Annotated in this window: 104 protein-coding genes (1 of these 104 cut by a window edge); 71 read left to right on the forward strand and 33 right to left on the reverse strand. The window is 64.5% G+C overall.

Annotation, left to right across the window (positions count from 1 at the left end):
* Positions 1 to 500: 500 nt before the first annotated feature.
* On the forward strand, positions 501 to 1946 hold the full coding sequence (glpK, locus tag ACFPPA_RS13415) for a glycerol kinase GlpK (RefSeq protein WP_377321707.1): 1446 nt from the start codon (positions 501 to 503) through the stop codon (positions 1944 to 1946).
* Positions 1947 to 2006: 60 nt separating this feature from the next.
* Here the strand turns inward: glpK and ACFPPA_RS13420 are convergent, their stop codons facing one another.
* The gene (locus tag ACFPPA_RS13420; protein ID WP_377320730.1) at positions 2007 to 2942 is read right to left on the reverse strand and encodes a carbohydrate kinase family protein; all 936 of its coding nucleotides are present in this window, start codon (positions 2940 to 2942) and stop codon (positions 2007 to 2009) included.
* Between the two features lie 276 nt (positions 2943 to 3218).
* Here ACFPPA_RS13420 and ACFPPA_RS13425 point away from each other — a divergent pair, with 276 nt between their 5' ends.
* The 12 genes from ACFPPA_RS13425 (at position 3219) to ACFPPA_RS13480 (ending at position 16593) form a co-directional block, all read left to right on the forward strand.
* Complete coding sequence (locus tag ACFPPA_RS13425) at positions 3219 to 4265, forward strand: rod shape-determining protein (RefSeq protein WP_056391419.1); 1047 nt, start codon at positions 3219 to 3221, stop codon at positions 4263 to 4265.
* Between the two features lie 22 nt (positions 4266 to 4287).
* Positions 4288 to 5265: a rod shape-determining protein MreC gene (gene mreC / locus ACFPPA_RS13430; protein WP_377320733.1), complete on the forward strand. Its 978-nt coding sequence runs from the start codon at positions 4288 to 4290 to the stop codon at positions 5263 to 5265.
* Positions 5262 to 5747 carry a rod shape-determining protein MreD gene (mreD, locus tag ACFPPA_RS13435; protein ID WP_377320735.1) on the forward strand — a complete coding sequence of 162 codons (486 nt, stop codon included), beginning with the start codon at positions 5262 to 5264 and terminating at the stop codon, positions 5745 to 5747. Before mreC ends, mreD begins: the two co-directional genes overlap by 4 nt.
* A gap of 1 nt (position 5748) precedes the next feature.
* A complete protein-coding gene (gene mrdA, locus ACFPPA_RS13440; RefSeq protein ID WP_377320737.1) occupies positions 5749 to 7743 on the forward strand; it encodes a penicillin-binding protein 2 in 1995 nt (664 codons plus the stop codon).
* Positions 7740 to 8855: a rod shape-determining protein RodA gene (gene rodA, locus ACFPPA_RS13445; RefSeq protein ID WP_377320739.1), complete on the forward strand. Its 1116-nt coding sequence runs from the start codon at positions 7740 to 7742 to the stop codon at positions 8853 to 8855. Before mrdA ends, rodA begins: the two co-directional genes overlap by 4 nt.
* A gap of 98 nt (positions 8856 to 8953) precedes the next feature.
* Positions 8954 to 9964 carry a lytic murein transglycosylase B gene (gene mltB, locus ACFPPA_RS13450; RefSeq protein ID WP_377320741.1) on the forward strand — a complete coding sequence of 337 codons (1011 nt, stop codon included), beginning with the start codon at positions 8954 to 8956 and terminating at the stop codon, positions 9962 to 9964.
* On the forward strand, positions 9961 to 10872 hold the full coding sequence (locus ACFPPA_RS13455; RefSeq protein ID WP_377320743.1) for a septal ring lytic transglycosylase RlpA family protein: 912 nt from the start codon (positions 9961 to 9963) through the stop codon (positions 10870 to 10872). The genes mltB and ACFPPA_RS13455 overlap by 4 nt, the downstream gene beginning before the upstream one ends.
* 76 nt (positions 10873 to 10948) lie before the next feature.
* Positions 10949 to 12190 (forward strand): D-alanyl-D-alanine carboxypeptidase family protein, encoded by a 1242-nt coding sequence (locus ACFPPA_RS13460; protein ID WP_377320745.1) that lies wholly within the window; start codon positions 10949 to 10951, stop codon positions 12188 to 12190.
* Positions 12190 to 12480 carry a DUF493 family protein gene (locus tag ACFPPA_RS13465; RefSeq protein WP_377320747.1) on the forward strand — a complete coding sequence of 97 codons (291 nt, stop codon included), beginning with the start codon at positions 12190 to 12192 and terminating at the stop codon, positions 12478 to 12480. Before ACFPPA_RS13460 ends, ACFPPA_RS13465 begins: the two co-directional genes overlap by 1 nt.
* 162 nt (positions 12481 to 12642) lie before the next feature.
* The gene (gene lipB / locus ACFPPA_RS13470) at positions 12643 to 13311 is read left to right on the forward strand and encodes a lipoyl(octanoyl) transferase LipB (RefSeq protein ID WP_377320749.1); all 669 of its coding nucleotides are present in this window, start codon (positions 12643 to 12645) and stop codon (positions 13309 to 13311) included.
* A 10-nt stretch (positions 13312 to 13321) separates the two neighbouring features.
* Complete coding sequence (gene lipA, locus ACFPPA_RS13475) at positions 13322 to 14332, forward strand: lipoyl synthase (RefSeq protein WP_377320751.1); 1011 nt, start codon at positions 13322 to 13324, stop codon at positions 14330 to 14332.
* Positions 14333 to 14340: 8 nt separating this feature from the next.
* Positions 14341 to 16593 carry a carboxy terminal-processing peptidase gene (locus ACFPPA_RS13480; protein ID WP_377320753.1) on the forward strand — a complete coding sequence of 751 codons (2253 nt, stop codon included), beginning with the start codon at positions 14341 to 14343 and terminating at the stop codon, positions 16591 to 16593.
* Between the two features lie 96 nt (positions 16594 to 16689).
* Here the strand turns inward: ACFPPA_RS13480 and ACFPPA_RS13485 are convergent, their stop codons facing one another.
* From ACFPPA_RS13485 to ACFPPA_RS13515, 7 genes are all read right to left on the reverse strand, one after another.
* On the reverse strand, positions 16690 to 18027 hold the full coding sequence (locus ACFPPA_RS13485) for an aspartyl/asparaginyl beta-hydroxylase domain-containing protein (protein WP_377320755.1): 1338 nt from the start codon (positions 18025 to 18027) through the stop codon (positions 16690 to 16692).
* A gap of 123 nt (positions 18028 to 18150) precedes the next feature.
* On the reverse strand, positions 18151 to 20010 hold the full coding sequence (locus ACFPPA_RS13490; RefSeq protein ID WP_377320757.1) for a sulfotransferase: 1860 nt from the start codon (positions 20008 to 20010) through the stop codon (positions 18151 to 18153).
* A gap of 105 nt (positions 20011 to 20115) precedes the next feature.
* Positions 20116 to 22989, reverse strand: coding sequence for a TonB-dependent receptor plug domain-containing protein (locus ACFPPA_RS13495; RefSeq protein WP_377320759.1), 2874 nt, complete (start codon positions 22987 to 22989; stop codon positions 20116 to 20118).
* 645 nt (positions 22990 to 23634) lie between these two features.
* On the reverse strand, positions 23635 to 25017 hold the full coding sequence (locus ACFPPA_RS13500) for a leucyl aminopeptidase family protein (RefSeq protein WP_377320761.1): 1383 nt from the start codon (positions 25015 to 25017) through the stop codon (positions 23635 to 23637).
* 103 nt (positions 25018 to 25120) lie between these two features.
* Entirely contained in the window at positions 25121 to 25822 is a 702-nt protein-coding gene (locus tag ACFPPA_RS13505; RefSeq protein ID WP_377320763.1) for an HAD family hydrolase, read from the reverse strand.
* Between the two features lie 16 nt (positions 25823 to 25838).
* Complete coding sequence (locus ACFPPA_RS13510; RefSeq protein WP_377320765.1) at positions 25839 to 27182, reverse strand: substrate-binding domain-containing protein; 1344 nt, start codon at positions 27180 to 27182, stop codon at positions 25839 to 25841.
* A gap of 224 nt (positions 27183 to 27406) precedes the next feature.
* Positions 27407 to 28798 carry a DegQ family serine endoprotease gene (locus ACFPPA_RS13515; protein ID WP_377320767.1) on the reverse strand — a complete coding sequence of 464 codons (1392 nt, stop codon included), beginning with the start codon at positions 28796 to 28798 and terminating at the stop codon, positions 27407 to 27409.
* Positions 28799 to 29152: 354 nt separating this feature from the next.
* Between ACFPPA_RS13515 and ACFPPA_RS13520 the strand changes: the two genes are divergently transcribed.
* The 4 genes from ACFPPA_RS13520 to ACFPPA_RS13535 all read left to right on the forward strand — a co-directional run bounded on the left by ACFPPA_RS13520 (position 29153) and on the right by ACFPPA_RS13535 (position 34665).
* Positions 29153 to 31315, forward strand: coding sequence for an adenosylcobalamin-dependent ribonucleoside-diphosphate reductase (locus tag ACFPPA_RS13520; RefSeq protein WP_377320769.1), 2163 nt, complete (start codon positions 29153 to 29155; stop codon positions 31313 to 31315).
* Between the two features lie 234 nt (positions 31316 to 31549).
* Positions 31550 to 32137 carry a hypothetical protein gene (locus ACFPPA_RS13525; protein ID WP_377320771.1) on the forward strand — a complete coding sequence of 196 codons (588 nt, stop codon included), beginning with the start codon at positions 31550 to 31552 and terminating at the stop codon, positions 32135 to 32137.
* Positions 32138 to 32234: 97 nt separating this feature from the next.
* Positions 32235 to 32984 carry a TSCPD domain-containing protein gene (locus ACFPPA_RS13530; RefSeq protein ID WP_377320773.1) on the forward strand — a complete coding sequence of 250 codons (750 nt, stop codon included), beginning with the start codon at positions 32235 to 32237 and terminating at the stop codon, positions 32982 to 32984.
* Between the two features lie 73 nt (positions 32985 to 33057).
* A complete protein-coding gene (locus tag ACFPPA_RS13535) occupies positions 33058 to 34665 on the forward strand; it encodes a DUF6119 family protein (protein ID WP_377320775.1) in 1608 nt (535 codons plus the stop codon).
* Between the two features lie 87 nt (positions 34666 to 34752).
* On the opposite strand, the gene ACFPPA_RS13540 is transcribed toward ACFPPA_RS13535, so the two are convergent.
* Positions 34753 to 35544: an ImmA/IrrE family metallo-endopeptidase gene (locus tag ACFPPA_RS13540; RefSeq protein ID WP_377320777.1), complete on the reverse strand. Its 792-nt coding sequence runs from the start codon at positions 35542 to 35544 to the stop codon at positions 34753 to 34755.
* Positions 35545 to 35980: 436 nt separating this feature from the next.
* On the opposite strand from ACFPPA_RS13540, the gene ACFPPA_RS13545 reads away from it, so the two are divergent.
* Positions 35981 to 36157: a DUF2274 domain-containing protein gene (locus ACFPPA_RS13545; protein WP_377320779.1), complete on the forward strand. Its 177-nt coding sequence runs from the start codon at positions 35981 to 35983 to the stop codon at positions 36155 to 36157.
* Here the strand turns inward: ACFPPA_RS13545 and ACFPPA_RS13550 are convergent.
* From ACFPPA_RS13550 to ACFPPA_RS13575, 6 genes are read right to left on the reverse strand one after another with little or no spacing between them, the layout of a single operon-like run.
* Entirely contained in the window at positions 36104 to 36679 is a 576-nt protein-coding gene (locus tag ACFPPA_RS13550) for a hypothetical protein (RefSeq protein WP_377320781.1), read from the reverse strand. The genes ACFPPA_RS13545 and ACFPPA_RS13550 overlap by 54 nt on opposite strands.
* Entirely contained in the window at positions 36669 to 37142 is a 474-nt protein-coding gene (locus ACFPPA_RS13555) for a very short patch repair endonuclease (RefSeq protein ID WP_377320783.1), read from the reverse strand. The genes ACFPPA_RS13550 and ACFPPA_RS13555 overlap by 11 nt, the downstream gene beginning before the upstream one ends.
* Complete coding sequence (locus tag ACFPPA_RS13560; protein ID WP_377320785.1) at positions 37142 to 38797, reverse strand: DUF2357 domain-containing protein; 1656 nt, start codon at positions 38795 to 38797, stop codon at positions 37142 to 37144. Before ACFPPA_RS13560 ends, ACFPPA_RS13555 begins: the two co-directional genes overlap by 1 nt.
* Positions 38794 to 40470 carry an McrB family protein gene (locus ACFPPA_RS13565; RefSeq protein ID WP_377320787.1) on the reverse strand — a complete coding sequence of 559 codons (1677 nt, stop codon included), beginning with the start codon at positions 40468 to 40470 and terminating at the stop codon, positions 38794 to 38796. The genes ACFPPA_RS13560 and ACFPPA_RS13565 overlap by 4 nt, the downstream gene beginning before the upstream one ends.
* On the reverse strand, positions 40436 to 41941 hold the full coding sequence (locus ACFPPA_RS13570) for a DNA cytosine methyltransferase (protein ID WP_377320789.1): 1506 nt from the start codon (positions 41939 to 41941) through the stop codon (positions 40436 to 40438). Before ACFPPA_RS13570 ends, ACFPPA_RS13565 begins: the two co-directional genes overlap by 35 nt.
* Positions 41938 to 42102 carry a hypothetical protein gene (locus ACFPPA_RS13575; protein WP_377320791.1) on the reverse strand — a complete coding sequence of 55 codons (165 nt, stop codon included), beginning with the start codon at positions 42100 to 42102 and terminating at the stop codon, positions 41938 to 41940. The genes ACFPPA_RS13570 and ACFPPA_RS13575 overlap by 4 nt, the downstream gene beginning before the upstream one ends.
* Before the next feature lie 176 nt (positions 42103 to 42278).
* Between ACFPPA_RS13575 and ACFPPA_RS13580 the strand changes: the two genes are divergently transcribed.
* Positions 42279 to 43400, forward strand: a complete 1122-nt coding sequence (locus tag ACFPPA_RS13580) for a hypothetical protein (protein WP_377320793.1) — start codon at positions 42279 to 42281, stop codon at positions 43398 to 43400.
* Between the two features lie 886 nt (positions 43401 to 44286).
* On the opposite strand, the gene ACFPPA_RS13585 is transcribed toward ACFPPA_RS13580, so the two are convergent.
* Both ACFPPA_RS13585 and ACFPPA_RS13590 read right to left on the reverse strand, forming a co-directional pair.
* Positions 44287 to 44568, reverse strand: coding sequence for a helix-turn-helix domain-containing protein (locus tag ACFPPA_RS13585; protein WP_377320795.1), 282 nt, complete (start codon positions 44566 to 44568; stop codon positions 44287 to 44289).
* Positions 44569 to 44669: 101 nt separating this feature from the next.
* Positions 44670 to 44939, reverse strand: a complete 270-nt coding sequence (locus tag ACFPPA_RS13590) for a helix-turn-helix domain-containing protein (protein WP_377320797.1) — start codon at positions 44937 to 44939, stop codon at positions 44670 to 44672.
* Positions 44940 to 45218: 279 nt separating this feature from the next.
* Here ACFPPA_RS13590 and ACFPPA_RS13595 point away from each other — a divergent pair, with 279 nt between their 5' ends.
* Positions 45219 to 47615: a TonB-dependent receptor plug domain-containing protein gene (locus tag ACFPPA_RS13595; RefSeq protein WP_377320799.1), complete on the forward strand. Its 2397-nt coding sequence runs from the start codon at positions 45219 to 45221 to the stop codon at positions 47613 to 47615.
* Between the two features lie 10 nt (positions 47616 to 47625).
* Positions 47626 to 49830, forward strand: coding sequence for an Atxe2 family lasso peptide isopeptidase (locus tag ACFPPA_RS13600; protein WP_377320801.1), 2205 nt, complete (start codon positions 47626 to 47628; stop codon positions 49828 to 49830).
* Here the strand turns inward: ACFPPA_RS13600 and ACFPPA_RS13605 are convergent.
* The 4 genes from ACFPPA_RS13605 to ACFPPA_RS13620 all read right to left on the reverse strand — a co-directional run bounded on the left by ACFPPA_RS13605 (position 49815) and on the right by ACFPPA_RS13620 (position 53246).
* Positions 49815 to 51563, reverse strand: a complete 1749-nt coding sequence (locus tag ACFPPA_RS13605; RefSeq protein ID WP_377320803.1) for an asparagine synthase-related protein — start codon at positions 51561 to 51563, stop codon at positions 49815 to 49817. The two genes, ACFPPA_RS13600 and ACFPPA_RS13605, sit on opposite strands and share 16 nt — an antisense overlap.
* Positions 51563 to 52249: a lasso peptide biosynthesis B2 protein gene (locus tag ACFPPA_RS13610; protein ID WP_377320805.1), complete on the reverse strand. Its 687-nt coding sequence runs from the start codon at positions 52247 to 52249 to the stop codon at positions 51563 to 51565. Before ACFPPA_RS13610 ends, ACFPPA_RS13605 begins: the two co-directional genes overlap by 1 nt.
* Positions 52250 to 52300: 51 nt before the next feature.
* Positions 52301 to 52447, reverse strand: coding sequence for a benenodin family lasso peptide (locus tag ACFPPA_RS13615; protein ID WP_377320807.1), 147 nt, complete (start codon positions 52445 to 52447; stop codon positions 52301 to 52303).
* A gap of 169 nt (positions 52448 to 52616) precedes the next feature.
* Positions 52617 to 53246, reverse strand: a complete 630-nt coding sequence (locus tag ACFPPA_RS13620; RefSeq protein WP_377320809.1) for a GntR family transcriptional regulator — start codon at positions 53244 to 53246, stop codon at positions 52617 to 52619.
* 493 nt (positions 53247 to 53739) lie between these two features.
* On the opposite strand from ACFPPA_RS13620, the gene ACFPPA_RS13625 reads away from it, so the two are divergent.
* The 13 genes from ACFPPA_RS13625 (at position 53740) to ACFPPA_RS13685 (ending at position 67743) form a co-directional block, all read left to right on the forward strand.
* Positions 53740 to 54036: a hypothetical protein gene (locus ACFPPA_RS13625; protein ID WP_377320811.1), complete on the forward strand. Its 297-nt coding sequence runs from the start codon at positions 53740 to 53742 to the stop codon at positions 54034 to 54036.
* Positions 54037 to 54338: 302 nt separating this feature from the next.
* Positions 54339 to 54851, forward strand: coding sequence for an RNA polymerase sigma factor (locus tag ACFPPA_RS13630; protein ID WP_377320813.1), 513 nt, complete (start codon positions 54339 to 54341; stop codon positions 54849 to 54851).
* A 14-nt stretch (positions 54852 to 54865) separates the two neighbouring features.
* Entirely contained in the window at positions 54866 to 55834 is a 969-nt protein-coding gene (locus tag ACFPPA_RS13635) for a FecR family protein (RefSeq protein ID WP_377320815.1), read from the forward strand.
* Positions 55835 to 56002: 168 nt separating this feature from the next.
* Positions 56003 to 58570 carry a TonB-dependent receptor domain-containing protein gene (locus tag ACFPPA_RS13640; RefSeq protein ID WP_377320817.1) on the forward strand — a complete coding sequence of 856 codons (2568 nt, stop codon included), beginning with the start codon at positions 56003 to 56005 and terminating at the stop codon, positions 58568 to 58570.
* A 115-nt stretch (positions 58571 to 58685) separates the two neighbouring features.
* Positions 58686 to 60821, forward strand: a complete 2136-nt coding sequence (locus tag ACFPPA_RS13645; RefSeq protein ID WP_377320819.1) for an Atxe2 family lasso peptide isopeptidase — start codon at positions 58686 to 58688, stop codon at positions 60819 to 60821.
* A 157-nt stretch (positions 60822 to 60978) separates the two neighbouring features.
* Positions 60979 to 62877: a LamG domain-containing protein gene (locus ACFPPA_RS13650; RefSeq protein WP_377320821.1), complete on the forward strand. Its 1899-nt coding sequence runs from the start codon at positions 60979 to 60981 to the stop codon at positions 62875 to 62877.
* Between the two features lie 574 nt (positions 62878 to 63451).
* On the forward strand, positions 63452 to 63829 hold the full coding sequence (locus ACFPPA_RS13655) for a hypothetical protein (protein WP_377320822.1): 378 nt from the start codon (positions 63452 to 63454) through the stop codon (positions 63827 to 63829).
* Positions 63826 to 64254: a hypothetical protein gene (locus tag ACFPPA_RS13660; protein ID WP_377320824.1), complete on the forward strand. Its 429-nt coding sequence runs from the start codon at positions 63826 to 63828 to the stop codon at positions 64252 to 64254. The genes ACFPPA_RS13655 and ACFPPA_RS13660 overlap by 4 nt, the downstream gene beginning before the upstream one ends.
* Positions 64255 to 64336: 82 nt before the next feature.
* Positions 64337 to 65170, forward strand: a complete 834-nt coding sequence (locus ACFPPA_RS13665; protein ID WP_377320826.1) for a hypothetical protein — start codon at positions 64337 to 64339, stop codon at positions 65168 to 65170.
* Positions 65171 to 65418: 248 nt separating this feature from the next.
* Positions 65419 to 65889, forward strand: coding sequence for a DUF2846 domain-containing protein (locus ACFPPA_RS13670; RefSeq protein ID WP_377320828.1), 471 nt, complete (start codon positions 65419 to 65421; stop codon positions 65887 to 65889).
* A 165-nt stretch (positions 65890 to 66054) separates the two neighbouring features.
* A complete protein-coding gene (locus ACFPPA_RS13675; protein WP_377320830.1) occupies positions 66055 to 66642 on the forward strand; it encodes a hypothetical protein in 588 nt (195 codons plus the stop codon).
* A gap of 22 nt (positions 66643 to 66664) precedes the next feature.
* Entirely contained in the window at positions 66665 to 67096 is a 432-nt protein-coding gene (locus tag ACFPPA_RS13680; protein ID WP_377320832.1) for a hypothetical protein, read from the forward strand.
* Between the two features lie 233 nt (positions 67097 to 67329).
* On the forward strand, positions 67330 to 67743 hold the full coding sequence (locus ACFPPA_RS13685) for a VOC family protein (protein ID WP_377320834.1): 414 nt from the start codon (positions 67330 to 67332) through the stop codon (positions 67741 to 67743).
* A 116-nt stretch (positions 67744 to 67859) separates the two neighbouring features.
* Here the strand turns inward: ACFPPA_RS13685 and ACFPPA_RS13690 are convergent, their stop codons facing one another.
* The gene (locus ACFPPA_RS13690; protein WP_377320836.1) at positions 67860 to 68099 is read right to left on the reverse strand and encodes a hypothetical protein; all 240 of its coding nucleotides are present in this window, start codon (positions 68097 to 68099) and stop codon (positions 67860 to 67862) included.
* 355 nt (positions 68100 to 68454) lie between these two features.
* Positions 68455 to 69048, reverse strand: coding sequence for a TetR/AcrR family transcriptional regulator (locus ACFPPA_RS13695; RefSeq protein WP_377320838.1), 594 nt, complete (start codon positions 69046 to 69048; stop codon positions 68455 to 68457).
* A 112-nt stretch (positions 69049 to 69160) separates the two neighbouring features.
* Between ACFPPA_RS13695 and ACFPPA_RS13700 the strand changes: the two genes are divergently transcribed.
* The 9 genes from ACFPPA_RS13700 to ACFPPA_RS13740 all read left to right on the forward strand — a co-directional run bounded on the left by ACFPPA_RS13700 (position 69161) and on the right by ACFPPA_RS13740 (position 79191).
* Positions 69161 to 69814, forward strand: a complete 654-nt coding sequence (locus ACFPPA_RS13700; protein ID WP_377320840.1) for a glutathione S-transferase family protein — start codon at positions 69161 to 69163, stop codon at positions 69812 to 69814.
* Positions 69763 to 71739: an FAD-dependent oxidoreductase gene (locus ACFPPA_RS13705; RefSeq protein ID WP_377320842.1), complete on the forward strand. Its 1977-nt coding sequence runs from the start codon at positions 69763 to 69765 to the stop codon at positions 71737 to 71739. The genes ACFPPA_RS13700 and ACFPPA_RS13705 overlap by 52 nt, the downstream gene beginning before the upstream one ends.
* A 149-nt stretch (positions 71740 to 71888) precedes the next feature.
* Entirely contained in the window at positions 71889 to 72137 is a 249-nt protein-coding gene (locus tag ACFPPA_RS13710) for a hypothetical protein (protein ID WP_377320844.1), read from the forward strand.
* Between the two features lie 162 nt (positions 72138 to 72299).
* On the forward strand, positions 72300 to 72839 hold the full coding sequence (locus tag ACFPPA_RS13715; RefSeq protein WP_377320846.1) for a DinB family protein: 540 nt from the start codon (positions 72300 to 72302) through the stop codon (positions 72837 to 72839).
* A 342-nt stretch (positions 72840 to 73181) separates the two neighbouring features.
* Positions 73182 to 73619 carry a DUF2846 domain-containing protein gene (locus ACFPPA_RS13720; RefSeq protein WP_377320848.1) on the forward strand — a complete coding sequence of 146 codons (438 nt, stop codon included), beginning with the start codon at positions 73182 to 73184 and terminating at the stop codon, positions 73617 to 73619.
* Positions 73620 to 73834: 215 nt separating this feature from the next.
* A complete protein-coding gene (locus ACFPPA_RS13725) occupies positions 73835 to 74530 on the forward strand; it encodes an aspartate/glutamate racemase family protein (RefSeq protein WP_377320850.1) in 696 nt (231 codons plus the stop codon).
* A gap of 747 nt (positions 74531 to 75277) precedes the next feature.
* Positions 75278 to 77041, forward strand: coding sequence for a phospholipase C (locus ACFPPA_RS13730; RefSeq protein ID WP_377320852.1), 1764 nt, complete (start codon positions 75278 to 75280; stop codon positions 77039 to 77041).
* Positions 77042 to 77154: 113 nt separating this feature from the next.
* Entirely contained in the window at positions 77155 to 78621 is a 1467-nt protein-coding gene (locus tag ACFPPA_RS13735; protein WP_377320854.1) for a cytochrome-c peroxidase, read from the forward strand.
* A gap of 165 nt (positions 78622 to 78786) precedes the next feature.
* Entirely contained in the window at positions 78787 to 79191 is a 405-nt protein-coding gene (locus ACFPPA_RS13740; protein WP_377320856.1) for a VOC family protein, read from the forward strand.
* Between the two features lie 56 nt (positions 79192 to 79247).
* Here the strand turns inward: ACFPPA_RS13740 and ACFPPA_RS13745 are convergent, their stop codons facing one another.
* The gene (locus ACFPPA_RS13745; RefSeq protein ID WP_377320858.1) at positions 79248 to 80321 is read right to left on the reverse strand and encodes an alpha/beta hydrolase family protein; all 1074 of its coding nucleotides are present in this window, start codon (positions 80319 to 80321) and stop codon (positions 79248 to 79250) included.
* Between the two features lie 36 nt (positions 80322 to 80357).
* Positions 80358 to 81188 carry an AraC family transcriptional regulator gene (locus ACFPPA_RS13750; protein WP_377320860.1) on the reverse strand — a complete coding sequence of 277 codons (831 nt, stop codon included), beginning with the start codon at positions 81186 to 81188 and terminating at the stop codon, positions 80358 to 80360.
* Between the two features lie 192 nt (positions 81189 to 81380).
* Here ACFPPA_RS13750 and ACFPPA_RS13755 point away from each other — a divergent pair, with 192 nt between their 5' ends.
* Entirely contained in the window at positions 81381 to 81896 is a 516-nt protein-coding gene (locus ACFPPA_RS13755) for a DUF3016 domain-containing protein (RefSeq protein ID WP_377320862.1), read from the forward strand.
* A gap of 146 nt (positions 81897 to 82042) precedes the next feature.
* Positions 82043 to 82600, forward strand: coding sequence for a DUF3228 family protein (locus tag ACFPPA_RS13760; RefSeq protein WP_377320864.1), 558 nt, complete (start codon positions 82043 to 82045; stop codon positions 82598 to 82600).
* Between the two features lie 192 nt (positions 82601 to 82792).
* Here ACFPPA_RS13760 and ACFPPA_RS13765 read toward each other — a convergent pair whose 3' ends face one another.
* Positions 82793 to 83452, reverse strand: coding sequence for a YajG family lipoprotein (locus ACFPPA_RS13765; protein ID WP_377320866.1), 660 nt, complete (start codon positions 83450 to 83452; stop codon positions 82793 to 82795).
* 306 nt (positions 83453 to 83758) lie between these two features.
* On the opposite strand from ACFPPA_RS13765, the gene ACFPPA_RS13770 reads away from it, so the two are divergent.
* Positions 83759 to 84418, forward strand: coding sequence for a thiopurine S-methyltransferase (locus ACFPPA_RS13770; RefSeq protein WP_377320868.1), 660 nt, complete (start codon positions 83759 to 83761; stop codon positions 84416 to 84418).
* A gap of 61 nt (positions 84419 to 84479) precedes the next feature.
* On the opposite strand, the gene ACFPPA_RS13775 is transcribed toward ACFPPA_RS13770, so the two are convergent.
* Positions 84480 to 84998, reverse strand: a complete 519-nt coding sequence (locus ACFPPA_RS13775; RefSeq protein WP_377320870.1) for an NUDIX domain-containing protein — start codon at positions 84996 to 84998, stop codon at positions 84480 to 84482.
* An 85-nt stretch (positions 84999 to 85083) separates the two neighbouring features.
* Positions 85084 to 85632, reverse strand: coding sequence for a host attachment family protein (locus ACFPPA_RS13780; protein WP_377320872.1), 549 nt, complete (start codon positions 85630 to 85632; stop codon positions 85084 to 85086).
* Between the two features lie 26 nt (positions 85633 to 85658).
* Between ACFPPA_RS13780 and ACFPPA_RS13785 the strand changes: the two genes are divergently transcribed.
* The 8 genes from ACFPPA_RS13785 (at position 85659) to ACFPPA_RS13820 (ending at position 91132) form a co-directional block, all read left to right on the forward strand.
* Positions 85659 to 85880 carry a TonB-dependent receptor gene (locus tag ACFPPA_RS13785; protein WP_377320874.1) on the forward strand — a complete coding sequence of 74 codons (222 nt, stop codon included), beginning with the start codon at positions 85659 to 85661 and terminating at the stop codon, positions 85878 to 85880.
* A 161-nt stretch (positions 85881 to 86041) separates the two neighbouring features.
* Entirely contained in the window at positions 86042 to 86638 is a 597-nt protein-coding gene (locus ACFPPA_RS13790) for an OmpH/Skp family outer membrane protein (RefSeq protein WP_377320876.1), read from the forward strand.
* A gap of 119 nt (positions 86639 to 86757) precedes the next feature.
* Complete coding sequence (locus ACFPPA_RS13795; RefSeq protein ID WP_377320878.1) at positions 86758 to 87147, forward strand: GFA family protein; 390 nt, start codon at positions 86758 to 86760, stop codon at positions 87145 to 87147.
* Positions 87148 to 87243: 96 nt separating this feature from the next.
* Positions 87244 to 87906 (forward strand): hypothetical protein, encoded by a 663-nt coding sequence (locus ACFPPA_RS13800; RefSeq protein WP_377320880.1) that lies wholly within the window; start codon positions 87244 to 87246, stop codon positions 87904 to 87906.
* Between the two features lie 116 nt (positions 87907 to 88022).
* Positions 88023 to 88532 (forward strand): GNAT family N-acetyltransferase, encoded by a 510-nt coding sequence (locus ACFPPA_RS13805; protein ID WP_377320881.1) that lies wholly within the window; start codon positions 88023 to 88025, stop codon positions 88530 to 88532.
* 108 nt (positions 88533 to 88640) lie between these two features.
* Positions 88641 to 89573: a M14 family metallopeptidase gene (locus ACFPPA_RS13810; RefSeq protein WP_377320883.1), complete on the forward strand. Its 933-nt coding sequence runs from the start codon at positions 88641 to 88643 to the stop codon at positions 89571 to 89573.
* Positions 89574 to 89727: 154 nt separating this feature from the next.
* Positions 89728 to 90369, forward strand: a complete 642-nt coding sequence (locus ACFPPA_RS13815) for a transglycosylase SLT domain-containing protein (protein WP_377320885.1) — start codon at positions 89728 to 89730, stop codon at positions 90367 to 90369.
* Between the two features lie 109 nt (positions 90370 to 90478).
* Complete coding sequence (locus tag ACFPPA_RS13820; protein ID WP_377320887.1) at positions 90479 to 91132, forward strand: DUF2238 domain-containing protein; 654 nt, start codon at positions 90479 to 90481, stop codon at positions 91130 to 91132.
* Positions 91133 to 91205: 73 nt separating this feature from the next.
* On the opposite strand, the gene ACFPPA_RS13825 is transcribed toward ACFPPA_RS13820, so the two are convergent.
* Positions 91206 to 91727, reverse strand: a complete 522-nt coding sequence (locus ACFPPA_RS13825) for a DUF4405 domain-containing protein (RefSeq protein WP_377320889.1) — start codon at positions 91725 to 91727, stop codon at positions 91206 to 91208.
* 253 nt (positions 91728 to 91980) lie between these two features.
* Between ACFPPA_RS13825 and ACFPPA_RS13830 the strand changes: the two genes are divergently transcribed.
* The 10 genes from ACFPPA_RS13830 to ACFPPA_RS13875 all read left to right on the forward strand — a co-directional run bounded on the left by ACFPPA_RS13830 (position 91981) and on the right by ACFPPA_RS13875 (position 99675).
* The gene (locus ACFPPA_RS13830; RefSeq protein WP_377320891.1) at positions 91981 to 92337 is read left to right on the forward strand and encodes a UBP-type zinc finger domain-containing protein; all 357 of its coding nucleotides are present in this window, start codon (positions 91981 to 91983) and stop codon (positions 92335 to 92337) included.
* Positions 92338 to 92646: 309 nt separating this feature from the next.
* Positions 92647 to 93411: a hypothetical protein gene (locus ACFPPA_RS13835; protein ID WP_377320893.1), complete on the forward strand. Its 765-nt coding sequence runs from the start codon at positions 92647 to 92649 to the stop codon at positions 93409 to 93411.
* Positions 93412 to 93533: 122 nt separating this feature from the next.
* A complete protein-coding gene (locus ACFPPA_RS13840) occupies positions 93534 to 95114 on the forward strand; it encodes a M28 family peptidase (protein ID WP_377320895.1) in 1581 nt (526 codons plus the stop codon).
* 53 nt (positions 95115 to 95167) lie between these two features.
* Positions 95168 to 95500, forward strand: a complete 333-nt coding sequence (locus tag ACFPPA_RS13845; RefSeq protein ID WP_377320897.1) for a hypothetical protein — start codon at positions 95168 to 95170, stop codon at positions 95498 to 95500.
* Between the two features lie 188 nt (positions 95501 to 95688).
* Positions 95689 to 96291: an OmpA family protein gene (locus ACFPPA_RS13850; RefSeq protein WP_377320898.1), complete on the forward strand. Its 603-nt coding sequence runs from the start codon at positions 95689 to 95691 to the stop codon at positions 96289 to 96291.
* A gap of 543 nt (positions 96292 to 96834) precedes the next feature.
* Positions 96835 to 97425 (forward strand): gamma-glutamylcyclotransferase, encoded by a 591-nt coding sequence (locus tag ACFPPA_RS13855; protein WP_377320900.1) that lies wholly within the window; start codon positions 96835 to 96837, stop codon positions 97423 to 97425.
* A 13-nt stretch (positions 97426 to 97438) separates the two neighbouring features.
* Positions 97439 to 97636 (forward strand): hypothetical protein, encoded by a 198-nt coding sequence (locus tag ACFPPA_RS13860; RefSeq protein ID WP_377320902.1) that lies wholly within the window; start codon positions 97439 to 97441, stop codon positions 97634 to 97636.
* Positions 97637 to 97951: 315 nt separating this feature from the next.
* On the forward strand, positions 97952 to 98458 hold the full coding sequence (locus tag ACFPPA_RS13865) for a PH domain-containing protein (RefSeq protein ID WP_377320904.1): 507 nt from the start codon (positions 97952 to 97954) through the stop codon (positions 98456 to 98458).
* A gap of 137 nt (positions 98459 to 98595) precedes the next feature.
* Positions 98596 to 99270, forward strand: coding sequence for a hypothetical protein (locus ACFPPA_RS13870; RefSeq protein ID WP_377320906.1), 675 nt, complete (start codon positions 98596 to 98598; stop codon positions 99268 to 99270).
* Positions 99271 to 99474: 204 nt separating this feature from the next.
* Positions 99475 to 99675: a hypothetical protein gene (locus ACFPPA_RS13875; protein WP_377320908.1), complete on the forward strand. Its 201-nt coding sequence runs from the start codon at positions 99475 to 99477 to the stop codon at positions 99673 to 99675.
* A gap of 102 nt (positions 99676 to 99777) precedes the next feature.
* Here ACFPPA_RS13875 and ACFPPA_RS13880 read toward each other — a convergent pair whose 3' ends face one another.
* Positions 99778 to 103419: a hypothetical protein gene (locus ACFPPA_RS13880; RefSeq protein ID WP_377320910.1), complete on the reverse strand. Its 3642-nt coding sequence runs from the start codon at positions 103417 to 103419 to the stop codon at positions 99778 to 99780.
* A gap of 210 nt (positions 103420 to 103629) precedes the next feature.
* Between ACFPPA_RS13880 and ACFPPA_RS13885 the strand changes: the two genes are divergently transcribed.
* The 4 genes from ACFPPA_RS13885 to ACFPPA_RS13900 all read left to right on the forward strand — a co-directional run bounded on the left by ACFPPA_RS13885 (position 103630) and on the right by ACFPPA_RS13900 (position 109365).
* Positions 103630 to 103851: a TonB-dependent receptor gene (locus ACFPPA_RS13885; RefSeq protein WP_377320912.1), complete on the forward strand. Its 222-nt coding sequence runs from the start codon at positions 103630 to 103632 to the stop codon at positions 103849 to 103851.
* 122 nt (positions 103852 to 103973) lie between these two features.
* Entirely contained in the window at positions 103974 to 105620 is a 1647-nt protein-coding gene (locus ACFPPA_RS13890; protein ID WP_377320914.1) for a carboxylesterase/lipase family protein, read from the forward strand.
* A 51-nt stretch (positions 105621 to 105671) separates the two neighbouring features.
* Positions 105672 to 107303 carry a trehalase family glycosidase gene (locus tag ACFPPA_RS13895; RefSeq protein ID WP_377320915.1) on the forward strand — a complete coding sequence of 544 codons (1632 nt, stop codon included), beginning with the start codon at positions 105672 to 105674 and terminating at the stop codon, positions 107301 to 107303.
* A gap of 196 nt (positions 107304 to 107499) precedes the next feature.
* Positions 107500 to 109365, forward strand: coding sequence for a putative bifunctional diguanylate cyclase/phosphodiesterase (locus ACFPPA_RS13900; protein ID WP_377320917.1), 1866 nt, complete (start codon positions 107500 to 107502; stop codon positions 109363 to 109365).
* 154 nt (positions 109366 to 109519) lie between these two features.
* On the opposite strand, the gene ACFPPA_RS13905 is transcribed toward ACFPPA_RS13900, so the two are convergent.
* Positions 109520 to 109858 carry a hypothetical protein gene (locus ACFPPA_RS13905; RefSeq protein ID WP_377320919.1) on the reverse strand — a complete coding sequence of 113 codons (339 nt, stop codon included), beginning with the start codon at positions 109856 to 109858 and terminating at the stop codon, positions 109520 to 109522.
* 512 nt (positions 109859 to 110370) lie between these two features.
* Entirely contained in the window at positions 110371 to 110874 is a 504-nt protein-coding gene (locus ACFPPA_RS13910; RefSeq protein WP_377320921.1) for a hypothetical protein, read from the reverse strand.
* A 181-nt stretch (positions 110875 to 111055) separates the two neighbouring features.
* On the opposite strand from ACFPPA_RS13910, the gene ACFPPA_RS13915 reads away from it, so the two are divergent.
* Entirely contained in the window at positions 111056 to 111544 is a 489-nt protein-coding gene (locus tag ACFPPA_RS13915; RefSeq protein WP_377320923.1) for a RidA family protein, read from the forward strand.
* A gap of 13 nt (positions 111545 to 111557) precedes the next feature.
* Here the strand turns inward: ACFPPA_RS13915 and ACFPPA_RS13920 are convergent, their stop codons facing one another.
* Entirely contained in the window at positions 111558 to 112952 is a 1395-nt protein-coding gene (locus ACFPPA_RS13920) for an Hsp70 family protein (RefSeq protein WP_377320925.1), read from the reverse strand.
* A gap of 80 nt (positions 112953 to 113032) precedes the next feature.
* On the opposite strand from ACFPPA_RS13920, the gene ACFPPA_RS13925 reads away from it, so the two are divergent.
* Together ACFPPA_RS13925 and ACFPPA_RS13930 are read left to right on the forward strand one after the other, a co-directional pair.
* Positions 113033 to 113971, forward strand: coding sequence for a DUF2167 domain-containing protein (locus ACFPPA_RS13925; RefSeq protein ID WP_377320927.1), 939 nt, complete (start codon positions 113033 to 113035; stop codon positions 113969 to 113971).
* A 3-nt stretch (positions 113972 to 113974) separates the two neighbouring features.
* Positions 113975 to 114637 carry the 5' portion of a hypothetical protein gene (locus tag ACFPPA_RS13930; RefSeq protein WP_377320929.1) on the forward strand. Its footprint extends 48 nt past the window's final position, so 663 of the gene's 711 nt are visible here — the first part of the coding sequence; its start codon is at positions 113975 to 113977; the stop codon falls past the right edge of the window.

Consider the following 114637-nt stretch of genomic DNA (forward strand, 5'->3'; position numbering starts at 1 on the left):
CCACCCGGGGAGGCCTTCGTCTTTATGGCGTTTGCCGTTGCTGCTGCGATCGACGATCGCAGGCTGCAACAGGTCACCGCCAGGGGCTTTATCCAAGAAGGCCTCCCCACCCGGGGAGGCCTTCGTCCTTACGGCGTTTGCCGTTGCTGCTGCGATCGACGATCGCAGGCTGCAACAGGTCACCGCCAGGGGCTTTATCCAAGAAAGCCTCCCCACCCGGGGAGGCCTTCGTCTTTACGGCGTTTGCCGTTGCTGCTGCGATCGACGATCGCAGGCTGCATCAGGTCACCGCGAGGGGCTTTATCCTGAACAACCCTCACCGGCAACGGTGGGGGTTTTTCCTTGGTGCCCTGGAGAGCGGACATCCGGACCCGCACCAGCTCGGGGTGCTGCGCTTGTTGCTAAGCTTCCCACTCGACACAGACGTTGAAGGGGGCCGGAGTCAGTTGGAGAAAAAATACATCCTGGCCATTGATCAGGGCACCACCAGTTCGCGCGCTATGCTGTTCGATCGCGGCGGGAGCGTTGCCGGATCGGCCCAACGTGAATTCCGCCAGGTCTTCCCCCAATCCGGGTGGGTCGAACACGATCCACTGGAGATTCTGGGCAGCGTGCAGGCAACCGTGGCCGAGGTGCTGGCATCGGCACAGATCGACGTGCGCGAACTGGCCGGTATCGGCATCACCAATCAGCGCGAGACCACCGTGGTATGGGATCGCCATAGCGGCCAGCCGGTACATAACGCGATCGTGTGGCAGTCACGACAGAGCATGGCTATCTGCGAGCGGCTGGAAGCGGATGGCTATGCCACGCTGGTACGCGAAAAGACCGGGTTGCTGATCGACGCGTATTTTTCAGGCAGCAAGATCCGCTGGATACTCGACCATGTCGACGGCGCGCGCGTGCGTGCCGACCGCGGCGATCTCCTGTTCGGCACGATCGACAGCTGGCTGATCTGGAACCTCAGTGGCCGCAAGCTGCACGTCACCGATGTCAGCAATGCCGCGCGGACGCTGTTGTTCGACATCCATGCGCGGCGCTGGGACGACGAGTTGTTGCGCATGCTGGACATTCCCCGCGGCATGCTGCCCGAGGTGCGTTCCTCCAGTGAGATCTATGGCCATACCGCAGCTTCGTCGATCTGTCCTGCCGGCGTGCCGATCAGCGGCGTGGCAGGCGATCAGCAGGCGGCATTGTTCGGGCAAGCCTGCTTTGAACCCGGGATGGCGAAGAATACCTATGGCACCGGCTGCTTCATGTTGATGCATACCGGGGGCCAGGCGGTGCCATCGAGGCACGGCTTGTTGACGACGATCGCCTGGGAGCTGGATGGCCGGGTCGAGTACGCATTGGAGGGCAGCATCTTCGTCACCGGTTCGGTGGTGCAGTGGCTGCGCGACGGATTGCACATGCTCGAGGCCGCCGGCGAGTCGCAGGCCTGCGCGGATAGCGTGCCATCCACCGAGGGTGTCTACCTGGTCCCGGCGTTCGTCGGACTGGGCGCACCCTATTGGCGCAGCGATGTGCGCGGCGCGATGTTCGGCCTGTCGCGAGGGACCCGCAAGGAGCATGTCGTGCGTGCGGCACTCGAGTCGATCGCTTACCAGTCGCGTGACGTACTGGCGGCGATGGAGGCGGATTCGGCTATTCCGCTGACGGAATTGCGCGCCGACGGAGGTGCGATCGCCAACGATTTCATGGCGCAGTTCCAGAGTGACATGCTGGGTGTGCCGGTGCTGCGTCCGCGCATCACCGAAACCACCGCGCTGGGCGCAGCCTATCTGGCCGGCCTGGCGGTGGGATTCTGGGAGAGTCGCGCACAGATCGCGGCGCTGTGGCAGGAGGATCGATGCTTCCGGCCGAACATGGACGAACGCACCCGCGAACAGCTCTATCAGGGCTGGCGGAACGCGGTGGACGCCACCATCGGCTTTCGCGTCAGCTGACTGGCCCGCGGCCGCGCGGCGGCCGGGCAGTCCCGGCAGGCCACGGAGTTGCCTTGGCGGTCAGTCCAGCGCGTAACCGAACTGGTCGAGGAATTCCGCAGCGAACTCGGCGTAACTGAAGCGCTGGTTCTGCGTGCCCGGATGCTCCACCTTGAGTGCGCCCATCAGCGAGGCGATGCGGCCCACCGTCGGCCATTCCATCTTGCGCATGATGCCGAACATCAGTCCGGCGCGATAAGCGTCGCCGCAACCGGTGGGATCCACCACCTGGCGCTCGCGTGCCGGTGGGATGTGATGCGTTTCGCTGCCGACGTGGATGATCGAGCCGCGCGGTCCCTGGGTCACGATGTACGCCGTGACCCGGCCGGCGATCTCGGCGGCACTCCAGCCGGTTCGGGTCTGCAGCAGCTGCGACTCGTAATCGTTGACGATCACGTAGGTCGACTTGGTGATCATCGAGCGGAATTCCTCTCCGCTGAACAACGGCATGGCCTGACCCGGATCGAAGATGAACGGTACGCCGCGCGCGGCGAATTCCTCCACGTGCTGCAGCATCGCCTCGCGCCCGTCGGGAGCGACAATCGCGAAGTCGATCTGCGGGATGTCGCGCACGTGGTTTTCCTGCGCACTGGACATCGCGCCGGGATGGAAGGCGGTGATCTGGTTGTTGTCCAGGTCGGTGGTGATGAAGCACTGCGGCGTGAACTGGTCATCGAATACGCGCACGCAATCGAGCCGGATCCCGCATTCCTCCATGTGCTGGCGATACGGCGCAAAATCCTGGCCCACGGCCGCCACCGGCAGGGGATCTCCGCCGAGCAGCTTGAGGTTGTAGGCGATATTGCCGGCGCAGCCGCCGAATTCGCGGCGCATCCGCGGCACCAGGAACGACACATTCAGAATATGCATCTGATCGGGCAGGATGTGGTTCTTGAACTGATCCTGGAACACCATGATGGTGTCGTAGGCCAGTGATCCGCAGATGACGGCAGACATGATGTACGGGAACTCCCGGGCAAGGTGGAAGGACCGCGAGCGCCGCGGTCGACCGTGAACCGAACCGGATGCTTCCGGCCAAAGGCTGCAATCGTACCGCCATCCGCCGGTGTTGGCGACTTCCGCCGGGAAGGTCCGGTTCACCTCCAAGTGCAGGAAATGCGCTTAGGGTCGTGTTGTGAAAGGATTTCTTAACGTTATTGTCCTTGCGCATGCCAGTCACGCTGACTAGACTGGTGAGCTTACTTTTTAGCCAAGCCGACCCACGGCGGACCCATGTTCAAGAAGTTCCGCGGCATCTTTTCCAACGACATTTCGATCGACCTCGGTACGGCCAATACGCTGATCTACGTGCGTGGTCAGGGCATCGTCCTGAATGAGCCATCGGTGGTGGCGATCAGACAGGACCGTGGCCCCGGCGGTCCGCGCACGATCGCGGCGGTGGGTGGCGACGCCAAGCGCATGCTGGGGCGCACGCCCGGCAACATCGCCACCGTGCGGCCCATGAAGGACGGCGTGATCGCCGACTTCACCATGACCGAGGCGATGCTGCAGCATTTCATCAAGCAGGTGCACAAGTCGCGCTTCCTGCGGCCGAGCCCGCGTGTGCTGGTGTGCGTGCCGTGCGGCTCGACCCAGGTCGAGCGCCGCGCGATCAAGGAGTCGGCCGAAGGCGCCGGCGCGCGCGACGTGTTCCTGATCGAGGAGCCGATGGCCGCGGCGATCGGTGCCGGCATCCCGGTGCACGAGGCGCGCGGCGCGATGGTGCTGGATATCGGTGGCGGTACTTCCGAGGTCGCGGTGATCTCGCTCAACGGCATCGTCTATTCGCAATCGGTACGTGTCGGTGGCGACCGTTTCGACGAGGCAATCATCAATTACGTGCGCCGCAACCATGGCACCCTCATCGGTGAATCCACCGCCGAGCGGATCAAGTTGCAGATCGGCTGCGCATTCCCGCAGAGCGAGGTCAAGGAGATCGAGATCTCCGGCCGCAATCTGGCCGAGGGCGTGCCGCGCATGTTCACGATCAACTCCAACGAAATCCTCGAGGCCCTGCACGAGCCGCTCGCCGGCATCGTGGCGGCGGTGAAGTCCGCGCTGGAGCAGACCCCGCCGGAGTTGTGCTCCGACGTGGCCGAGCGCGGCATCGTGCTGACCGGTGGCGGCGCGCTGCTGCGTGACCTGGATCGACTGATTTCCGAAGAGACCGGCTTGCACGTGCAGGTGGCGGATGACCCGCTGACCTGCGTGGCGCGCGGTGGTGGCAAGGCGCTGGAGCTGATCGATCAGCACGGCAGCGATTTCTTCGCGCCCGAATAACGCGCGTCGGTAGGGGGCGGCCATGGCGCGCACGCGCGACGAATCCTCGCCTCTTTTCGCCGGCAACGCGGCCGGCACGCTGCGGCTTATCGTCTATCTGGCGCTGGCCGTGGTGCTGATGGTGCTTGACCAGCGCAATGGCTGGCTGTGGCGCATACGGTATTCCGCGGCCGTCGTGGTGGAACCGGTGTATCGGCTCGCTGCGCTACCGGCGACTGGCATCCGCGCCGTGAGCGTGGCGTTCGCCGATCGCGAACGCCTGACCTCGCAAAACCAGCGCCTGCGCGAAGATCTGCTGCTGGCCAATGCCAAGTTGAACCGCATGGCGGCGGTCGCCGAACAGAACCAGCGGCTGAAGGAACTGCTCGATACCCAGCACAGCCTGGAACTCAACGTGCAACTTGCGCGGGTGATCGGCGTGGATCTGGGCGCCTTCCGTTATCAGCTCACCTTGAACATGGGGGCTCGCGATGGCGTCAAGCCCGGCCAGCCGGTGATCGATGCGCACGGCGTGATGGGCCAGGTCAAGGAGGTGCTGCCGAACACGTCGGTAGTCATGTTGATCACCGATCCGGAGCATGCGATTCCGGTGGTGATCGAGCGTACCGGTCTGCGCACGGTGGCTTATGGTTCGCGCGAAGGCGATCGGCTCAGCCTGCCCAGCATTCCCCTGGTCGCGGACGTGCGCGTGGGCGACAAGTTGCTGACCTCCGGTATTGGCGGCCGTTTCCCGCCCGGCTTTCCAGTCGGCGAAATCAGCGAGGTGGCGCCGGCGGCTACCGGGATGTTCCTGGTGGCCCACGCGCAACTGGCGGCGGATATCGAACGCAGTGCCGACGTGTTGCTGTTGCGCGACCAGCCCGAGCCGGATGGCCCCCCGCCGCTGGTGAAGCCGATGGGGCCACCCAGCGACCTGGCACCCGGCGCGGACCATGCCGCGACGGCTCCGCCCGCCACCAGGGCGGCCATGCGCCGGTCCGCCCGCGGAGTGTCGCGATGAGCAAGCAACGCTTGAGTCGGTGGTGGTTCGTCGGCACCCTGGTGTTCGCGCTGATGATGATGCTGGTGCCGTTGCCTGTCGTGCTGGAGCCCTTCAAGCCGTACTGGCCGGCCCTGATCCTGTTGTACTGGTCGCTGGAATCGGAAGACCGGGTGACCCTGGGACTGGCCTTCGCGGTGGGACTGTTTGCCGACCTGCTCAATGGCGTCGTGCTGGGTGAGCAGGCATTGCGGCTGTGCGCACTGGTCTTCATCGCACTGCGCTTCCGCTCGCGGCTGCGCTTCTTCCCGATGTGGCAGCAGGCGCTCGCGGTACTGGCACTGCTGCTGAACGACCGCATCCTGTTGCTGATCGTGCGCATGCTGGCGGGTGCCTCGTTGCCGCCGGCCAGCTGGTGGATATCGCCGTTCGTCGGGGCGCTGTTGTGGCCGTTCCTGTTCCTGCTGCTGGATGACCTGCGCGCTCGTCTGCGCATTCAGTGACATGAAGATCCGGCGATCGATCAAGGATGCCCGCGGCGAAAGCGACCTGTTCAGGCGTCGTGCGCTGATGGGTTTCGTGCTGATCCTGCTGAGCCTGACCACGCTGATCGGTCGCTACGTCTATCTGCAGGTGTCGCGGCATGGCGAATTCGTCACCCGTTCGACCAACAACCGGGTCAAGCCGCAGGCGATCCCGCCCGCGCGCGGGCTGATCTACGACCGCAATGGCGTGTTGTTGGCCGACAACGTCCCCGCATTCCGGCTCGAAGTGGTGCCCGAGCAGATCAAGGACATGCCCGCCTTGCTGGCAGCGCTGGGCAAGGTGATACCGCTGGGCCGCGATGACCTGGACGCGTTCAACAAGCAGCTCAGGCAGAGCCGGCGTTTCGAGAGCGTGCCGTTGAAGTTGCACCTGACCGAGGACGAGATCGATCGTTTCGCGGTGAATCGCTGGCGCTTTCCCGGCGTGGACGTGGTGCCTTACCTCACCCGCCACTATCCCTTGCGCGGCCTGTTCGCGCATGTGGTGGGCTACGTCGGGCGCATCGATGTGGACGATCTCAATCAGCTCGATCCGAAGCGCTACCAGGGCACCAGTCACATCGGTCGCAGCGGCATCGAGCGATCCTACGAAGACGTGCTGCATGGCACGCCGGGTTACGAACTGCTGGAGGTCAATGCCGACGGGCGCACCCAGCGCGTGCTGGAAACCCATCCGCCGACGCCGGGGCGCAATCTGTATCTGAGCCTGGATGTGCGCCTGCAGAAAGCCGCCGAAGCCGCGTTCGACGGCCGCCCGGGCGCGGCCGTGGTGATCGACCCACGCAACGGTCAGGTGCTGGCGATGGTCAGCGTGCCGACGTTCGATCCCAACCTGTTCGTCAACGGCATCAGTCAGGCCGACTACCACGGCCTCACCGACGATCCGGACAAGCCGCTGTACAACCGGGCGCTGCGCGGCGTGTATCCACCGGGATCGACGGTGAAGCCGTTCCTTGCACTGGGTGGGCTCGAGGAGGGCATCCGCACGCCCGAGGACACCGTGCTTTCCACCGGCCAGTTCTGCCTGCCCGGACAGAAGCGCTGCTATCGCGACGATACGCGCGGCGGCGACGGTACGGTGGACATGGTGCGGGCGATCCAGAAGTCGACCAACACCTATTTCTACAAGCTGGCCGTGGACATGGGCATCGATCGGCTGAGCCACTGGATGAGCCGCTTCAGTTTCGGCAGCAAGACCGGCATCGACCTGATCGGCGAATCCGAGGGCATCCTGCCCTCGCGTGAATGGAAGGCGGCGCACAGCAGGCAGCCCTGGTACCCCGGCGAAACGGTGATTACCGGCATCGGCCAGGGTTACTGGGGAGTCACCCCCCTGCAACTGGCGCATGCCGTGGCCACGCTGGCCGGCCACGGGGTGCCGTATCTGCCGCGGCTGGTCATGGCCAGCAAGGGTGTCGGCGAGGCGAAGCGCCGGTTGCTGCCCGATCCGCCGGGACCGTCGCTGATCCGCAAGCCGTCCGAGTGGGCCGTGATCAACGAGGGCATGCGGGCGGTGATCACCGATGGCACCGGCAAGGGGCTGAACGACGGGTTTCCCTACCCGATCGCCGGCAAGAGCGGCACCGCCGAACGATTCTCGCGGACCAGCGACGCCTACGACACCAACAAGAACAATGCGTATCTGGCCTCGCGGCATCGGGCCTGGTTCATGGGCTACGCGCCGGCGGACAACCCGCAGATTGCCGCGGCGGTGGTCCTCGAGGCGGGCGCCTGGGGCGGCAAGGATGCCGGTCCGATCATGCGCAAGATCTTCGATGCGTGGCTCGCCGAGCACGATGGCGTGATTCCGGGCAGTCAACGCCTGCCGACCAGCGCGACCGCGGCGGCGCCACCATCGCCAGCGCCGGTCGCGACCCGCCCGGACAACGGCGGCGGCCACGCCACGGAAGTCGAAGACCTGCCGGCACAGGCATCCAGCGGAGCATTGCCATGATCGCCACGATGTACGCGCGCTGGCGCCGGTTCCTTCGTCGCATCATGACCCGGCCGCGGATCGACCTGCCGTTGGCGGTCGGCCTGTTCCTGCTGGCCGTGATCGGTCTGATCACGCTCTACAGTGCCGGCGATGGCAGCCTTGCGCTGGTCGGCGGCCAGGCCGCCCGCTTCGTGCTGGGTGGTGCGCTGCTGCTGCTGGTGTCGCGTATTTCGCCGTCGGTGCTGCGCAGCTGGACGCCCTGGCTCTACGCCGGCAGTACCGCGTTGCTGGTGGTGGTGGCGGTCCTCGGTGAGGGCCGGGGTTCGATGCGCTGGCTGGACCTGGGCGTGATGCGCTTTCAGCCGTCCGAACTGCTCAAGCTGACCATGCCGATGATGGTGGCCTGGTACCTGCATCCGCGCCAGTTGCCGCCGGGCTGGAAGGACATCGCGATGGTCGGCGTGCTGATCGCGATTCCGGCCGGGCTGATCGCCGAGCAGCCGGATCTGGGCACTGCCGTGCTGGTCACGGCGGCGGGTGCGTTCGCGCTGTTCCTGTCCGGCATGGCGTGGTGGCGCATCGGTGCGTTGCTGGGCGCGATCGGCGGCATGATTCCGGTGGCCTGGCATTTCCTGCACCAGTACCAGCGCGATCGGGTGCTGACCCTGCTCAATCCGGAATCCGACCCGCTCGGCAACGGCTGGCACATCATCCAGTCGCAGATCGCGGTGGGCTCGGGCGGCATCTTCGGCAAGGGCTGGCTGCACAGCACGCAGTCGCGGCTGGACTTCCTGCCCGAGCACACCACCGACTTCATCTTCGCGGTGTTCTCCGAGGAATTCGGCCTGGTCGGGGTATGTGCGGTGGTCGCGCTGTACGCCTTCATCATCGGTCGCTGCCTGTGGATCGCGATGGAGGCGCGCGATACCTATTCGCGCCTGCTGGCCGGTGCGATCGGCATGAGTTTCTTCGTCTATGTCTTCGTCAACGGTGGCATGGTGGCCGGCATGCTGCCGGTGGTCGGCGTGCCGATGCCGCTGGTCAGTTACGGCGGCACCTCGGCGGTGTCGCTGCTGACCGGCTTTGGCGTGCTGATGTCGATCCATGCCAATCGCAAGAGGCACATCTGAACGCCGCCTTCGTCGTGCCCGCGGATGGCCCGAAGTTGCTACGGCGTGCGTGGTAGGCTTTTGGCGACCCCGGTTTTTCTGCCAGTGAAGGCCCCCGCATGATCGTGATTCCCGCGTTGCACCCCGTGCGTTTCCTCGCCGTCCTGAGCCTGCTCTGGATCGGCGTGACAACGTCGGCAGGGGCGACGACGCATCCCGGCCAGGCCGAACTGGTGAGCGAGGTGGCTCGCGATACCGGCAAGAATCCGCAGGCACTCAACGCGCTGCTGGACGGGGCGACGCGGCAGCAGAGCATCCTCGATGCGATCAGTCGCCCGGCCGAAGGCAAGTCGTGGAAGGACTACCGGCCGATCTTCCTGACCGACAAACGCATCGGCGACGGCATCGCGTTCTATCGCGAGCATCGTGCGCTGCTGGACCGGATCGGCAGGCAGTACGGCGTGGCGCCCCAATACATCGTGGCGATCATCGGGGTGGAAACCAACTACGGCCGCAACACCGGCAGCTACAAGGTGCTCGATGCGCTGGTGACGCTGGGCCTGTATTACCCGCCCCGGGCGACTTTCTTCCGTGAGCAGCTGAAGGAGTTGCTGGAGATGCCGGACAACCACCTGGGCGGGCCGATCGACCAGCTCACCGGCTCCTACGCCGGGGCGCAGGGATGGGGCCAGTTCATGCCCACCAGCATCCGCGATTTCGCGGTGGACGAGGATCACGATGGCCGCATCGACCTGCAGAACTCCCTGCCTGACATCTTTGCCAGCGTGGCGAACTATTTCGCCAGGCACGGCTGGGTCAGCGGTGGACCGGTGGCGGCGCGGGCGCAGCCGGATGTGTCGGCGAAGGCGATCACGGTGAAGGACGCCCAGCCCCAGTGGCCGCTGGAGCAGTTCGAGGCGTGGGGCTATGCGCCGCTGCGGCCGTTGCCGCCCGCCCAACCCACCAGCCTGCAGATGCTGGCTGGCGACCATGGGCCGGAATACTGGTTCACGTTCCAGAATTTCTACGTGATCACGCGTTACAACCGCAGCCCGCTGTATGCGATGGCGGTGGACCAGTTGGCCCACGCGATTGTCGCCGGCGTGGGTCCGTTGGATGCCGTTCAATGAGGGTTGCGGGCGCCGCCGCATGCCTGGCCGTGCTGTTGCTGGCCGGTTGCAGCGCCACGAAGCCCCGGCCGCCGCACGCCGGCGGCGTGGTCCGATCGTCCGCGCACGAGCCCGCCGCGGCCGACCGCGGCAGCCGGGTGGACCACTTCCACGATGACCTCAACCGTCCGCAGGACAGCCGTTATCGCGACAGCAGCGACAGCGTGCCGCCGCCGATCGATGTGAGCAAGCTGGTCGAGCCGGTGCCCAGGGTCGAGCCGCGTTCGCTGTATGGCAACAAGTCCCCGTACACCGTGCTCGGGCGCCGCTACCGCGTGCTGCCCAGTGCGCGCGGCTATGACGAGCGCGGCATCGCCTCGTTCTACGGCAACAAGTTTCATGGCTACAAGACCTCCAGCCTGGAGACCTACGACATGTATGCCTTCAGCGCCGCCAGCACCACACTGCCGCTGCCCAGCTACGCGCGCGTCACCAATCTGGAAAACGGCAGGAGCGTGATCGTGCGGGTCAACGATCGCGGCCCGTTTCACCAGAACCGGCTGATCGATCTGTCCTACGCCGCCGCGGTGAAAATCGGCATCTGGCCCAAGGGCACCGGGCTGGTCGAGGTGCGCGGTATCGACCCGGCGCGCCCCGGGCAGGAACTGGCGGCGCCGGTTGTGGTCCCACGACATCCGGGCATCTACCTGCAGGTCGGCGCGTTTGCCGACGAGGGCAATGCCGAGCGGCTGGCGCAACGGTTGCGCGGCGCCGGGCTGGGCACGGTGCAGGTCATCGATGCCGAGGTGAATGGACGCCATGTGCGGCGCGTGCGGATCGGACCGCTGGTCGATGTGGAACGTGCCGACCGGGTCAGCGCCCGGATCGAGGGCCTGGGCCTGCCACGACCTCAGGTCGCGGTAGACTGAGCAGGATTTGAGCACCCCTTTTCCATCATGCCGGCCGTTGCCGAACCGACATTCAGAGACTGGACTGAACCATACGATGAAATTTCTTCGCCGCAGCCTGATTCCTTTTGCCGCCGCCGTACTGCTGGTCGGCGTTGCCGTCGCCCAGACCCCGCCGCGCCCGTCGCCGGTGCCGCGCCCGACGGTGCCCGAGGCCCCGGTACCGCCGCCGCCGGACGTCGACGGCAAGAGCTGGGTGCTGATGGATTACGCCACCGGCCAGATCCTGGCCTCGAAGGATCCCGACCTGCGGGTCGAGCCGGCCTCGATCACCAAGATCATGACCGACTACGTGGTGTCAGCCGAGGTCGCCAACGGCAGGATCCACATGACCGATCCGGTCACCATCAGCGAGCACGCCTGGCGCGGCGGTGGCGCCGGTACCGACGGCTCGACCAGCTTCCTCAAGCTCAACAGCCAGGTGCCGCTGAAGGATCTGCTGTACGGCATGATCATCCAGTCCGGCAACGATGCGGCGATCGCGCTGGCCGAACATACCGCGGGCTCCGAGTCGTCCTTTGCCGCCCTGATGAATGCCTATGCCAAGCAGCTGGGCATGGTCAACTCGAATTTCGAGAACGCGTCCGGCTATCCGATCGCGAACCACTACACCACGGCGCACGACATCGCGATCCTGTCGCGCGCACTGATCCACGACTTCCCCACCGACTACGCGATCTCCGCGGTGAAGGAGTTCGAGTGGAACGGCATCAAGCAGCACAACCGCAATACGCTGCTGTGGCGTGACCCGAGCGTGGACGGCATCAAGACCGGTCACACCGCCGCCGCCGGCTACTGCCTGGCCGCTTCCGCCAAGCAGGGCGAGTCGCGCATGATCGCGATCGTGATGGGGGCCAGCACCGAGAAGGCCCGTGCCGATTCGGCGATGGCGCTGCTCAACTACGGATTCCGCTTCTACGAGACGCACAAGCTGTATGACGCCAGCAAGCCGCTGGCCACGCCGCGGTTGTGGAAGGGCGAGGCGAACCAGCTGCCGATCGGCGTCGCCGAGAACGTGCAGGTCACGGTCAAGCGCGGCCAGTACGATCAGCTCAAGGCGACCATGGATATTCCGTCCCTGCTGATCGCACCGTTCAAGAAGGGCCAGCAGATCGGCACCTTGCGCGTCACGCTGGCCGGTCAGCCGGTGCAGAACGTGCCGTTGATCGCGCTGACCGACGCCCCGCAGGGCGGCTTCTTCGCGCGTCTGTGGGACAGCATCCTGCTGTGGTTCCACCACGACAAGGGCAACACCGAACAGGCCGCAGGCAAGCAGTGATGCAACCGATCGACTTCACCAAGGCGAAGCAGGAAGGCAAGGGGTTCCAGTTCCCCGGCGAGTTCGAGATCACCGCCGTGGGCACGGCCAGCGCGAACCTGCCGACCCATGTGCCGCAGCTGCTGGAGCGTGCCGGCCTGCACGTGCTGCACGAGACCGTGAAGCACCGGCACTCCGGTGCCGGCAATTTCGTCTCGGTCACGGTGAGCTTTCGCTGCGAGAACCGCGAACAGTACGAGGCGGCACACGCGGCCCTGCGCTCCAGCCCGGACATCCGTTACACGATGTGAATGGCCGGCTGTGAATGGCGTTGCGCGCAGCAGGGCGGCAGGATCGGTTTCCCCGCGGCCCGGACGGGCGGACTTGAAACGGTTCCGCGTCGGCGCCATCAAGCACAGGCGGCGGGCTGCCGTCGGCAGCTTTCCCGCTCCCCGTTTCCCAGGTCACCCGTCATGTCGTTGCCGCTGAAAATCCGTCGCCTTGGTCGCCAGCCCTACGAGGTCACCTGGAAGGCGATGAGCGCGTTCACCGACAACCGCACCGCGGATACCGTCGATGAGCTGTGGCTGCTGGAGCACGACCCGGTGTTCACCCTCGGCCAGGCCGGCAAGATGGAACACGTACTGGCGCCGGGGGACATCCCGGTGGTGCCGGTCGACCGCGGCGGCCAGGTCACCTATCACGGGCCCGGCCAGATCGTCGGCTACCCGCTGATCGACCTGCGCCGGGTCGGGGTCGGCGTGCGCGAACTGGTCAGCCGGATCGAACAGTCGCTGATCGATACGCTGGCGCACTGGAACGTGGTCGCGGCGAGGCGCGAAGGCGCTCCCGGCGTGTACGCGGGCGACGCCAAGGTCGCCGCGCTGGGCCTGCGCGTGCGTCGCGGCTGCAGCTTCCACGGGCTGGCCTTCAACGTGGCGATGGATCTGGAGCCGTTCCAGCGCATCAACCCTTGCGGTTACAAGGGTTTGGCGGTCACGCAGCTGGTAGACTTGGGCGGTCCGTCGCGACTGGCGGACGTCGAAGAGGTGCTGATCGGCGAATTCTGCCGCCAGTTCGACTTCGATGCCGAGCCGGCCGCGCCCCTGATCCCCGAACTACCCGCTCGCGTAGCGGTCTGAGCTGTCTACCATGAGCGAAACTTCCCCCACTTCCCCCCGGATCATCCCGATCAACGTCGTCGCCGGCGCCCCCGCGCTGGAAAAGCAGCTGGGCAACGACAAGATCGCGCTGAACCGTGCCGGCTTCGACACCGCGCTGCCGACCCTGCGCAAGCCGTCGTGGATACGCGTTCGGCTGCCGCAGGGCAACGCGGTGCAGCAGCTGAAGGCGCGCCTGCGCGAAAACGCGCTGGTCACGGTCTGCGAGGAAGCGTCCTGCCCGAACATCCACGAGTGCTTCAGCAAGGGCACCGCGACCTTCATGATCCTCGGCGAGGTATGCACCCGGCGCTGCTCGTTCTGCGACGTGGCGCATGGTCGGCCACAGCCGCCCGACGAGCTGGAGCCGGCGCGGCTGGCGCAGACCATCGCCGACATGCGGCTGAAGTACGTGGTGATCACCTCGGTCGATCGCGACGACCTGCGCGACGGCGGGGCCGCCCATTTCGCCAGCTGCATTCGCGCGGTGCGCCACGCCAGCCCGAACATCCGGATCGAGATCCTCACCCCCGACTTCCGCGGCAAGGGCCGCATGGAGCGCGCGCTGGAGGTGCTCCGGGAGTTTCCGCCGGACGTGTTCAACCACAACCTGGAAACCGTGCCGCACCTGTACCGCGAAGTGCGTCCCGGCGCCGACTACCAGTGGTCGCTGGACCTGCTCAAGCGCTTCAAGGCGCAGCACCCGGACGTGCCGACCAAATCCGGCATCATGCTGGGCCTGGGCGAGACGTATGAACAGGTGATCGAAACGCTCGGCGATTTACGCGCCCATGACGTCGAGATGATCACCATAGGCCAGTACCTGCAGCCGACGCCACATCATCACCCGGTGGTGCGCTACTGGACCCCCGAGGAATTCGAGGCGCTGCGCGAAGCCGGTGAGGCGATGGGCTTCCATCACGTCGCCTCCGGTCCGCTGGTGCGTTCGTCCTATCACGCCGACCTGCAGGCCCACGCAGCCGGTGTCACCGAGTCAGCCTGAGAGCATCCATGAAATTTCGTCCCGCGCTGGTCCTGCTGCTTGCCCTGACCGTCCCCTGCGTTTTCGCGCAGTCGGCGGCCGATCTCGGTGCCGGAGCCACCGGCCGCAAGGCGGCCACCTGGCCGCTTGCACCGACGGCCGAGGAGGCGCTGGCCGCGCAGCTGTCCGCGCGTTTCCTGACCCGTTTCCATTACGACGCCCAGCCGCTCGACGACGCGATGTCGGCGCGCATCTACACGGCGTATCTGAAGCTGCTCGATGGCGAGAAGGTGTTTTTCACCGACGCCGATCTGGCCAAGTTCGCCCCGCTGAAGACCCAGCTGGACGATGCGATCTGGAACCAGAACCTGTCCGCACCGTTCTCCATCTTCAACGTGTATGTGCAGCGCGCGGTCGAACGCATGACCTATGCGCGCGAGCTGCTCAAGAAGGGATTCGATTTTTCCCTCGACGAAAACTACACGTTCGACCGCGAGCACGCCGACTGGCCGAAGGACCAGGCCGCGCTGGACAACCTGTGGCGCGAGCGCACCAAGAACGACTGGCTGCGGCTGAAGCTGGCCGGCAAGGATGACGCCGAGATCCGCAAGACGCTGGACAAGCGTTACGCCCTGTACATCGAGCGGATCAAGCAGCTCGACAGCGAGGATGCATTCCAGAGCTTCATGACCGCCTATGCCGAAACCACCGACCCGCACACCGATTACCTCGGTCCACGCGTGGCGGAGAACTTCGACATCGCGATGAAACTGTCGCTGGAAGGCATTGGTGCGCAGCTGCAGTCGCGCGACGACAACACCATGATCGTCAAGCTCATCCCGGGCGGCCCGGCGATGAAGTCGCACAAGTTCAAGCCGGGCGACCGCATTCTCGCGGTGGGCCAGGGCGCCAGCGGCCCGCTGGTGGATGTGGTGGGCTGGCGCATCGACGATGTGACCGCGCTGATCCGCGGAAAGAAGGGCACCGTCGTGCGCCTGGAGGTCCTGCCGGCGGATGTCGGGCTGGACGGCAAGCATGAGCTGGTCACCCTGGTGCGCGACAAGATCAATCTCGAAGACGCCGCCGCCAGCAAGAAGGTCATCGAGATCAAGGACGGCGACGTCACCCGCAAGATCGGCGTGATCGACCTGCCTTCGTTCTATTCCGACTTCGGTGCACGCAGCGAAGGCGACAAGGACTACCGCAGCACCACCCGCGACGTCGCCAAGCTGATCGGCGAGCTCAAGCAGGAAGGCGTGCAGGGCATCGTGGTGGATCTGCGCAACAACGGCGGCGGCTCGCTGGCCGAGGCCAATGCGATGACCGGCCTGTTCATCGACAAGGGCCCGGTGGTGCAGGTGCGCGACGCCCGCGGCGAAGTGCAGCAGCAGGGCGACGACGATGCGGGCATGGCCTGGAGTGGTCCGCTGGCGGTGCTGGTCAATCGCGGCTCGGCCTCGGCCTCGGAGATCTTCACGGCCGCGATCCAGGACTACCATCGCGGCCTGGTGGTCGGCGAGCCGACCTTCGGCAAGGGCACCGTGCAGAACCTGGTCGATCTGGACCGTTTCGTCCAGGGCGACAGCGAGAAACCCCAGCTCGGCGAGCTGAAGATGACGATCCAGGAGTTCTTCCGCATCGACGGCGGCTCCACCCAGCTCAAGGGCGTGACGCCGGACATCGAGTTCCCGAAGAACGGCGACGAAAAGGATTTCGGCGAATCCACCTACCCGAACGCGCTGAAGTGGACCCAGATTCCGCCGGCCGATTACAAGCCGGTGGCGAACCTGGCGGCCTACCTGCCGCAGCTGGAGCATCTGCACGACGCGCGCGTGGCGAAGTCGCCGTCGTGGAAGTTGATGCTCGACGAGCTGGCGCAGTACCGGATCATGCGCGACAAGACCTCGATCTCGCTCAACCTCGCCGCACGCGAAGCCGAGCGCAAGCAGCAGGACAAGCTCCAGTCCGAATTCCGCGCCCGGCACAAGGCGATCGACGGCACCGATGCCTTGCTGGCCGACGAGGACAGCGTGCTCGACGATGGCCTCAACGCGAACGAGCGCAGCCTGAAGAGCGAGCTCAAGCAGGAAGCCGATGCGAAGAAGGCCAAGGACGTGCAGCTCAACGAGACCGCGCACATCCTGTTCGACGCGGTCGGCCTGATCAAGGCCGACTCGGCCCTGGCCGAACAGGTGCTGCCCTATGGCGGCAAGTACAGCAACAGTTACCTTGCGGCGATCACGTTGGCCAAGCCGCCGGTCGTTCCCGCAGCCGGGCACTGACGACAGCATGCCGACCGAAAAAGGGCAGCGCCGCGGCGCTGCCCTTTTTCATGCGCTCGCCTCGCCTCGCCAATCCCGCCGGCCGGCCGGTACGCATCAACCGCCCGCGACAGGCACTTTGCAGGACTGGTTGAAGTCGCCGATCGCCTCGACCAGGTCCGTCACGGCCGCGCGCTCCGCTTCGCTGAGGTCGGGATGCCAGCTGTCCAGGATCAGCACGACCCGCACCTCCTCGCTGCGGTTCCACGCCTCGTGCTCCCAGGTGTCGTCGAAGGTCACGCAGCGCCCCTCTTGCCAGATGTGCTCCTCCCCACCGACACGGATGGCGCAATCGGGCGGGACGATCAGCGGTAGATGGGTCACCAGCCGCGTGTTGGTCACGCCGGTGTGGGGCAGGATGTGCGTGCCGGGACTCAGCACCGAGAACAGCGCCTCCGGCGCATGGTCGCGGATGCGCACCAGCGGCAGCGCATCGAGCAGGGCCGACGTTTGCGGACAGCGCGCGTAATGTTCTTCGTGGCGTTGGCCGTGGCGATGGAAGAAATACGCATCCCAGGCCGGCTCCCGATCGCTGGACGAATCCAGCATGCCCCGGGTTCCCTGCGGCGATGGCGGGCCAAGGAACGCCTCGAACGATTGTCCCTGCGACATCACGGCCCGCAGTTCGTCGCGTACCGTATCGGTCGCCGCCTCCAGCGTCTGCAGCCAGGGAAAGTGCTCGCGCGGATAGTAAGGCTGGCTCGCGATATCGGGAAAATACAGGAACTTCGGCTTCTGCCGCGGATCGGGGATGTTCGCCGGCTCTTCGAGCAGATAGATCGCCAGACTGCGTTCCACCCGAACCAGTTCGCTGCTGCCGTAACGCGCGCGCAGCGGATCCAGCGCACTGCGGAACAACCGCGCTCGACCCTGGTTGACGTAGTTCGCCGCGTGCTTCACGGCATCGCGCAGACCCGGCGCCGTGGTGGCGTCGTCCTGCCAGCGGCCGTGCGCCCGCGCACTCGCGATGGCCATGAAATAGGCTTTCAGCGCCTCGTGCGACTGGCCCAGCTGCTCCAGCGCGATGCCCAGCTGCAGGCGTGCCACGAACATCCGCGGCGCCAGTGACAACCCGGCCCGGAAGCTGGCGGCGGCCGCGCCGAAATCCCCCGCCGCCATTTGCGTGGCGGCCAGCTGAACCCGGACGGCCGGATCGTCTTGCGTTGCTTCGAGCGCGAGCTGCAAGTGCTGGATGGCCGCCGCATGCTCCCCTCGCGCGGACTGGCGCTCGGCCACGAACCGCAGCGCCTCGACATCCTGCGGCTGCTGCTCGAGCAGGCTCAGGAAAGACTTCTCCGCGGCGTCCAGTTCACCCCGCTGCGCTTGCTGTCGCGCGGTGCTGCGACTGGCTTCCGGGGGGCCGGCTTTGCGGATGTCGTCGTGCGGTTCGCTCATCGGCGGTCGTTCGTTTCGCATGGAAAAGGTCGGCTCCCTGGTGGAAGGCCGTTGACACTCCACGTTCCCATCATACGCAGTACGCCCCGGGGCGATCTGGCGCTCGCCGATCGCCGGCGGGGGTCAGTCGGCATAGCCGAACCGTTGCATCACCGGGCGCAGCGTCGGCAGCACCGGCTCGAACATCTCGCGGTAGGCGTGCCAGCGATCCACCGCCTTGCTGCTGATGCCCTGGGTGACCTGGGCGTAGCTCGGCGTGCTGATGAAGCGCTTGCCGCGCGCATGCTCCGAAAAGCGCGCCATCGGCGACGCATCCTCCAGTTCGAGGAACTCGCCGAGGCGGGCAATGCTGGCGTCGAAACGGCCGACCACCGATTCGTAACGCCATTCCAGCAGTTTCGGAGCGAACACCTCGACCTGCTTCTGCCATTGTTCGAAGGCCTGCACGTAGCCGTCGGCCAGGCGCTGCAGCGACGAGCACAGCACCATGAAGGCGGGCGAGCGGAACGGCTGCATGTAGCAGCTGAGCAGCACGTCGCAGGGATGACGCAGGCACAGGATGATGCGCGCCTGCGGAAACAGCCGCATGATCATCGGCAGGCACAGCATGTTGAGCGGATTCTTGTCCACCAGCTGGTGCTTGCCCAGCTCGGGCACGACCCGTTCGACCCGGCGGAAATAGACGTCGCGCAGTTGATCGGCCTCCCTCGCGGTGAGGTCGGCCAGGCCGCCCGGGTACGGCTGGCCGGCCAGCTCCATGCCCTCGATCAGCTCGTGGATGAAGGCGCGCTCGTCCATCGAGCGGAAATCGGGATGCGCGTCGAGCATCTGCTCCAGCAGGGTGGTGCCGGAGCGCGGAAAGCCGACCACGAAAACCGGCGTGCGCCTGGCCGGCGGCGGCAGCGGCTGCCAGCCCTGGTAGGCCACGCGGTCGACCACCTGATCGGCCATCTGCAAGGGCTGGCTGTACGGCTGCATCAGCTCCGGCACCACGCTTCGTGCAATCTCCAGCTGCGCCGCATGAGCGATCTGCAGCGCCTGCCAGGCTTCGTCGCGCTGGCCCAGCCGGTCGCAGGCCGCGGCCAGGCCAAAAGCGGCGGCGGCGCGGTGCTGGTCGTCCAGGACCAGCGTGAGCACCTGGCGGTACAGCGTGGCGGCGGCGGCGTGATCCCCGTCGCGCATGGCCAGCGCAGCATGGACGCTGCAGGCTTCGGCACGGGCCTCGTGGGCATCCGCCGGCAGTCGCTCGATGCTGTCCAGCGGTAGCTGCCGCAGCTCGTTGCGCGCGCTGTCGAGCTGGTTGCTGCGTTCGTAAAGCGCGACCCGCTGCGCGGCGATCCGCAGCCGCATGATCCCGGCGGCGGGTCCGGCGGGCAGCTGCGCCTGGCCGAGTGCATGCAGCGCGGCCTCGAGTTCTCCCTGGGCGCAAAGCATCGAGGCCAGGATCAGCGCCTGTTCGCCCGGCTGGGCCGGCCAGTCGGCGGCGCCGACCAGCATCGCCTGCTCGCTTTCGTTGTCGCCGCAGACATGGCAGGCGTGCGCAGCCTGCAGCCGGGCCTCGACGAAACGTGGCGACAGGCGCACGGCATCCATCAGCGACTCCCGCGCCAGCAGCCAGCGTTGCTGGTGGACATACAGCAGCCCCAGGTTGTAGTGCACTTCGGCATCATCCGGCGCCAGCGAGCGGGCCGTCATCAACGCCTGCTCGGACGCGGTCATGTCGCCGCATTGTCGGCAGGCAAGCGCGAGGTTGTTCCAGTAGGCGGAAACCTCCGGACGCAGCCGGGTCAGCTCGCCGAACGTGGCCGCTGCCGCGGCGTATCGACCGGTGGTCTGCTGCGCGATGCCCAGCCACAGCAGGCCGGTCTCGCTCAGCGCGCCGGTCTGCGCCGCCTGGGTGCCGAGGGTGATGACGTGCTCCATGTCGCCGGCAAGGTAGGCGGCGGTGATGGTGTCATCCAGGCGGTTCGGAGTGGCTGGCATGCATGCGCGATCGAGTGTGTGCTGGCCGCCATTATGCAAGAGGGGCCGCGAAAGTATCTCGCGGCCCCTCGGGTTGCTCTGGAACGTTCCTGCGTGGTCAGCGGATCAGAAGCTGACCGTGGCCCGTGCCCAGTAGTAGCGGCCGAGCGCGTCGTAGGTGGCGGTGTCCACGTTGTAGTTTCCGCCGTTCTGGTAGACCAGCGGCGGCGCCTTGTTGCTGAGGTTGTCCACGCCCACGTCGAACTTGGTGTGGATCGACGGCACCGCATAGCCGATCTGCAGCGACTGATACAGCACCGAAGCCATCGGCGCGTCGTTTCCGTTGCCGACATCGGCGCGCAGGTTGGTCACATGGTTGATGTAGCGCCCCTGCCACTGGGCACTCCAGTTGTCCTTCAGCCAGTTGAGCGTGAGCGTGCTGCGCCAGCGCGTGATGTTGCCGAACTGCAAGGTGTAGGTGCCGGCGTAATCGATCGCTCGCGCGCCGGGCAGGCCGGGAGTGGCATTGTTCTTGTAGCTGGACAGGTAGGTGGCGGCGAGGCCGGCCTTGAATCGGCCCGGGTCGATGCTGCCGAGGTTGAAATGCGGCAGGTTGTAGTTCAGCGTGAAGTCGACGCCGCTGGTGCTCAGGGTGCCCAGGTTCACCACCGGTGTGTTGATGACCAGCACCTGACCCGGCTGCTGGGTGGTGTTGTCAAAGCGGCTGATCAGCGGGCAGAGCGGGCTGTTGTTGTTGTTGAAGCAGGCCTGGACCACGGTGTCCGCCGCGATCGGTGTCAGCAGGTCCTGCAGATAGATGTGCCATACGTCGATGCTGGTCGAGGCGCCCTCCAGCCAGCTGGGGTTGTAGACCAGGCCGAAGTCGATCGACTTGCCCCGTTCCGGCTTGAGCGTGGCGCCGACCGTATGGGCGCCGGCGTAATACGTATTGACCTGGGCGGGCGAGTTGCCGGCCCAGTTGACGGGCACGTACTGGCAGGCAGCGGTATGTTGGGCGAGCTCGGCCGCCGAGAGATGCGTGCAGGGGTCGTTGAGGGTCGGCTGGACCAGGGTGACGCCGTCGTAGAGTTCATCCAGGTTCGGCGCACGGAAGACTTCGGACACCGTGCCGCGCACCAGCAGGTCTTCGATCGGTCGCCATTCGACGGCGATCTTCTTGTTGGTGGAGGTGCCGGTGGTGCTGTAGTCGGAAGTGCGGATGCCCAGGTCGACATTCAACGAATACGCCCACGGTTGCTGCGACAGCAGCGGAATCAGCGATTCGGCGTAGACCTCCTTGACGTTGTCACTGCCGCGGCCGGGCGAGCCGCAAGCTTCCTGCAGTACCGCGCAATTGCCGGTGGCGAGGTTGAGGATGGCGTCGCTGGTCACCGTGTAGTTCATGGTCCGCTTGCGGTACAGACCGCCGACGGCCAGCTGCATGGTGCCTGCCGGCAGATCCCACAGTTCGCCGTTGGCGTTGACCGCCACCTGCTTCATGGAATTGGTATAGACATACACCGGGGTATCCACGCCGGCCTTCAATGCGGCCGTCTGGTTGGCCTGGTCGAAGATGTTCACGCCGCTGTTGATTGCCGCCTGGAAGTCGGCAATGTTGACCTCGTTGTAGTCGCGCTGCAGGCGATTGGCATGGCCGTAGTCGATCGACGCATCCCAGGCCCAGCTGCTCTGGCCGAACGTGCCGCGCAAGCCGGTGTTGACCTGCACGTTTTTGGTGCTGTAGGTATGCAGGCGGGTGCCGAGGCCGGTCAGGCGGGTGTTGAAGCCATAGCCACTCATCGGATCGTTCGGGTTGGCCGGGTCCGTGCCGAACGTGACGCCGAACGGATTGATCGGGTTGTCTTTCGAAACGTACCAACCGTCGTTGTGGACACCAGCCGCGGTCGGCGCGGGTGCATCCTGGCCGCTCGACTGGGTGTGATTGAAGAAGCCGTCGAAGAAGAACGTCAGGTTGCTCGTCAGGTTGTAGCTGCCGAGCACGAACGCGTCGGTTCGCTGCTGCGCGGTCTGGATGTAGTTGTAGGCGTTGTAGTTGTATGCGTCCGGGCTGCCGAGGTCGCAGCGGTAGTCGCTCACGCTCGAGCCGTTGCCGGATGCCAGCGTGATGTACTGGGTCGGGCAGGTGCCGGCCTGATTGGCGGCGATCGACGCGGGCGTCTGGATCTTGCCGGTCGGGATGGTGCTGGAACCGGCGGGCTGGGCCACGCCGCTCGACAGATAGAGCTGGTGCGCGGAGTACTTGCGCTTCGTCGCGAGCACGGCATCGTACTTGTTGTAGTCGACGCCGCCGACGATGTTGAAATTGTCGCCGGTGGTGCCGGCGGTCAGGCTGAAACCGCGCCGTTGGCCGTCGCCATGGCTGGAGATGCCGCCGTTGACGCTGGCTTCGGCGCCCTTGTAGTCCTTGCGCAGGATGAAGTTGGCCACGCCGCCGATGGCGTCGGAGCCGTATACCGTCGAGGCGCCTTCCGCCAGCACGTCGACCCGCTCGATCATGTTCTGCGGGATCATGTTCACATCGGCATTGGCCATGCGCTGGCCGTCGATCAACACCAGGGTGCGGTTGACGCCGAGGCCTCGCAGCGAAATGCGTGCCGCACCGTCACCACCTTCCAGCAAGGGGCTGGCGACGCCGCCGCCGTTGCTGTTGTTCTGGGTGTTGGTCGCGTTGCCGGAAATGGCGGGCATCTGCTGCAGCACGTTGCCCAGGGTCGGATTGCCGGCGTTGGAAATCGCGGCGCGATCGATCGTCACCACCGGGCTGGCCGTCTCTGCATCGACGCGGCGGATCAGCGAGCCGGTGACGACGACGGCCTTGAGGGTCTTGGCCTCGCTGGCTGCGGGTTTGGTCTCCGTCTGAGCCGTGCTGGAGGTATCGCTGCTGGCCTGCTGTGCCTGGACCAGGCCGGCCGAGGTGATGAAGCCAATGCCCAATGCCAGCCGAACAGCCAATGACAGATGATTCTGGTTGTATTTCATGTGTTGTCCCCGATGGTGGATTTCATGCGTTATCCCCTGTGGAAGAGTCTTGCCTGGCAAGTCCGCCGTAATGTGGGATGCGTCTTGCAGGCGGGAGATATCGGCTTTGAACTGCTCTCAAATGTGATCCGGGTGCTGCGGACTCGAGCGGTTTGCCGTGCGCCCCGCCGTTTGCCCGTGCCCCGTGTAGGTGTTTGTGGCGCCTATAACGATCGATGTTGCCGGGTGAGGTATCGAGAGTGATCTTCAGGTGATGTCATGAACCAGGTGTTCGTTGTTCCCGCAGCTGTCGATGGCGTGCAGAGGCCAGCGGCCAGCATGTGCGCAAAATCGTTTGTCTCCCCCGTCAGCGTTTCGGACCGACCTTCCTCCACGGTCGGATCGCCCGCTCCGAGTCGTCCCTCCCTCGAATACGGTGCTGGCCGGACCCCTGGCCGGCGCCGACAACGCAGAAACCGTACGCAAGAGCGAGGGCTACGGCATGCCAGCACCAGCAAAGAGCGGGCCTAGCATCACACGGTGACGGGCTCAAAGACAACAATTCCGTAACACTTTTATGTTAAGCCGCAAGAGCCTTCGACATCGCCCAAAAAAAACAGCGCCGAAGCGCTGCTTTTTTCGCCATCCGCCGGCCCGCCGGGCCGGTCAGGGCTGGAAGCGCTGCCGCAGGAACGCGAATATCGCGCGCAGGCCCATCGCTTCGCCGCCGCGCGGTCGGCCGGGGCGGTCGCTGTCGTTCCACGCATAGGTGTCCAGGTGCAGCCACGGCATGCCGTCCGGCACGAAGCGCTCCAGGTACAGCGCGGCGGTGATCGCCCCCGCGTGCCGCGACGGCCCGCTGTTGGTGAAGTCGGCCACGGCGGAGTCGAGCATGCGGCGATACGGCCGCCACAGCGGCAGCGGCCACAGCGGATCGCCGACTGCGTTGGCGGCGGCCAGCACCCCGGCGGTCAGGGCCTCGTCATTGCCGAACAGCGCCGGCAGGTCCGGGCCCAGCGCCACGCGGGCGGCCCCGGTGAGGGTCGCGAAGTCGACGATCAGGGACGGTTTCTGCTCGGCGGCGTAGGCCAGCGCATCGCATAGCACCAGGCGGCCCTCGGCGTCGGTGTTGTCGATCTCCACGGTGTGGCCGGCGCGGGTGGTGACCACGTCGCCCGGGCGCAGCGCGTTGCCGGCCACCGCGTTCTCCACCGCCGGAATCAGCAGGGTCAGCCGTACCCGCAGCTTCGCCTGCATGATCAGGCCGGCCAGCGCGATCGCATGGGCGGCGCCGCCCATGTCCTTCTTCATGTTGCGCATGCCGTCGCCGCCCTTGAGGTTCAGGCCGCCGGTGTCGAAACACACGCCCTTGCCGATCACCACCAGCCGCGGATCGCTGTTCCTGCCCCAGCTCAGCTCGATCAGGCGCGGTGCGCGATGGCTGGCGCGACCGACCGCATGGATGGTCGGAAAGTTGGCCTTGAGCAGCTCGTCGCCGACCCACTCGCGCAGTTTCGCCTTGTACGGCTTGCCGGTCTGCTTGACCGCCGCGGCCAGCTGTGCCGGCCCCATGTCCTCGGTCGGGGTGTTGACCAGGTCGCGCACCTGGGCGGTCGCCTGCACCAGCGGGGTCAGCTGGCGCAGGTCCGCGGCGGACACGGCGAGCCGCGCCGGCGCACGCCTGGGCTGGCGGTAGCGATTGAACTGATACGCGCCCAGCGCCCAGCCGAGTGCCGCCTGCAGCGGGTCGTCGAGCACGCCTTCGGCGGCCAGATGGTAGTGATGCGCCTCGGGCAGGCTGCCGGGCAGCGCGGCCAGCGCCGCCAGCGGATCATGTGCATCGACGCCGACCAGCACGCGCACCAGCTTGCCGGCCGGATCGTTCAGCAGGGCGACGCTGCCCGCTGTCGGGGCGAAGCCGCTGTCGGCCAGCGCGCGCCGCTGCGGCGCACTGAGCCGCCGCCGGGTCGCCGCGTAGTGCGCGGCGTCGGTGGTCTCGATGGCGATACTTTGGCGGTCGCCGGGCTGGCGTTCGATCAGGGTGGACATGCGCAATCCTTCTGGCTGGCGGTGCCGCGAACGGCACCGGCTTGATGGAAGTCAATCGCCAATCATGCGCGTTTTGCCTGCGGATTGCCCGCGTGCGGGGCCTTCAGGTCCGCGCCGGCTGGGCGTCGAGCCAGTCGGCCAGCGCCATCAGGTCCGGCAGGTCCAGCTCGGGCGACGCCCCCAGTTCGGTCGGCCAGGGTTGGCCGTCGCGATTGATCCACGCCGTGCGCAGGCCGGCCTCGCGCGCACCGACCACGTCCATCAGCGGGTCGTCGCCGACATGCAGGATCTGCCCCGGCGCCACGCCCAGCAAGGCCGCGGCGGCCCGGAAGATCCGCGGGTCGGGTTTGGCCACGCCGCTGTCGCGCGCGCAGATGTGATGGCTGAAATGGGCATGGATGCCGATGCGTTGCAGGTCGGCGTTGCCGTTGGTCAGGCTGGCCAGTGGCCAGTGTGCCGTGATCCGCCGCAGGGCCGGCAGGCTGTCCGGATACAGCTCCACGCTGTTGCGCTCGGCGAAGTAGATTTCCCACAGCGCCGCGACCGGTGCCTCGGTGATCCCGCAACTGGCGAACGCATGTTCGAGGGTGAGCTGGCGCTGGGTGGTGAAGTCATGCGCCAGGTCGAGCCGCTCGGCGGCGACCCGGGCGCGCAACTCGCGCATGGCCTCGATCGGCCACGCGCGCGCCACCTCGGGATGGTGCTGCTGCAGCCACGCATCGACGGCCTGGTCGGCCCGTTCCAGCGCCGGCAGCATCGGCCACAGCGTGTCGTCCAGATCCAGCGTGAGTGCGAGTATCGGCACGCCGGCGCTGCCTCGCTCAGTGTTCGCTGACCAGCAGCGTCTGGCCGAGCTTGATCTGGTCGTCGCGGAGGTGATTCCACTTGCGCAGCTGGGTCACTTCGACGTCATGGCGCTTGGCGATCGAACCCAGCGTGTCGCCCTTGACCACCTTGTAGGTGGTGCTGGTCTGGCCCGCATTCGCCCGGACCTTGCCGAACGCCTGCCCGCGGGTGCGGCTCACCGTGGTGGCCGAGCCGTGCGCATGGGACACGCTGCTGACGGTGCTGTCGCTGACGCTGCCGCTGACCCGACTCAGCCGGGCGTTGTCGGCGGCCGCCGCGCGGCGACGCTCCAGTTCCATGCGCGCCGCCACCGTATCGGGCGAGGTGGGCGCGATGGCGACGCGGGCGGCATACGTCGCGCCCGGTGCCGAGATCCGCGGGCCGGAACGGGCGCGGGCGCCGACTTCGGCCAGGATCCTGTCGCGGCGCGAATCGTCCATCGCCACCAGCGCGCGGCCGTCCTGGTAGGGCAATACCGCATGCCGGCGCAACGCGGCCTTGCCCGGATCGGTCTGCATGAAGTCGACGAAGGCCTGCGCCTGTGCCGCTTTGCGGCCATTCGGGTTGGTCACCAGATACAGCGTGGTGAACAGCGGGTAGCTGCCGTCGGCGATATTGGCCACCGTGGCCGGCTTGCCGTCGATCGGGATCGCCTTCAGCTTCGCATCGCCGCGGATGCTGGTGAGGGTGGCCACACCCATGCCGTTCGGGTTCAGCGAGATGCCTTCCTGCAGCTTGCGCGTGTTGACGTACAACCGCGGCGCGGCCACCGGCTGGTTGCCGCGGCCGAACAGCAGGCTGCGCAGGCTGTATTCCACGCCATCGCCGGGGCTGGCCACCGCGTAGACGTCGATCGGCGCATTGCGGCCGCCGACCTCGCTCCAGTTGTGGATCTTGCCGTAATAGATGTCGTGCACCTGCTTCAGCGACAGGCCGCGGATCGGGTTGGAGGCCTGGGTGATGATCACCAGCGCGTCCCATGCGACCGGGGTGAACGTGAGGTTCGCGTTCTGCGCGCTGCCATCGGCGGGACGGGCGCTGCCGGCCAGGTCGGCGCTGCCGTTGCTGACCGCATCGAGACCCGAGGCGGTGTTGAACGGCTGCATCACGACATGGCCGTGGCCGCTGCTCTCCCAGGCCTGGGCCACTTCGTCGACGACGCCGTCGGCGGTGGCGTCATCGCCGCGCCAGATCAGGCTGCCGCCACCTCCTGCCGATGCGCCGGCCTTGCCGTGCGGGTGGCTGCGGGCGAACGCGGTGGTGGTGAGGCAGGCGCCGATCAGGGCGACGGAGAGCAGGCGGGTAATACGTGCGGACATGATGGTGGAAAGCCCCGGCATCTTTGGTAATGAGGTGATGGGGCGAGTATGCGGCCTTGTGGGCACACCCGCCGTGAACTCGACTAGGGTATTCCATCGGCCTGAATACAGAACATCAAGCTGTTTCATGCATTTGCGCGGCGGCAGTGGCCAAAGCTGTGCGCGGGAACACGGCCGGGGAGCGACCCATGCCCGCTTTTGCGGCCCGGCACCGCGTCGGGCGCCTAGTCGATCAGCACATAGCGGCTGCCGTCGCCATTCGCCACCACCAGCACCAGCTGGCGCAGGTGCACGCCGGCCAGGCCGCGCAGCATGCGCAGGCTGGTGATGCGCTGGTTGCCCACGCCGATCACCACGTCGTCGGCGGTGAGGCCGGCGCGGGCGGCGCGGCTGCCCGGTCGCACCGCGCTGATCGCCACGCCGTACCAGCCGTCGCTGCGCTGGCTCTGGCTCAATTCGCTGAAACGCACGCCGGCCAGGCGTGGATCGAGCTGGCCGCCGTCGACGCTGGCCAGTTTTTCCGCGGTCAGCGTGGCGCTCACATCGCGCCGCTGGCCGTCGCGCAGCACGCCCAGGTGCACCGTGCTGCCCAGCGGCAGCAGGCCCTCGGCGTTGCGCAGTTCCTGCACGCTGTGCAACGGCTTGCCGTCGAGCGTGGTCAGCACGTCGCCCGGCTGCAGGCCGGCGTGCGCGGCGGCCGAGTCGTCGCTGACGCCGGTCACCACCACGCCGCTGGAGTCGCTGAGTTTCAGCAGCTGGGCGATCCGCGGGGTGATCGCCTGGGTCTGCACGCCGAGGCTGCCGCGCTGCACCTTGCCGGTGGCGATCAACTGCTTCATCACCTCGCTGGTCAGGTTGCTGGGGATCGCGAAGCCGATGCCGACATTGCCGCCCGAGGGCGAGAAGATCATCGTGTTGATGCCGACCAGTTCGCCGCGCAGGTTCACCAGCGGGCCGCCGGAATTGCCGGGATTGATCGAGGCGTCGGTCTGGATGAAGTTCTGGTAGCTCGAATCGCCCAGGCCGGAGCGGCCCAGCGCCGAGACGATGCCCGCGGTCACCGTCTGGCCCAGCCCGAACGGTTCGCCCACCGCCACCACGTAGTCGCCCACGCGCAACTGCGACGAATCGGCCAGTGGCAGCGCCTGCAGATGCTCGGCGGGAATCTGCACCACCGCCACGTCGGTGCCCGGGTCGGTGCCGATCAGCTTGCCCTTGAACGTGCGCCCGTCCTGCAAGGTCACGCTGATGTCGTCGGCGCCGCCGACCACGTGGTTGTTGGTCAGGATGTAACCCTTGGCCGCGTCCACGATCACGCCCGAGCCCAGGCTCTGCTCGGTGCGCTCGCGCGGGGTGTCCGGCAGGCCGAAGAACTGGCGCACCATCGGGTCGTCGAAATACGCATCGCGCACCGCCACCCGCGTGGTGGTGGAGATGTTCACCACCGCCGGGGTCACCCGCGTCAGCATCGGCGCCAGCGACGGCATTGGCTGGCCGTCGATCGCGGCGGGCAGCGTGGCGGCGCGGCTGGTGCACGGGAGCAGGCCGAGCGCGAGCACGGCGGCGGCCAGCAAACCGGTCAGCCGGGGCAGTCGGCGGGAAGGGCGTGGCGACATGGAATTCCTCCGCAAGCGATGTCGATGGCGCTGGTTCGACCGATCCGCGGCGCGACGGTTCCGTCGATGCGAAATGCTGTCGTAGGTACTTTACTTCCAGCGCCGTCGGGGTTAACTTGCCTACCCGATACCAACCACAACATCTTGTGCTTGAGCACCGGCGCCGAGACTAGCACTGGTGCCGACCGCCACACTCTTGAGGGGGAGTCGTTGTCGTCGGAAACCTGTGGCGCACAGGGCGCGGAGCCATTCTCCGCCCCTGCCGGCCGCCGCAGACACAGCAGAAACGACGTCTGTCGTATCAAATAAAAATCAACGGGGGCCGTGAGGCCATACCGAGAGGTCAGGAAGCCGATGAGCACACTGCGTGCGCCAGCCACCCATTCAGCCACAGGTCGTGATGCCGTCGTGGAGATCCCGCTGCAACCCGCGTCGCTGGACATCTGGGACAAGAAATATCGTCTGAAGGCGAAGTCCGGCGAGCCGGTCGACGCCACCATCGACGAGACCTACCAGCGCGTGGCGCGCGCGCTGTCCGACGTGGAAACCAGCGACGAGCTGCGCGGCCACTGGTACGAGCGTTTCCTGTGGGCGCTGCGCCGCGGCGCGATCCCCGCCGGCCGGATCACCTCCAACGCCGGCGCGCTGGCGCACAAGCCGGCCACCTCCACCATCAACTGCACCGTCTCGGGCACCATCCGCGACTCGATGGACGACATCCTGGAGAAGGTGCACGAGGCCGGCCTCACGCTGAAGGCCGGCTGCGGCATCGGCTACGAGTTCTCCACCCTGCGCCCGCGCGGCGCCTACGTCTCCGGCGCCGGCGCGCATACCTCCGGCCCGCTGTCGTTCATGGATATCTACGACAAGATGTGCTTCACCGTGTCGTCCGCCGGCGGCCGCCGCGGCGCGCAGATGGGCACGTTCGACATCAGCCACCCGGACGTCAAGGAATTCATCCGCGCCAAGCGCGAGGACGGCCGGCTGCGCCAGTTCAACCTCAGCCTGCTGATCACCGACGGCTTCATGGAAGCGGTCGAGCACGATCAGGACTGGCCGCTGGTGTTCCCGGTGCACGTCAAGGAAAAGGACGAGATCGACCTCACCGATCCGACCAGGGTGGTGTGGCGCGAGTGGCCCACCCACGAGAACTACGTCGACCGCGAGGACGGCCTGGTCGCCTGCAAGATCTACAGCCACATCCGTGCGCGGCACCTGTGGGACATGATCATGGTGTCCACCTACGACTACGCCGAGCCCGGTTTCATCCTGATCGACAAGGTCAACGAGATGAACAACAACTGGTGGTGCGAGCACATCCGCGCCACCAACCCGTGCGGCGAGCAGCCGCTGCCGCCGTACGGCTCGTGCCTGCTCGGCTCGGTCAACCTCACCACCTTCGTGCGCGACCCGTTCGGGCCCAAGGCCCGCTTCGACTGGGACGAGTACCGCGAGGTGGTCAAGGTGTTCACCCGCATGCTCGACAACGTGGTCGAGATCAACGGCCTGCCGCTGGAGCAACAGCGCCACGAGATCATGTCCAAGCGCCGCCACGGCATGGGCTTCCTCGGCCTGGGCTCCACCGTGACCATGCTCAAGCACCGCTACGGCAGCGCCGAGGCGGTCGCGTTCACCGAGGAAGTGTCGCGCGAGATGGCCGTGGCCGGCTGGGAGATGGCGCTGGAGCTGGCGCGCGAGAAAGGCCCTGCGCCGATCCTGCTGCGCGACTTCACGGTCACCGGCGACATGCTGCGCAAGCGCCCGGAAATGGTGAAGGACGGCTACAAGATCGGCGACTCCATCCCCGGCCGCGTGCTGCACGCCAGGTACAGCCGCTACATGCAGCGCATCGCCAGCGTGGCGCCGAACCTGGTCGAGGCGCTGGCCGAAACCGGCGCGCGCTTCACCCACCACAGCTCGATCGCGCCCACCGGCACCATCTCGCTGTCGCTGGCCAACAACGCCAGCAACGGCATCGAGCCCAGCTTCGCCCACAGCTATTCGCGCAACGTGATCCGCGAGGGCAAGAAGTCCAAGGAAAAGGTCGAGGTGCTCAGCTTCGAACTGCTGGCCTACCGCGCCCTGATCAACGCCAATGCCAAGGCGGCCACTGACGAGGTCGAGAACAAGCTGCCGGACTACTTCGTTGCCGCCGACGACATCAGCCCGAAAGAGCACGTCGACATCCAGGCCGCGTCGCAGAAATGGATCGATTCGTCGATCTCCAAGACCGCCAACGTGCCCACCGACTACCCCTACGAAGACTTCAAGGACATCTACTTCTACGCCTACAAGCAGGGCCTGAAGGGATGCACCACGTTCCGCTTCAACCCCGCCGCGTTCCAGGGCGTGCTGGTCAAGGATTCCGATCTTGAAAACACCCTCTACCGCTTCGAGCTGGAAGACGGTAGCGTTGTCGAACTGAAAGGCAATGAGCAGGTGGAATACGACGGCGAAATGCACTCCGCCGCCAACCTCTTCGATGCCTTGAAGGAAGGCTATTACGGCAAGTTCTGAGCCCTCTTTGGTGCCCTGGAAGAAAGGCTCACGGTATGTCGTGAGTCCTCTTCGATGGTTTGAAGCAAGGCTCACGACAAGTTCTGAACCGTCGCACGCCCACGCGTGCGGCAACTCAAGCGCGTCCATCGGAGGGGGAGTACCAGCATGTCCATCGACAACGAAAATGAAGTGAGCAACACCGCACCGGCAGTCACCGAGGCACCCGCCGTGGTCCTGCCGGTCCTGCCCGAAGTGCCTGCCGCCGCCGCACCGGTCGCCGCCGCTGCGCCGGCGAAGAAGGCAGCACCGAAGAAGGCCGCGGCGAAGAAAGCTGCACCGAAGAAGGCCGCCGCGAAAAAGGCTGCACCGAAGAAGGCGGCTGCCAAGAAGGCCGCCCCGAAGAAGGCCGCGGTGAAGAAGGCGGCGCCGAAGAAGGCCGCTGCCAAGAAGGCCGCGCCGAAGAAAGCGGCAGCGAAGAAGGCTGCGCCCAAGAAAGCCGCCGTGAAGAAGGCCGCACCGAAGAAGGCGGCAGCCAAGAAGGTTGCGCCGAAGAAAGCCGTGAAGAAGGCGGCCGCCAGGAAGGCGCCGGCAAAGAAAGTGGCGAAGAAGGCGGTCAAGAAGGCCGTCGCCAGGCCCGCAAGGAAGGTCAGCAGCAAGAAGACGGCCAGCAAGAAGGCCGCACCGAAGAAGGCGGCAGTCAAGAAGTCCGCCAGCAAGAAAGCCGTCGCCAAGACGGTCAAGAGGTCCACTGCCAGCAAGAAGGCCGTTGTCAAGAAAGCGAAGCCGGCCGTGAAAAAGGCCGGCGCCGCCAGGAAGAAGACGGCCGCAAGGAAGAAGTAAGCCACACCGCATCCGGCCCGGCGCTGCGCCGGGCCGGATGTTTTTCCACGCCACACGCCGTGTCCGCCCCGGCATCCCTACCGAAAGAAGCAAGCCCATGGCAATCAAGATCGACAAGAAGATCACCGGCTACAACGTGGTCAAGCCCGAAGACAAGGTTGCCGCCGCCCCGGTCGCCGCCGCGCCGAAAGACCCGCGACATGCCGAAGTGAAGCAGGCCGAAGTGATCCAGATGCACGAGAGTGTCGAGCGGCCGGAAACCCTGGTCGGCTCCACCTTCAAGGTCAAGTCGCCGCTGTTCGAGCACGCGCTGTACGTCACCATCAACGACATCGTGCTCAACGCCGGTACCCCGCACGAGCTGCGCCGCCCGTTCGAGGTGTTCATCAACTCGAAGAACATGGACCACTTCCAGTGGATCGTGGCGCTCACCCGCATCCTGTCCGCCGTGTTCCGCAAGGGCGGCGACGTCACCTTCATCGTGGAGGAGCTGAAAGCGGTGTTCGACCCCCGCGGCGGCTACTTCAAGGCCGGCGGCGTCTACATGCCCTCGATCGTGGCCGAAATCGGCGCGGTGATCGAGCAGCACATGAAGAACATCGGCCTGATCCACGACCCGGAGATGGACGACGCCACCCGCAAGCTGATTGCCGACAAGCGCAAGGCGTACGAGGCGGCCGGGGCGAAGAAGGTGGTTGCCGAGGCGGGGCAGGCGGCGGCCGACGATTCCGAGTCCTCGGGCTTCCCGAAGGGCGCGATGCTGTGCCAGAAGTGCAATACGCAAGCGCTGGTGCTGATGGACGGGTGCCAGACTTGTCTGAATTGTGGGTATTCGAAGTGCGGGTGAGTTACTACTGCTAGGCATTCCTTGGTGAATAGCCTGGCTGCAGGACTCTCCGAACAGCCAAGGAGGCAGGTTTGTGGTTACTGGAGCTCACCAAGAAGCGCGCTTTGCTCTCAATATATATCTCCTGAAAGGTGATCCCTGCCTCGCAAAGGAACATGTAGATATGGGAGGGATGACCCAATCAGTTGAGATTAAAGTCGGAGATGAGCAGACCGCAGTTCTCCACTATGGCCAAATGTCCGGTTCGCCAGATTGGCTTGCGCGCCTGTTTGCTTTAGCCAAAGAAGCTCCTGATGCCCTCAAGAGCGCTTCTATTTCGGCCATCCTCTTGGTTGAAGCGAATGGTCGGTTATTTGCGCTTACGTTCGGCCATGCGTGGCAGAAAGTTAAAATATCGGCTGTTGAGCCGAATTTCGGGATCAGGTGCGTCTTAAATCTAGCGGAAGAGCGATCTCTTCGCGCTATTAGGCGCGATCGAATAGCTGAGGAGTCGCTTCAGGCAATCGAACAAATACCCGATAGCGATGGAATCTCCCGGTTCGGTATGAACATCGAGAAGGATCTTCTTCGCGGGGTGAAGGCCAAGATTGATTCAGATCTTGGCTTTGGTGCTTGGGTGGCGGGCGCAGACGCATTTAAGACGTCGATCGATCTATCAACTGAATATTTAACTGCGTTCTTGTCCAGATGCCTTAAGCTCCACGCAATGGATGAATACAAGAAGCGATTTTCTTGGGTTGATAATATTGCTCCTCTTCGCAACTCCTCTATCGAGCCGATTCTTGCTCAAGAGCTCTCGCACTTAGTGACCCAGAAGGATGTTGGTATCACCTTGTCAGTTCCCGATCTTCTTAGCTGGGATGATCACGACTATTTTTCCTTTGAGCGGAAGAGAAAAGGTCAAGCGCCCTGTGCGAATCATTTGGAACTTAGCCAGTGGGTGGAGTACGCATCTGCCGCATCTGCAGATGGCCACACTATTACAGTCGACGATCTAAATAATCGAAAGATCTACGCCTTCCGTCAAGGGGGCCTCGAGAACGATAGCTGGCCAGTTTTCCAGTGTCTTCATGGAATAGTTAAGTATAAAAATGAAGTTTACCTTGCTCATTCAGGGAAGTGGTTTATTTTAAACCGCGATTTCGTCGACGCAACCAATAAGCGGGTGACCGAAATTCCGCATGCAACATTGGTGTTGCCGAGTTCGACTATTTCTGAGCATGAAGGAGCCTTCAATGAACGTGCAGCCATGGCATCGGGCGGCCACATCATGTTGTTGGATAAGAAACTTATTCCGCACGGCGGCGGCTCCAGTAAGTTCGAGGTGTGCGATCTCCTTACTCAGAATGGTGAGCTGATTTGCGTTAAGCCGTGGGGCGGTGGATCTGGGTCACTCAGTCACTTATTTTATCAAGCAAAGAATGCAATAGCTTTGTTGAATAATGACGCATCCTTTCGTGATAAGGTGCGGTTATATATAGACAAAGCGGATCCCACTTTTACTGTAATTTGGGACTATATCTGCGCCAACGCCGAACAGGCCGAAGTTGTTCTTGCCATACTTCGTGGCTGCTCCAAGGAGTCTTTGCCATTCTTTGCCAAGTTGGCGCTATGTGATTGTGTTTCCGATCTGCGCAGCATGCGGTTCAAATGTACGTATGCGGTAATTATCGCCGTATGATCAAAAAAGGTAACCAAGGTAACCGCAAAAAAAAGTGGCCGAGTTTATTAAACACAAATGACCACATGGGGCGGCATCCTGCTTTGCCTAGCCCGCAACAAAGCCCAGCTCCTCCAGTCGGATTGCCATAGTCGAAATGGAAACGCCGAACTGTGTCGCCAGGGGCGGGAATACTTCTCCGTTGTAGCGGCCCAGGCCAGCGAGTGTCCGGGCTAGAATCCACCTGGGGACGCGCTTCCCTTGGAATGGCTCGGCGGCCGGTCCCAGCGCCATCCGGGTTAGGTCGTTGAGCTCGAACACCTCGGTGTGAAACACCGCCAAAAAGCGGGCGGCAAGGAGCTTTTCGGGCACTAGGAAGAAGGCGCTGAACCGATCGGCAGCGCGTTCCTGCGGATCGCTGGAGCGGGCAGACCCCTCAATGGGGCGGTCCCGATGGATACCGCCGGCGTGCGGATGGAGCACGGCATGGGCCAGCTCGTGTCCGGCAGTGAAGCGCTGAACCGCTTCCGGAAGCGTCGGAGAGATTCGCACTTCGCGGCGATCCCGATCAATAACACCGGCAACCTCCAGATCATTTCCTCGTCCTGCGTGCTGACCGACGTCTGCTACATAGGAAAGCTGATAACCGTGCAGCTTAAGGGCGTGTCCTACGTTGAGCAGTTTGACCGCATCGGCGGGCACTTGGTCGCCCCAAAATTCCCGGCGCCGGTGCCACAGCTGACGGTGAACCTGAGCCACGGCCGCCGCAACGGCTCGATCCGAGGTGCTCAGCGGTCGGGGCCGACGGCGTAGCGGCTGGCGAACCTCCTCCCGATGGATCTGTTCAGCGTGCGCGTAGGGGTTCTGGAGCCGCACGCGATCCAAATGCAATTTGTTCAAGTGTCCAGCCGTCATGACGTTGCTCCAAGATTAAGGGAGCCAGCCCGACAATGACTTGCTGGCTCGACACAATATATATGGTTTCTGATCGCCAGACAACACAACATGTGCGGCTTATAAGCGGCCCTCATCCGTTCCAAAGGGAGAAGGTGTCAGGGAGCGTTTTCTGATCTTTGGGTTGAAGCAAAAGCTATCGTGCGCTTTCGGCGCGCGAGTAGCTCTCACGTGGCCAAGAGAAATTCACCAAAGAGAAGGCTACCCTCCTCGGCGCTTGTCGGGCTCTGCCGGGCAAGTTTGTGAGCCGCGCCCAAGCTTTTCGACAGGGTATCCTGCCCTGACGAAAAGGAGCCGACATCCATGTCGTCTCCGTTGCGGGCCTGTCGAACACGACTCACCGCCTCATAAGCGAGTAGATCAACGGCAACGGCAACGGAAGATGCAGTTCGTGGTAGGGCCGACCTCGACCGCTACGCGGTATGCGCGCGTCTATGGCGAAGCGGTCGATGCGACGACACTGATCTCCCACATGCTTGATGCCTTTATGGCAAGAGACAGGGCTTCAAACGGCTGGCGTGGTAACCGGGGGACGGGATTGTTCCGCGGGGCGGGTTGATGAGGGGAGGATTGCAGCACCTGGCTTAGGATAGATCTGGCGCCCGGCGCCCAGTGCCCTTTGAGAGCGGGCAACGTACCAAGCGTTCATTCTGGTATCCCAGCTTCGAACAGCACAGAATTGTTGCCAGTCAAGTTCGATGATGCGTTCCAGAGTGAGCTCGTCATTAACCAGAACGATGAGGATGAATTCGAAGAGCTGCCGGTCTCTGTCTGACGGGTCCGGGTAAATGGTTCCTGTCTTCTTCGCTTTCTGCAGAGTCTTGATGGAGTAGCGGTTTCCCTCCCGGGATATAGCATCGATGCTCTTGGTGCCGCGGGGAGCGGCGGCGAGCACAGAGAGATCCGGCCGCTCTTTAAACAAAGCGATGGCAAGCTTTTCGCCAATTTCCCCGACATTGAAATTCAGGCCGCGTTTCCTCGTCTCTGTGTCAACAGCGGCACGTAGCTCCATCAGCTGTACGTCGCTAAGGGAATGCAGGCCTGCAGGTTCCTTGCTCAATTTCTTGTTGTCATTCTTCATGCGTTCTGACCTCTCCCCGGATATTGATCAATATAGCTTCCTGCGACAGCAGGAACGCCCGGCATTGTCTGATCACCTCGTTTTCGGGGAGCCTGGCAGGGCCTTTGAGGCTGCACTCCCACACAGTTGCAACGCGCCATCCCGACTCCAGAAGAGCAGTAGTGGTCCGCTCATCCCGGGAGCGGTTGGATGCGATCTTGGCGTCCCAGAAATCGCGACGCGTCGTCGGAAGTTTGAACATCGGGCAGTCGTGCCCGTGCCAGAAGCAGCCGTGAACGAAGATCACTGCGTGATAGCGGGGGAATACTAGGTCAGGGCGACCCGGAAGCTGCCGATCCTGCAGTCGGTAGCGAAATCCGCCGGCATGCAGTCCCCGCCGGACAAACATCTCCGGCTTGGTGTCGCGTCCGCGGATCCGGCTCATATTGAGCTGGCGCTGATCCGGAGTGAGTACATCTGCCATCACCGCGTCCCGGCGGCATCCGCAACAATCGTTTTGAGACTGTTACGCAGTTCGTTACCGCCCATCCCGGGACGCAATGTAACCGCGCCGAAGCGGAATTTTTCCCGGTACTGAGGATGGAAAAGTCGTCCGGGAACGGAGGTGGTCCTGAAGTCGGTCTCGAGGACGGGGACGTGCGGTGTCAGCAGATAGGCGGCCGTGACGATGCCCTCAATTTCCCCGTCGCCGGCTTCTTGCACCAGGGCATCGCGATACGTGTGGATCGAATTCAGTGCGTCATTCAATCCATCATTGATGCGGTACTTGGCATCCAGGATGATGACCTGCCGTCCCGGGCCGCAGAGGCCGGTGCCGGCCAGAACCACGTCAGGCACCATCGTCCGGCTGAAGCTTCCTTCGCCGCCAGGCTCGACCCAGTACTCACGGTACTGACGTTGAAAGCATAGGACTTTATCAGGACCGACAGGCACGACGACGGTGCCTGCGGAAATCGTCAAGGCACCGGCCGCGTCGGCTGTGAACAGGCCGCTGAGATCAACGCCGGTTGGCCCGTACTCCTGGACCGCCGCACGAAGAAGGCGCAGGAAACACCACAGTTCATACAGCTCGTACGTCCTGGCCAGCGGCATTTGTAGGAAATCGCCAAACAGGGCTGCGAGACCCAGATTCATGTCCTGCCATAACCGGTAGAAACGGTGGTAGACAGGGTCATTGCGGAACAGCGAGGACATCTGCAATGGCGCCAGGTCGTCACTGACCTCCGTCATGAAGCCTGAACCGGCGGCATCGTTGAGGCTGCGTGCGATATGCCGTGCACGGACAGCCCAACTGCCGGCAACCGTCAGCATCTCCGGATCGGCGGCATTGTCTTTCTTCGCGAGTACATCAGCCACGCACGACAGCCACGCTGCCCAGGACCTGAGACTGGCCTTGATCTGCCGGTGCTCAGGGATGTCCAAGCTGCTGCGACGCTGGCGCACCGTGATCTGTGCGGGCAGGCGTCCGGCGAGAGCCGTGGGCAGTCGGGATGGCTTACTGGTCTCAGTCCGGACCCGGCCTGTCCGGAAGGACTTGATGATTTCCGGTCCAGTTGCACGTACAGCGCGGTGTGACGGCACGGTGACCTGTTCCGCACGCAGGAAATGCCTGGGCGAACGGTTGATCGTCGTAATAGTCGTCGTAATCTCTTCAGCTCGTGAACGCAGGAATTCCAGCCGGGCCAGAGGCGGTGGCCTGTTACCCGGCTGGCGGGCAATGCCTTTGCGGAAAGCGCTGAGCGAAAAAAGCGCGAAGGTGTCTTCCAGTACCTCGCGCACCATGGTGTCAAAGTCGGCACGGGTCAGCTTGCGCAGGTCCGGATCGGTCGTGATCTCAAAGCGGCGGATGCCTGCGCCGGGAATTTTTAGCGCCGCTTCTACCGAACCGGCATGGAATCCCGGTGTCCACCGCCATCGCGCAACACGCGCTTGTCGCGAGCGCAGGGCTTCTACCGGGACATCGTCGATCAGCAGATCGGCCGTGAGTGCATCATCGCTGTCGCGCAGTTCAAAAAGGTAAGAGGAAGCTTCCCTGATGGCGCCGGCAGGGATCACATCCTGGGCAGGCCAGACCTGCCAAGCAGGCCCTCCGCCCTCGTTTTGGATGTAAAGGTTCACCGCATTGCCTGGAAGGAGCCGAATTCATCCAGGTCTCCCAGCAGTCTGCGGATGTAAGCCTGGGCCCGGGGGAGGCCATCACAGACCTTGTTCAGTGCGTTGAGCAGAGGGCGCTGGCGCTCAGCGCCACGCAGCTTCACCAGGATTTTCTGTACCAGCAGCTGGTCTGTGACGCTGTCTGCAGGGTTCTTGAGGTGCTCTGCATCGAACGCGTGGTATCGCACGAACTCCTCAATCACCCGGTAACCGAAGCCCAGACCGTGTTGTTCCAACAGTGCGTGGATTTCGGTCAGCTTCTGCTCGGATACTTCCTTCGGGCCCTGCAGTTCCGGGTGCCGCGTAATGAGTGATGTCAGGAAGCCGGAGACATCCACAGCCGACATGTCGATCACCGATGCACGGTCCAGCACCTTGTCGCTGACAGGATTGGTGGTCTCGTCGACGTTGATCGTACCGATGATGTACAGATTGGAAGGGAGGGGGATTTCGGCCCGGACGCTGGCACCGGTGGTGCCTTCCAGCGGAACGCCGTTGGAGTGAAGTTGCAGGGCTCCACGAGACTCGATGGCGGACAGCACGTCAGACAGGTAGTGCTCAACGCGCGCGAGGTTCATCTCGTCGAGGATTACGAATACCGGTGATTCCCGGTGTGCAGTGGCCACCAGCACCGCTTCCAGGAAAGTCGGTACGACGTACCGGTTTGTCAGTACATCGTAGTAGCCGGTCAGGCCGGTGGGATCAGTCCATTCAGGGCGGACAGGGCATTCGAAGAGCAGAGGATCCGTTGCCGTATTCGATGTCAGGCCATGAACCGCACGGGCGTACTTGAGCGCCAGTTGCGTTTTACCTGTCCCTGACAGGCCCGAGAGAATCACGAAGTGCTTATGGTCCAGGAAGTTCAGTGCGGCATGAAAACGCCTGATCTCGCCATTCGGGTAGTAGCCGCCCAGAACTCCGACTGCGGCCTCGATGCCGTTGACCGGAATGGCTGGCGGCATGCGGCGCATAGACGGATTGAGTGTTGCGGTATCCGTCCAGACCGTAAGCTCGTGAATCTTTTCCCTGCCAACCAGCGTGCCCAGCCAGCCGATGAACTCGCGGGCAAGCAGGCTGCGCCGTGCGGAAGCCGTAGGCGGATACAGTGCGACCACGATCTCATCCGGCTCGGTGGACGGGCCGAAAGGCGAAAGATCGAAAACCAGACTGTCCCAGAACTTCGCATTGCGCAGCCACAGGCGTCCGTCGCTGGCCAGATAGATCGGTACCAGATTGTTCCTGGCGCTGTACTTGATGATGGTTTCGGGAGCTTCTGATTCGTCGCTTTCACCGGCGGCTTCGAGTGAAAACTCAGTGTCTTCGCCTGCGCTCTTTGCCATCGCGCCAAGACGTTTCATCTCGGCGAGACGTGCGAGGAATTTCGCTTTGTCTTTGCGGACGAGGACGGCAAAGTAGACCTCATCCTCCGGCGGAAACCGGAGGACGCAGCCGAAGATCAGGGCTTCCGCGTCCTCCTTGACGTTTTCCAGATTGACTACGCCAAGTTGAATACCTCCCTCGACGATCTTGGCGCTGTTCGAAACGCCGAACAGCTCGCGCGGGCGGACAGCTTTTGATGTGCCGAAGTGCTTCTGTGCCGCTTCAAGAAACTGCCGCTGCCGATCGACGAGGCTCATCTGCCATTTCCTTCTTTGTGACTGCCTGTTTGATGGTCTGCATCATGTGAGTAGCGAGTGCTTTGGCCATCAGGGGAGGAACCGCATTACCGATCTGCTTGAAAGCCGGGTTCATCGTGCCGCTGAAGCGGAAGCCGTCCGGGAACGATTGCAGACGTGCTGCCTCCCGAACGGAAACAGTCCGGGCCTGCTTACTGTCGTAATGGATATGGCTGTAGCCGTCTTTGCCCAGGTGAGCCATGAGCGTGCGTGCCGGCTGATCAGCCCACATCTTGCGCCACTTGTTCGGGAACTTGCTGGCGTCATAGGGAGGGACAATTGAGTCCCAGAGGGCCTTGTACTTTGCCGAACCTTCCGAAAGTTTTTCTCCCCGGGCACGCGCAGCAGCCAGACGTTCGTGGAACATGTCGATGGCGTGGGCATGGGCCTCAGGGTACTGATCGCCGGGGTTCATGCGGGCGAACAGCGGGTAGTCCCGCGGCAGGTAACGGATGACATGATCTTTCGGTCCCCCCTCAGGACCCTCATGCCCAGGCCATGCGCGCATCAGTGCCGCATATGCAGAAGGCTTCCTGCGGCTGTAGCCAACGGCGGTGTCGAAGCGGCGCGCACCACGGGCGATCTTCCCGGCAGCGAGCAGCTCCCGGGCATTGATAGCGGGGAGGTCTCTCAATGCGTCCTTCGCCGTTACTGCGGGCGGCAGATCGCTGGTTGCAGCCGGGGGGGGCATGTAGGAGTGCGCCTGATCGACCAAGTCACGCAGTGCCTTGAGTGCGACAGAGCGGGAGCCCTCATAACCCGGTGGCAGTACCAGCCAGTGCGTAGGCGAGGGGAACGACACCCTGGCTCCTAACTCTTTACGGTAAGCGATCAGGAACATGCGCTCGCGCATCTGCGGAACACCGTAGAACGCTGCATTGAGCAGGGTATAGCCGCAGATGTAGCCCTTGGCCTCAAGCACCTCGCAGGTTTCCTCGGCGATGTTCTGGCCACCGTGATTCAGGATGTCAGGCACGTTCTCCATAAGCACAGCCAGCGGCTGGAACGCATCGACATACTCCAGATACTTCTTGTAGAGCTGAGCGCGCGGATCATGGATGAAGGCTTCGGGATGCTCCTCGATTTCGCGCAGCTTGGATCGGCCGACACGAGCGAATGCTTGGCAGGGCGGGCCACCTACGACAATGTCGAAGGCATCCGCGACGTTGCCCAGATCAAGCCGGCGACACAGATCCGTCGGGGAGGTTTTCGTGATGTCGATCGGCTGGCTGTGGGCTTCGGCACCACTGTGGAAGTTCAGGCCATGGGATCGGGCTGCATCAGGATCAAACTCGACGGAGGCCCGCATCTCAAAGCCTGCCGCTTCGAAACCCAGGGAGATGCCGCCGCAGCCAGCAAACAGATCCAAAACACGGGGCCGGGCGTCCTTCTGAAGGCGCGCCAGCTTACGAAGGATGACGCTGTTATTCATGAATCGGATCCTTGTCGCGCAGACAGGTGCAGGGGCAGTTCCAACTGCCCCTGGTACTCGTCTAAAAAGCGTTGCACGGCCATGCGGATGACCCAGGCGGACGAAACGTGGTTCGAGTCGGCCAGTGCCTGAACCTGGAGATGGACGTTCTCAGGCAGCATGACGGAAGTCCTGATGGTCTTCCGGTCAGAAGCGATGGGGCTGCGTGCCATGGGCTGGAAATCACTGGTAAAAGTGGTGCTATTGTGCACCACAGTGCATATCCTTGCACCAGATGACGATGGCGGTTTGAGGCAGGCGTCTCTGCTGCACTTTCAAGAGTAAGGAAGGGAGTCTCATGCCCCGCAAGCTAGCGTTGAAGCGTCTCACTGCCTCGGACTTGACCCTGTTCAAGTGGCATTTTCAGAACCGCCCGGCTGGCAACCAGAAGGCCTTTAACCTAGATGCCGATGTTCTGGTTGGCAGGTTGTATCCGCAGCTTGGTGAGCTTGCCTTGGTACCGCAGCCACGATATCCGCTTGATTTGTACCTGTGCGGGCCGGGCCTTTCACCAGCTAACAATCTGCAGCGAAAAATCCTGAAACAGCGGAAGAACTGGCGCCTCAACGGGGAACTGATCGACAACCCTGTGGAAAACCCGGAGCTGTACAACGTACTGGCACCAGGAGATTTTGCCTTGCTCGGGTTCGCTGGCGATGGGACGCCGACGACTGCGAATGTGGTTCTGGTCGCAGGCGCACTGCCAGACGATGCCAGACTCCACGCTGAGCTTGCCCACCGCTTTGCGAACGGGTCTATGTGGGTCTTGGATGATGAGCTTGTTCAGGAGATTCTTTCCGCGGCGTCGCCGCCGGCAGGCCATCCATTGTACGACTGGGCCGACACCAGCCTGCTGGAGGACGCCGTACTTGGTGGTGCGGCAGGCGCAGAGGCGATTAATGCACGCCGCGGCAGCCGGGGTATCAGTCCCGAGGATTTCATGCGTTCGCGCCGCAATGCGGAAGCAACCGGCGTTGCCGGTGAGGAGCTGCTGAACGCATGGCTGGATGGAGAGCGAGGGGAGGGACGTATCCAGGCGTTTGAGTGGACGGCCAGCATCAACGCTGTAGCGCCTTATGACTTCCGGGTGACGGGTCTGGCCAACGAAATCCGCGTGGTGGATGCAAAAAGTACAGTCGGTGGATTCAGTAACCCTGTCCACCTGTCCCTGGCGGAGCTTGCAGTTGCAGTAGGCGGCCCCGATCCGTACGACATCTGCCGTCTTTACGAGGTTACCGAGGACGGGGCAAAGATGCGTATTGCAAGGAATATCGGCCCGTCATTGCAAGGCATCCTTGTCACGTTGAGTGCTCTCCCCGAAGGAGTTACGGCCGACTCGATATCGATCCGCCCGGAAAGTCTGAATTTTTCCGCAGAGGTGATCTTGCTTGGTCCACCGGAGGCCGAAAGACAAGAGTGATGTCTTTCCATATGTATGCATAGCAGCGCGCACGAAAGCGTGTGTTGGGGCTTCACAGGGCTGGTTAGCATGTCCAACTATTCCACAGAGCGTGTATGCCGTGCGCCCTTTGTCGAGCGACACTCGATGAGTGCCTGTGGTACTTGGCTTTACAGCTTGATCCGAATCCACTTGGATGGCGTTTTACTCGACGACGCAAAACAGGGCACTGTGGTGCCTGATTTGCGGCGAGCCATGCGGACCGCGTCATGCTGCCATCAACCGCGCGAAAAGGGCTATCTGGTGGGGCTTGCAGATGGCCGCCTCACGAGATCTGGCCCCGTTCTTCGGGGTTTGGATCGACGCTTGGCTAGGTACAGCCCGACAAGACCGACTGCTGTGCTGTCCATGATGCGCACTGCGCAGGCCAGTTCTGCGTCGCTGCAACTGAAGTTGCCGCACCAGTAGGCTCGGCAGAGGGGGCTATCCATGTCGATATGCTCGTCCATGGCGGTCACGTTCGCGCAGTTTGGCCCTCGCGGATATCAGCGGCTGGATCGGGGTTCTGTAGGTGCTTGCCACCGGTGGGGCCGGGCATTGCTGCGCCCGGCCAAAACGGCTTGGGGAAGACGAGCTGGCCTCTTCTAAGTCACCGCTTTCCGTGCTCGGACATCTGCAGTAGCTCGGTGATGTCATCTTCCAAGACTTGGGCTAGCAGCTCAAGACCATCGATGGAAACGTCGGTAGCGCGGCGTTTAAGCCGCGGTACGCGCGTCCGAGGGAATTCGGTCGTATTGGCTTGGTTCCTTCTGCTTGGCGGGGCCGACCTAGAAGGCATCTGTCTCCAAGACAGAACAGACCCATTTCTTGATTGGTAAGACAACGTGTCCTGTTCTTAAGCCACTCGCTAGCGGGAGGCCCGGCCTGCTGAACTTGGTCCACGAACAGCAATCGCCTTCTCAAACCGCCTTACAAAGCCAACTAGGTCCTGATCGCAGGCTTGGCAATATTCGCGCAGTTGCAGCAAGTCCAGCCGTCGTCCACCTCGTTCGACGTCGCTGATATAGGACTGTGATCGCTCCAACAGCGAGGCCAGTTCGGCCTGCTTCAGACCAGCCCTGTTCCTGACTTCAATTAGCAGTTCAAGCAGCGTCTGGTATTCGGGTTTGTGGATCGACTTGGCGGGCATTGTGGCGTCATGACAGGAAGGCCACGCCCACCCTATATCCGGTTTTTCGGTATCTGAAAAACAGATACATGTGAATGGATATGCTCGCGATCCGCTTCCTTCTAAAGGGCGAGTCGGTTAGGCCCACCAGCGATCTTCTCCTCAAACCGGCTCACAAAGCCGATTAAGTCTTGGTCGCAGGCCAAGCAGAAGTCGCGTAGTTGGAGCAGATCCATCCTTCGAGAACCGCGCTCGACGTCGCTGACATATGACTGCTTTCTCCCCAGCAGTGCGGCCAGATCGGCCTGGTTTGGGTGGGCTTTGATGCGCATCTCGCGTAGCAGCCCCTGCAGCACTTTGTACTCAGCTTTGTGGATCGATTTGGGAGACATCACGGCTTCTCAGATGGTAGGCCGCACCCAACCTATATCTGGTTTCCAAATATCTGAAAAACAGATATGATCATTTCTGCGGGGCACCGACTTGCTGACGGGCTCATGCCGGGGACGCTCGGCGGGACACACCGGTCGGTACGAGGGTGCTGACCAGCAGATATAGCCGCCACATGTGCAAGCCATAAATGGGGCAGAGCTTTGCCGACGACCTTGCCAACTCCGGGATATGACCGGACTGGCAGTTCGAAAAAGGCCAACTAAGGGGAGGGACGCAGCATGAAGCCAAGCACGCTACGCAACGCCATTTCCATCGCCCTGCTCGTAGCCGTCACCGGCACCAGCGAGTGGGCCATGGCCCAGGACACCACGACAGACACGGTCACGCAGGGTAGGGCGCCCGTGACCAAGGCGCCAGCTAAGGCGCAACCGAAAAAAAAGCCCGACAAGTCCGCGACGCCAGCGGCCACCAAACTGCAGACCGTGACCGTCACCGGCACCCGCATCCGCGGCGGTAGCACACCCTCGCCAGTCATCACGATCGGCAGCGAGCAGATCCAGCAGGAAGGCTTCACCGATCTCGGCGAGGTGATCCGCAGCGTGCCGCAGAACTTCTCCGGGGGACAGAACCCGGGGGTGATCGGCGCCGCCGGTGGCATCGGCAATCAGAACTTCACCGGCGGCTCCGCCTTGAACCTGCGCGGGCTGGGGCCGGATGCCACGCTCACGCTGCTCAACGGGCGTCGCCTGGCCTATGACGGGTTTAACCAGGCGCTGGATATCAGCGCCATCCCGGTGGAGGCGGTCGAGCGCCTTGAAATCGTTCCGGACGGTGCGTCAGCCATTTATGGCTCGGATGCTGTGGGCGGCGTGGCCAATGTGATACTGAAGCGCGACTTCGATGGGGTGACTTTGGGAGCGCGATACGGCGGCGCGACTGAAGGCGGCCTGGCGACAAGGGAGTACAACGCGACCGCCGGTACCACCTGGGCCAGCGGCGGGTTGATCGCGACATTCAAGCATGCCAATGTCGATCCCCTCTACACGCGCCAGCGCGGCTACACCAGTTATCTGGTCGATCCCTATACGATTTACGACGGCAGCAGCTTACGCAGCGGCCTTGTCAGCGTGCACCAGTCAATGGGCGACTTGGTCGAACTGCGACTTGACGCGCTCAGAACCGAGCGCGATGTGACCAGATACTACGGTCAGACGGGTTCCTACTACCACTACAGCCCGCAGACGTCGATCACGCTGGTATCGCCCAGCATCGCATTCTCCCTTCACAATGACTGGTCCATCACTCTCGGTGAAACGTACGGCAAGGACGATACTGCCTATGAGAGCCATCTCGTCTCGGCGTCGGGAAGCAACTTTGTCAACCAGAGCTGTTACTGCAATGAAAGTCGTTCTTGGGAGATCGGCGCCGAGGGCTCGCTGTTCGCGTTGGGGGGAGGGGGCGCACGTCTGGCAGTCGGCGCCGGGTCGCGGACAAACGCCTTCCGGTATGTGCCCAAGGCTGCCGGCAGCCGTTACGGTGGCGATGAACGTGCCAGGTTTGCCTACGCTGAACTCAACCTTCCGTTCGTCTCGCCATCCTCGGACATCGCGGGTGTCCATCGTCTGGAATTCAGCGCCGCGGTGCGCGGCGAGGATTACGACAGCTATGGTCGGGTGACTACACCGAAATTCGGGGTGATCTATGACCCCACCACCGACTTTACGCTCAAGGCCTCCTGGGGGAAGTCTTTCAAGGCACCGACGCTGTTGCAGCGCTACGAGAACAAGATCGCCTATCTCTTCAGCGCTTCCGCGGTGGGTGCGGCCAGCAGTCCTGCGGGTGCCACCGCATTGGTGTCCTATGGCGGCAACGCCGAACTGCGTCCCGAGAGGGCGCGGACTTGGGCGACATCGCTGGCCTTTCATCCAGAGGCACTGCCGGAGCTTGACGCCGAGCTGACCTGGTTCGACATCGACTATACCGACCGGGTGGTCGTGCCGCTCAACTACCAACAGGCGCTGAGCGATCCGGCTTATGCGGATTTTGTGGTTCGGTCGCCATCGCCCGACCAGATTCAGAGCCTTCTCGCTGTTTACGACGACAGCTTCTACAACCTGTCCGGAGGCGCCTATGACCCGAGCAGGGTGGTGGCGATCATCCGCGACCAATACGTGAATGCGGCGCGGCAGCGGATCAAGGGGCTCGATCTGTCCGGTTCGTACCGTTTCGATCTTGGCGGCAGTCGGCTGACGGTGCGCGGGTCGGCCAGTTGGCTCGACAGTGCGCAGACGACAAGCGCCGGGCAGCCCAAACAGACACTCGCCGGAACTGTCTTCAATCCGGCCAGGCTCAAGGGGCGCGTCGGTGCGGTTTGGGCATCGGGGGGCTTCACCGCGTCAGGCTTTGTCAACTACACCGGCGGTGTGACCAACCGCTTTGCACCGGTGAAAGAGAAGACCTCGTCCTTCACCACGTTGGACGCGGCGATCGACTATGACACCGGTGAGCATGCGGGTGTCTTCTCGCGGTTGACGATCGGGTTGTCAGTGCAGAACCTGCTCAATCGCGCGCCGCCGCTCTATACCGCGGCGGTGTCGACGTACGTGCCGTATGACGCCACCAACTACTCAGCGATCGGGCGCTTCGTCAGCGCTTCGATTTCCAAGCGCTGGTAGGGGAGGGGCTATGAAACGTTCTCATTGGCCCACCCTATGGGGGGCCGTTGGAGCACGTGCGTGGAAGCATTCCCCGGCCAGCAAGCGCCGCACGCATTGGGTTTCCACGCTGGCACTTGGCGTATTGGGCATGGCTGTGCTCGGGCCCTCGCACGCGAAAGCGATCTCGCCGCGGCGCCTGTTGGAAGTGACCGATCTGGGCAATCCGGTGAGCTCGCCCAATGGGCGGTACGTCGCATTCCGGGCTGAGCGGGCCTCGATTGAACGCAACACATACGACACCACGTGGTATGTACAAGCCTTGGATGGGAAATCCCTGCCGCTCCGCATAGCGGATGGAGGCCCGCCGTTGCGCGAGTACGTCACCGGAGACGTGCTGCCTTCACCGGCCATCTGGTCTCCAGATGGAAAGTGGATCTACTATCGCGCCCGCCTCGATGGCCGTGTTTCCGTCTGGCGCGCAGCAGCAGATGGCTCCGGCTCTTGCGCGGTGATATCGGACTCTGCGGATGTGCGGGATTTTAGGTTGAGCGGTGATGGTCGAACATTGAAGTACAGCGTTGGCGCGACACGGGAAGAGGTGAACAACGCGGAAGCGGCTGAGTACAACCGTGGCATCCGCATCGACGACACGGTGAATATTGCTGCCGGGTTGTTCCGGTCGAGCAAGCTCGCGGGGCGGCCGGCGACGCAGCGGTTCCTGGGAGATTGGTTCTCGATGGGCCCACTGCTGGCGAAGGTACCGAGCCGTTGGAAGGCTGTCGACCTGGCAACGATGACCACTCGGGCGCTGTCCGCATCGGAGCTACCGCCGCGCCCGCTGACGCCAGCCGATCTTTCGCCCGATCTTCCGGCGGCGCCGATCAAGAACGCGGGTGGCCTGCGCTACGAAATTGTCCAGAACCCAAGTGATGGGCGTATTGCGGTGCTGTTGCCTGGGCACAAGGACAAAGGGCTGGCGGTGAGCCGGCATGTCGAGCTCGCCATGCTGCAGGACAGGCACACCTCGCGTCCAATCCGTTGCCTGCCCGAGTTGTGTCGTCACAGATACATTGCGGATATCCAGTGGCGCCCCGGGAGCGATGAAATCCTGTTCACGACCACCGACACAGCCAAGGCGCAGTCAGTCTACGCATGGAATGTCGTAACGGGCACAGTGCGGCTGATCGCGCATTCCGACGGGCTTCTTAGTGGGAGCCAGCGCTACTGGGACATCCCCTGCGCGCTGTCGTCCGATACCCTGGTGTGCGTCGCGGCCGAAGCAGATCACCCGCCGCGTCTCGAGGCGATCGATGTAAATAGCGATCATCGGCGAATCCTGTTTGCACCCAACAAGGAATTGGAAGCGGATATCGCGGCCACGGTGCCGGCGAGACCGATCCGCTGGAAGGACGCACAAGGCCGGGAGTTTACCGGTCAATTCTTCCGGGCGCGTGGAGCGGGCAGCGGCAATCCGCCGCCGCTGTTCGTGACGTTCTACAGTTGCTACGGATTTCTGCGCGGCGGGTTGGGCAATGAGTGGCCTCTTGCCACTCTGGCTGAGGACGGAATCTCTGCGTTATGCATCAACGCGATCCCGGAGTATCGCCTTGACACCGCGGCGCGTTACGACCAGGGGCGTGCGGCCGTCGAAAGCGTCGTGAAACTTCTATCGGCTCAGGGGCGCATTGATCCAACTCGTGTCGGCATGGGCGGACTCAGCTACGGCAGTGAGGTGACACTTTGGACGCTGGCACATTCGCATGTGGTGACTGCGGCGTCGGTCAGCGGCATTTCGGTGACGCCAACCTACTACCTGTTCAATAGCCTGCGGGACGCCTTCCGTTCCAACCTTCGGAAACTGTGGCAGCTTGGCTCGCCAGACGAAACACCGAAGCGGTGGAGGGAAATCTCCCCCGCGTATCAGCTCGACAGGATCAAGGCACCGGTCCTGTTCCAGCTGCCTGAGCAGGAATACCGGATGACTCTGGACTATGCATTACCCCTGATGCGCAGGCACCAAGCGGACATCTACGTATTCCCGGACGAGACTCACGTCAAGTTCCAGCCCAGGCACAAGCTGGCGGCATACGAGCGAAATGTCGATTGGTTTCGTTTTTGGCTTGAGGGGTATGAAGACCAGGGTCCGGACAAGGCTGGGCAGTACCGCATTTGGCGTGAAATGAAAAAGGCCGAAAAGCACTGTTTTCGTGCGGGCTCTCACGATGGACTGTGATCTTGTTGACGCGCCCAGTTCTCGGCCGCACACAAATCGAAGATGCGAAGAAACGACAGATCCCGGGGCGCAAGTTCCTTGGCGAAAAAATTGGCCAATGCGGTGCGGTCCAGCAGGTCATGTGCACATAGCTGCCCTTCCTCCAGGGATTCGCGGATCTTCGGCTTGTTTCGTGTGTAGATGGCAGCCATGTGGCCGGTATAGGAGCCTTTGCTGCGTCGATCGTGAATTCCGCTCGGCAACTGATCTGCAAAAGCCTGGCGGGCGATCGCACGGTTTCGACCGTCGGCGATCCACATCCAGGTTGGGACTTTCAGGCATGCTTCCATGACGGGCTGAGATAGCAGAGGAAAGTGCATGGAGCATTGCAGGCCGCGTGGTGCGGCATCCCTGAATAGCTGGACGCCGATCAGGTCATGAATTTTCTCTCGATCGCCCGGTAGTGCGTCCGACGGCGCGTCCATCCATGGATGATGCTCAGGCACCGCGGCCACGTGGGCGGGGTTGAGCAGCGTGCGATCCTCTTTCCAGCCCAAGCGTGGTCGACGGAACATTTTCTTGAGGGTCAACCGACTGGCCTTGAAGACTGTGCATCGGTGTAGGTTCGCAAGATTCTCGATGCCTCCGATTCCCGCCATGACGCCACGCTCCCGGAACGCATCAGCGGCTGGCGCCGCAGTCTTCAGATAGCAGAAGACGGTATCGCCACCGGCACCCGAAAAGAAACTGTCTACCCCATATCGGGTGCCTGCGGCCTCCCAGGCTTCGTTGATGGCATTCTGTGGAATGCCTATGGCAGGAACAACGGACGAGCGAGACACGGGAAATTCGATGTGGACATTGTCGAACCCTACTTCTACCGAAAAGAGCTCCTGGCCCAGCGCATCCGTAAGCAAACGGGCGTATGGTCGCTCGTCAGTGCCGGTCACGGGCATGACCAACGTGCAAAAGGTGGCGCGCGGCAAAGCATCGCGCAAGCAGGTGGCGACGATGGAGGAATCTAGCCCGCCCGATAACTCAACCACAAACCTGTCTTCCAACTTGGAGAGCGCCCTGACCACGCTGGATACGGTCTCGCGGACATCTTCGGCTGCCACGAGAGGATCCTTGTGCCGGACGCCCTCTGCCACGAAGCGCCACGGTGACCACGCGGTGCTGGTTGAAACTTCCCTCCCGCGACAGGTCAGCATGTTGCCCGGAAGCAATTCGCTGACGTACTTCAGTCCCGTACGCGCCGTTTTCAGGTAGGGAAAGGTGAGGCCGTGTGCGATAGCCTGCCAGTTCACCTCCTTGCGGTAGAGTCCGAGAGCGACGGCAAGGCTGATGTCCGAGGTAATGAAGCCTTCACCATCAGCTAGCGAGTAGACGCATGGCACGGCGCCCGATGGGTCGCGCAAAAGGGTAAGCGCCGAGCGATCGTCGCGGTCGACAAGAATGGCGAGATAGTTGCCCCAGGTGTTCCGCAGCAGACGGCTGGTGAGTTCGCGCGCCGAACCAACCATATCCAGACATTGTGAGATGGGCTGGCCATCCCTCGTAAAGACTTGGCCGATGAGCAGGCCGTGCCCGGGTATGGAAAGGGAACGGGCGCCAGCGGAAGCAAAAACCCTGGCCGAAGCCGATTCAAGTTTGCAGATCATTTCTTCGGCGCGCAGGAGCCTGTCCAGCCGAAGCGTGTAGTCGGCGCTCCGGTTCAATCCTTCGCCGAGCAAAATGATATAGCGATATTTCATCAGATTATCCTGATGGGGGTGTGCGCATGGGCGTCGGAGAGTGTTTCGTTCAACACAACGCCGCCGGCCTGCACCCAGCAATGTGCCGCGAATGGCTCCGGCGTCACACCGAAGACGATGTTTGCCGGCAATCCCCGCCGCGAGAGGAACCGAAGCAGGGATAGCGAATCCAGGAGGCAGGTAGGCTCGATGGGCACGTAGCGGCGCGCACGAACGAATTGCCAGTTCGCCTGGAGTAGATCGGCCTCGCAGTCAGCGGTTGTAGCGGCCTCAATCGCACCTGCGTTTCTATCGCGGTACGCACAGGCTTCGTCCAGATTCGTTTTGAGAGTGCGAGCCTTGAGCTGGCGACGAGTCGACCAGACGGTCGCCACGACTTCAGCGACATGGGCTACGCTGAGCCGGTCGCCCGCAGTCGCGGTGGGTTGCTCGATTGCGCTGCGAGATGGGAGCAGGATGTTCGCTATTGTGGAATGCGCCTCCACACCCGGTACTTCGACCAGTATCCGCGCGGCGGAAAGATCCGCCAATAGCGTGGAAGCAACGCCTTGATGTGCCTGAAAGCATCGCATGGCCTTCTCAAGATGACCGGCCAGCCTGAAGTACCGATCTTGTGCTACGTCGAGAAATATCAGGTGACCGTCGACGTCACAGAACGAAAGATCCTCTCTGAGCTGGTAGCACATGATCTGCTCTCCAAGGGTAGGGCGCGCACGATGGTGCGCGCCCCGGAGTTATTACTCCTCCGAAATGCCGGGGGTCACTGGGCCGCCGAGTCCACCGCCCTCGCCGATGCCAGCGTTGCCCTTCGTCGCCATGCTGGCGACACCGAGCTCGGTGACGTCTTCCGACGTATCGTTGCGAATGTCTTTGTTCGTGTTCATTTCGATCTCCTACGTTCGCGTCATGGCTGTCCCATGACGCGTGCAGCGTAGGAGTCGGAAATCTTGATTTTCAAATGATTATTGCGTTGTTATCCGGTGATTGTTCCGGAGCGTGATGGACGTCCGTCATGGCCGGGCTCGGCGTCGATGTTCCTTCGGCTGACGCGGGCTAGTGGAGGCGATCGCTGCGCTCGCTCAGCAAGGCCACGATGCACGGCACGAGTTGCTTGCGGCGTTCGTGATAGTTGCGCAATGCGGACCTCAGGGCCGAAACGTCGTGTGCCTGCCAAAGTCGGTCCAGTTCCGAAAGCTCGTCGAATCTGTGCTCCAGCAACCCCTGTATGGCCCAGCGTATCGGCGCCAGCCGGTCGTTGGCCTGCTTCACGGCATGGTGCAAGTTTCCGCGGGCAGTCGCCAGGGCTATCGCGTCGAACAGCTGCCACGTCAGCGTGACCAGATCGTCATCAGCCGAGGTGAGCTCCAACTGCTCGGTCTTTCGGGCTACCGGCATTGCGCCGATATCGCAAGCGATCAGCAACAGCCGCTCCATCCAGTCATAGAGGTCGCGCAGGGCGACCTCGGTGAGCAAAGGAACGTGCAGTCCGTCGCGGGCATGATCGACGAGCAGGGATTCGCCGACCAGGCGATATAGCGCGAATCGAACCGGCGTGGGGCTGGTGTTGAACTCTGCGGCGAGTGTGGCGGGATCGATCCTCTGACCAGGCGCGTAGCGCCCCGATCGCAGGGCGCGTTTGACCTGCCGGTACACGAATGCACTCTTGGAGTGGATCGCATTCATGGCTGGACTCCATGTCTGCTGATGATTGCTTCCCAAAGCCGAATGGTGCTGCGGATCGACCGTCAGGAAAAAAGGATCAGGCTTTCGACCGTTCGAAGGTAATGGAACCTGGCCAGCTCACTGGCCGGGCCATCGTGGCGGGGGCCTGGCGGCGTACTCGCCGCCCAGCGAGGTGGGCGCGATGGGCGGTTGCCCAGGGCAAGGACAGATGTGGCGGGCCCCTGCACCAAAGGTTGTCAGGGACATTTTCCGAATTCTGTGCGCGAGTTCAGGTTCCCGGCGTGTCGCGGGATCACCCGACGTGCCTGGATGGCGCGGATTTTGCGCGCGGTGCGCTATCGGACTGCCCGCAATCTGCTCAACGAACAATACCGGCGCAGCCAGTCGCATCGCGACAAGCTCGACGTGCAAGTGGAGACGATCGAGCCGCCGGATCCCGGAACGCTGGCGGTTGGTCTCGCCTTCCTACGATTTCGAACGGGCGGGGGCCCCCGTGCTGATGCAAATGGCAGAGCAGGAGTACAGGTCGGCGCTCGATTACGCGGTCCCCCTGATCAGGGTGCATCGAGCCGAGGTCTATGTGTTTCCGAACGAGCTCCACCAGAAATTCCAGCCGCATCACAAACTGGCCGTTTACCAGCGCAATCTGGACTGGTTCCGGTTCTGGCTGCAGGGCTACGAAGATCCGGCTCCGGACAAGGCCGGGCAATACCGTACCTGGCGCACGATGAGACACGCGGTGTCGGCCACGCTGGCGCGCGCTGGTGCTGGTGCTGGTTCGGGCGGCTGAATTTCAGTGGGCACTGGCGGATCGGATCGGGCCCGGACGGCGCCTGACCGAGCCGGTCAGGCCAGGTCGTCCTGGGCATCAGGCGGACAAGAGGTAGGGTGCAGCCGACCTTGCGTGTTTCATGACAGAGGGGCTCTGCGCAGGCGCGCGTCTGGACGGTGGCAATTTTGCATCTTCAAGGCTCATTTGCGTGACCGGCATTTGACATGAGCTCGGGCGTGGCAGCACATTGAAATCACTGGAGCGACGACGAGGCTGTGAGCGTGTCGAGGTCCTGCACAGATTGGGCGGAAGCGGAACCGTTGCCGTCGAGCGACGCCAACGTTGATGCCTTCGTGCGCGAGAACCAGGCCGAGCTGTTGAACTTCTTCCGTCATCGCCTGGCGAAGTCGCAGGATGCCGCTGACCTGGCACAGGAATCCTGGAGCCGGCTGATGCGTTACCGGCAAGACCAGCCCCCCGCCTCGTTGCGCAGCCTGCTGTTCACCATCGCGCGCAATGTGCTCAAGAATCACTGGCGCTGGAGTTCGCTGCATCAGCTTGAGCAATCCACGGATTTCAGTGGGCTGGACATCGCCTCCGAAGTCCCGGGGGTGGAGCGGCAGTGGCAGGCAAGACGCTACCTGGAGAGGCTGGAGGCAGCCGTCGCCGACATGCCGGACAAGCGCCGCACGGTGTTCCTGCTCAGTCGCGTCGAAGGTTTGAGCAATGCCCAGGTGGCCCAGCGCTGCGGCATTTCCGTGAAGATGGTCGAGAAGCATCTTGCCAAGGCGATCATCCAGTGTCGCGCAGAGGTGGGGGATTTCGAGCCGTGAGTGTTGGCAACAGCATGGATTCCCACGACGCTATCCGAGAGGAAGCTGCTGCCTGGTTCGCCAGGCGCCGCGACGGCGCCTGCAGCGAGGAGGCGGCCTTCGAAGCGTGGCGCGATAGCAGCGATGCGCATGCGCGTGCCTACGCCGAAACCGAGCACTCCTGGGAACAGTGGGCGCGATTGCAGGACTCCGTGCAAATGCGCAAGATGGCCGCTGCGGCGATGGCTGCCACCTCACCCAGTCAACGGCAGGCGACCGGTAAGCGCTTGAGGCCACTGCTGGCAGCGGCAGGCCTGGCAGCAATTGCCGTGTTCGGCGGTATATGGTTGCTGCCGCTGATGATGCAGACGGCGCCCGTGGCCTACAGCACTGGCCTCGGCGAGCAACGCACCGAGCAGTTGCCCGACGGCACCCGCATTGTCCTTAACACGCAGACTGCGCTGCAGGTGCGCTACAGCCGTCTGCGCCGCGACGTCACACTGCAGCATGGTGAGGCGATGTTCGAGGTCGTACACGATGCTGAGCGCCCCTTCATCGTCACCGCCGCCGATGGCAGCGTCACCGATCTTGGCACGCAGTTCCTGGTGCGCGACGAAAATGGCATAGCCACAGTCACTTTGCTGCAAGGGCGGGTGGATGTCGCCGCGCTAAATGAGCACAAGCAGTTGGTGCCAGGTGAACAAGCTCGTTACGGTGCTCGTGTCGCCGGCATCCGCGTGCGACAAGTTGACCCGGCCGGCATCACCAGTTGGATGCGCGGGCGGCTGGATTTCAGTGGTCTGCCACTGGCCCAGGCTGTGGCCGAGGCCAACCGCTATTCCGCGGTCAAGCTGCGCCTGGGCGATCCGCGGTTGGCCGATCTGCCCGTGGGCGGCAGCTTCCGTACCGGCGACAACGCGAGTATTGCCGCCGCCCTTTCTGCCGTGTTCCCGGTGCGCGTGGCCCGCAGCGACACGCACGAGATCGTGCTGATGCCGCGCTGAGTCAACTGCATGTCATTCAATGCCGGGTAGGGTTGCGCGCCGCTCAGTTGTTACCCCTGTGGCAGGCGCCGCGTCGGCGCTCACCAACACAGAGGGGAGCAGATGAATACAGCAAGCAGGAGGTCTGGTCGGGGACTTGTCGAGAATGCCCTGTGCGTGGCGCTTTGCATGGCACTGTATGCCACGGTACCCATGGCGCAGGCACAGACAGCGGTGGCGAGCGAGTCGGTTCGCCAGTACGACATTTCCGCGGGCCCACTGTCCACGGCGCTCAGTGCATGGGGTGCGCAAAGCGACCGGCAACTGGTGTTCGCACCGGACTTGGTCGCTGGCAAACAGGGTCAAGGCATCTCGGGCCGCTACGGTGCCGAACAGGCCTTGACGCATCTGCTCGCCGGGACGGGGCTCGCATGGGAGCGCGTCAGCGGCCAGACCTACACCCTCAAGCGGGCATCGCCGCCGCCGGGCGTTGATCGGAAACGCGCGTCGAAACCCAAGGCGCCATCGTCCGGGGCTGCTCTGGACGTGAAGAAACTGAGTACGGTCACCGTTACCGGTACACGCATACGTGGTGGTACCACACCATCGCCGGTGATCACGATCGGCAGCGAAAAGATCCAGCAGGAAGGCTTTACTGATCTTGGCGAGGTGATACGCAGTGTGCCGCAGAACTTTTCAGGTGGGCAGAATCCGGGAGTCTCGCTAGGCGCTGCGCAGGGCAGCCCCAGCAATCAGGACATCACCGGCGGCTCGGGCATGAATCTGCGCGGGCTGGGGCCGGATGCGACCCTGACCCTGCTCAATGGTCATCGCATGTCCTATGGCGGATTTGCACAGGCGGTCGATATCAGCGCCATTCCGGTTGAGGCGGTGGAGCGCCTCGAGATCGTTCCCGACGGCGCTTCAGCCGTCTATGGCTCGGATGCGGTGGGTGGCGTGGCCAATGTGATCCTCAAGCCCGACTTCGATGGCGTGACCGTGGGCGCGCGCTATGGTGGTGCCACCGAGGGCGGGCTGATCACACGCGGGTTCACGACCACTGCCGGCACCACCTGGGCCACGGGTGGCTTGATCGCGGCGGGGGAAAAAACATCCAACGACCCAATTTATTCAGACGAGCGTGACTACACCCGCTCGATGTACCGGCCCTCGACGCTGTGGCAGGGAAGCAGTCTTCGCAGCGGCTTGTTCAGCCTGCACCAGTCGCTGGGAGAGGCCGTTGAACTGCATCTGGACGCGCTCGGGAACGACCGGAGCAGCCACACGGTTCTGGCGTACCCCAGCGTCTATTACCCCTACGATGTAAAGACGAAGACCAGCTTGCTGGCGCCCAGTCTCGAAGTCTGGCTGCCGGGCGACTGGACGCTCACGCTCAGCGTGGCGGTGGGCAAAGAGAGGAACTCGATCGCGCAGCCGACGGTGAGCAGGGCAGATGGAGCGATTACTTCCAACGGCCTCAGCGCGTACACGAACAAAAGCCAGACTTATGAGATCGGCGCGGAAGGGCCGTTGTTCACACTGCCCGGCGGCGACGCAAGGCTGGCCACTGGCGCGGGATATCGATACAACCATTTTCTGAACGCGAGCATCAGCCGCAACAGGATCAATGCCGATGGCGGCCAGAGCAGCCGATTTGCCTATGCCGAATTGAGCCTGCCTTTGATAGGGGCCGAGCAGCACATCGACGGGATCGAGCGACTCGCGCTGACCGGCGCGGTCCGCACCGAGGATGGCGATTACGGAAGGGTGACCACACCAAAGCTTGGGGTGATCTATTCGCCCAGTGCCGATTTCTCATTGAAAGCGTCATGGGGAAAGTCGTTCAAGGCACCCACACTCCTGCAGCGCTACATGAGCCAGAACGCCATCTATTATCCGGCGGCAACGTTTGGTGGCGGCTATCCCGCGGATGCCACGGCCTTGTGGCTGTCGGGCGGCAATGCGAATCTGCGTCCGGAGCGGGCCCGGACATGGAGTGCCTCGCTGGCATTCCACCCGGAGGCGGTGCCGCAGCTCGAAGCGGAGCTGACCTGGTTTGATATCGACTACACCGAGCGTGTTCTGCAGCCGATCACTACCTACAATGTTTTCGGCAATCCGATCTACACGGATTTCGTCCATTACGACCCTGCCGAGGCAGTGCTGAACGAGGCGGTTGCAAACGCCAGCAACTTCTACAACTACGTGGGCACACCTTTCGATCCCAGCAAGGTCGTGGCGATCGTCGATGGCCGGTATGTCAACGCATCGCGGCAGAAGATCAAAGGGGCCGATCTGACTGGGTCGTACCGGTTCGACGTGGGCGCGGGGAAGTTGGCGTTCCGTGGTTCGATAAGTTGGCTGGAAAGCACACAGTCCCTGACGGCGGCGCAAGACCCTTATGACCTGGCCGGGACGTTGTTCAATCCGGCCAGGATCAATAGTCGGATCGGTGCAGTCTGGCAGCAGGGTGGTTTCACGGCTTCGCTGTTCGGAAACTACAAGAGCGGGGTGACCGACGCCAAGGAAGGCAGCAAGGGCGCATCGTTTACCACTTTCGACGCCACGCTGCGCTACGACACCGGCGCGCGCGATGACGCATGGTCGAATCTGGCGCTGGAATTGTCGGCCCAGAACCTGCTCGATCGTGCGCCGCCGTTGTACACCCCCATTTCGTGGACCTACGCACCTTACGATCCGGCCAACTATTCGGCGGTCGGCCGCTACCTGAGTCTGTCGGTGTCGAAACACTTCTAATTTCGCGCCGTCATCCCGAGCAGTCTTCGCGCCGTCCGCCGTTTCCCACAACGAAGTCGGCATCCCGCATTCTCTGCCGGGACGTGCGGCATTCATCTGTATCCAGGCCATCGACATGTTCCCGAAAAACCTCTTGAAACACGTTCTGGCATCGGGAGGGCTGCTGCTGATGTTCATCGGTCCGTCTCATGCAGGAACCATCTCTCCCCGCCGGCTGCTGGAGGTCGCTGACCTCAGTGGTCCCGTCATTTCGCCGGACGGCACCAATGTCGCATTCAGGCTCGAGCAGGCCTCGGTCGTGCGCAATACCTACGATGTCTTCTGGTACGTGCAGCCCATGGATGGCCAGTCGCCTCCGCGCCGGATCGCGGACGGAGGCACGCTGTTGCACGATAGCGCCGGGGTGGCGGTGTCGGGCCATGCCGTGTGGTCACCCGACGGGCACTGGATCTATTACCGCACCCTGGAGGATGGCCGTCTGGCCGTCTGGCGCGCGGCAGCGGATGGTTCCGCCGCGGAACCGGTGACGCACGATCCCGCGGACGTTCGCGATTTTTCGTTGAGCGCCGACGGCAAGACGCTGAAATACAGTGTAGGCGCTACACGCGCAGCGGTCATTGCGGCGGAGCAGGCCGAATACGATCGTGGCATCCATATCGACGACACCGTGCCCGTCGGCCAGGGCGGCCTTTTCCGCTCCGGCAATGTCGATGGGCGGCTGGAAACACAGCGCTTTCGCTCGGATGCCCCCGGATGGGATCGCGTTCAACTTCTGGCAGAGGTTCCGGATCAGTGGAAAGCAGTCGATCTGGAGACAGGGAAGGTGACGAACTTGCCTTTCTTGGAGCGTCCGCCCCAGCCGCCAACGACATCGGATCTATCCGGCGGCATGCGCAAGGCCCTTGGCATGCGCGCCCTCGAGTCGTCGTCCTCTTGGAAGCTGGTAGTTGATCCGGATTCGGGCCGGACGGCGTTGTTGACGCGGACCGGCAACGCCAAAGGGCTCCTGAGAAAGCCCGATGTGCAACTCGCCATGCTGCCCAAGAAAGGCTCAACCCGACCCGTCAAATGCCAGGCCGAGTTGTGCACGGGAAAGGCGATAAGCGTTATCCAGTGGCGACCGCATAGTGATGAGGTGCTCTTCACCGTGACTGACCCGCACAAAGGGCAGGCTCAATCGATTTACCGGTGGAACGTCCGAACCGGCGCCGTGCAGCTGGTGACCCGATCCGCCGGCCTGTTCAATGGCGATGGTCGCTATCAGGCTGGCGGCTGCGGGGTGTCTTTTGAGGCATTGGTGTGCGTTAACGCCAAGGCGGATCGTCCGCCTCGCCTGGAGAGGATCGATCTAAAAGCAGGTAGGCGGCAGGTGCTGTTCGATCCGAACGCTTCCCTTGCCTCGGATGAAGCAAAGGACACACCCTCTCGCTTGCTTCGCTGGACGGACGCGAAAGGTCAGGAATTTACCGGTCAGTATTTTCCGGCGCGGCGTACGGGCCATGAACCCTCGCCACTGTTCGTGAACTATTACGATTGCAGGGGCTTCCTGCGCGGTGGCCTCGGCGATGAATGGCCTTTTGCGTCGCTGGCCGAAGACGGGATTTCGGCCCTGTGCATTAACCAGGCCCCTTACCGTCTTGACGCGGTTGCGCGTTACGGGCAAGGCCTTTCGGCGGTCAAGAGTGTCATTGACCTCTTGGCTTCGAAGGGAGAGATCGACCGGACCAAGGTGGGTATGGGCGGCCTCAGCTTCGGCACCGAAGTCACCCTGTGGACGGTGATGAAGTCGGATCTGCTCGCCGCCGCGTCGGTCACGTCGGTCGGGATGTCTCGTAATTACTATTTGTTCGGGAGCATGCGAGGCAGTGCCTTCTACAAGCCGTTGCGAGCGTTCTGGCAGCTTGGTGCGCTGGATGTAACGCCTGCGCGCTGGCGGCTGCTTTCTCCCGCCGCCAACCTGGACGCCATCAAGGCGCCGATCCTGATGCAGATGCCGGAACAGGAATATGTGGTGGCGCTCGACTACGCGACTCCGCTGATCCGAAAACATCGCGCCGACCTGTACGTGTTCCCCAATGAGCCGCATCAGAAGTTCCAGCCCAGGCACAAGCTTGCCGCCTATGAGCGAAATCTCGACTGGTTCCGCTTCTGGCTGCAAGGGCATGAGGATCCGGCGCCCTCAAAAAAAGCGCAGTACGTCCACTGGCGTGACATGCGGGACAGCCTGCACCGGGGTCAAGCAGGATCGTAGGTGCCCGACCTTGTGCTCTAAATCCGGCCCAGGCAGCTCGCCGGTTTGCGGATGGCGGGAAAAACCGGACTGACTTCCGGAAGCGAATACATCAAACCCAATGTCAAGGTCGCAGCCATGGCCTCGGACGGGTTGCATTACCAAAAGGGTCCTGACAATGAAAATACGATCAGCTCGTCATTATGCTCTCATGGCAGCCATGATTATGTTTCTGGCTGGTGGCTGCGTGGAAGCCAATGCCGACCGCACTCATGTGAAATCAGCCAATGAATTCAAGCCGGTCGCCTATTTTGACTTCAGTGATGCAAGTGAATTGGGAAGAAACACCCTGTCTCTTGACGACAAGAGCGCCACCGTAGGACAAGTGGATCAGGTTGATTCACCGTTCGGCTGCGCCGCAGAATTCCATGGCAAGAGTCGCCTCACCTTGAAATCGAACGATATCTTGAATTTCCACCATTCCTTTTCGGCTGCTGCCTGGGTAAATGGGTCCGGCGCGCGGTTTCAGAGTCTGGAGCTCGCAGGCATGCGGAGCCCAAATTTCCAGGTCGTTGGTGATCAGATCTATTGGGTAACAAATTCAGACCCGCTGGTGGATGGCGATTACAAGGCTCCGAAGAAGGGCCCGTATTACTGGCGGTCCGTCGTCTGGTCAGGGGTTGCCGATGTCAATCTAGGATCTTCGGATGACCGGCAGCGAACAAAGCTGCCATTGAGCGGACTGGAACCGAAGCTGCAGGTTGTTGGTGACCGTCTGTTCTTTGAATACTTTGGAAACGCTGCTGATGGGACCTGGCAGATCTATACCGGCACGAGCGACAGTAATGGCAAGGGCTGGATGTCGACTCAGAGGACATCCACCAAGGGACGTTACGATGCAGAACAGGCCCGCAATGTCCAGGTTGTCGGCGACAAGGTCTACTATGCATTTCCAATAAAGGACAAAAATGGAAAGTGGCAGTTGTGGTCCGCATCTTCCAATCGGGACGGCTCATCCTGGAAAGCACGGCAGGTAACGACCACTGGCGGTCTTATTCCAAGTTTTCAGGTATCCGGCGATAAAATATATTATATTTTTCTCGCTGACGCGGCAAAAGACCATGTTCATGGCAAGAACGATGTGGTTATTGCCTCCTCGAACCTCGATGGTTCGGGCTGGCACGAAATCCATCGTATTCATGGGTCCGCGTGGTGGATCATTGCGCAGCTAACAGTTGATAAGGGAACCATCTATTTCTCCTATTCGAAGGGTGATTCGACCGGTAACGCCCATCTGTCGACCGGAAGCGTGGCGACGGATGGATCCGGTTTTCAAGAGCACCAGAGAACGTTTGGTACAGGAAATTCAGCGCCGGCGGGCATTCAGGTCGTAGGCAACAAGGTCATGTATGCATTTTCTGCAGCCAAGAAGCCTTTGAAATCAGCTCTGAAGCTGGGATTTTTGGACATGTCATTCTGGACTGCCAGTTCGGATCTGAATGGTGATCATTGGGTCCAGCGGCGTGATCTTGGAGGTGACGGAGATGATTATCTTACCGGGTACAAGATGCTGGATATTGTTGGCGGCAAGGCGTATTACGATGTGAACAGGCTTCATTATAGGAAAAGCAAGGACCATGTTATAAGAGAGTTGAACGGCATCCTGGCTTATTCGGGTTCGAACGTACTGAATAAAGGAGATTCCTACGGCATCGGGATGTCGGCCTCGGGAAGTGTGTCGGGGTTTGTGAATGCCGGTGAAGATTATTTGTATCGTGGTGAAGCTCCAGAAGATACCGCTGGGGCGATGATCGCCCAGAAGCTCATGCCCGGTTGGCATCACGTCACTGTTACCTACGATGGCAACGCCTTGCGCTTGTATGTCGACGGCAAGCTGGCTCACGAAACCCGTTACGACAGGACGCCGGCGGCCAACCCCTTCCCGTTGAGTATGGGTGACGGCTTCGCCGGCAAGATTGCACGGGTGATGCTGTTCGATCGCGCGCTCAACCAGTCGGAGATATCTGCTTTGGCGGACCGGCATGATGAAACGTCATGCAGGCCAGTTCGACGATGAGTCCGGTGTCTGCCATTTGATGGAGCAGCCCGGAGCGCAAATTCCGGGTGAGTTCCTGCATCCGTTGTTCTCGATCTACCTTCCTTCGATTCGGGTCAGTACTAAGACTGTGAGCTCGCAATGACCGTTGGTGGCGCAACACTCACGTTACATGTGGCCGAGCTGCATCCCTTGTCATTCCGTTTTAGTAAGGTCCGGTGGCACCAGTTCGCCACTCTATACAGCGGCACACCTGAAATGGTCGGCAATTAAAGGGGACGTGGCCAATTAAGCCTCGTAGCGCGCGCGGGGAGCTTTGGGCGCCCCTGCGGGCGGCTGGTTGCGGGGCGGCGGAAACCGGGACCGCGGAAGTCAAATGCCGCCAGGCTCTTCACTTGACTTTCTCCGTCCCGGTTTCCGAAACTCCCGAAGGCGCATGCGGACTTGCCTTGAGTCCGCTGCAGTCCGTCGACAACCAGGGGGAATCATGACTCGATGGGATGGAACCCGGCCACGCGCACGTGGCACGGCGCGATATGCGGTGGTGCTGTCGGCTACGCTTGCCGTGGGCGGGTGCGCCACCGGTTATCAGGACATGCGTCACAGCATCCCTTTGCTTGAGGCGTTCGGTGGGGGTGGCTACTGGGACGAACCGGGCCCGGGCGAATTGACCAAGGTGGGCTTTGCGGCCAACGGCCACACGGACAACACGGCGGTGGTCACCTATCTGACGTGGCGCTGTACCGAGCTTGCCGTCCAGCGGCACAAGCCGTTCATGCGGATCTACCCGAGCCTGGTTTCGGCGGTGCGCAATCAGCCATCGACGGATATCAGCGTGGCAAACATCATGGGTGGTCCCGCGGACTGGGTATTTGTCCTGTTCGATGACAAATACGTGCCCGGTGATCTCGATGTCGCGAAGGTGCGGGCGCAATTGTTGCCGCGCATGAAGGCTGAGGGGGCGGCGCCGTGATGAACCATCAGCGTATGGCCATGCCGGCCTTGCTGGCGTGCGTTCTGGCCGGATGCGTCGGCCTGCCGCCCTACCAGCCGACTGCCGGCGCGGCGATGGTGGATGTGAAGTTGTCGCCCAACATCCGCAACGACACCATGACCCTGTGCGTGGATGGACGTTGCTACAGCGCCCATCCCAGCGAGGGGCATCTGAAGGTACCCGCCGGCGAACGCGTGACGCTTTTCCGCAATTTTGTCGCGGGTGGGTATCAGGTCACTTATTCCTGTTACCCAGGGGTGAGTTTCCAGACGCAGACCGATCTTGCGTATTACGCCGATTTCGAAATCAGGGCGAATCGTTGCGGTTTCCTGGTCTTCCGGCTTGATCCGGCCAGCCGGGTCGGGATTGCCTGGGAGCCATCCGAGAGGCTGATAAAAAGCTGAAGGGGAAACCTCAGCCTCCGTCCCTTTGTTGGTTCTTTGCCGGGAGGCACCACTGGAACGCCAACCGTCAGGAGCTAGGGCCATGCCCAAGGTATTCGTGAAGTTTCAGGGTGAAGAACACGTAGAAGTCACTGCGGATCCCAACGACACTTTCCGCAGCGTGCTCGAACAGGCGTACCGACAGGTTCGACCACATGCCGTTCTTCCGCCAGACGATCAGCTCAAGGTGTCATATAACGGCAAGGTCGTTTCCAAAGGTTCGCTCACGCTAGGCGACCTGAATGTCCAGGCGTACAAGACGATTCTTGTCGAACTTCCAGCCCGCCTGGAAGACGCCCCCACCGACAACGTACTGGCAAAGCTTCAAGCCTTCCTGCGGCTATCTGCCGGAGAGCTCGGGCCGGACGAGATGACATTCATCGGCATAGCCTGCTTCGATCATGGACATGGCGAAGACTCGATCAAGCGCCAACAGTGTCCCGATTCGCTGCTCGAATACTGTATTCGGCAGCGGGTCGACTTGAACGTGATACTGGTTGACCCCGGTTTCGCGGATGCCTCGGGCAGATACCGGCAGATTTATGACCTGCCCGGGTGGCGACTTCAATTCACGGAGGAGGGCGGCCGGATTCGACAATACAGCTACGCTCCCGCGGTGGCGGCTAGCGCATGCGATGTCTGGCTCACCGTGTTCGCCACGGGCATTGCCGAATACACGCTGGAACTCGCCGGCCAGGGCAGATTCGTGGGCGGCATTTCCATCCCAGACGTCTTCGCCGCGGCGGGCGGCTCCGAGCATCCGCAAGCCTGCGTCATCAGCGGCAACTTCTATCACGCTCCGCCCGATCCGAGCCAGTACTTCACGCGGGGATCGCAGCGGATCGTTGCAGCTGCGGGATTTACCTATAACGCCTAGGCGAATTAAGGGGGGCGCAAAGCAAAACGGGACGGAGGTGGACGGAGGAAGTTAAGCGAAGAGTACGGTGGTATTTGACTCTCTTCGTCCCGGTTTCGGATGGCACAAAATGACGAATCTGATCCTATTTTTTTTACTCCGATTAACCCGGACGCTAAACTGGACCACTACTGAAAGCGGGGGTGGAAGGGGACGGGTTACTGATCAGCCACGTCCCGCTTTTATTGGTGCTACTCACAGGAGGGGGTATGAGAATTCTTGTTGTCGGCCTGCTTTTGGCCGCGTTCAGTGGTTGCGCCACCAAGCCATTTGTCGTCGCCGATGCGTCGGCTTATGCATCTCAGGGCTCGATCTACGATGGACAGGCCACGGTCTATGTCATGCGTGATACGAGCGGTGCCGGCATGGCCTGGCCGGCGAACGTGCGACTCGACGGCGTCCAGAAAGGTTCACTCCGTCGGGAAACGTATGTCCGCTTTGCAGCCACTCCAGGCCGCCATGACATCCTGGCGCACTGGAACCGGCTCAGTGCGCTGCGCGAGGTGGCCTTCAACAGTGACTTCAAATCCGGCAAGACCTACTACGTCGTCATAGGTACCAGCTTCGCGGCCTACGCCGGCATCATGCAAATCGGTACAAACCTCGGCCTGGTGAAGCCGTCTGTTGGTGCTCAGCTGGTGGCGACATACCACGACCGGACGCCGGGTGCCGGCCAATGAAGCAATGTGTGGAACGGCTGATCATTTCGCTGCCGGTGTCAGCAGGGTGCTCCAAAAAAGTGCCTCTGGCCCGCTTTGTGGACCCGCTTGTTGTGAGCACCAAGACGTGAATCTATGTCTCTTTTCGGCCTTCTTTTCTGGCGGAATACAACCAAGGACGCATGCATGAAAATCTGGTGGCCTTTTATCCCGGCTCTGATCCTCTCCGGCTGCGCCGCGGTACCCCCCACCCAAGACGTTATGGGCCATCTGTTACATGCCGAGCCGGTTCCGTTGGCGGCAGTAGAGCTCAAGAGCGACGCGCCCCTGCTAGGCATCCAACCCGTCAAGGGCGAACTGGGGGCAGGCGCACCAGTGGTGGAACTGACACAAGGTAGTTCCTATTACCGCCTGTATCGCTTGACGCCCGTGCACGGCACTCTTCATCTGAAGGTCACCTCCTATTGTGCGTGCCTCGGCTTCGACAAACGCATAGCGGTTCCCGTCGTTCGTGTGCTGACGAAGGATGGACAGGTGATCAACCCGTCGCCGGACGGATATGAATATTCTGTGGAGGGTGCACACAGTTTCACGCCGCTCTCAATGACGCTTGACGTGACGGTGCCCGGTGCTGACGCTGACTATGCGCTGGTAGCAGCCGATAACTCGCACCCGGACACATCGATAACCCGGATCAACTTCGGTTGGGGCAGCCAGCTGGATATTCGGACATACCCCATTGGCCGGTTCGACGTCCGATACGTCAGCCCTTGAGCGTCGGCATCCGGAGACCCTGATGAAAAACCTGCTTTGTATCTTGTTGCTTGTGTTGACCGCCTGCTCGCCCGATGTGCGTCGGTTTGTGCCGCCGAACGCGGAACTGGCACACATGGCCCATCTGATCGCTCTTTCGGACCCCGCAGGAACGCTCCTGCATTCGGATGGGCACTATCTATTCATTACGTCCGTGGACGGTGAGCAGAGCAATAGTGACTGGGAAGTCCGGAAATTGCCGAACGATGTTTACCTGATGCCTGGCACTCACCGATTCAGGGTGCTCTACCAGCACACCGGACTGACCGCATCGGCGCATTTCGAGATTGATGCCAAGAAGGGAACGGCTTATTACGTGCATCACCATGCAGGTGCCTATGGCGTCCGGTTTTGGTTGACTGAAGGCACGCAGGATGGTCCGCATGTTGGCCGGGTGCTGCCGGCGCCAGAATAACCAGCAACAAGACATGGGGTCATGTCTAGCTTCGTAGCATGGCGTGACCGCGTCAGACCCTGAGGTTTCCCCACGTTATTCATCCCGGCACGCCAACAGGAACGGGATCATGTCGAGATGGCCCGAGGTTGATCGGCCACGCCTCTTGCGGCGCTTGTCGATTTCCCTCCTTCCCGCTCGTCGACAACAGGCCACGGCGATCCTGCCGCGGCTTGCATCCAAAGGAAGAAATGATGAGCAAGCCGATCTTCATCAACCTGCCGGTGACCGACCTGCAGCGGTCAAGGGCGTTCTACGAGACGGTGGGCGCGGTCAACAATCCCGCCTTCAGTGACGATACCGCCGCGTGCATGGTGTTCTCCGACACGATTCACGCGATGCTTCTCACGCATGAGAAGTGGCGCCAGTTCACCAGCAAGCGGATCGTCGATGCGCACGTGGACGCCCAGGTACTGCTGTGCCTGTCGGCGGATGATCGCGACGAGGTGTCCAGCCTGGTCGACAGGGCACGTGCTGCCGGCGGCAAGGCGGACCCCACGCCCGTGCAGGACCTTGGCTTCATGTACGGTCGCAGTTTCGAGGATCCGGACGGTCATATCTGGGAAGTGATGTGGATGGATCCCGCGGCCGTCCCGCCACAGGGCTGAGCAGGACGGTGTCAGGGACGCTATCGGGACGCCCCATGGCGGGCTAGCCGGGTGCGGCGAATTTGTCCCTGACACCTATCCGCCCTGGTCCGGCGGGCCGCCGGACCGGTTCCGCTTCATCCGGAGCAGCCGCCGCAGCATATGGTCGGCAACTGCACGACCTGTTCCGGCGCCACGGTCCAGCCGCTCTGGCGCAGCACCTCGATCAGGTCCGTCACCGTCACGTAGGAGGATATCCGCATCACCAGGCCGCTCATGTCGAGATCGACGACCGCGTTCGGATCGATATCGAACATGACGTCCTGAATGACGTCGGGGCCGGGGCACGCCTGCGTGAGCGCGATATGGAATTCCATCGTCTGGCCTCGTTTCATGCAAATCGTTGTGGTGTTGCGAGATTGCATGTTCCCCGGGCGGCGCGATGGCCGTCCTGATCCTGGTCAGGTCACGCGCATGGCGTCAGGGACGGTTTCGGGGCGAGCCAGACCAAACGGGTCAGTGCCCCTTCCTTGCATGCAACAGGTTCTCGTGAAGCTTCGGACGCCAGCTCCGTCGAACCGCAGGCGAGGTCCGCTGGCCCGCGTGCAAGCCTCCCAGCTCCGGATGCGAGGCTTCTCCACTTCGCGCACAAGTCTGGCTCGTTCCCGCGGAGTGCCATTTTCGATGAAAGTCGGCCCGCCCGGATCGTACCTGGGCACCGTGCGTCAGCGGCTACCCGGGCTCCACCTTCAGCAGCGCCAGCGCCTGGTGCCTGGCCGCTGCGCGCAGCGACTTGCGCAGACCCGGATCGTTGGTGGTGCGTGCGAGCACCATCCCGCCCACGCACAGGGCCACGATCGTCTCGGCGCGCCGGCCGGCATCGCGGACACCCTCGAGTGCCGTGCGGTAGATATGGCCCATGCCCCGGATCAGGTCGGTATAGGCCTCTTGCGGCTTCAGGCCCGCACGTGCGACGTCCGACGGCAGGGCGTAGAGCGGGCAGTGCAGGTCGATGTTCTCCAGCGCCTCGTCACTCAGATAGAGCTCCACCAGCATCCGGGCCAGCCCTCGCGGGTCGCGCAGGTTTTTCGCCGCGCCAGCCGTCTTGATGGCGAATGGATTGCACGTGACGAAGCTCGCGACGGCGGACGCATACAGTTCGTTCTTGCTCTGGAAGTGATGGTAGAACGCGCCGCGGGTCAATCCGGCGGCGGCCATGATCTGATCGATGGTGACCTGTTCGAAACCGCGGCGATTGAACAGGCGGCGCGCGGACTCGATGATGCGGGCGCGCGTCTGCACGGCATGTTCGGAACTGTAGGGCATGGTGCGGTGACCTCCGGTTGCCAGATATAGCAGGGCCGCTGAATATGTTCTTTAACATATTCTGCCGCTGCGTATGCTCGATCACCGGTAATCCCCGAACCGGAGAATGAACATGAAGATTTACTGGATCAAGGCCCAGGCACCGCGTCGCGTGCTGGCGCTGATCAAGCATCTGGGTATCGATGCGGAGTGCATCGAAGTCGATCTGCGGGCAGGCGGGCTGAAGAGTCCGTCATACCTTGCGCTCAACCCCAATGGCAAGGCGCCGACCATGGTGGATGGCGATGTCACGCTGTGGGAATCGTCCGCGATCATGGCCTACCTATGCGCCAAGACCGGCTCGGACATGTGGCCGGTGCAACATCCCGCCGAGCAGATCGAGATACTGCGCTGGCTGTCGTGGAACGACAATCACTGGTCGCGCGCGGTCGGGCCGTTCTACTTCGAGCATGTCATCAAACCGACCTTCCACCTCGGTGAACCGGACTGCTCGGAACTGACGGCCACGATGCCGGAGCTGAGGAAACTCGCCGCCGTGCTGGACAACCATCTTGAGCAGCGCGATTTCGTGGCCTGCGACCGGCTTACCCTGGCCGATTTTCAGCTGGCGTCGATGGCCTGCGAGTGGCGCCATGCGGACATGCCGTTCGCCGATTTCCCGCATGTCGCGCGCTGGCTCGATCGCCTGATGGATATACCCGGTTGGGCCGATCCGTGGCCAGCCAGGGCGACCGGAAAGCAGGTGCCGACCTTGGCCAACGCCTGAAATCCGACCGCGCGTTGCGTTGTCATGCGAGCTGTCTTCCAGGGCGCATTCATCCAGCCCGGGAAGGTGTCGGGGAGCATTTCCTCGTCCGTTGGCATGGTGATTCATCAACGCGGTTCCGGAAACATGGGTCCGGGTGCGCTTTCCTGGAAAAGTGGACCCGGCCCCGGTTTCACCGACCTTCACGACGCGAGCGTCATCCCCATCGGCAGCGTTATGATCGCCCCGATGCGATTTCCCCGGAAGCCGTCCATTCGGTTGGCGACGTGCTGGAACGCATCGAAGAGGCAGCTTCCATGGAGTCCATCGGCCACGATTTGCGAGTGATGCAGCGCACCCCGCTGGCACCCGCGCACGTTGCTGCGTTGCGTGAGGCAGGCACCGAGACGGTCTACGCGGCCGGCACCTATGTCGCGCGCCAGGGACAACTGGCCGATCGCTTCGTCTATGTGGTCGATGGCGAAATCGAGGTCGTCAACGCCTATACAGACGAGCGTCATCTGCCATCGACGCTGGGGCCGACCCAGTTCATGGGCGAGATATCGTTCCTCAACGGCGGTACCTTCTCCATGCCGATGCGCGCCGTGCGGGATACGTCCGTGATCGAGGTGCCGCGCGCCGCGATGCTGACGCTGATGTCGCAGATTCCGGAGATGTCGGACATCATCATCACGGTGTTCTCCGCGCGCCGCCGCCGGCAGATCGAGCAGCGCGATAGTGCGCTGGTGCTGATCGGCGAGGAGCTCGATCGCGATGTCCGCTACATCGCTGAATTCGCCACTCGCAATCGCATTCCCTACAGCTCGTTCGAGCTTGGCAGCGCCGAAGCGACTGCGGTGGCCGCTTCGTGTTCGCTTGCGCCGGGTCGCGCCGCGGTCATTTTTGGGCGGGACACGATCGTCGACCAGCCGACGCCGGACAAGGTCGCGCGTCTGCTCGGACTCAACCTGGATCTGGTCGACGACGAGGATTTCGACGTGCTGATCGTCGGCGGCGGGCCGGCCGGTGTGGCGGCCGGGGTCTATGCGGGTGCCGAGGGGCTTTGCGCGCTGGTGACCGAGGACATCGCGATTGGCGGCCAGGCGGGGACATCGAGCCGGATCGAAAACTACATGGGTTTCCCCACCGGTATCTCCGGCGCCGACCTGGTGTGGCGCGGCGAAATCCAGGCGATGAAGTTCGGCACGCGTTTCGCCATGCCGCGCCGCGTCGCGCAGCTCGAGGTGCTGGAGGGCGGCAGCTTCTGCGCCACCTTCGACAACGGCAAGCGGATTCGGGCCAGGGCCATCGTGGTGGCGACCGGCGTGCAGTATCGCCGGCTGCCGATCGAGCGGCTGGTCGAGTTCGAGGGTGCCGGCGTCTATTACGCGGCGACCGAAATCGAGGCCCGCTACAGCAAGGGGACGGAGGCGATCATCATCGGCGGCGGCAATTCGGCCGGCCAGGCGGCGATGTTCCTCAGCCGCACGGCGAGCCGGGTGCGCCTGCTGGTGCGCGGTCGATCGTTGGCGGCATCGATGTCGAGTTACCTGTCGAGCCGGCTCGAAGCGGAGCCGACGATCACGATCGAATACGGTGCCGAAGTCAGCGCGCTGCATGGCGGCGACCATCTGGAGGCGGTGACGATCCGCCGCACTGCGGGCGGGAGCGAGGAAACGGTGCCGACTCGCGCGCTCTTCATCATGGTCGGTGCCGCCCCCAATACCGACTGGCTGTCGGATCTGGTCAAGCTGGACGACAAGGGCTTCGTGCTCACCGGCGAGGCGGTGGGCGCGAGCTCGCCCTTCGCCGCCTCGCTGCCGGGCATTTTTGCGGTGGGCGACGTGCGCAGCGGATCGGTCAAGCGTGTTGCTTCGGCGGTCGGCGAGGGATCGGTGGTGATATCCAAGGTCTGGGAATTCGTCGATCGCGGCGACCGAACCTGATCGGGCGCGACGAGGAACGAGGCCGGGTTCACTTGATTCAGCAGAGCAAGCGAATCCGATCCGGTTGCCGGTCCCGGCGGGTAACGCCGATGCGCGTGCGGCGCGGGGGCAACCGGGTTATCGTGCCGTCCTGATCACGAAGAAATGCCATGACGAAAAGCTACGACCCACCGCTGACCACGAACCCGCACGGTCCCCTCTACCGCGTCGACAAGGCGATCAAGGCCGCCCAGCAACGACTGGATGCCGCGATCGACGCGAAGCGGCATCACACCAGCCAGAACCTGGCCCACGAAGTGATCAGGGAGGCGCGCGAAGGACTCAGGAAGTCCGAACAGATGCGCGTGCTCAGGATCAGGGAACTCGCGCAGAAGGCGGAGGACGGGCCGGCAGGATAATGCAGCGAAACCGGGTCCCGAGCAGGTTGTCACGGACAAATTGCACTCCTGCGACAAAGGGGGCGGGTGATCAAGCCCGAATCATGGCCCGGTGACGGAGTTGGCGGCAGCCAGTCGAGATGGCTACCCTCGCGTCCTTGTCCCACTTGCGTGAAGCACCCGATGTCCCTCAAGCCCGACTTCGAACTGATGGCCCGCTACAACCAGTGGATGAATGTGCGTCTCTACGCCGCAGCGGCGGATCTGGACGAGGCGGAACTGCGGGCGGATCGGGGCGCGTTCTTCGGCTCGATCCTGGCCACGCTGGCGCACATCCTCGCCGCCGACACGCACTGGCTGAAGCGCTTCGCCGCCGCCATGCCCGGACTGGCGTCGCTGGACTACGTGCGCGCCGTGCCGCTGCCCGCGCTGGTCCGCGGCATCACGTTTCCCGACTTCGCCCCGCTGCGTGCCGACCGTGAGGCGCTGGATGCGGCGATCGTCGCGTTCACCCGCGAAGCCACCGACGCGCTGTATGCGCAGCCGCTGAGCTACACCAACAGCGCCGGCGAGTCGCACACCAAGCCGGGCGGGCTGGTGCTGCGTCATGTCTTCAACCATCAGACCCATCATCGCGGACAGGTCACCACCTTGTTCAGCCAGCTCGGCGTCGATGTCGGCGCCACCGACCTGTCCGTGCTGATACCGGAATGCGCGGCTTGATCGCCGCGACCGATCGGCGGCAAGCCAACCGGTCACCCGTTTGTCAGAACCCCGGGCCGCCTCACCCTGGCACCTTGTTCCACCCCGTGACACTAAAGCCAGGAAGACGAAATGGAGTCGATGGACTCGGCGCCATATGTTCTCTGCTGCGTTCCCGCAGAAGGATCTGGCTTTTGCCCGATTTGTCGGATAAGTTTGTGGCCGCCGCAGGGGATTCAAGCGGCGATTCAGTACCCCATGGGAATCTCCGTTGCAGGGAAGCGATGCGGAAGATGGCATGCTTGCCTGCGACAGTGGATGACTGTGCGGGGCAACGGCATTCGAAGACCATCAGGGGGAACCATGTTCAAGAAAATATTGGCGCTTTCGGCGCTGCTTGGTGTACTGGTCATGACGGGCTGCGCAAGCGTCCCGATGGCGAGCAAGAGCCAGGACGCGCAAGCGAAGACGTTCACTCCGGCCGCAGACAAGGCGACTGTCTACATCTATCGCAATGAAACGTTTGGCGCTGCGATCAAGATGCCGGTGCTGATCGACAACGTATCGGTTGGCGACACCGCGTCGAAGACCTACATCGAGAAGCAGCTGCCGCCAGGTCCGCATACCGTCACGTCGAAGACGGAGAAGGACTCCTCGGTCACCATCGACATGCTGGCCGGGCAGATCTACTACGTGTGGCAGGAAGTGAAGATGGGCATGTGGGCTGCCGGTTCCGCCCTGCATGTCGTGGATGCCAAGAAGGGAGAAGCGGGCGTGAGGGAATCGACGCTTATCCAATAGGCGAAAGCGGCAACACAACGCAGGGGTCAGGACGCGTCTTCACAAAAGGCGCCACTGACCCCTGTTTCGTTGTGAAGCAGGGACGTGGAATACGGACCTGGAAAGCGGGATGAAGGAGATCAAATGCGAACGATCCCTCCGTCCCCTTGAATCGCCTTGAATCGTTTCGCCGCAGCTGCTGTGATCCATCGGGCCAACCTGTCGGAGAACACGTGATGAAAACCATCGGCTTGATCGGCGGCATGAGCTGGGAGTCGACGGCGTCGTATTACCGGCTGATCAACCAGGCGGTGAAGGCGCGGCTGGGTGGGCTGCATTCGGCGTCGCTGTTGCTGCACAGCGTGGACTTTGCCGGCATCGAGCAGTTGCAGCGCGCGGGCGACTGGGACACCGCCGGCGCCCAGCTGGCGCAGGCGGCCCGCGGGCTGCAGGCGGCGGGCGCGGGGGCGCTGCTGATCTGCGCCAACACCATGCACAAGGTGGCGCCGGCGATCGAGTCGGCGGTGCAGATCCCGCTGCTGCATGTGGTCGACGCCACCGCCGCGGCGGTGCGCCGGGCCGGCGTGCGGCGGGTCGGCCTGCTCGGCACGCGCTTCACCATGGAGCAGCCGTTCTACGTCGAGCGCCTGCGGCAACAGGGGCTGGACGTGCTGCTGCCGGATGCGGACGGCCGCGCGATGGTGCACCGGGTGATCTACGAGGAGCTGTGCCAGGGCCTCGTGCTCGCCGGCTCGCGCGACGACTACCGCCGCGTGATGGCCGCGCTGGTGGCGCAGGGCGCCGAGGGCATCATCCTGGGCTGCACCGAGCTCGCGCTGCTGCTGGACGCCGGCGATGCCGCGGTACCGCTGTTCGACACCACCGAGCTGCACGCGCAGGCTGCGGTGGACTGGGCGCTGGCCGACGCATAGCGGGCCAGGGCCCCTTCCCGGCAGGCGCCCGGGCCTCGTGCTGCTTCGGGCGCCCGGCTCCGTCGAGCCGACGGGCAAGGTCCGCTGGCTTGCGTGCAAGCCTTGCACCTGCGGACGCGAGGCCTCCCCACTTCGCGCACAACACCCGGAGCGCTGCGCGCAACCCTCCACGCCTTGCGGACCTCGCCCGGACCTTCGGGCGCAACGCCCGCGACCTTGCGATCCGAGGTTCCGGGCCTTGCGCTTCGGAGTTTTCTGCTGGCGTACGGGGTTGCCAGGGTGGTGCATGGAGGTCGCGGGCTTTGCGCGCAAGGGTCAGACCTTTGCGCACGCGTCTGACTTGTTCGCGCAGGGTGCCCTTTCCATGAGATCGACCGTCGTGCCTTGATGCGGCATGCAACGGCATGGTTGGCCGCTTTCGTGACCGCCCGCCACCGGTAGCGTTGCTGCATGCGCGGTGGCCTTGAGCCTTCCGCTTGCCGTTGCGCTGCCGCGCGCTCTCGACCAGACGGCAGCACGAGGCGGGGTCGATGCCCCCCGTTTTCCGGACGACGATGCCACTCCGTCGCGCGCAGGCTCTTGCGAAAAATCAGGCCGTGTTTGTCCTCGAATGTTCATCTTCGGGTGCTTGAATTGTGCGGGATCGGGGAGCCGTGTCGTGCTGCATCCGATCCGGCTTCGGGGGAATCCGCGCACTTTCGGTCCGTTCATGGCCGGCATTTTCGCTTCTCTACAAGGAGTCTCTTCATGCTCAGTCTTTCCATGTTCCGCAAGGCGCTGCTGCCGGCATCCATTGCCGTCATGAGTTTTGCGTTTGCCGCCTCGGCCCAGGTCGGCGCGCCCCCAGGCCCGGGCAACACCCCGGCATCGTTCGGCCCGGCGGCGTCGCATGGTGGTGCCCGGACCGCCACGCCGATCAAGCATCTGGTGGTGATCTTCGACGAGAACCGCTCGTTCGATCACTACTTCGCCACCTATCCGCACGCCGCCAACCCCGCCGGTGAACCGGCGTTCCATGCGCGGCCGTTCACGCCGCCGGTCGAGGGCCTGGATGCCCGCCTGCTCAACGCGAACCCGAACAAGCTCAACGCGGCCAACGGGGTGAACGCGGTCAATCCATTCCGTCTGGATCGCACCCAGGCGAACACCGAAGGTCAGAACCACGGCTACACCGCCGAGCAAAAGGCCTACGACAACGGCAAGGCCGACCTCTTCCCGCTGTATACCGGCAACAACACGGTCAGCAGCACCGGAACGTTCGGCACGCCGGGCCTGGTGATGGGCTATTACGACGGCAACACGGTGACCGCGTTGTGGAATTACGCACAGCGCTTCGCCATGAACGACAACACCTACACCGACACCTACGGTCCGTCGACGCCGGGTGCGCTGCACGTCGTCTCCGGCACCACTGCCGGCGCGGTCATCCCGAACGGCGTCGCGCCGAGCGGCGTGACGCCCGACGGCCAGGGCGGCTACACCGTGACCGGCGATCCCGATCCGGCCTTCGACATCTGCTCCAACGCGAAAAAATCCGTGGAGATGACCTCGAAGAACATCGGCAACCTGCTCAATGCCAGCCACATCAGCTGGGGCAGTTTCATGGGCGGCTTCGACCTGAGTGCCGTGAACGACAACGGCAGCACCGGTTGCGCCCGCAGCACCTACTCCAACGTGCTCGGCGGCAACAAGACCGACTACATCCCGCACCATGCGTGGTTCCAGTACTACGCGTCCACGGCCAACCCGACGCACGAGCGCCCGACCTCGCCGGCCTATGTCGGTCACGCCGACCCGAAGGACAGCACCGGTGCACCGGTGAACCACGCATACGATCTGGAAGACTTCTACCACGCGGTGAAGAGCGGCAACTTCCCGGCCGTGAGCTACATCAAGTCACCGGCCGTCGGCGATGCGCATCCGGGCAATTCGGATCCGCTCGACGAGCAAGCGTATCTGGTGCAGCTGGTGAACTTCATCCAGAGCCAGCCGGAGTGGAAGGACACGGCCATCATCATCACCTATGACGATTCCGACGGCTGGTACGACCATCGCTACGCCGCGCCGACCACCTCGTCGTCGGATCCGACCGCCGACCAGCTCAACGGGGCCGGCATCTGCACCAGCGCGCAGGCCATGCCCGGCAAAGGCGTCGACGGCAAGGTGGTCAACGGCCGCTGCGGCCCGGGTACCCGCATCCCGTTCCTGGTCCTCTCGCCGTATGCGCGCAGCAACTACGTGGCCAGCAATCGCCTGACGCAGTCGTCGGTGGTCCGCTTCATCGAGGACAACTGGCTGCATGGCGAGCGTCTCGGCGACGGTTCGAACGACGCCGCTGCCGGCAGCATCATGGGCATGTTCGACTTCAGCCACGGCCGCGCCTTTGCCACCCAGCCGCTGTTCCTGGACCCGGACACCGGCACGGAAGTGTCGTCATCGGACCCGGGCCATGGTCACGGCCACCACCATGGACGCGGTCACGGCCATTGGCTCCGGCCCTGGCAGTACTGAGCAAGCGGTGATCCCTCCGGGCCCGCCTGTGGCTCGGTGATCCGGTATCACCATCAACGCTCCGCCGGGCCTGCCCGGTGGAGCTTCCGTCGTCGAGGGCACTCCCGATCATCATGGCTTTTCGACTCAAGTTCGCGTCCGCTGCGCGAAATGCACCCGTTCCGCGCCCGGTCCAACCGCTGTCGGCGCGCGCATTCGGCTGGGTGCCGGCCCTGCTCGCCGTGGTCGGCGCAGCGATCGGTCTGGCCGGGGCGACTCACGCGCAAGCCTCGACGGCCGCCTTGGCCACCGCCACGGCTGGCCGTGGCATCAACCCCGATCCCGTCGAGCTGCGCTTGCCGCCGGACCGCCCGCTGAGCGCGGTGGCGCGTCTGGGCCGGCTGATGTTTTTCGATTCGACCCTGTCGGCATCGGGCCGGCAGTCCTGCGCCTCGTGCCACGCCCCGGCCTACGGCTACAACCCGCCCAACGGCCAGGCGCTGCAGCCGGGTGGCACCCACATGGGACAGGTCGGCTTCCGTCCGCCGCCGTCGCTGGCTTACCTGTACCGGCAACAGCCCTTCAGCATCGGTCCGGATGCCGGCGAGGTCGAGGCGCCGGTCAACCTCGCCGCGCTCGCCCGTGCCGCCGGCAAGACCGCGCGCGCGCCGAAGTTGGCGGGCAGCGCGCCGGCCAAGGTGCCGATGGTGCCCATGGGCGGACTGTTCTGGGACGGCCGCGCCGCTTCGTTCCAGCGACAGGCGCTGGCGCCGATGCTCAATCCGGTGGAGATGGCCAACACCAGCATCGGGCAGGTCGCCGCCAGGCTGGGGGCCAGCCCGTACCGCGGGCAGTTCCAGCAGCTGTTCGGCCGGGACATTCTCAAGCAGCCCGATCAGCTGGTGTCCGAGGCGATGTTCGCGATCAGCCGCTTCGAAACGGAAGACGCGTCGTTCCACCGATTCACCAGCAAATACGACGCCTGGCTACAGGGCAAGGCGCGACTGGACGCTGCGGAAATGCGCGGCCTGACGCTGTTCAACGAACCACAGAAGGGCAACTGCGCCGCCTGCCACCTGAGCAAGGTCAGCGCCGACCGCCTGCCGCCGCTGTTCACCGACACCCAGTACGAGGCGCTGGGCGTACCGCGCAATACCGCGCTGCCGATGAACAGGGATCCGCACTTCCACGACCTGGGTCTGTGCGGACCGTTCCGCCACGACCTGGCCAGGCAGACCCGGTACTGCGGCATGTTCATCACGCCGACCCTGCGCAATGTCGACCGCCGCCAGGTGTTCTTCCATAACGGCATCTATCGCACGCTCAGGCAGGTGCTGGATTTCTACAACTTGCGCGCGGTGGCGCCGGAAAAGATCTATCCGCGCGGCGCCGATGGAAGGCCGGCGCTATACGACGATCTTCCCGCTGCCTACCACGCCAATGTGGACACCATGGACGCCCCGTTCGACCGCCATGTCGGCGACCAACCCCCGCTGAGCGACCAGGACATCCAGGACATCATCGCCTTCCTGCACACCCTGGATGACGGCTACACGTCGGCTGGCGGCAGGCCGAGGGCTGGTGCTGCGCAGGAGAAATAGCCGGAAACCGGGGCGCGAAGGCATCAGGGACCATTTCCGGCGCCGGCTCGCGCGGCAAGGACGCCGCCTGTCGATCGGTGGCAGGTTCGTTCGTCGTGGATGGGGGCGGACAGTTTGCCTTGAACCGATCCGCCGACCCCATCGGCCCCACCCGAGGAGATTCCCATGCAACTGGTCGCGTACCTCAACTTTCCCGGCACCGCGCGCGAGGCGATGGATTTCTACGCCGCCGCGCTCGGCGGCAAGGTCACCCAGCGCTTCACCTATGGCGAGTCGCCCATGGCCGAGCAGATGCCCGAGGCGGCACGCGCCAACGTCATGCATTCCCAGGTGGAAATCGGCGGCGCGCTGATCATGGGCGCGGACGGTCCGCCGCCGCACGAGGCGGGCAGCACCACGGTCAACATCATGCCGGACACGCCGGAGCAGGCGGAGCGCCTGTTCAGGGCGCTGTCCGCCGGTGGCGAGGTCACCATGCCGCTGGAGGAGACCTTCTGGGCCCATCGCTTCGGCGCGCTGACGGACCAGTTCGGCAAGCGCTGGATGGTGAACTGCCTCAAGCCGATGTAGTCCGGGCCGGGAAACAGCGACACCGCTTCCCGATCGCGCCGGCCCCGTTCGTGCGCTCAGAGATGGTTCGCGAAGAACGCCTCGGCCGTGGCGATCGCGGTGGCGTGGGTGCGTTGTTGCGGTGTCCGAAAGTGCTTGCACAGCGGCTCCCGCTGCCGGCCCAGCGCAGTGCAGTCGGCGAGGAAATCGTAGTGGCCGACGCCGGGCAGGGTTTTCAGGCTGGCATGGGGCAGCAGGCTCGCGGCGAGCTCACCGTTGCTGGCCGGCGGCGCCACCGGATCGGCGTCGCCGAGCAGGATGCTCACCGGCGTATCGATCGCACGCAGGCTGCGCGGGGCGAGCGCCTCGATGCCGCCCGGTGCCATCACGAAGGCCGCGCGGACGCCGGGGATCGCGTAGTCGTCGCCGGCGTGTTTCGCCTGAGGTGCCATTTCGGGCGTCTTCATGGCTTGCTCGCGGGCGGCCAGGGTCAGACCAGGCGCCTCGGCCTGCGCTGCGCAAGTCGGGTCGGCGGCATGCGCGTGGCAGAACTGGAGGTAGTGGTCGACATCGACCCGTGCGCCGGCGCTCAGCAGGGCCGTGATACCACCCGCCGAGAAGCCCGCCACGCCCAGGCGCTGCAGGTCCAGGTGCGGGCCGATCTGCGCGTCGGCCTTCGCGGTGTCGAGCGCCACGCGCAGGTCCACCGCGCGATCCCACACCAGCAGGCTGCCAGCCATGGTGATCGGGTCGCGGCCGTTGGTGCCGGGGTGATCCACCGCGATCACCACGTCGCCGGCGCGGGCCAGGGCGGTGCCGAACCAGGCCATCATCCGCGCGCTGCCGCCGAAGCCGTGCGAGAACAGGATCACCGGGTGCCGCCCCGGCGCGAACGGCGCATCGGCCGCGGCGCGGCCGGCGTCGAACAGCGGATGCTCCGGCGGCCCGATCTGCAACGGCGTCTCGGCGGCACCGCCGGCGGCGGGATACCACACGGTGATGCGCAGCGCGTCGCTGTGCCGGGCATCGCGGAGCGCCGCGCTGGGCGTGTGCGCCATCCGATGGATCTCGCCCACCGCGCCGGCGTGCGCCATGGTGCAGATACCCAGCCATGCGGCAGCCAGGGCAATCAAGGGAATACGTGCGGTCATGCGATCCTCGTCGATGTTGGAGCTCGGGTGGGTCGATCAAGCCTTCAGGGGCAGCCAGATCTCGACATCGCCGATGCCGCTGGCGTCGTCGAAGTCCGCGCTGTATTTCTCGAACTCGGGAGCGTCGGCCACCTGCAGCCCCGAGCGCGGCAGCCAGTCGCCGACGAAGGCCTGCCAGGTGCCGCGGATGGCCGAGACATGGCCGTGATGGGTGGCTACCACGTACTCGCGTGCGGCCAGCCGCAAGGTGCCGAGCGCGGGGTCGAGGCCGCCGAAACCGGGCACGTCGACACCGGCAAGGTATTCGAAGTTGCCCTCGTCGTCGCTGTTGCAGAACACGCCGAACGCGGTGCGCCGTTTCGGCAGCGCCGCCGCGTGGTGCAGGAACAGGCGCTGCCACTGCGCCGGAATGCCCTGCGTGGTGTCCGGCGTGTAGCGGCAACCGAGCCCGGCGATGAAGCGCGTGTCGTCGTGCTCCAGGCGCGGTTCGTCCAGCGCCACGACGGCACCGCCGGCGCTGCGCCAGGGTTCGACCAGGGCGAGGCCGTCCACCGAACCCCGCTCGCGCACGCCTGCCGGACTCAGGCCGAACTGCTCGCCGAAGGCCCGCGTGAAGGCCTCGTGCGAGCCGTAGCCGCTGGTCAGCGCCACCTCCAGGATGTCCGGCGCGCCATCGGCCAGCCGGCGGGCCGCTTCGGTCAGCCGGCGCCCGCGCAGGTAGCGCACTACCGAGCAGCCGGTCATCGTCTGGAACAGCCGCGCCAGGTGAAACGGCGACACCCCCGCCACCTCGGCGATGCGGCCAAGCGACAGCTCCTCGCTGTAATGGCTTTCGATGAACCAGAGTGCTTTTTCGGCAGCTGCCATCCCGGAATCCCGGCGGTGGAATCGACCGGTGCAGAGTAACCGCAGCCTCAGCCGCTGCGTTTGATCGTTCTTGCGGGGGTGGCCAATGGGGACAGACCCCTGGGTCGGAGTACGTCGATCCAGGTGGCGGTTTTCGACCTTGCTTCGAGCCCCGACGTATACTGAATCCGGTTCCCTTCCGGGAGATCTGCCATGAAATCCTCCTCGCTTCCCCGCCTGCTGTGCGTTGCCTGCCTGGCCCTCGCTTCCGCCCTGGCGCGGTCGGCGCCACCGCCGGACAACGTCGACGTTCACTACAAGGATCCCCAGCACTTCAGCGAGGCAAGGCGCAGTTTCGGGACGCACCTGATCGACGCCGACGCCTATCTGAAACCGCTCCAGGCCTACATCGCCCAGCGTGCCTCGCGCATCCTGGCGCCGGGCCAGCGGCTGGACATCGAGGTGACCGATGTGGACCGTGCGGGCGAGTACGAGCCGTGGCGCGGACCCCGCTTCCAGGACGTGCGCATCATCAAGGACACGTATCCGCCGCGCATCGACCTCAACTTCACCTTGTACGGTGCCGACGGCAAGGTGCTGCGCGAGGGCCACCGCCAGCTGCGTGACCCGGCATTCCTCAGCAACACCTCGTCTGTCCATCAGGATCCGTTGCGCTATGAGAAATCCCTGATCGATCGCTGGCTGCGCAAGGGCGCCGGGAAGCTCTGAGGAGCGGAAGACGGGGCGGAGGAAGTCGCCTCGAGGAACTGGCCTCGAGGCCACGACCTTCATCCCCTTGTCGCTCGCCCCCCGGCGGCCGGGACGACCGGCGGCGCACGCGTTACCCTCGTGCGCTGCTTCCACGGTTGCCGCCCATGTCCATCGTGCTCACCCCCTTCGCCCGCGCCCGCCTGTTTCCGCTTCAGTCCCGCCGCAACACCATCCGGGACTGCACCGCCGAGGCCTTCGAGCGACGCCTGAATGAAGAGGCGCCGCTGAAGGTGCTGCCGGGCTACGCGCCGTTCTGCCGACTGCACGTGCACCGCAACTGGACGTCCACCCGCTGCATGGCCGTGCCCATCAGCGAGGCCAACCGTCACCTGCTGCACTCGGCCTACGAGGCCCGCACGAAAGACGAACTGCCGGTGCTGGTGCGCTGGTTCGAGGGCGTGGCCCCGCCCGTCGCCGACTACCTGCTGCCGATCCTTTACAGCCGCGACCAGCTGGCAAAAGAAGGCTCACCCATCGAAGCCGACTGGGGCGTGGTCGGCTGCCTCTATACCAGCGAGCCGGAGGAGATCCCGATGGTGCCGATCACCATGCTGCGCAACGCGCTCGGCGTGGACGAAGGCGGCTCCGGCGTGCCGCTGGACCACGAGGCGTACCGCCGCAGCGCGGCATTCTGGGAAGGGCACGCGAACTGGCGCGAGTGAGTGCGATCCCGGAGGCGGGGGAGGGGGCAGAGTGCGCTTTCTCCGGAGAGGACGGCGGGGGAAAAGCGGCGCCGTGGGTCGTTCGGTTTGATTTCGTCCCGAGCCAAGGCATGCCCGGCTTGTCCGCGGCGCGGTCAAGGGGACGGGGGTAGTCCATTTCGGATACCTCCGTCCCTCTTTTATCGTCTGCGCTCAGAAGTCGTTGTTGACAGCCGCGTCGTCGAACTGCTTGAGGTAATCTTCGAACGCGCGATGATAGGCCAGTTGCCAGTTCGCCTCACGAGCGACTTGTATCGCATTGTGGCCGTAGCCCTTGATGGTGATCTGGCGATGCCCATTGGCGCCGTCAATGCTGAGCAAAGTGTTGATCCTGGCCTCGATGGAGGCGCTCCAGAAGCCGGGTGTGAACCATGCCCAGAATTGGCGGATGTTCACGTTGATGTGCGTGGCGTCTGCCGGTGCACGGTTTGCCGGAACGACCGTGTAGCCCCGGCTGACCAGGGCCTCGGTCAGCAATTGTCTGGTGACCGAATTCACGCTCTGGTCGCCCTGCAACAGAATGTCGCCGAACGCGTGACCAAAGCCCCCGCGTTTGCGTGCGATCGCCTGGGTCCGTTGCTGTGCATCCAACGCATAGCTGCTGCCTTTCTTCAGCGATGGCGTGCTGGGGTCGTCCGGGTCGGTTTCAAATCCCCGCTTGTCGCTGACCGAGTCGATGACCACGACCTTTCCCGTGCTGGCAGCGCCCGCAACTTGCGGAGTGTCGAGGTGCATCCGAGTGCGCGTTGTAGCGCATCCGGCGGTTGCTGCAAGAACGACGCAGGCGATGGCCGCCTGTAAGAGATGCTTCATGTGTTTCCCCCTGTTGAAATTCCGCTGCGATAGTCGATATGCAGTCGGGTCGCGATAGTCCACGCGGCACGGTCAGCCTGCCCCCCCGAAGCGGATATGGCAACCCGGCGGCAAAAGCAGGGGGCAGCGTCGATCTTCCCGTCGATAGGCCACACATCCGCCTCTCCGTTGGCTTGAGTGATCCGGCAAATGGATGTATCAGGGATATTCTCTCGCGCGGATCGAGCGCGAACGGCATGCGGTCGGGTTCTTTTCCTGACCGGCCACCGTTTGACATGCTTGCTCCCACGCCGACAGGAACGCACCATGGATCCCGACTTCTGGCATCAGCGCTGGCGCGAAGGCCGCATCGGTTTTCACCAGGACCGACCGACGCCGCTGCTGCTCGAGTACTGGCCGGCGCTGGCGCTGGCGCCTGCCAGCCAGGTGTTCGTGCCGCTGGCGGGCAAGTCGCTGGATATGGCCTGGCTCGCGGCGCAGGGGCACCGCGTGCTGGGGGTGGAGCTGTCGCCGCTGGCGGTGACGCAGTTCTTCGACGAGCACGGGCTGACGCCGCAAGTGCACGACTCGCGCTATGGCCGCCACTACCATGCCGGCGACATCGAGCTGATCTGTGGCGACATCTTCGGCCTCGACGCGGAGATACTCGCCGGTTGCGCGGCGGTGTACGACCGCGCCGCCCTGATCGCGCTGCCGCCGCCGCTGCGCCGCCGTTACGTACGCGAGCTGCATGCGCTGCTCCCCGCCGGCTGCCGCGGCCTGCTGATCACGCTGGAGTATCCGCAGCACGAAAAGCACGGGCCGCCGTTTGCCGTGCCCGAAGTCGAGGTGCGCGAGCTTTACGGCCGCGACTGGATCGCCGCGACGCTGGATCGCCGCGACTTCCTCGCGCAACAGCCGGGCTTCGTCGCCGAAGGGGTGAGCGCGCTGGACACGGTGGTGTACCGGCTGTCGCGAAAAGCCTGAAGTCCGGAGGGCGGGTGGGTGTTCCGGCGCCGCGGCGGCTCCGGCGAGAGCGGTCCGCCGGCTACTCCGTCGCCGTGCCCGTCGTCGGTATCCGCAGCGCCTCCGGCGGTGTGCCGTCGATGAATTCCCGGCGGACCTGTCCAAACAGGTCGCGCTGACCACCGAAGGCCAGGCGCGGGATCGCCGCATCGAGCGGGAGCCACCGGTGTGCGTCGTTTTCCCCATCCCGCCGGACGGCCGCGGCGGCATCGACGAAGGCGACAAAAGCAGGCACGACCGCCACGCATTCCTCGCGCACGTCGTAGTAGGTCTCGCAGCGGTCGGCGGAATACAGCGCGTGCGGACGCAGTCCGGTCTCTTCGTGCAGTTCGCGCAAGGCGGCTTGCCAGGCTTTCTCGCCGGGTTCGATATGGCCGGCGACATAGGTCCACAGGCCGTGCAGGTGGGCTTGTGCCCGCCGCAGCAGCAGGACCTCGGCCTCGGCCCCGTGACCACGTATCACGATCACGGAAACCATCGTGCATTGCAGTGCCATACCCGGCATGGCGCACTCCCGTTGCCGAGGGCTGACGTCGAACAAGGTCGGCTTCACCCCACCGCAGGCGGCGAGTGAAGCCGACCCGCTGCATGCGCGCGTCGCCGACGCCGGCGTGGCCCTCGTGCGGTTACCCGTTCGTCTGCAGAATCTTCTCGATGTCTTCCAGGGTCGAGTTGGTCAGCGTCTTGGTCAACTCGCCGCTGATGCGCTTGTTCGTCTCACCGTGCAACTGGGGGCGGATCTCGCCCATCGTCGTCGGGTCGGCGATCAGGAACAGATGCTCGAACTCCTGCTTCAGCGCAGCCGCATTCAGTCGATGCGCGAGTTGCTTGGCGAAGGTGGCTTCGCCGGTCTGTTCGGGGCTCGATTCAATCGGGCGGTGACCCGACGGCCCCTGGCCCTGCGCGTCATCCGCATCGGCCGCGATCAGATCGTCCTGCTTCAACTTCAGCGCGTCGTGCTTGCCCACGTTATGGAAAAAACGTGCCTGGGTGCCATCGGCAACCACGACCCAGGTGCCAGCGGGAAGGCTGTGCATCGGCTTCTCCTTCAATTCATCGGGGCGCACCAAGGGGGTGCGCCAGTGCGCCGACCTTACCCGCCCGTTCGTGAGGAGTTCGAAAAAAGGGATGGCGGGTATCGGGCCTTTGTCACGGGTAAAGGTCTTATGCTGCAAGGCGATTACGCGCAGGGAGTTCCTCCATGGCCGATGTTTCCGGCAAGACGAGCAATGGGTTCAGCTACGAGGGGGACTGCCAGCTGCCGAGCGCGGGCCGCCTGCACTGGTCGGTGACCTTTCGCCATGACGGCAATTTCGCCGGCATGCGGTACGGTTCCCTGTATGGCATGCAGGGCATCGATGAGGCGGGGCTGGAGACCGCGGTGAAGCAGGATATCGACCTGGTGTGGACACAGTCGCGCTGACGCGGTGTGGCGCGCATCCGTTCGGGACCGGAGTCGCCAAGGACGGCATGGAACCGCTCGTTCAGCTGCCGAGACGCATCGATTGGGTATGTTGGGGGGAACCACGCGGTCCTCGAACAGTCGATGGACCGTATGAACTTCACCCTACGGGATAGCCCATCATGAATTTGCTTCGCTCATCGCTCGTCGCCTCGCTGATCGCCGTTACCGGTCTTTCCGTCGTCCCCGTTTCGTCCGCACGCGCCGCCGACGACCTCGGTGGCAACGCCGTGACTGGCGTGTGCCTGCTATCGCGCGAGGCGATTTTCGCGCAGGCGAAGGTCGGCCAGGCCGCCAGCGAGCGGCTGGGTCAGTTGGCCGAACAGTCGCGCAGCCAGCTGGTCAGCCAGCGCAAGCCGCTCGAGGCGGACATCCAGAGCTTCCAGAAAAAGCAGTCATCCCTCAGCGAGGCGCAGCGCACGAAAGAGGGATCGGCCCTGCAACAGCGCATGCAGACGTTCCAGACCCAGGCCGGCGAGTTGAACCAACGCATCCAGCTGACCCGCGCCAAGGTCATGCAGCGCATCGGTCTGGACGCGCAACCGATCGTCGCCAGCAGTTACAAGAGCCATCACTGCGGCCTCCTGCTGAACCGTGACGCGGTGCTGGCCGGCAACCTGGCCAACGACCTGACTCCCGACGTCGTGCACGGCCTGGACCAGAAAATCACCACCATGACCTTCAACCTGGAGCCGCTGCCGACCGCCAAGGGCAAGTAAGCGGCACCGCGCGGCCGGCTTCCCCAGATCATGTTTCCCGGGGGAGCTGTGCCGGATCGCTTCCGGGTGAAAGCGGTGTAGGCTTTTCCGGTCAGGGGTTCAATCCACGGGAGGCAGCAATGATCGAAGGCTCCTGCCACTGCGCCGCGGTGCGATGGCGGTTCGACGGCCAGCCCGACGGCGCCACAGCCTGCAACTGCACGGTCTGTCGGCGCTACGGCGTGCTCTGGGCCTACGACTACGAGGACGAGGGCATTCGCGTCACGGGGCATACGCAGGCCTATGTGCGCGGCAAGGCGATCGAGTTCCATTTCTGTCCGGTCTGCGGTTGCGTGGTTTGCTGGCGTGGCCGCGAGACAGACGTGGCGGGACGTCGCCGCATCGCCGTCAACCTCCGTCTGGCCGAGCCCGACGCCGTGGCGAAGATTCCCATCGATCATTTCGATGGGCTGGACACGTTCGATGACCTGCCACGCGACGGCCGCTGCGTCGCGGACTACTGGTTCTGAGGTGTTTCGGGGCAGCCTGGCCCGGGGTGGGACGGGTTCGCGTCCCTGACCTTCGGTGGTCATCGGTGTCTTGCGGGTAATCGGAGAACCACGTCCATGGGCGCAACGAAGGCATCGGCCACACTTCGCACGGGCATGGCCGCGGGTAACGCGGTGGCACTCCTGAGCGTCGCCTATGCGATGGTCCTCGGCATCGGTCTGCTCACACTTCCGTCGCCGGGCATGGCCATCCAGGACCCATGGTTCACCGCGATGGAGCTTCTGATTCTCGTCCTTGCCCCCACGATGGTCGCCCTCATGGCCGCGATCCATGCCGGGGCACCCGCCGGGCGCAAGTCCCTCGCGCTGCTCGGCATCGTGTTCATGGGCATGTGCACCGTGATCACCTGCAGTGTCCACTTCGCCATGCTGACTCTCGGCCGCCAGGCCGCTTTCGCCACGGGCGACTGGGCCACGCTGGTCTTCTCCTTCCACTGGCCGTCGGTCGCGTATGCGCTGGACATCCTGGCGTGGGATGTCTTCTTTCCCCTCGCCGCGCTATGCGCTGCCTGCTCCGTGCCGGGCATCGGACTGGCGCGACTTGCACGCCGTTGTTTCTTCGCCAGCGCGATACTCGCCTTCGCGGGGCTGGTCGGCGTGCCGATGGCCAACATGAGCGCGAGAAACGTGGGCATCATCGGCTACGCGGTGCTTTTCCCGATCGCGGCGTTCCTGCTGGCGCTGCACCTTCGGCGCACGGCCCGCCACGGCGCGATCTGATTGAGTGCCCGGGATATTTGCCGCCGTCGCCCGACGGTGTTCGTCAACGCCGGGCCGGCTCGGGCGGACTCCCGGTTTCTGCGAAAATCGATTCCCTTTCCCGACCCGGACCGCTGATGCTGCGAGACGCCACCGCTGCCGATTTCCCCACCATTCTCGCCCTCAACGAGGCCTTCGTGAGCGTGCTCAGTCCGCTCGACCACGGGCGTCTCGCACGGCTGCATGCGCAGGCCGCATTGCACCGGGTGATCGAACGGGACGGGCGGGTGGTGGCGTTCCTGCTGGTGTTGCGCGAGGGGGCGGACTACGACAGCCCCAACTACCGGTGGTTCGCGCAGCGCCAGGCGCGTTTCCTGTACGTCGATCGCATCGTGGTAGCCGCCGATGCGCATGGTGCCGGCACCCGGCTCTACCGCGATGCGTTCGCGTTCGCACGGCGTAGCGCGGTACCGGTGATCGCCTGCGAGTTCGATATCCAGCCACCCAATCCCGCCTCCGAGCGTTTCCATGCCCGGCTGGGTTTTCGCGAAGTCGGCCAGCAGCCGCTGTATGGCGGCAGCAAGGTCGTTTCACTGCAACTGCTCGACGTCGCCGCAGGCGAGTCGCCGCTGGCCACGAGCGCCTGAGCGAGCGAGGCAGCGCACGCCGGTGGGGAGCGCTTGTTTTGTGCGCTGCCACACCAGCAAGCCGATGCTAAAGTCTGCGGCTTATCTCGTGCCAGTGTGGAGCGCAACATGCCGACGACATCCAGCCCCTATCCGATCGGTACTCCCGGCGTTGCCTGGGGGCCGGCGGAAGTCGCGACCTGGCGCTCCCTGCAGATCCGCCAGCGCAGCTACGACGCGGATGTGCTCACCGTGATCGAACGCCTGCGCGAGCGCTTCGACATGGTGGAGTACGGCGTGCTCGATTACGCCCTCGATCGCTACCCGCTGTTCGCGATCAAGAGCCGCGACTGGCGCGACGAGCTTCCCACGGTGCTGGTGACCGGCGGTGTGCACGGCTACGAGACCAGCGGCGTGCACGGGGCGCTGCAGTTCGTCGACCAGCATGCAGAGAACTATGCGGGCCGGGTGAACCTCATCGTGGCGCCGTGCGTGAGCCCCTGGGCGTACGAAAGGATTCACCGCTGGAACATGCATGCGGTCGACCCGAACCGTTCGTTTTTCGACGACAGCCCGGCGCCGGAGTCGGCGGCCCTGATGCGGCTGGTCGCGCCGTTCCGCGATCGCGCGCGGGTACATGTCGACCTGCATGAAACCACCGACAGCGACGAGTCCGAATTTCGTCCCGCGCTGGCGGCCCGCGACGGCGCGCCGTACGAGCCCGGTGAAATCCCCGACGGCTTCTACCTGGTCGACGACAGCGAGCACCCGCAACCGGAGTTCCAGCAGGCGATCATCGCGGCGGTGGCGAAAATCACCCACATCGCCCCGGCCGATGTCCGCGGCGAGATCATCGGTTCGCCGATGGTCGCGCCGGGCGTCATCCGGTACCCGCTCAAGCAGCTCGGCCTCTGCGCCAGCATCACCAACGCACCCTACAAGAGCACCACCGAGGTCTATCCCGACAGCCCCCGCGCCACGCCCGAGCAGTGCAACGCGGCGCAGGTGGCGGCGGTTTGCGCGGCGATTGATTTCGCGCTGGAGCGGCCGGAGCCCAGGTAGTTTTGCGGGAGGGCGGCGTCGACGCACGGTGGGTACCGACGTCGACACGAGACGTGCCGCGTGCGGCGCATGGTTGCGCGGCGCGCACTCGCCGTGGTCCGAAAGCGCGACGCGCAGCCGGGGTGAGTGCGCCATCGGCTGCTACCCTGTGCTCATGAACAGAGCATGGAACGCCACGGCGCTGCGCCGTCACGGCCTGCTGGCCCTTTTCGCTGTCTGCCTGCTGGCCCTGGGGGGGTGTGCCACCGCTCCGCCGCGCAACAGCGAGGACATCTGCCAGGTCTTCAACCAGTACCCGGAGTGGTATGACGACGCCCACGATGCCCAGCAGCACTGGGGTACGCCGGTCAACGTGCTGATGGCGTTCGTGCGGCGCGAGTCCGGGTTCCGCCAGAAGGCCCGCCCCGACCGGCCCTGGTTCCTGTTCATCCCGCTGCCGCGCAAGTCCAGCGCCTACGGCTACGCGCAGGTGCAGGACCCGGTGTGGCGCGCCTACCGGAAAGCCACCGGCGGCCACTTCAAGAGCCGCACCGACATGGACGATGCGCTGGATTTCGTGGGTTGGTATACCGACCGCATCCATCGTCAGCTCGGCATCTCCAAGTGGGATCCGGAGCATCTGTACATCGCCTATCACGAAGGCATCGGCGGTTACCGCAGCGGCCACTGGCGGCATGACCGCCATCTGCTGCAGACCGCCGCGGAAGTCGCGCGGCGCGCCCGCGAATACGGTGCCCAGCTAAAACAGTGCGAGAAGCACCTGCGCTGTCGCCACTGGTATCGACTCTGCCACTGAGCGTCGCCGTTCCCGCTCCGCCCCGGCCGCGCCCCACGCGACGATTCGGGCGGGCCTCGTCGCTGCCCGTGCGTTGACATCGGACCGACGGTAGGCGATGAATGGCGGCATGTCCGCTGCCAGCCCACGCCTCGATCGCTACGCTTTCCCGCTGGCGTTGCTGATCGGCTTCCTGCTGTTCTGGCTGGCGCTGGCCATCAAGCCCTGGTTTCGCCAGGACTGGCTGCTGGAGAATCTCGTGGTGTTCGCGGTCGTGCCGCTGTTCGTGCTCAGCGCGAAGCGCCTGCGGTTCTCCAACCGGGCGTATGCGTTGCTGTTCGTGTTCTTGTGCGCGCACGAGATCGGCGCGCACTACACGTATTCGCAGGTGCCCTATGACAGCGCGCTGCGGGCACTGACCGGACAATCGCTCGATGCACTGCTGGGATTCCGGCGCAATCAGTACGATCGTCTGGTGCACTTCCTGTTCGGCCTGCTGCTGTTGCCGGTGGCGGTCGAGCTGTTCGAGGCACAGGCACCTCCACGCGGGCTCTGGCGATGGCTGATGCCGGTACTGTTCCTGGAAGCGCTGTCGGCGGTGTTCGAGTTGATCGAATGGCTGGCGGCCAGCGTCTTCGGCGGCGAGCTGGGCCAGGCCTACCTGGGAACCCAGGGTGATGTGTGGGATGCCCAGCACGACATGGCGCTGGCATTGCTCGGCGCGGTGATCGCGCAGCTGATGCTGGCGTTGTGGCGTGGGCGCCGCCGCGTCGCCGGGGATTGAGCCTCGCATCGGTCATCGCGCAGATTCATGACCACGGATACCTGTTGCTGCCGTCGCGCCGGATCGCGGCTCGTCAGTCCTTTGCGGGCGTCGTCGCGTGCCGGACAGGGATCAGGGAAAACAGGATCTCGTTGGCGGAAACCGTGGAGGCCGCGGCGATCGCGTTCGGCGACTGATGGGTGGAGTTTGCCTTGTAGCCGTGTTGCTGCAGTTGCCGCAGCAGGGCTTCCGGCGTCGCCTGGAACACCGGCGCCAGATCGACCAGGCTGGCCCGGGTCATCAGGGCGACGGTCTGGAATGTCGGGTTGCCCGAGCGGCCGCCCTTGCCGGCCATGATGGCGAACGGCACCGCCGCCAGCAGCGACAACGCCAGCGGAATGAGCAGGGTCCTGCGCTTCGCATAGGCGAGCAACGGCTTCCAGTTCTTCCACAGATGCAGTGCGAACGGCGCCAGCAGCACCACGCTGAGCCATTCGTGCATGGCGTGGAACGAGCGGGGTCCCCAGTGGAAGAACAGTGCCACGCCGGAAATCGCCGAGACCGTGAACAGGCCCGCCGTCAGTGGCGTCCCGTAGCGATGCATGAAATGGTTCAAGGCGGATCTCCGGAGCAGGTCGATGACGGGGCGGAAGTGGCGATCATTCGGTAATGATATCCATTCTCATTTAATGCAACAAGGCAGCGCGGCCACGTTGTTGCGGGGATGCCATCCTGCGGCGAGGCGAAAACAGGGGCGCGGTGGTTTGTCCGGGCACCGGGCCTTGAAGTACCTTCGACACGCAAAACACGGGGTGGCCGCGCCGGGCTGGCGGGCTTGCTCCGGGGCGTTCGCCCATCATGGAGGCGGCATGAACATCCATCGTGACGACAACATCGATCCCACGGCCGTGCCGACAGGCAGCGGCTGCGTGGAATGCCTGCAGTCCGGCCAGTGGTGGTTGCACCTGCGCCGATGCGCCAGGTGCGGGCACATCGGCTGCTGCGACACGTCGCCGAACCGGCACGCCACCGCCCACTTCCGCCAGACCGGTCATGCGGTCATTGCCAGTTTCGAGCCGGGAGAGCGCTGGTTCTACGACTACCGCAACGGCAAGGCCTTTGCCGGCCCCGAGCTCCCCGGACCCCACGCGCATCCGCTCGATCAGCCCGTCCCCGGACCGGCCGGACGGGTGCCGGACCACTGGGAGGACCTGCTCAACAATTGAGGGCGTGCGTGCCTGCAATCCCCCATCCGAGCTTCGCGCCGCGGCCCGACCGGTGCCATCCCCCATGAGGTGGTCTGTCTGTTCCGCTGCCCCGCGACACGGCACTATCGCGTCTGCCACGACTGCAGGACACTTGCGCGCGGCGAGGAGAGGACGAGGGCGGCGGCGCTGCCGCGGCATCGCGAAGCGATGACTGGCGCGGAGGGGGCGTCACGTTGCCGGCGGAAGTTGCAGCCGGTTGTCGTCACCCGCCATGACGGCGCATGCACGCTGCATGCAGACGGATGGCTTTGACGAGCAGGTGAGCCCATGAACGCACCAGATGCCGCCATCGGGGCGGGTGTTGTCGAAGGTCGGTATTTCTATGTGTGGATGGCAGTGGCCTTCGTGCTGGTCGCCTTTGGCGGCTTTGTGCCCACGTACTGGGCCCCGCTGCTGACACAGCGCTTTCATGCGCCTCCGGTGGTGCATATCCACGGCATCCTGATGTTCAGCTGGACCTGCTTCTACTTCGTGCAGACCACACTCGTGGCAAGCCACCGCACGCTGAATCATCGCACCTGGGGTCTGGCCGGCATCGCCCTGTTCAGCACCATCGCGTGCATGATCCTGGTAACCGAAATGGCCGTGCTGAAGCTCGCCGAGGCGCGCGGCATGGGCGAGGCGGCGCGTCATTTTGCGGCGGTACCGCTGTGTGCCTGGCCGCTGCTGGTGGGATTCTTCACGCTGGCCATCGTCAACATCCGCCGCCCCGATGTGCACAAGCGGCTGATGACCCTGCTGATGATCGGCATGATGACGCCGGCGATCGCCCGCGTGTTCCTCACCGTGCTGGCACCGGCCGGCGCGGCGGGAGGTCCACCGCCGCCGTTCGTGTCGATACCGCCGTCACTGACGGCCGACCTGTTCCTGCTGGTGGCGGTCGTGCGCGACTGGCGCACCCTCGGCCGTCCGCATCGGGTCTACGTGATCGGCGGACTGGCGTTGCTGGCCCAGCAGATGTTGACCCCACTGTTTGCGGCCACGTCGGCATGGATGGGCATCGTGCGTGCGTTCGAGAGCCTGGCCGGTTGAGGCGGGAAATCGGGGTGCTGTTCCGGTCGTCGCGGCGTCCTGCCATCATCGGCGGCGGAACGCCTGCCGATCCCGGGAGCCTCTCTCGACATGCTTGCTGACCCATGCCTTCGGAGGCGACCTTGAGAACGCTGCTGCCGTTTCTGTTGCTCGTCGCCATGCTGCCTTCCGCGCCGGCGTCCGCCGGCGAGCGGGCGCCCCCGCCTTCACGCGCACACGCGATCACCGATCCGGACACCCGCGCCTGGTGGCAGGCGACCGAGGCGCTGTCGGGCGACGCGATGGAGGGGCGCGATACCGGTACGGCGGGATATGAGCGCGCGGCGCAGCGGGTGGCGCAGCGCTTCGCCGAGGCGGGCCTGCGTCCGGCCGGCGACGATGGCGGCTGGTTCCAGCGCTTCCGCCTCGATGACCTGCTGATCACCACGCAGGGGACCCACATCGCGGTGGGCGACACGCCGCTGCGGCTGCTCTACGACATCGCGCCGCGACCGTCGGCCAGGATGCCGACGCGGCTCGACGCGCCGATCGCGTTTCGCGGCTACTGCGCGCCCGGTACGCTCGGCGACGTGCGCGGCAGGATCGTGCTCTGCTACGGCTGGCGTCGCGCCGGGCTCACCAGTGGCGCGCAGCGTCTGCGCGCGGTGAACCAGGCGGGTGCCGCCGGGATGCTCACGATCGCCGATCCGGGGTTCACGATCGAGCCGATGCGCTGGCCGGTGGCCTATGCCCGCACGGTGGCGCCGGTCGGTGCGCCGGCGCCGGAAGGCGACCACATGTTGCTGGCGACGCTCAATCCCGCGGCGCTCGCCGCGGTGCTCGCCGGCTCCGGTCGGGATGCCGGGCGTCTGCTGGCATGGGGCAGCGCCGGCAAGCCGCTGCCGAGCTTCGACGTGCCCGGCCATTTCACCGCACGGCTGCGCCTGCAGCGGAGTGTGGTGACGTCGGCCAACGTGCTGGGCGTGCTGCCGGGCACCGACGCCCGGTTGCGCGACCAGTACCTGGTGCTCTCGGCGCATCTGGATGGCTACGGTCGGGGCGAGCCGGTACATGGCGACGCGATCTACAACGGCACGCTCGATGATGCCGCCTATGTCGCCCTGCTCGAGCGGCTGGCCGAGCGCCGCAAGGGTGCCGGCTACCGGCGCTCGGTGCTGTTCGCCGCGTTCACCGGTGAGGAGAAGGGATTGCTCGGCAGCCGCTATTTCGTGGCCCATCCCACCTTGCCGAAGACCGCCCTCGTGGCGGACATCAACCTCGATCAGATTCGTCCGATCTTTCCGCTGCAACGGATGACCGTTCATGCGCTCGACGACAGCACGCTCGGCGCGACGGTTCGGCGGGTGGCCTCTCGCAGCCAGATCGTGGTGCAGCGGGACCCGGAGCCCGAGCGCAACCTGTTGCGCCGGGCCGATCACTGGCCGTTCCTGCAGGCGGGCATCCCGGCGACCGGCTTCGTGTTCGGCTACCGGCCGGGCACCGAGTCGGAGCGACGCTATCGACACTGGTACGAAGTGCAATATCACCGGCCACAGGACGACCTGACCCAGCCGATCGACTGGGCCGCCGCGGGCAAGTTCAACCGCTTTTTCTACCGCCTGGTGGCAGCAGTCGCGAACGGCGATGCCCGGCCGCGCTGGTCGCCCAACAGTCGCCTGGCGCCAAGGGCCAGGGTGGTCGAGCGGAACGGCGGCGGATTGTGAGGGCCGCGGCCGCTCCGGGTCCGGCCTGTCGTTCGACGCGCCACGGGGAAATCATGCGCAAGCTGCCGTGGGCTCTGCTCGTGCTCGCCGCACTGCTGGCGGGATGCGGCAAGCCAGTGCCGCCGGGCAAGGCGGCCTATGTGGGTGAGTGGCACTCCGCCGCGATGGCCATGCTGATCACGCAGGACGGCAGCGTCGCGTACAGGCGTGTGGAGGGTGGTGTCAGCAAATCCATCTCGGGACCGTTGCAGCGATTTGACGGCGACGACGTCGTCGTCGGGGTCGGTCCGATCAAGACCACGTTCGTGGTGTCCCTGCCGCCGCACCGGGATCGGGGCGTATGGAAGATGACCGTCGATGGCGTCGAGCTGACCCGGGAGAAGTAGGGCAGGCGGCAGGCCGGGGCCGCATCGGCATGCGCCTCCAGGTCGCTGATTCACGTCTTGTTTCCGGTCACTTGCCTAACCTGAACGTACCGCGGGTCAGCGGACGGGTGCTGCAGGGGGAGCTGCCCTGGATGGTCCGGGTGTCCGATGGCGATCCTGCCATCAGTCCGATGATAAGGAGAGGACTCATGGTCAACACAGTGTCTCGAATCGTTTTCATTTCGCTCGGCTTCATGGCGGTCACGCTCAGTGGCTGCAGCCAGTACGTCAAGAAGACCGACTACGACGCCGCGATCTCCGAACTTCGTGCCAACGACCAGAAGCAACAGCAGCAGATCGATGCGTTGACGCAGGAGATGCAGCAGAAATTCGCCAAGTACGATGCCCAGATCGCCGAGATGGGCGGCCGTGTGCGGGTCGATGCCATTGCGCACTTCGCGTTCAACGATGCGACCCTGCGCGATGAGGACAAGCCGCTGCTCGATGACTTCGCCAAGGTCATGCGCAACCATTACCCGGATGCACTGGTGACGGTGGAAGGCTTCACCGACCCGGCGGGTTCGGCTGCGTACAACCTGCGGCTGGGGACGCGGCGCGCGAACGCCGTCAAGGACTACCTCGTCGGCACCGGCGGACTGTCGGCCGACAAGGTACGCACGGTCAGCTACGGCAAGGCGGTGAAACGCCAGGTCCAGCGCGGCAAGTCGCATGACGAAGGCATGGACAACCGCCGGGCCACGCTGGTGGTCGACTTCGCCGGCACGCCGGCCGCCGCCGCACCGGCACCGTAATTGCGATGCGCGGGGATGGCCGGCACCCCGCCGGTTATCCCCGCAGCGCAGCGAGAGCGCCGCAGCAACCGTCCTGCTCCGGCAACGGATCCCGTCCCCCATCGCTCCGCCCGACCCGCGCGGCAAGGTCGGAGTGGCACGGGTGACCGGCGCATAAAAAAAACCCGCAGAGGGGAATCTGCGGGTTTCGGGGGGTCCGTCTGATCATGTGGAAGAGGAGGGGAGCCTCGCCACATGGTGGGAGTGATGTCTCACGACATGGCATTAATGTACTTCGCGGTTCGTTAATGAAGTGTGAGCGGGCGCGCCGGCCGAGGGGAACTTTGTCCGGCCTCCTGCCAAAGGGTGTCGAACAACCGGTGCCGCGTGGTCTTCCGGTCTCCCCCGGCCGACGGGTCGGGGTCGCTGCGGCGGGCCACAGGGCCGGCGAGCGGCGTGTCGATGTTTCGCCCGCTCCAGCTGCCGGTCCACTCGCGGGACGCCCCTGCCCGGGCGGCGCACAATACCCGGGTCACGAGAAACCGCCCTCCGCAGATCCGAACCATGTCCGTCGACACCGTTGCCACCAACCGCCGCATGAATCGCTTCGCCGATCACGCGCAAGTGTGGCTGTTCGGCTACGGCTCGCTGATCTACAAGGTGGACTTTCCCTATATCGAGCGACGCCCGGCCTGCATCCGGCACTGGGTGCGCCGCTTCTGGCAGGGCTCGCATGACCACCGCGGCACCCCCGACGCGCCCGGCCGCGTGGTCACCCTGATCCCGGAGCAGGACGCGACCTGCATCGGCATGGCCTACCTGATCGCGCCGGCGGTCTTCGCCCAGCTGGACGTGCGCGAGAAGAACGGCTATCTGCGTTTCGCCACCGAGCTTCATCTTGGCGAGGGGCTATGTGCCGAGGGCCTGGTGTATATCGCCACCGAAGAGAACGCCGCCTTCCTCGGGCCGGCCTCCGAGCCGGAAATTGCCCGCCACATCGCGGCGTCCTCGGGGCCCAGCGGCCCCAATCGCGACTATCTGCTGCAGCTGGCCGCGGCGCTGCGCGAGCTCGACGCGCACGACCCCCACGTGTTCGAGATCGAGCAGCATCTGATCGATCTCATTGCCCGTGAACGCGGCGCCGGCCATCGTTGACGGCAGGTGTTCGATGGCAGGGGGCAGCACGCGTTTCTTCGGCGATGTTGGCCGCAGCGCCGATGCCGACGATGGCGCGCCGACGCGGACCATCACGGCACTCGATGCCGGGGTATTCGATACCTGCAACCACTGCGACTGCTACCCGATCGCCGGGGGTACGTGCCGAGGCGCCGCCGGGATCCTGGCCGAATCCGGCTTTGGCGCATGATCCGTCCGGGCAGTGCGGAAGGTCGATATCGCCTCGTCGGGGACGGATGGATCGTCGTGCGATCGGGCATAAAAAACCCGCAGAGGGGAGTCCGCGGGTTTTTTGGGGGGTCCGTCTGAATGTGTGGAAGAGGAGGGGAGCCTCGCCACACGGTGGGAACGATGTCTCACGACATGCCCGGCAATCTACTTCGTGGCTCGTTAATGGAGCATGACCGGGCGCGCCAGGCCCGGGCATCCGGCGCATCGGACGCCGCGAATGGCGCTAGTCTGGTGGCCCGATCCAGCCGAGCCGTGCATATCCATGGAACCAGCGATGAAGCGTTGCCCGGCGTGTGCCGAGGAGATTCAGGCCGCGGCCCACAAGTGCCGCTTCTGCGGTACCGACATCGACAGCTATGTGGCCGCGCATGCGGCGACCGTCGAGCAGCCGGTGTTTTCCGGGCATCCGAAAGTCATTTACAGCTTTGGCCAGTACGTGGCGGTGGTTTGCACGCTCGGCATCGCCCTGCTGGTTTACTGGCTGCGCAGCCTGAGCACGAGCTTCACCATCACCAGTCAGCGGGTGCAGGTCGAGCGGGGGCTGTTCTCCAAGGTGAAGGACAACCTCGAGCTGTTCCGGGTGGATCACTTCGACATCCTGAAACCGCTGGGGATGCGTCTGCTCGGCCAGTGCCAGATCCACATGCACTCCTCCGACCAGGGCATGCCGTCGGTCCTGCTGTACGGGATTCCCGGGCTCGAGGCGATGGCCGACACGTTGCGCGAATGCTCGCTGCGCGAGCGCGCCCGACGCCGCGTGCTGCCGGTGGAACAGATGTAGCCTTCGTATCCGCCACGGCAGGAAACGCGTCCTTGGTGGGCGCGTCCGCCAATGGCAGGTTGCTCCCCGGTTCGACAACGCGGTCAAGCTGACGGAGACTCCAGTGCCATCCGCCTGGATGGCGAACGGGAATCGACATGCGTGACTGGCCTTTCGGGACGATATCGCTGGTATGGGCGCTGAGCCTGTTCAACCTGCCGGCATCGGCGCAGGTGACCTTGCCTGCCGTCACGGTGACCGAGCCGGCCTATACCGAGCATTACGGCGGCTATGTGATCTCGGGGGATTTCAAGGTGAACCCGCGCATGCCGTACGTGGCGTATCCGGCGCAGGCGCTGGTCAGCGGCGACATCCTGAGCGTCCAGCCGATCCGCCTCGCCGGGGACGAATACCTGGTACTGCAGGAGTGCGCGGTGGCCGACTGCAGCCAGGCGAGGATCGTGCGGGTCTGGAATGCGGGCGGTGCCACCGGGCTGGTGCGTCAAAGCGACGATCGGGTCCGGATACGGCACGAGAACAAGTACTTCATCTGGCTGATGCGACTGCCGGAGGTGCTGGTCGATCGCCGCTGCGTACGCTGCGGCGGTTACTACACCACGTTCGATCCGGTCAGCCCGCCGCTCACCCTGATTCCCGGTGGCGAGCAGGCGGCGTATGGGCGAACCGCGCTGCAGGCCGCCAGCGACAAGGGGCCGATCCCGGTGAAGACGCAGACGCATGAGGGCGCGACCTTCGTGATGACGTTCGTCGGCGGCAGCACGGTGCGGATCCGGCGCATGCATGCGGCGCGCACCGCGGTGGCCGGCAACTGACCGCTCCGCTGCGGCGCTTCCTTCGTGAAGCGTCTCGGTTGTCCGGCTGTCCGCCCGCCCGAACGGCCGTCCGCGGACAGGCCGACGCCGTCGTCCGCACGCGCTGAACTCCGCGAAATTCAACGAATCAGGGGTATCCGGTCGGTTGGCACGGCGATTGCACTGCAGTCGGTACAGAGCATCCATCCACCACGGAGACACCTCATGAAATTCGAATCACTGATCCTGGGCAGCCTGTTCGTCGCCTGCTTCACCGTTTGCGCCCTGGTCATGGGCGCGATGCTGGTCAGCACGCCGGCCTCGGTGAAGCTGGCCGGCACGAACCACGGGCAGGTCACCCGGACCGCGTCGCTGCACTGCGGGCGGTCCGCCGACGACGCGATCTGCGCGCACACCGACGGTTGATGGCGCCACCGCGCAATGCCATCCGGTGGCGCCGGATCGGCGTAATCGCTCGTGCCCGATCCCGCCGTGGCAACCCCACCCGGTCGGTGCCGTCAGCGCACGCTAGCGAAGTCGCTCCTGGCGGTTCGCGGGCAACCAGAACTCGATGACGTCGGGGTCGCCGTGCAGGCGTATCGGCAACGGCAGCGCCCGCGGCGTCGAGTCGCGGAACGCCGGTTGCGCTGCCAGCCACCGCGCCAGCGCACGGGCGCACATCGGCGCCTGTTCGCTGTAGCTGCTGTAGAGAAATACCGGTTTGTCCCAGGCCGCTGGCGCGCCGTGGCCGGAGCGGCTGGCGCTGCTGACCACATTCTCGATGCCCGGCGTGGCCAGACCGAAGTCGGCGAGCTGTCGCAGCAGGCCGGTAGCCTGCGCGCGCTGATTCTCGCTGTAGATCTGCACATAGACGATCAGGCGCTGCGGCTGCTCGGTGGTCGCGCCGCTGCATGCCTGCACGGCTGCAGCGGACAGTGCGGCCATGGGCGCCTGTGCCGTGGCGGCTGGCGGTGGCCCGGCCGTCGTCGTCCGTGATGGCGCCGCCGCAGCAGTCGGCGGTGGCGGTGGTGGCGCGGCAGTTACCGCCGGCGGCTCGGCAGGTGGACCGGCTGGCGCCGTGGAGACGTGCGTTGCCGGCACCGCCTGTTCTGACGCCGGGGCTGGCGCGCCGGTGACCGAGGCCACGACGTCCGCCGGCGCCGCACCGCCGAGCACCGGTTCGCCCGCTTCGGGTGTCACCGCGGCGTACTCGCCGGACGGCGGCCCGAGCACCTCCGGCAACGGCGAAGGGATCGCGTTGCGGTAGTCCTGCAGGGCCTTCTGCCAGGTCGTCGGCTCGGTCACCGCGGCGCGCAGTGCGGAATAGTCGGCCAGGCAGCGATCGACCAGCGGGGTGCCGGGCGCCAGCCGGCCGCACGCACGGTTCAGCGTATCCGCCAGCTGGTTCATCGTGCGCGTCATCCCTTCGGAATCGCGCACGTCGTCGTACCGGCGCATCAGCGAGTAAAGCTTGCGATGCATCGCCGGGTCGTAGCCGAGGCCCGCATCGAGATCGGTCTGCACGGCATCGGCGGCACTCTGCTGCACTTCCACGTTGCGTCCGCTGCTGAGCAGCTGGGCCTGGTGCGAGTCCCACGCCTGCCAGCTGGTGAGCGCCACGGTCGCCAGCGCACCCAGGCTCAGCGAGGCACCGATGGTGGCGCCCATGCGCTGGCGCCGGGTCAGGATGTTGGGCTGGTCGTCACTGGAGACCGCGTTGGCGCTCACCGCCGTGCCGCTGCTGGCCAGGCCGGGCAGCATGTCCAGCAGGTGCGCGTCGATCGGCAGGCCAAGCAGCTCACCCAGCTGGCAGTAGCTTTCCCATTGCGATTCGTCGAAGAACTGCTGCGCCGTGCTCTGTTGCGGAAAGTCGCGGTGGCGATCGGCATAGCCGGCGACATCCAGCGGCAACTCGCAGTACAGCCGCGGCTTGACCACCAGCAGGCAGCCGCTGGCACCGCTGGGATAGCTGATGCGCGCCAGCAGCAAATGCTGGTTGCCGGGGCTCGGCATGATGCTGTCCGGGGTGCCGAAGCGGGCGCGCAGTTCGGCGGACAGGCCGGTGGGCAGGCTGTCCGGATCGATGAAGTCGATGCCGGTATCCAGATCGATGCGTGCCTTGCGGGTGAGGTTTTCCACGTCGGTGAACACGTAGTTCGGATCCGCGCCGCAGTCGGCCAGCACGATCAGCCTCAGCTCGCGCTTGAGCAGGCTGTAGACCCCGGTATTGTCGAAGTGGCCGCCGTCGGACAGATACCAGACCGGACTGCGCAGACCCGGAAAGCGCGCTAGCATTTCCTGCAGTGCCGCGCGCGACTTGCCCAGCCGCGACCACCAGAACCGTTGCGGGTTGAGCCGGTTGCACCACCAGTAGCCGAGCCGGAAGCCGCTCAGGAAGAACAGCGCCGAGATGCCGGCGCGCGTCAGCGAACCCATGCCGGAACCGGCGGCCGCGCCGGAAATCGCGATCCACTCGGACAGGGTGCTGCGTGCCAGCGGGTCGTCGGCCCCGGACCGGAACAGCGGCGGCTGGGTACCGGTCTCCAGCCCCAGCGAACTGACCGTCAGGTACACGCCCTTGCGGTCGGCATTGTAGGTATCGGTGCGGTCGTCGATGGTCTGGTTGATGCAGCAGTTGATCAGGTGGATCGGTCCACCGTGGGCATGCGGCGAGTACTCGGGCAGGGCGATGTCGTCGCCGTCCAGCAGTTCGGTGAGCTTCCTCACCGCGTCGGCATTGCCGCGGGTCTTCGGCTTCAACGGCGAGAGCGGAAAGCGCGCCGGCGCGGACGCGTGCGCCGCGCCCTCGTGGTTGCCCAGCGACACGTAGGTGCGGGCGATGCGCGAACGATAGAACGCATGCAGGGAGGAACGGTTGATCAGCTGCAGGTTGCTGCCGGTCAGCACCACGTAGGCCAGGCTGGGAATGGCCACGGTCAGCCAGCGCAGCCAGTTGTCGGCGGCGGGTGGGTGGGTGAAGCCCGGCGCCAGCACGGCCAGCCAGTGCATCCAGCTGTCCAGCGCCGACAGCCGCGCGACGAACACGAAATACTGCAGCGCGCTGAGCCAGAACAGCGCCAGCAACGCGAGCAGCAGCAGGCCGCACAGGTTCGCCAGCAACGCGAGCGGCAGCTGCGACAGCCTGTTCTTGTGGTCGTGCGGCTGCAGCAGCGGCAGTGCGAATCGCGCCACGCCGATCAGCATCGCGGCAAGCCCGGCGCTGGTCAGCACCGAGCCATGCTGGAAGCTGGCGCCGATCTGGTCGGCGAGGAACCAGCTGAGCAGATCCGCTGCGCCCAGCAGGAACAGCAGGGTCAGGTATTTCAGCGACGTGCTGAGTGCGATCGTGTAGCGCACCCGATCCCGGGCCGGATGCGACGGACGCAGCAACAGCCACAGCCGCGACAGCGGCACCGCCAGCAGGATGCCGCCGATCACCGCCATGGTGACCTTGCCGTGGCCGGCCATCGCCGTGTTCCACAACGGACTCAGCAGATAGACGGCCATCACCGAAGTGCACGCGCAGATCGTGAGGTCACTCCACATCGACCAGTCGTCGGGATCGCGTGACCACCAGTAGGCGAACGCCACGAAGATGACGATCCAGCCGGCCAGCGGCATCGCCGCCCACCACAGGGTGCTGGTCAGCAGCGGCGCCGACGCGGCCTGCCAGTGGAAGCCAAGCAGGTGCGGCAGCGTGATCACGCAGGACAGCAGCAGGATCAGCGTGGTGATCTCGAACTGCGTGGCGACGAAGCCGCGCAACTGGCCGGCCCAGGTCTGCAGCAGATCGCGCAGGCCGGCAGGCACCAGGTAGCGACCGTTGCTGCGCAGCCACCACAGCAGCAGCGAGCGGTCGTCGGCCAGCCCCTGTTCGACCTCGCCGGCCGTGGTCCCGGCGCCGAACAGACGTCCAAACGCAGCTCCGGCGTAGCCGCCGCCGGACACGGTCGAGAGATAGTCGAAACGGTGCAATACGCCGTTCTTCGCCAGCGCCCGCAGCAGGCCCAGGCAGAACGTGGCGCTGCGCACGCCGCCGCCGGACAGTGCCAGTCCGATCGTTGGCTGAGCCGGAGCGACCCCGCTGCGTTCGCGGCGCCCTCCCAGCGCCTGGCTCTCGCGTTCGGGAATGCCGTAATGCGGTGCTTGCGCTTGCCTTGTCTGATCCATGGTCGGTCTCCCCCGGCACGCATGTATCGAAACAGCAGGTATGAAGCGACCTCCTTATCCGCCGGTTGCCCCGGGTCGGCAAGTGCCACCCGGCGTCGGGCCCGAGCGTCGCCCTGCCGGGCCGCTTTCTTGCCCGCGAGCACATGGCCGCGCGCACGTGCGGGCAAAGGCCTATGCTGACCGGGCAATCACGCGAAGGAAGCGGCAGTCATGGGCAATGTTTCCGGTACGACCCGCAATGGCTTCACCTACGAAGCGGATTACCAGCCGGCCAGCGCCGGTCGCGTGCACTGGACGGCGACCTTCCGCCACAACGGCGACTACGCCGGCATGCGGCACGGTTGCGTGCACGGCATGTCCGATCTGCCCGAGGCGAGCGTCGATGCCGCGGTGAAGGCGGATATCGAGTCCATCTGGACGGATGCCAGTTGAGCCGGCCTGTGCGCGAGCGGGCATCGGGGCGTGAGTCCGTCGCCCCGCCAGCTCGGCGCGATCGACTTGGATGGGCGCGGAGAAATGTTCTAGGCTGCCATTCGTTCCCCGCTGGAATTCCCATGATCGCTCCGACTCCATCCACGCTCTCGGCGACACCCGGTTACCGTCTGGCAGCCCTGGCCCTGATGTTGCTGCTGACGGGTGGGTCCGCCGCCGCACTGGCCGCCGACACCGCGTCGCTCGCGCCGCCACGCGTGGCGTTGCGGGCCGGCACGATCGAAGGCCGGCAGGCCACGGTCGACGGTGTGACCCTGCACGAGTTCCAGGGCATTCCCTATGCGGCACCGCCGCTGGCTGCCCTGCGCTGGAAGCCGCCGCAACCCGTGGCGCCGTGGCGGGGTGTGCGCAAGGCGCAGCGGTTCGGGCCACGCTGCATGCAGTTGCCGTTGTTCAGCGACATGGTGTTCCGCTCCGATGGCATGAGCGAGGATTGCCTCTACCTCAATGTATGGACACCGGCTTCCGGCAAGCCGGCGAAGCTGCCGGTGCTGGTGTATTTCTACGGTGGCGGGTTTGTCGGTGGCGATGGTTCGGAGCTGCGTTACGACGGCGCCAGCCTCGCCGGCAAGGGCATCGTCACGGTGACGGTGAACTACCGGCTGGGCGTGTTCGGCTTCTTCGCGCTGCCCGCGCTGGCCGCCGAGTCGCCGCAGCATGCCGCGGGCAACTACGGGCTGCTCGACCAGGTCGCGGCGCTGCGCTGGGTGCAGGCGAACATCGCCCGCTTCGGCGGCGACCCGGCGCAGGTGACGATCGCCGGCGAGTCGGCCGGCTCGATCGCGGTGAGCGCATTGATGGCCTCGCCCTTGTCACGCCACCTGTTCGCCCGGGCGATCGGCGAGAGCGGTGCGCTGATCGCACCGATCGCCCCACTGCCGCTGGCGACGATGGAGCGGCATGGCCAGGCGTTCGCCGCGAAGCTGGGTGACGGCTCGCTGGCGGCGCTGCGCGCACTGCCGGCCAAGACCCTGCTGCAGGCGACCGCCGGGCAGAACGGTGACGCCGACGTCGATCTCGACGGCTGGTTCCTCGGCGAGCCGCCCGTGCTGACCTTTGCCCGCGGTGCGCAAGCGCAAGTACCGCTGCTGCTGGGCTCCAATTCGCAGGAGGGCTTCTACACCGGCATCCTGAAGGACCAGGCGCCGACGCCGGAGCATTACCGGGCCGCGCTGCACCAGCTGTTCGGTGCGCAGGCGGATCGCGCGCTGGCGCTGTATCCCGGCGGCAGCACGGCCGAGGTGAAACGTTCGGCCACCGCGCTGGCCAGCGACTTCTTCATCGCCCACACCACCTGGCGCTGGATGGACCTGCAGCGGCGCAGCAGCCACGCGCCGGTGTACTTCTACTATTTCGCCCAGCCGCGTCCGGCCAAGCGGCATCCCGGCCCGGGCGACCGGCCCGACACCGGCGCGGTGCACAGCGGCGAGATCGAGTACGCGCTGGGCAATCTCGCGACCAACCGGGTGTATGCCTGGACGCCGGCCGACTGGCGCGCATCGAAAACGATGGAAGGCTATTTCGCGCAGTTCATCAAGACCGGCAACCCGAACGGTGCGGGTCTGCCCACATGGCCGGCGGTGCGCGAATCCGACGGCGGCCTGTTGCGCCAGACGATCGCCGCGCACAGCCGCACCGAAGTGGATCGCGGCGCCGCGCGGCAGGCGTTCCTGCAGCAGTTCTTCAGCACGCATGCCGACCCGTTGTAGGCAAGCGCAGCCCACGTTTCCGCCGCCATGACGGCGAACAGGTGATCCACGATGAAATCCCTCCCGCGACTTGCCCTGCTCCTGGCGTCGTTCGCGCTTGCCGCGACCGCGGCGGCGCGCGCGCCCGATCCGCTGAAAACCCGCGCCTACATCGATCATGCGTGGGGCACGCTGACCCGTTCGATGGACGACTGCTCGGCCCTGGCCGACAGCAAGGTGGGTACGCGAGCGGTGCTGTATCTGCCGGCGGGTCTGCCGAAGCCGGCGCGGCTCGACGGCATCGCCGCGCATTGCCATGTCGACGTGCGCGTGCTGCCGCAGGCGATCGAACAGCTCGGCGAGCTCTCGCCCACGCGGCTGCCACGGCAGGGCCTGCTCTACCTGCCGCATCCTTACGTGGTGCCGGGCGGGTTCTTCAACGAGATGTACGGCTGGGACAGCTATTTCATCGTGCTCGGCCTGGTCGCCGATCATCGGGAGGCGCTGGCGCGCGGCATGGTCGACAACGCGCTGTTCGAGGTGGCGCACTACGGTGCGGTGCTCAATGCCAACCGCACGTACTACCTGACCCGCTCGCAGCCGCCGTTCCTGTCCTCGATGATTCGCGCCGTGCTGGACGATCCGGCCAGCTTCCCGGACCCGTCCGCGGCGCTGGCGTGGCTCCGGCAGGCCTACCCGCTGGCGGTGCGCGACCATGCGACCTGGATGCGCAAGGAACATCGTGCCGGCGATACCGGACTGGCGCGCTATTTCGGATATGGCGGTGCCAGCCCGGTGCTGGAGATGCAGGACAGCGACTACCTGCGTGGCGTGATCGACTGGCTGCTGGCGCACCCCGCGCAGGACCCGGGCTATCTGCTCAAGGCCTCGAAGCATCCGGGTGCCGCGGAGGCGGCGAGGTTGCAGACCGCCAGCTGCGACGTGCAGGCGTCGGCGGTCTGCGCCGGGGCCTGGTCGCAAGGCTACCGGTTGCGCGCCGACTACTTCCTGGGCGATCGCGCCATGCGCGAGTCCGGCTTCGACACGACCTTCCGGATGGGCCCGTTCGGCGGCTCCACCCATCACTACGCGCCAGTGGATCTGAACAGCCTGCTGTATCGCTACGAGCGCGACCTGCATGACTTCGCCGTGCGGCTCGGCAGGACCGCCGACGCGCGGCACTGGGCTGACGTCGCCGACGCGCGCCGCGCCGCGATCGACAAGTATCTGTGGCGCCCGGATCGCGGCATGTACATGGACTACGACTTCGTCGCCGGCAAGCCATCGGATTACCCCTTCGTCAGCACGTTCTACCCGCTGTGGGCGGGAGTGGCCTCGAAGGCGCAGGCGGCCGCCTTGCGGGCCCGTCTGGATCGGTTCGAGCGCAAGGGGGGATTGCAGATGAGCGATCACGCCAGCGGCGCGCAATGGGATGCGCCGTTTGGCTGGGCGCCGACGAACTGGCTGGCGATCGACGGGCTCGATGCCTACGGCTTTCACGACGACGCGCGCCGCCTCGCGGGGAAGTTCTGCGGCACGATCGATCGCAGCCTCGCGGACGACGGCACCATCCGCGAGAAATACAACATGGCCAGCGGCAACGCCGATGTGAAGATCAGCGCCGGCTACAAGGCGAACGTGATCGGCTTCGGCTGGACCAACGGCGTCTACCTGAAATTGCGCGCGCTGCTGCAGCGGCCGTAAGCCGGAACGTGGCGGGCGTCCTGCCGGCTCGCGTACCGCGGGAAGGAGCCGGCAGCGTGCGTTCCACCGGCCCCGGCGGCAGGCCGGACGGCTTCCCGGCTGGCCCGGAACATGGCATCCGCCGATCTGCTAGATTCGAGCACGCGACCCGCGCAGCTATGCCACTGGAGCTCGTCGCGATTGCGCTGGAAGTGCGATGTATTCAGATGTCGAATTGCAGGAGGGCCTGGCCCGCGATGCGCGGATGTTGCGGCATACGCTCGCGCTGACCCGACTGGCGCAGCGCCTGTGGCAATCCGGTGACGGACTGCAGCCTGCCCTGGCCGCGATCACGAAGGCGGCGGCGCATGTGCTTGGCGTGGAGCGGGTCGGCATCTGGCGATACGATCCCGACGGCTGCCTGCACTGCGAGCATGCCTACGAACGCGAACACGACCGGCACCATGGCGAGAACTCCGAGGAACATCTCGCGGCGGCCGACGTCGCGCCCGAACAGTCGCTGTCGCCGACGCGGCTGATCCGCGCCGCCGATGCCGGCACCGAACGGTTCCCGGCCATGGCCTGCCTGCAACGGCACCATGCCCAATCGCTGCTCGAGACGCAGATCCGCGTCGACGGCGAACTTCACGGGACGGTCTTCTTCGAGGAGACGGGTGCTGCGCGCGAGTGGCGCCCCGATGAAATCGCGTTCGCCGCCGACATGGGGAATTTCGTGGCGCGGGCGGTCCAGATGGAGCGTCACCGGTGCGCCGAAGTGCGGCTGGACTATCTGGAACTGCATGATCCGGTGACCGGCCTGGCCAACCGGGCCTTGCTGCTCGGAGCCATGGACGACCTGCTTCGGCGGCGGCGCAAGCAGTCTTCGCTGGCCGCGTTGCTGTTCGTCAGCGTCGATCGCTTTTACAGCGTCAACGAGATCGCCGGCGAAACCGGCGGCGATCTCGCGCTGACCGAATTGGGTGAGCGCATCAATGCGGCCACGCCGGACGATGCGATCGTCGCCCGGGTGGAAAGCGATTGCTTTGCCGTGCTGATGCCGTGGCTGACGCAGGAATGGCAGGCGGTCCAGCAGGCCCAGGAAATCCTTGCGGCGCTCGGCCAGCCACTGCGTCTCGAGCAGATCGAGTTCTCGGTCAGCGCCAGCATCGGCGTCGCCTTCCACCACGGCGGCGCGCTCACCACCTCGGACGTTCTCCTGCGGGACGCGGATCTTGCCAGCAAGCAGGCTTCGCAACTCGGCCGCAATCGCTGCGAGGTCTTCGATGCCGAGCGGCACCGCGGCCTGCTGGATCGGCTGTCGCTCGAACAGAGCCTGCGCGAGGCGCTGCACAACGACGCGCTGGTCGTGGTGTATCAGCCTGAAATCGATCTGGCCGATGGCCGGGTCGTTGCCGCCGAGGCGCTGTTGCGCTGGCGCGATGCCGACGGTGCGTTGCGCGTGGCGGGCGACTTCATCGATGTCGCCGAGAGTTCGGGACTGATCGTGCCGATCGGTCGCTGGGTATTGCAGCGTGCGTGCCGCGACGCCAGTCAGTGGCCACTCGCACCGGACGGCCGCGCCTGCACGCTGGCCGTGAATCTGTCCGCGCGCCAGTTCGAACAACCGGGACTGGTCGCCATGGTGACCGAAGTGCTGCGCGATACCGCGTTCGAGCCGCAACGATTGTGTCTGGAGATCACCGAGACCACGCTGATGAGTCGCGCCGATAGTGCGCTCGAGACGCTGCATGCGCTGAAGGCCCTGGGCGTCAGCCTGGGCGTGGACGACTTCGGTACCGGTTACTCGTCGCTGGCCTATCTGAAGCGCTTTCCGGTCGATCTGCTGAAGATCGACAAGAGCCTGATCGATGAACTTCCCGGCGATCCCCACGCGCATGCGATCGTGTCCGCGGTGGTGGCGCTGGCGAACGCCTTGGAGCTGGACGTGGTGGTGGAAGGCGTTGAACGTCCCGCCCAGGAGGCCACATTGCGTGCGATGGGTTGCCATCGCGTGCAGGGTTGGCTGTATGCCCGCGGCGAATCCCATGCCGACTTCGTCCAGCGCTTGCGCGCCCAGAGCTGAGACCCGTGGTGCACGGCAGCGTTGCTGCCTCGGACGGTCGACGCGGCTGCTGATCTCGTGCCGTGCCACGCAAGTATCCCTGCGCCGGATGGGTTCAGCCGGTCAGGCGATGCCCATGGTCCGATGATCCCGGATCGGTCGTCGCGTCAGCGGGTCAGTCGTAGACCTGCGTGAGCAGTACCGGCGCCGCTGCACCGGGTCGACTCGCACGAACGTAGGCGTTGAAATACTGGAGTACCCGATACGGTGTGGCACGGGTGAGGCGCACGCTGCTGACCACGTAACTGCGGGCTGCGGCGCCGAGCTTGCCGGGTTTGGCACAGGCCATTCGGCGGGGCCGAAACGTGGTCAGTGCGGTCGTCAGCGCTGTGGTGACCACGCTGCAGGTGGGTTCGACGACGGCACCGGAAAATGTCATCCGGCCGTCTGCCGCGCGGACAGTCGAGGGGAAGATCGCCAGGGCGCCGAGGCACGAGGCCGCAATGAGGATCATGGGAGGAGTCATCGGAAGGGTCCGTGGTGTGGCGACCGCAGGCAGGCCAGCACCATCAGCATCCGCTCCAGCAACTCCCGGCAATGTCTATCGGGTCACACTCCTGGTGTGAGGGCGTTGTGAAATAAAGATATATATCGACCATCTGTGATGGTTCGATGATGGTTGCGCCAAGTGTGTCCTCACACTTGCGCTCGAGGCGCGGGTCGCGTGACACCGAGCAGGTGCGAGCGATGCGGCGATGGATCGGGCTAAAGTTTGCCGCGCCGATGCCGTCAAATCCTCGAGGCAACAGATTCCCCTCTGTTCGCCGGTCGCCGTGAGGCGCGCTATCCCGCCCCCCTTCATAAGATGGACGAGCCCGCTTCGGCGGGCTCTTTTTTTGGCGCGCCCGTCATGTCATGGCAGCGCGATGCCGCAGGCCGATCCCGGAGCCTGCCACAACACCTGGCGACGTTGCCTCGATCGGCTGCCGGGCTAGCGGCGCGGGTGTAGCGCGCCTCGACGGCGCGCTACAGTTGCTGACGCGCCTGCCTGATGTCCCGGATGGCCAGCTGCAGATCCTCGCGGGTCCGGGTCCCGGCCGCTGCATCCTGCTTCGGATGGAGCGATTGCACGTGCCCGACCAGCAGTTGCACCGAGGGACGGGCATCGCGCCATGCCAGCTGTGCGGAGACCACCGTGGCTTCGGACAGGTCGGCGCTGTGGCCCGAGCTCTCGATGTTCGCGAACGACTTGTCGATGCTGTCGGTCAGCGTGGCGAAATCGGGCACCGTTTCGCTGGTCTGCGCCTCCAGTTCATCGACCAGGGCACTTTCCAGATAGTGTTCCAGCGTGGTCAGCGGCAGCAGGGTGTGGATGGATTCTTCCACCCCGTCGCGAAAGGCGATCTCCTGCCGGTTGAGTACCACGACGCTGGCCATGCTCAGGGCCGCCAACGGCAACAGCAGCAGGGTGAGGATCACCGTCATGCGCCGGCCGACCGAAAGTTTCCGCAACTGCCGTTCCAGGATCATGGCTGCACTCGGTGGACCAGGACGAAGATCGATGCCTCGATCTTTGGCATGGATGGCCTCGCCGGCTCAGTGACGCGGCATGAAGTCGGCCGTGCCCGGCGTTGTCGCGCCGGTCGTCCGGAGGTATAAGCCGGAGACCCTGTCCATCCGGGCATGGCCTGGCATCAGAGGATCACTACCCATGACTTTCGAGCGGCCCCTGCGTCCCCTCACGTTCATGGCAGCCATGTTGCTGTCCTTCGCGGCCTGCGCCGCGTCACCGCCCGTACCGGCAGCGCATGCCGAGTTCTACCGGTCGACCGATGCAGCGCTCAAGGCGTTGCCGTTTTCGGAGGCGGTTCGCGCCGGCGATTTTCTGTTCGTCTCGGGAGAGATCGGCGCGCTGCCGGGCAAGCTGGTCCTGGCGCCTGGCGGCATCACCGGTGAGGCGCGCCAGGCGATCGAGAATGTGCGCGACATCCTGCGCCGCCACGGCGCCACGCTGGGCGACGTGGTCAGGTGCACGGTGTTCCTCGCCGACATGAAGGACTGGCCGGCCTTCAACACCGTCTACCGGGAATACTTCAAGCCGCCATTCCCGGCCCGCAGCGCGACCGGGGCCACCGCTCTGGCGCTGGGCGCCCGGGTCGAGCTGGAGTGCATGGCCTACGTGCCGGTGGCGTCGAAGTAGGCCGCGGCGCGGGTCAGTCGGCGATCCCGCGGGCGGCCACCGCCAACCCCGAGACCACACCGAGCGAGGGGTCGCCCCGCACCAGCGGTATCTCCGCGAAGCAGGCCTGGACGCAAGCACTCACCTGGGGCGTGCGCGAGGTGCCACCGGTGAGGAACACGCTGGCGGGCAGGGCCGGCAATTCGTCGCGCACCTTCGCCAGGGTTCGTTCCAGCTGGCCGAGGAAGCTGCCGATGGCGTGTTCGAAATCCGCGCTGCCCGCCTCGACCGTCAGGTCGCGCTCGATGAAGTCCAGCTCGGCGCGGTGCCGCGATGCACCGCTCAAGCTGATCTTGGTCCGTTCGGCCGTCTGGTTGAGACGAGTGGTGGCGCCGGGTTGCTGCAGCGCGCGCAGGCGTGAACCCCAGGGTTCGTCGAGCATCCGGTAGTCGTGCTGCTGGAACTCGCGCTGGCGGGGCAGGTTGTGCACGCTGGCGGCGTCGACGTAGTGATGCGCGGGCAGCCGGATCAGCTCCTTGCCCAGCTGCGGCATGAAGCTGTGCAGGCTGATGCTGACGTCCAGGTCGGTGCCGCCCTTGGGCAGGCCCCAGCTGCGCGCGATGTGCGGCGCGACGCCGCCGCCGAGCTGCGCGTGGGCCACGTCGGTTGTGCCGCCGCCGATGTCCACGATCAGCGCGTGCTGACGCGAGGCCAGGCTCCGGTGGTAATGCATCGCGGCGGCGGCCGGTTCCTCCAGGAAGGTCACGTGGTCGAAACCGGCCGCGGCGGCGGCCTCGCGCAGGATCTCGATCGCCTGTACCGAACCCTGGGCGCCCATCGAGCTGCGGAACTCCACCGGCCGGCCGATCACCGCGCCGCGCACCGGCACGCCGAACTGGTGGCTGGCGGTGAGCCGGATGTGTTCCAGGATATGCGTGGCGATGTGCACGATCACCCGCCGTACCTGCGGATCGAGCCGATAGCCGAACATCGACTTGGGCGACTCGATCAGGTTGCCGCCGCCGCTGTCCAGATAGCCCTCGACCGCCTCGTCGCCGAACAGGGCGTGCTGGAAGCTGGCCACCGGGGCGCTGGCGGTGCGCGTCCGATCCTCCAGCCACTGCCGCCGCACCACCCGCAACGCGTCGCGGCGCAGTTCGGCATCGCTGCGCGACGGCGGCTGCTGCCCGCGCGCGGTCGCCGCGTCGGCGAGCTGGCGCTGCTGGCTGCGCGCCAGCCGCAACTGCGCCTCCAGCTGGGCTTCCAGGGCGGGAGTCAGGGTGAAGTCGGCGGGATCGGGCACCCGCTCCGGGAAGAACACCGCGGTGCGGAACTGCTCGGCGTCGCCGAAGCGCACCAGTTGCAGCTCGCCGCCGACGATGGCTGCAGCAGCCGAATAGCTGGTGCCGAAATCGATGCCCAGGTACATGAGTCCACGCTGTCGCTGAATTTCAACTTCGCAGTATGACGGCTTCGCCGACGGTGGCCTATGCACTATAGTTTCCCGGCATGGTCGGCGTGGTATCGCACACGCCGTGCGCGGCGTTCGCCGGGGGGCGGGTTTCGCGTAGCGATGCGCCAGAAAGTGCATGGATCAACAAGGGGAAAGGAATGAGACGACTGTTTCTGGTGCTGATCGCACCCATCCTGGCGTGCCTGGGGGCATCGGCCATGGCGCAGGACAATTCGGCCGGCAGGCTGCCGTGGCAGCGTGGGCCGACGACCGTACAGCTGGGCAGCCATGCCTCGTTGAGGGTGCCGGAGGGCTTTGAGTTCCTGGATGCCAGCGGCACCAGAGAGCTGAACATCCGGATGCAGAATCCCTCCGGCGACACCGATCAATATGCATTGGCTGATGCAAGTGGCGCATGGGTGGCCTACTTTTCGTACGAAGACACCGGCTACATCAAGGACGATGAAAAGATCGACGCCGACGACATCCTGGCTTCCATCCGCAGCGGCACCGAGGAAAGCAACAGGGAGCGGCGGGCGCGCGGCTGGGACGAGCTCAAGGTTCTCGGCTGGAGTGCCAAGCCGCAATACGACACCGAACTCAAGTCGCTGGCATGGTCGATCCTTGCCGAGGACGTCGGCACGCATGACAAGGTGGTGAACTACAACACCCGTCTGCTCGGCCGTCTCGGCGTGATGGACGTGGTGGTGGCCACTGCCCCGGAGAAGCTCGATGACGCCATCGAAAACTTCAAGCGTGCGGTACCCGGTTTCCAGTTTGCTCCCGGTGAAACCTACGGGGAGTATCAGCCTGGTGACCACGTTGCGGCCTATGGCCTGGCGGCCCTGATCACCGGCGGCGCCGCAGCGGTCGCTGCGAAAAAAGGCCTGTTCACCGTGATCGGCGGCTTTCTGGTGGCTGCCTGGAAGTTCGTGCTGGCCGGTCTGGTCGCGGCGAGCGCCTGGCTGAAATCGTTGTTCAAGAGCAAGCGCTAGCGAATGACGCCGCACGATCAGTGGCTGCTCATGGGTGGAGTCGTCGGCTTGTACCTGTACGACTCCGCCCTGCTGCTGTTTCACAACGAAATCGTGCTGGAGTCGAAGCGCCACGGCTATCTCGTTTCCGCTGGCGGCGCGCTGGAAATCGGCGGCAGGTACCTGTTCCTGCCGAATCCCTGCTGTCCGCACCGCCTGCTCATCCGCCTGGGTTGGTCGGCCGGCGAAGCACGGGATCGGCCACGCCCGCCATGGAAACGTACCCGGCTCGCACTGTCGATCATTGCGCCATGGACCTGGCTGCTGCTGGGGCTGTTCTTCGTGGCCTTGCCGTATGCGTTGTGGGTCGGCACAAATGTCGTGTTGCTGTGCTGGCTGCTGCTGACCTACCTGGTGATCACCGCGATGCTGCTACATGTTCACCGCCACCGGAAGGCGTTGAACCTTTCAACGCATGCGCTGATCGCGTTGGCGTTCGATACGCTGCTCTGCGCTCCGTTCGCGATCAATATCGTCCGGAAGATCAGCCTGCGCCAGGTGACCCCCGATCTGCGCAGCGTCGCATCATCGCTGCTGTCCACGGCCGAGCACAGCGTGCTGACCGGCATCCTCCGCCGGAGGATCCAGACCAGCCTGTGCTTCCTGGAGCAGGGCAGCGCCGCCAGT

It is taken from the genome of Rhodanobacter ginsengisoli, assembly GCF_042657065.1.
Taxonomy (GTDB): domain Bacteria; phylum Pseudomonadota; class Gammaproteobacteria; order Xanthomonadales; family Rhodanobacteraceae; genus Rhodanobacter; species Rhodanobacter ginsengisoli.

Coding starts and splice junctions, on each gene's coding strand:
- ACFPPA_RS13460 (WP_377320745.1), top strand. CDS start 10,949: ATGAAATTTCTTCGCCGCAGCCTGATTCCTTTTGCCGCCGCCGTACTG.
- ACFPPA_RS13870 (WP_377320906.1), top strand. CDS start 98,596: ATGCGTGACTGGCCTTTCGGGACGATATCGCTGGTATGGGCGCTGAGC.
- ACFPPA_RS13605 (WP_377320803.1), bottom strand. CDS start 51,563: ATGAAATATCGCTATATCATTTTGCTCGGCGAAGGATTGAACCGGAGC.
- ACFPPA_RS13620 (WP_377320809.1), bottom strand. CDS start 53,246: ATGAATGCGATCCACTCCAAGAGTGCATTCGTGTACCGGCAGGTCAAA.
- ACFPPA_RS13925 (WP_377320927.1), top strand. CDS start 113,033: ATGGTCGGCGTGGTATCGCACACGCCGTGCGCGGCGTTCGCCGGGGGG.
- ACFPPA_RS13640 (WP_377320817.1), top strand. CDS start 56,003: ATGGCACTGTATGCCACGGTACCCATGGCGCAGGCACAGACAGCGGTG.
- ACFPPA_RS13685 (WP_377320834.1), top strand. CDS start 67,330: ATGAGCAAGCCGATCTTCATCAACCTGCCGGTGACCGACCTGCAGCGG.
- ACFPPA_RS13905 (WP_377320919.1), bottom strand. CDS start 109,858: ATGATCCTCATTGCGGCCTCGTGCCTCGGCGCCCTGGCGATCTTCCCC.
- ACFPPA_RS13735 (WP_377320854.1), top strand. CDS start 77,155: ATGGCTTTTCGACTCAAGTTCGCGTCCGCTGCGCGAAATGCACCCGTT.
- ACFPPA_RS13420 (WP_377320730.1), bottom strand. CDS start 2,942: ATGTCTGCCGTCATCTGCGGATCACTGGCCTACGACACCATCATGGTG.
- ACFPPA_RS13755 (WP_377320862.1), top strand. CDS start 81,381: ATGAAATCCTCCTCGCTTCCCCGCCTGCTGTGCGTTGCCTGCCTGGCC.
- ACFPPA_RS13655 (WP_377320822.1), top strand. CDS start 63,452: ATGCGTCACAGCATCCCTTTGCTTGAGGCGTTCGGTGGGGGTGGCTAC.
- ACFPPA_RS13900 (WP_377320917.1), top strand. CDS start 107,500: ATGTATTCAGATGTCGAATTGCAGGAGGGCCTGGCCCGCGATGCGCGG.
- ACFPPA_RS13670 (WP_377320828.1), top strand. CDS start 65,419: ATGAGAATTCTTGTTGTCGGCCTGCTTTTGGCCGCGTTCAGTGGTTGC.
- ACFPPA_RS13690 (WP_377320836.1), bottom strand. CDS start 68,099: ATGGAATTCCATATCGCGCTCACGCAGGCGTGCCCCGGCCCCGACGTC.
- ACFPPA_RS13835 (WP_377320893.1), top strand. CDS start 92,647: ATGAACGCACCAGATGCCGCCATCGGGGCGGGTGTTGTCGAAGGTCGG.
- ACFPPA_RS13510 (WP_377320765.1), bottom strand. CDS start 27,182: ATGTCCGCACGTATTACCCGCCTGCTCTCCGTCGCCCTGATCGGCGCC.
- ACFPPA_RS13455 (WP_377320743.1), top strand. CDS start 9,961: ATGAGGGTTGCGGGCGCCGCCGCATGCCTGGCCGTGCTGTTGCTGGCC.
- ACFPPA_RS13490 (WP_377320757.1), bottom strand. CDS start 20,010: ATGCCAGCCACTCCGAACCGCCTGGATGACACCATCACCGCCGCCTAC.
- ACFPPA_RS13650 (WP_377320821.1), top strand. CDS start 60,979: ATGAAAATACGATCAGCTCGTCATTATGCTCTCATGGCAGCCATGATT.
- ACFPPA_RS13700 (WP_377320840.1), top strand. CDS start 69,161: ATGAAGATTTACTGGATCAAGGCCCAGGCACCGCGTCGCGTGCTGGCG.
- lipB (WP_377320749.1), top strand. CDS start 12,643: ATGTCGTTGCCGCTGAAAATCCGTCGCCTTGGTCGCCAGCCCTACGAG.
- glpK (WP_377321707.1), top strand. CDS start 501: ATGCTGTTCGATCGCGGCGGGAGCGTTGCCGGATCGGCCCAACGTGAA.
- ACFPPA_RS13765 (WP_377320866.1), bottom strand. CDS start 83,452: ATGAAGCATCTCTTACAGGCGGCCATCGCCTGCGTCGTTCTTGCAGCA.
- ACFPPA_RS13820 (WP_377320887.1), top strand. CDS start 90,479: ATGTCCGCTGCCAGCCCACGCCTCGATCGCTACGCTTTCCCGCTGGCG.
- ACFPPA_RS13495 (WP_377320759.1), bottom strand. CDS start 22,989: ATGAAATACAACCAGAATCATCTGTCATTGGCTGTTCGGCTGGCATTG.
- ACFPPA_RS13805 (WP_377320881.1), top strand. CDS start 88,023: ATGCTGCGAGACGCCACCGCTGCCGATTTCCCCACCATTCTCGCCCTC.
- ACFPPA_RS13720 (WP_377320848.1), top strand. CDS start 73,182: ATGTTCAAGAAAATATTGGCGCTTTCGGCGCTGCTTGGTGTACTGGTC.
- ACFPPA_RS13695 (WP_377320838.1), bottom strand. CDS start 69,048: ATGCCCTACAGTTCCGAACATGCCGTGCAGACGCGCGCCCGCATCATC.
- ACFPPA_RS13675 (WP_377320830.1), top strand. CDS start 66,055: ATGAAAATCTGGTGGCCTTTTATCCCGGCTCTGATCCTCTCCGGCTGC.
- ACFPPA_RS13815 (WP_377320885.1), top strand. CDS start 89,728: ATGAACAGAGCATGGAACGCCACGGCGCTGCGCCGTCACGGCCTGCTG.
- ACFPPA_RS13885 (WP_377320912.1), top strand. CDS start 103,630: ATGGGCAATGTTTCCGGTACGACCCGCAATGGCTTCACCTACGAAGCG.
- ACFPPA_RS13515 (WP_377320767.1), bottom strand. CDS start 28,798: ATGTCGCCACGCCCTTCCCGCCGACTGCCCCGGCTGACCGGTTTGCTG.
- ACFPPA_RS13915 (WP_377320923.1), top strand. CDS start 111,056: ATGACTTTCGAGCGGCCCCTGCGTCCCCTCACGTTCATGGCAGCCATG.
- rodA (WP_377320739.1), top strand. CDS start 7,740: ATGATCGCCACGATGTACGCGCGCTGGCGCCGGTTCCTTCGTCGCATC.
- ACFPPA_RS13565 (WP_377320787.1), bottom strand. CDS start 40,470: ATGAGCCTCGTCGATCGGCAGCGGCAGTTTCTTGAAGCGGCACAGAAG.
- ACFPPA_RS13520 (WP_377320769.1), top strand. CDS start 29,153: ATGAGCACACTGCGTGCGCCAGCCACCCATTCAGCCACAGGTCGTGAT.
- ACFPPA_RS13465 (WP_377320747.1), top strand. CDS start 12,190: ATGCAACCGATCGACTTCACCAAGGCGAAGCAGGAAGGCAAGGGGTTC.
- ACFPPA_RS13750 (WP_377320860.1), bottom strand. CDS start 81,188: ATGGCAGCTGCCGAAAAAGCACTCTGGTTCATCGAAAGCCATTACAGC.
- ACFPPA_RS13895 (WP_377320915.1), top strand. CDS start 105,672: ATGAAATCCCTCCCGCGACTTGCCCTGCTCCTGGCGTCGTTCGCGCTT.
- ACFPPA_RS13575 (WP_377320791.1), bottom strand. CDS start 42,102: ATGCTGCCTGAGAACGTCCATCTCCAGGTTCAGGCACTGGCCGACTCG.
- mreD (WP_377320735.1), top strand. CDS start 5,262: ATGAGCAAGCAACGCTTGAGTCGGTGGTGGTTCGTCGGCACCCTGGTG.
- ACFPPA_RS13845 (WP_377320897.1), top strand. CDS start 95,168: ATGCGCAAGCTGCCGTGGGCTCTGCTCGTGCTCGCCGCACTGCTGGCG.
- ACFPPA_RS13480 (WP_377320753.1), top strand. CDS start 14,341: ATGAAATTTCGTCCCGCGCTGGTCCTGCTGCTTGCCCTGACCGTCCCC.
- ACFPPA_RS13760 (WP_377320864.1), top strand. CDS start 82,043: ATGTCCATCGTGCTCACCCCCTTCGCCCGCGCCCGCCTGTTTCCGCTT.
- ACFPPA_RS13890 (WP_377320914.1), top strand. CDS start 103,974: ATGATCGCTCCGACTCCATCCACGCTCTCGGCGACACCCGGTTACCGT.
- ACFPPA_RS13860 (WP_377320902.1), top strand. CDS start 97,439: ATGGCAGGGGGCAGCACGCGTTTCTTCGGCGATGTTGGCCGCAGCGCC.
- mrdA (WP_377320737.1), top strand. CDS start 5,749: ATGAAGATCCGGCGATCGATCAAGGATGCCCGCGGCGAAAGCGACCTG.
- ACFPPA_RS13600 (WP_377320801.1), top strand. CDS start 47,626: ATGAAACGTTCTCATTGGCCCACCCTATGGGGGGCCGTTGGAGCACGT.
- ACFPPA_RS13580 (WP_377320793.1), top strand. CDS start 42,279: ATGCCCCGCAAGCTAGCGTTGAAGCGTCTCACTGCCTCGGACTTGACC.
- ACFPPA_RS13710 (WP_377320844.1), top strand. CDS start 71,889: ATGACGAAAAGCTACGACCCACCGCTGACCACGAACCCGCACGGTCCC.
- ACFPPA_RS13550 (WP_377320781.1), bottom strand. CDS start 36,679: ATGAAGAATGACAACAAGAAATTGAGCAAGGAACCTGCAGGCCTGCAT.
- ACFPPA_RS13745 (WP_377320858.1), bottom strand. CDS start 80,321: ATGACCGCACGTATTCCCTTGATTGCCCTGGCTGCCGCATGGCTGGGT.
- ACFPPA_RS13425 (WP_056391419.1), top strand. CDS start 3,219: ATGTTCAAGAAGTTCCGCGGCATCTTTTCCAACGACATTTCGATCGAC.
- ACFPPA_RS13800 (WP_377320880.1), top strand. CDS start 87,244: ATGGGCGCAACGAAGGCATCGGCCACACTTCGCACGGGCATGGCCGCG.
- ACFPPA_RS13770 (WP_377320868.1), top strand. CDS start 83,759: ATGGATCCCGACTTCTGGCATCAGCGCTGGCGCGAAGGCCGCATCGGT.
- ACFPPA_RS13875 (WP_377320908.1), top strand. CDS start 99,475: ATGAAATTCGAATCACTGATCCTGGGCAGCCTGTTCGTCGCCTGCTTC.
- ACFPPA_RS13790 (WP_377320876.1), top strand. CDS start 86,042: ATGAATTTGCTTCGCTCATCGCTCGTCGCCTCGCTGATCGCCGTTACC.
- ACFPPA_RS13740 (WP_377320856.1), top strand. CDS start 78,787: ATGCAACTGGTCGCGTACCTCAACTTTCCCGGCACCGCGCGCGAGGCG.
- ACFPPA_RS13865 (WP_377320904.1), top strand. CDS start 97,952: ATGAAGCGTTGCCCGGCGTGTGCCGAGGAGATTCAGGCCGCGGCCCAC.
- ACFPPA_RS13855 (WP_377320900.1), top strand. CDS start 96,835: ATGTCCGTCGACACCGTTGCCACCAACCGCCGCATGAATCGCTTCGCC.
- ACFPPA_RS13545 (WP_377320779.1), top strand. CDS start 35,981: ATGCAGTTCGTGGTAGGGCCGACCTCGACCGCTACGCGGTATGCGCGC.
- ACFPPA_RS13850 (WP_377320898.1), top strand. CDS start 95,689: ATGGTCAACACAGTGTCTCGAATCGTTTTCATTTCGCTCGGCTTCATG.
- ACFPPA_RS13615 (WP_377320807.1), bottom strand. CDS start 52,447: ATGAACACGAACAAAGACATTCGCAACGATACGTCGGAAGACGTCACC.
- ACFPPA_RS13730 (WP_377320852.1), top strand. CDS start 75,278: ATGCTCAGTCTTTCCATGTTCCGCAAGGCGCTGCTGCCGGCATCCATT.
- ACFPPA_RS13910 (WP_377320921.1), bottom strand. CDS start 110,874: ATGATCCTGGAACGGCAGTTGCGGAAACTTTCGGTCGGCCGGCGCATG.
- ACFPPA_RS13530 (WP_377320773.1), top strand. CDS start 32,235: ATGGCAATCAAGATCGACAAGAAGATCACCGGCTACAACGTGGTCAAG.
- lipA (WP_377320751.1), top strand. CDS start 13,322: ATGAGCGAAACTTCCCCCACTTCCCCCCGGATCATCCCGATCAACGTC.
- ACFPPA_RS13810 (WP_377320883.1), top strand. CDS start 88,641: ATGCCGACGACATCCAGCCCCTATCCGATCGGTACTCCCGGCGTTGCC.
- ACFPPA_RS13590 (WP_377320797.1), bottom strand. CDS start 44,939: ATGTCTCCCAAATCGATCCACAAAGCTGAGTACAAAGTGCTGCAGGGG.
- ACFPPA_RS13500 (WP_377320761.1), bottom strand. CDS start 25,017: ATGTCCACCCTGATCGAACGCCAGCCCGGCGACCGCCAAAGTATCGCC.
- ACFPPA_RS13585 (WP_377320795.1), bottom strand. CDS start 44,568: ATGCCCGCCAAGTCGATCCACAAACCCGAATACCAGACGCTGCTTGAA.
- ACFPPA_RS13880 (WP_377320910.1), bottom strand. CDS start 103,419: ATGGATCAGACAAGGCAAGCGCAAGCACCGCATTACGGCATTCCCGAA.
- ACFPPA_RS13785 (WP_377320874.1), top strand. CDS start 85,659: ATGGCCGATGTTTCCGGCAAGACGAGCAATGGGTTCAGCTACGAGGGG.
- ACFPPA_RS13665 (WP_377320826.1), top strand. CDS start 64,337: ATGCCCAAGGTATTCGTGAAGTTTCAGGGTGAAGAACACGTAGAAGTC.
- ACFPPA_RS13485 (WP_377320755.1), bottom strand. CDS start 18,027: ATGAGCGAACCGCACGACGACATCCGCAAAGCCGGCCCCCCGGAAGCC.
- ACFPPA_RS13610 (WP_377320805.1), bottom strand. CDS start 52,249: ATGTGCTACCAGCTCAGAGAGGATCTTTCGTTCTGTGACGTCGACGGT.
- ACFPPA_RS13680 (WP_377320832.1), top strand. CDS start 66,665: ATGAAAAACCTGCTTTGTATCTTGTTGCTTGTGTTGACCGCCTGCTCG.
- ACFPPA_RS13830 (WP_377320891.1), top strand. CDS start 91,981: ATGAACATCCATCGTGACGACAACATCGATCCCACGGCCGTGCCGACA.
- ACFPPA_RS13645 (WP_377320819.1), top strand. CDS start 58,686: ATGTTCCCGAAAAACCTCTTGAAACACGTTCTGGCATCGGGAGGGCTG.
- mreC (WP_377320733.1), top strand. CDS start 4,288: ATGGCGCGCACGCGCGACGAATCCTCGCCTCTTTTCGCCGGCAACGCG.
- ACFPPA_RS13595 (WP_377320799.1), top strand. CDS start 45,219: ATGAAGCCAAGCACGCTACGCAACGCCATTTCCATCGCCCTGCTCGTA.
- ACFPPA_RS13555 (WP_377320783.1), bottom strand. CDS start 37,142: ATGGCAGATGTACTCACTCCGGATCAGCGCCAGCTCAATATGAGCCGG.
- ACFPPA_RS13635 (WP_377320815.1), top strand. CDS start 54,866: ATGGATTCCCACGACGCTATCCGAGAGGAAGCTGCTGCCTGGTTCGCC.
- ACFPPA_RS13570 (WP_377320789.1), bottom strand. CDS start 41,941: ATGAATAACAGCGTCATCCTTCGTAAGCTGGCGCGCCTTCAGAAGGAC.
- ACFPPA_RS13795 (WP_377320878.1), top strand. CDS start 86,758: ATGATCGAAGGCTCCTGCCACTGCGCCGCGGTGCGATGGCGGTTCGAC.
- ACFPPA_RS13725 (WP_377320850.1), top strand. CDS start 73,835: ATGAAAACCATCGGCTTGATCGGCGGCATGAGCTGGGAGTCGACGGCG.
- ACFPPA_RS13920 (WP_377320925.1), bottom strand. CDS start 112,952: ATGTACCTGGGCATCGATTTCGGCACCAGCTATTCGGCTGCTGCAGCC.
- ACFPPA_RS13715 (WP_377320846.1), top strand. CDS start 72,300: ATGTCCCTCAAGCCCGACTTCGAACTGATGGCCCGCTACAACCAGTGG.
- mltB (WP_377320741.1), top strand. CDS start 8,954: ATGATCGTGATTCCCGCGTTGCACCCCGTGCGTTTCCTCGCCGTCCTG.